The following is a 112,190-nucleotide window of genomic DNA, read 5'->3' on the forward strand; positions in this document are numbered from 1 at the left end:
TGTGGTTGCGGGGGCTGGATTTGAACCAACGACCTTCGGGTTATGAGCCCGACGAGCTACCGAGCTGCTCCACCCCGCGTCCGAATTGTCCCAAGCTGGCAGAGCAGTTGCCAGCTTGGGTGCGCCTTGATGTTCATAACTGAACAGCAAGACTGAATGTGGTTGCGGGGGCTGGATTTGAACCAACGACCTTCGGGTTATGAGCCCGACGAGCTACCGAGCTGCTCCACCCCGCGTCCGAATTGTGCCAACAAGACTGAGCAGTTGTCTGGTTGGGTATTGCTTCACTCAAGTCATCTTCGCCTAGCGATAAACACCTTGAGTATCAGATGGTTGCGGGGGCTGGATTTGAACCAACGACCTTCGGGTTATGAGCCCGACGAGCTACCGAGCTGCTCCACCCCGCGTCTGAGGTCGCCAATAATAGGCGCCAGCGCAAATATTGCAAGCAAAAATCTTGATAAAGTTGAAGGTGTAGATTAATGCGGCGCTAACAGCCCCTTTTACCAGCACCATGCTGCCTTTTTATGCGATGAAACAAGCCCTTGCCTCTGAAACCTCACCCGCCCCCCTCAAGGCAGGCAAGCTCAGCTGCCATTGGGGTGCCCGCTCTGGCTCACAAACGGCTTATTTTCCCCAGGGTCGACGCCGTCGATCTCCTTGGCGCGCCACAGTGACCCTCCCGTCAGGGCAACAAGCCCCTGCTGGTCGACAGGGGAGCCCAGCCTGCCTGATAGCCAGGCTCCGCCGTCTCAATGCAATAAGCGGTCTCAGTTCAGCATCTGCAAGGCGCCAGTGGCGGCTATCTCGGCGATCAGCAGGCCGCACAGGGTGGTCGATAGCACCACGGGGGCGGTCTCGCGCCGCAGATAGACAGGGCTGAACCAGAGCAGCAAGGTGGCGACAAGCAGCAGGGTCTGAGTCAGGATCCAGGGCAACAGCGCGCTCAGCACGGCGTCACTCGGCTGACTCATCAACATCAGGGCCACAAACCAGAGCAGGCTGGCAATCGCCGTCCCCAGCCCCACCATGGGCAACAAGGTGTTGAACGCCTGCAACCGGTGGCGGGCTCGCAGCAGCATCAGGTGAGCGAAGGCGGCGCCCAGCAGCACCATCTGCAACAGACCACTCACCCAGCCAGTCGCAGCCAGCAGTCCCAGTCCATAGAGGCTCAGGGGCAAGGCGGGCAGCAATAGCCAGGTGGCGGGGATGGCGCGTTTGCCCTCCAGTCGCGATTGCAGCAAGGAGACGCCGATGCCCAGTATCAGGGCCGCCCCACCGAGCCAGACTTGCCACTGGGGCGCCTTCGCCTCCACCGCCAGCATCACCGAGAGGCCACTGATGACCCAGACCGAGAAGCTCTGCTGGAGGATACGCGAGCGTTGACCCGGGCAGAGATCCCCGCGCCACAACACCAGTGCCAGCCAAGCGAGGGCCCCGAGTGCCATCAGGCCACTCAGGGGATAAAGCCATAGGGGTAATTGGGATAACATGAACGCCTCCTGTGATGAAGGGGGCGAGTATACCCAAACTCAAAGCGGAACCAAACGCCTGGCCCTCGCCGGAGCCACCAGCCCCTTGAACGCCCGGGGAATTACCACAAAGGCATCGGGAGTCAGCCCTGGCCCCTCGCCTGGGCCACTAACCCCTTGAACGCCCGGTGAATTGCCACAAAGGCATCGGGAGTCAGCCCTGGCCCCTCGCCTGGGCCACTAACCCCTTGAACGTCCGGGGAATTGCCACAAAGGCATCGGAGGTCAGCCCTGGCCCCTCGCCTTGGCCACTAACCCCTTGAACAGCTGGCGGATCACCACGGGGATATGACCTGGGCCCAGACGCTCAGCCTCCTCCACCACGGCCAATGCCATGCCGGGCTTGCTGCGATGGTGTATCGCCTTGTTGATGATGCGGCTGGCGCTGAGTGAGGATCGCCCCCCCACCCCGGCTTCGCGCCGAAACACCGCCTCGAAGCCGTTGTGATAGAGGTAGTGCTCGATGTCGGCGGCAGGCAGCTGCGTCAGACGATCCTGTTCCCGCTCCCCCTTGAGCAGGGATCGGGCCGAGCTGGCGTACTTCATCCCGGCCTCGTCGCCGTCGGTGAGCAGGTGCCACTCTATGCCAAAGTCCCGGGCCACCTTGATGAGGGGCGCCTGGCCGCACTGGGCAAACTCGATGATGCGCACCCCTTCGGCCCGCAGGCTGTAGCCGCAGAGCTGGGCCAGCTCTGACAGCAGCCAGATCTCGGTCTCCCCCTCCACCAGCAACCAGCAGCGGGCAAACAGCGACATGGGTCTGTTGATGCGCACATGAAAGGCGATCTTGCGCAGATCGTCGCTGCTGTAGCGCTCCCCCCCGAGTTGATGGCAGAGGATGTCCTGCTGGCGGCGCACCAGACGGCGCACCTGATTCAAGGGCAAGGAGGAGAGCAGATCGCCGGAGTTGGTGGTGAGCAGTTTCTGCGCCGGCAGTTGCTCAAGCAGCCCCCAGGCCAGGGAGAGCATGGTGGGATGGAGCCGGCTCTCCGGATCCTCCACGATCATGATGGGCCTGGCCCCTTGCTCCAGCTCCCGATTGCCGCGCGCATTGAGCAGGGCCCCCGCCATGCCCGCCATGGCCAGTTGCAGTGCCCGGTTGTCGGCGCTACGCAACAGGCTCTGCAGGTTGCCGGGGTTGCGCAGTGTCATGGGCCTGTTGATGATCTCCCGCTGGCTGCGCGGCTTGTATTTGATGGGGGCCAGGGCCTTGAAGTAGTGATCCGTCAGCTGGCGCACGGCGCTGAGCGCCTCCTTGAGTTCCTCTTCACCGATGCGTGAAGGCTCATCCCCCATCTTCTCCATCAGCTTGCCGAGGTGATGCTCGCTGGGCTCGGGCCAGGGCTGGGCCTCCTGGCCGAGCTGGGCGCTGCGGGCGTCGCGCAGCCGAAACACCGGGTTCATGGTGATGAGCAGAGTGACCAGAGGCCCGCTCTCCACCCCCTCCAGCACCTTGCCGATGCCATCGAGAAAGTCATGGCGACTCAACACGCTGCCATCATCGTGCAACTCGGCGCTGGCTCGATAGTGGATGCGATGGAACTTGTCTTTGTGAGACATCCAGACCGGGGCGAGACGGGCAAGGCGCTGGGAACGCAGGCACATCTCCGGTCGGTATTCGCTGAAGGTGAGCACCAGTTGCAGGCTGCGCGCCGAGGCCAGCTCGGGATCTTCGGGTCTGTGGAAGTCATCGGCATTGAACTGATAGGGCTCGGCTTCCTGGCCCAGCAGACACCAGAGTGCCCGCAGCAGGCTCGATTTCCCCCAGGCGTTCTCACCGATGAGCACAGTGGTGTTATCCAGGCTGAGCGAGAGGCGGTTTATCCCGCGAAAGCCTTTTATCTCGATACGTTCCAGAAACATAGCGCCCCATGACAGCAATCAACGTCTGGGAGTCATAGTGGCAAACTTGCCGGCCACTGCCTATGGCAGGGGGGAGATTTCAACGAGAACTGTGAGGCACTTCGGGTTCGGGGACACAGGGGAGAGGCAGGGACCAGCGAGGGGCGTTCCAGTGACTGAACCAGAGGTGGCGGCTGCGAGCCTGACGTTTGCTTTGTTTCAAGAGGCTTCCTTCTTATGAGATGGGATCATGGCGGTGGCGCACGGGTTGATGGGCGCGCCGCCACTATCTCCACCCAGCATGACAATCCGATGACAAGCGACTGCGCCACTGCCCCGGACTCAAACCAAAATCATCACGAAAGCGGTTACCCAGGTGGGCCGCAGACGAGAAACCACATTGGCTCGCCACCTCCCCCAGGGAGGCCCCGGCCAGCAAGAGCTGCTTGGCACGGCGCAATCGCAGCCCCTGCAGATAACGATGGGGAGAGGTACCCAAGGTTTGGGCGAACATGCGGCTGAAGTGGAATTCGCTCAGGCTGGCCTCGGCCGCCAGTTCGCCAAGCAAGATGGGCTGCGCAAGACGCCCGGCCATGTAATCACACACCCGCCGCGCCACTGCTGGCGCCAATCCCCCCTTGGGCAGCACCAGCGCGGGCGCCTCCTGGGTGTGATGACTAAAGGTATGCAGCAGCAGTTGATTGCAGATCTCGCCAAGGGCCAGCCGATTGCCCGCCTCCTGCCAGTCCAGGTGCTGAAGCTGGTTGGCCAGCCTCATCAAGACGGCATCGTCGATGAAGGTCTTGTCATCGAGCTGCAGATGGCGGCCCTCCCGATCGCAGACCTCCTCGGCGATCCGCGTCAGGTGTGCCGGGCTGAAATAGAGATGAAAGAAGCGAAACTCCTCGCGCACCAGCCACTCGGATCTGTGGTGATCCGGCATCAGGCAAATCTTGCCGACGCCGCCATGGCCCCCAGGGCCATCGAGCCGCTCCGTCTGCTCACCCCCTTGCAGATAGACGCTCAGGGTGTGATGGCCGGGTCTGTGGTAGCGCGTCTGATCGAAGCAGTTGCGCCAGCTGGCCAGCCCGAGCCCTGGCTCCAGCCAGTGGTGGGCCTCGAGCCGCGCCCCCGTGCTGACCAATGCATCGAATACCCCTGCAGCCATGTCGCCTCTCTCATCCTGAAGATCTCTGAACCCGGGGCTAGCCAGCTGGCGCCACAGGGTTCCTCGGGCAGCCCTTCGCTGACCGGTGAGTGTCCAGTCTACCCGCCCTCTCCGGCAGATGGCAGCCACCGGGGCGCCCCTTGGCAAAATAACCGCAAGATCCTGTAACCCGGCACGGGCCAGGGCAGGCCATGCTAAGACCAGAGTGAGAGAGCCGAGCTCCTCCTTTTACCCATTGCCGTCGCCTTTCTAAGGATCACCATGATGAATCTGACCCTCTATCTCGCCACCGTGCTCATCTGGGGCAGCACCTGGATTGCCATCGCCTGGCAACTCGGCCCCATCCCCATCGAGGTCTCGGTGCTCTATCGCTTCGCCCTGGCGGCCCTGGCACTCTTTGCCCTGCTCACCCTGAGCGGCAAGTTTCCCCGTCTGCCAAGACAAGGCCAGGGCTATGCCGCCCTGCTCGGCGCCCTGCTCTTTTCCACCAACTTCCTCTGCTTCTATCACGCCACCCAATACATCCCCAGCGGCCTCTCGGCGGTGGTGTTCGCCTGTGCCAGCATCTTCAACGGCCTCAACCTCTGGCTGTTCGAGAAACAAAAACCCAGCCGTCAATGGCTGCAGGGCTCAGTGATGGGACTGGCCGGCACCCTGCTGCTGTTCTGGCCCAGCCTGATATCGAGCGATCTGGGCGCCCAGGCCTGGAAGGGGCTCGCCTTCGCCTGCGCCGGAACCCTCTGCTTCTCCCTCGGCAATCTGGTCTCGGCCCGGGGTCAGCGCCAGGGTTTTACCGTGTTGCAGATGGTGCCCTGGGGCATGTTGTACGGGGTCATACTGCTGCTGGGCTGGGTGCAACTGCTGGGTCAAGAGCTGGTCTGGCCGACCGGCACCCGTTACTGGGGGGCCCTGCTCTATCTGGCGCTGTTCGGCTCGGTGATCGCCTTTACCGCCTATCTGACCCTGGTCGGGCGGATCGGGGCCAGCAAGGCGGCCTATGCCACCGTGCTCTTTCCCCTGGTGGCCCTGGGTCTCTCCACCCTGTATGAGGGCTTTGTCTGGCAACCGGTCTCCATGGTCGGCATGGCGGTCTGCCTGCTCGGCAATCTGGTGATCTTCGGATTGCCCAGGCGCCTGAAACCCCAACCGGTCTGACCCCCTTGCCTCTCGTCCCACAAGCCCCTAAGGTGGGGGCCGGACATGTTCGGGAGGCACGACACTATGTTACTGGAAGGGCTCGATACCCTGTTTTTGCTGGCCACGGAGGGCACCATGGGCAAGGTGGCCAGCCGCCTCTATATCAGCCAGTCGGCGGTCAGCAAGCGCATCAGCCAGCTGGAACAGCGGCTCGGCAAGAAGTTGATCGAACCCGATGGCCGCCAGATCAGGCTCACTCCCCAGGCGCACGAGCTGCTGACCCGTCTCGCTCCCACCCTGGCAGAGATGAAGGGACTGCTGGCCGACAGCCAGACCCTCACCGATGCCCATCCCCTGCCGGTTGCCTGCTCCGAGACCCTGCTGGCTGGCTACCTGGCCCCCTTCATGGCCGACTACCTGCGCCAGGATCCCTACTTGCTGATCTCCACCCACCACACCCCGGTGATCCTGGCGCGGGTGCGGGCCGGGGAGGCCCTGCTCGGGATCTGCGCCGGACGCCTGCCCCCCGGACACGGTTTGCACGCCGAGCTGCTGAGGGATGAACCCTTCTATCTGGTGGGGAGTGAGGAGGAGAGAGGCCCGGCTGCCAGCCTGTTCACCATGGATCTGGACAACCCGGTCAACCGCTATCTGGTCGCCCCCCTGGCCGAGCTGGGGCTGGCGCCGCGCATGCAGCTCGACTCCTATCTGGCGCTGATCGAGCTGGCCAAGGCGGGCATGGGGCCGGTGATGTTGCCCGAAGGGCTGCTGGCCCTGGTCGGCGAGCAGGGCAAGCAAGCCCGCCCCCTGCCCGGCATCAGTCGCCCCATCCACCTCATTTACCGGCCCAGCAGCCTGAAACGAGACAGAGCCAGCCGCCTGATCCAGGCCCTGACTCGCCACTTCGCCCAACTAAGGCCCCTGAGCGGCTGATGAGGCCCTTTATATCAATGCCCCATGTTCTGACCACAGTGCAAAGATGAGAGGCCGCGCCCGTGCAGGCGCGGCCTCCTGATGGCGCAGTGCCAGCGAAAAGAGGGTCAAGGGACGCAGACCTGTACCTGACTCAGTGCAGCCAGCTAAACAGGGCGGGATACTGGCTCCAGATAAGCTTGGCCGACATCAGCAGGGAGATGGTGACCAGCAAGGGTTTGATCAGCTTTACCCCTTTGATCAGCACCAGCTTGGAGCCAAATCGCGCGCCAATGAACTGCCCAAGCGCCATGGAGAAGCCGACGCTCCACACCACCTTGCCACCGAGGGCAAAGAAGATCAGCGAGGCGATGTTGGAGGTGAAATTGAGCAACTTGGTGTGGGCGGTGGCCCGCGCCATGCCAAACCCCGCCAGGGCGACGAAGCCGATGGCAAAGAAGGAGCCGGTACCCGGACCAAAGAAGCCATCATAGAAACCGACCCCGCCGCCAACCAGCAGTGCAAACAGCATGGGGGTAAGACGACGGCTGCTTTCCGCATCGCTCACCCTGGGGGAGAAGTAGAAGTAACAGGCAAAGGCCACCAGCAGGAAGGGGAGCAGCCGCTCCAGAATGGCGGCGTCTATGGTCTGCACCGCCAGGGAGCCCAGTGCCGCCCCGATAAAGGTGAAAATGACCGCGGGCCAGATGATATGCCACTCAATCAAGCCCCGGCGGGCATAGAACCAGGTGGCGGAGAAGGAGCCGAAGCTGCTCTGTAATTTGTTGGTGCCCAGTACCAGGGCGGGCGGCATGCCGGTGGCCAGCAGGGCGGGCACCGTCAGCAGACCGCCGCCCCCGGCGATGGCATCGATGAAACCGGCGGCCAGGGCGACGCCGAACAGCAGGATCAGGGTAGTAAGCTCAAACTCCATTTGCACCTCAGTCAGACAAGACAGGGCTCCTATCCTGCCAAGAGGAGGCGTGCAGGAGCCGGTTGCGCCTATCCTAAGCGCGGCTCACTCATTCACATAACGAAACAATGGCAGCCAATCAATTCCTTATTTTCATCTTTTATGTGACGGGCATTGGCCGCCTCTCGGGTCGAATCATCCCAGCGCTCATGACTCAAGCGGGGGTTGATTCCCGATTTTCATCATTTTCCCCCATCGGACTCAAGAAAGGGAGCAGCGCCTGCTGCAGGGCGGCATCCTCCTCCCCCGGCCAGCGATTGACCCGCCCGGCCATGTAGCGGCTGCTGAACAGGTTGAACCAGAGTTGCAGGCCAAGCCCGACCTGCACCTCCCCCGCGACTTCCAGCACACAAGCCGCCACCTCGGCGGTGCAGAGCTGATGCTCCTTGGGGGCCACCCTCATGCCATAGGTGGAGAGGCTCTCTGGACGCACGCTCAGCACAGGCAGCGCATCGAGATAGGGGCTCTTGTTGAACATCTTGCGTGCCTCTGGCCAGGTGCCATCGAGCAAGATAAACAGCGGCCGCTTGCCGGGCGTGGGCAGTACCTGCTCGGTCAGGCGCGCTGGCGCCTTTTCGCTCGCCGGAAACACCACATAAGGCTGCCACTCGGGATCCCTGAGCAGCGCCAGCAACGCGGGATGGGGCTCGGTGCGCGACCAGAGGAAGGCCCAGGTGGTGTCAGGCAAGACATCGGCGATGAGACGGCCCGTGTTGGAGGGTTTCATCGGCTCGCTGTCATACATCAACAGGCAGAAACCCGCCTCGGCCTTGAGCTCGGGACGCCAGTCACAGGCGCACCAGTCCCGGCGCAATTGACAGGCCTCGCAGCGTGGCACGCTCCCGCCCCGGGCCAGGAAAGGACGGGTAGAGATACTCTTGCGCCAGGTTCGCAGGCGATTGACGGCATGATCGGGGACTGGCTTCATGAAGGAGACTCGGCACAAAAGAGGACAAAAAGGGGCGGAATTGTAGCGAGGGTGTCCCTGGGCGGCAAGGCCCCTCCCATAAAGCCAGCAGACAGGGAGACCCTTTCTATACTCAACACCGCACGGTCACGCCACTCGGGGGTGACCTCTAAAGGAGAGAGCAATATGACGGAGCAAAGCAATGACCAGGCCCGGGAGCACGCCCTGGCCGAAGGCAGTACCTTTACCTGGCACGAACTCTATGTGCCCGATAGCGAGGCGGGGATCCGCTTCTATACCGAGGTGCTCGGCTGGCAGGTGCAGCAGACGGCGATGGAGGGGTTTGATTACCCCATGCTGGTCGCCAACGGTCGGCCCATCGCCGGGGTACAGGCCACTCGCGGCAATCCGCAGATGGAAGGGGTGCCACCTCATTGGGCGACCTACATCGCAGTCGATGATGTGGATGCCCGAGTCGCCAGGGTGACCCAGCATGGCGGTAGCCTGGTGGTTCCGGCCATGGATATCCCCAGCGTCGGGCGCATGGCCCTGATAGCCGACCCCCAAGGGGCGCATATCTGGCTGTTTACCCCGGCAGCCGGGGAGTGTTCACAGACATAAACCGCCATCAACAAGCGAGGGGCCCTGGGGCCCCTCGCTTGTTGTGTCTCCCTGCCCCTATGCGGGTTTGCGCACTATGCCTTCGAGGAACTGCGCAAAGCTGTGGCCATGATGCTCCAGCAATTTCGGGAACATGGAGATGGGAGTCATGCCCGGGAAGGTGTTGATCTCGTTGAGCAGGATCTCGCCATCGATGGTCAGGAAGAAGTCGATACGCGACAGATGGGTCAGTTTCAGTTGACGGAACGCCTTGAGGGCATAGGCCTGGATGGCATCAGACTGGGCCAGGGTCAGCCCTTCGGCATGCAGGGCGGTTTCGGTGTGGCTGGCGCTGCTGTACTTCTCTTCGTAGGTATAGAACTTGTCGGTCGGCACGCAGATCTCGCCCGGATAGGTCGCCACCAGCTCGTCGCCGTACTGATAGACGGCCACTTCCAGCTCCCGGGGCTTGACCGCTTTTTCGATCAGGACCTGCTCGGAGTAACCGAAGGCGTCCTTGATGCCCTGCACCAGTTCGGCTTCATTGCTGGCTGAGTAGCAACCCACCGAGGAGCCTTGGCAAGCGGCCTTGATAAAGACCCTGCCCCAGTTGGCCAAAGCGGCTTTGGCCTCATTCAGGCTGGTCTCATCCTGCTCGGTCAGGAACAGATAAGGGGTGTTGGGAATATCCAGGGCGGAGAGCCACAGCTTGGTGCTGATCTTGTTGAAGCAGAGCTTGCTCGCCTCGGCATCGCAGCCCAGGTAGGGCAGACCGGCCAGCTCGAGGAAAGATTGCAGATCGCCGGTCTCGCCCGGGTAGCCGTGGATACAGGGCACCACGAAATCCACCGGTCGCGCCACGCTGTCAAAAGAGAGCAGCCTGTCGAGCCCCAGCTTGCACTCGCGGCCGTCAGCGCTGAGCCAGCGATCGGCAAACATCTCGACCCGGGTCACGTCGACGCCGGGCAGGAGGCCGAGTTGTTGCTCGATGAAATTGGCACTGCGCAGAGAGACTTCGTGCTCGGAGCCACCGCCGCCGCACAGCAGCAAGACATGCATCTTCTTCATTGATTGGGATCCCTTGGGAGAAGCGGCCGCGTCATCCTCGGCGGCGAACAGGAAACCAGCCACCGGACGTAAGCCAAGTGCGGCCAGTGTAGCAAGCAAGAATACGCCTTGTCAGCTGATGGCAGCGCCCGGACGCTCAGACCGGGCACAAAGCCGCGCTACTGGCCAACAAAGCGCCAATTTCTGTCAACCTCAGGCCCGCGGCCACGCGGCCCTGCAAGGCGGAGATCAACGGGACGGGTCGACCCGGCCAGGGGCGGTACCATTGACCCTGAACCATCCCGCGATGCTGTAACGCTCCTGACGGGCGGCCAGCACCTCGTGGGGAAACTCCTCGGACAAAAACAACACCAGTCGCCCCCCCTTGGGAGAGACATCCATCAGATGCTGTTCACTGTCGTCATAGACGCGCAGCACGCCGCCATCGTCCGGCTGCCAGCCATTATTGAGATAGAAGACGGAGGTGAGGCGGCGGTTGGAGCGCCCGGCGAAGGCATCCCTGTGGGTCGCGTAGAAATCACCGGGTCGATAACGGGCAAAATGGGCCTCGTAATCAAAGAGTCCCAGCATCAGCATGCGGTTGGCTGCGATGCGCAAGGATTCCATGCGCGCCAGATAAGCCGCCACCGGGGCCCCCAGCTCCCCATCCAACCAGTGGATCTGATCCCGGCGGATCTCGGGATTGCCCTGATGCTGCCCCTCACGACCAATGCCGGCCTGTTGCCACTCATCGGGCAGGCAGGCACGCAGCAGATCCACCTCAGCGGCGGAGAGAAAATCGTCCACTATCACCCAACCCTGGGTGTAAATGGCATCCATGACGGCGTTGTAATCCACGGGATAGGCTCAAAAAGTAGCAGTGGCGCTTTTTATCGGCTTTTGGGGCGGCTCACAAACCGGATTGCAACTCGATACGAGCCTCAGCATCAATATGAAGGCCCTTTCAGCCGCCCCCCTTGCTCTGCACCACCGGCTCAGCTAGCGTTGCCTCAGGATCCTGGGCGATTAACCACAGACGACGAGCATCAATATGACCCTGAGCAAGCTAACACTCACCCGCCTCGATGGCAGCGAATACCCCCAGCGCGAGTTGCAAAATAGGGTGATCCTGGTGGTCAACGTCGCCAGCCGCTGCGGTTTTACGCCCCAATACACCGGCCTGGAAGCCCTCTATCGTCAGTTTTCCCCCCTGGGGTTGACCATACTCGGCTTTCCCTGCAACCAGTTTGGCGGCCAGGAACCCGGTGAGGCCGACGAGATAGCCCGCTTCTGCACGCTGGATTACCCGGTCAGCTTCCCCATCATGAGCAAGTGCGAGGTCAATGGTCCCCGCACTCACCCCCTCTATCGCTGGCTCAAGGCCGAGCAACCGGGTCTGCTGGGTTCGGAGGCGGTCAAATGGAACTTCACCAAGTTTCTCATCAACCGTGATGGCCAGGTGGTGGCTCGCTATGCCCCCCAGACAACCCCGGAGTCCCTGGCCACCGACATCGCAGCCCTGCTCTGAGCCCGTTAAGCCCGAGTCATTAACCGCCCATTATCACGCTGCGCGTTGCCTCAGATAGACTTTGAGTCGCAACGCCCCACCCGTACACTCCTGGGTCAGGAGTCTTGTCACCGATGGCGGCTGCCCTTGGCCGCGATCTCTGCTATATTATGCGCCCATGCTGATCGGCTGGTGCGCCCCAAGGTGCCACCGCAATGTGTGTTCCCGGTGGTTCCTCTCACGACGCCACCGCTATCGCAGTTTCTTCGGGGTTGGTGGCGCCAATGGCGCGCGTCGATCCCAGCTGAGCCAATGCTCAATGTCAGGAGTCTCTCTCTAAGATGTCATTTAACGAACTGGGCCTGTCGCCGCACATATTGCGTGCCGTCAAGGAGTTGGGTTACGCACAGCCAACCCCTATCCAGCAACAGGCTATTCCGGCCATTCTGGCAGGCCAGGATGTGCTGGGCGGCGCCCAGACCGGGACCGGCAAGACAGCTGGTTTCACCCTGCCCATGCTGCACCGTCTGCTGGCCAATCATGGCCGTGGCGGACGCCGTCAGGTCCGCGCCCTGATCCTGACTCCGACTCGCGAGCTGGCCGCCCAGGTCGGTGAGAGCATCATCAAGTACGCCAATCATCTGCCGTTCCGGACCTTGATAGCCTACGGTGGCGTCAGCATCAAACCCAATCTCGAGGCCATCAAGCTCGGGGTCGACATTCTGGTCGCCACCCCCGGTCGCCTGCTGGATCTGCTGACCCAGCGCGCCCTCACCCTGACCGAGCTGGAAGTGCTGGTGCTGGATGAAGCGGATCGCATGCTCGACATGGGCTTTATCACCGACATTCGCCGCATTATGAAGGCGCTGCCGGAAGAGCGGCAGACCCTGCTGTTCTCCGCCACCTTCTCGGACGAAATCAAGGCGCTGGCCGATGACTTGCTCAAGAGCCCGACCCTCATCGAGGTGAGCCCGAGCAACAGCACCGCCGAACAAGTCAACCAGCGTGTCATCAAGGTGGATCGTGAGCGCAAGCGCGAGCTGCTCTCCCACATGATTGGCCGGGGCAACTGGCAAAGAGTGCTGGTATTCGTGCGCACCAAGCTTATCGCCGACCGCCTCGCCCAGCAGATGGTCAAAGACGGCCTCAATACCGTCGCCATCCACGGTGACAAGACCCAGGGCGCCCGCAACCGGGCCCTTGCCGATTTTCGCGAGGGCAAGGTGCGGGTACTGGTTGCCACCGACATCGCCGCCCGCGGTCTCGACATCGATCTGCTGCCGCACGTGATCAACTTCGAGCTGCCGCAAGTGGCCGAGGATTACATCCACCGGATCGGTCGTACCGGCCGGGCCGGTCGGGGTGGCGAAGCCATCTCCCTGGTCAGTCTGGATGAGCTGGATCAGCTCAAGGCCATAGAGTCCTTGATAGGCCAAAGCATCCCGAGCGAAATTCAGGAAGGGTACGAGCCTAGCGGCAAAGTGACGCGCCAGAGCCTGCCCAGTAACAAGCCGATACAAAACCGCGACCGTGGTGGCCACGTCAATGCCAAGCACAACGTCAAGGCCAGAGAAAAAGCCGCCAAGGAGCAGCCTGCTGCCAGGGGAAAACCCGCCACCAAGCCGAAACCCAAAGCAGTTGGCAGTAAAGCGGCGGCGCCGGCACGTCAGAAAGAGCGTGGCGGTGAAGACACCGGCTTCGCCCCGATGCGCCGCCTGCCCAAGACCCAGCGCGATGGCTATCAGGACAACTCCAACGAGGAGTAAGAGAGCCTCTGTGCGGCTACCCTGTACCGCCAGGCCTGAAATACAAAAAACCGCACTCGTGCGGTTTTTTTATTGATGCCATTTATCCTGCGAAAAGACCGTTTCGCAGCGCTCCAGCATCCGCTCCGACTGTTCGCCAAAGCCCACGCCCGACCCTGCCCCATCGCGGTTGGCAAAATCGAGATTGGGCTGCGTGCCCACCCCTTTGGTCGCGGCACATTCAGGGCGCCTTCACTCCTGGGCGGTCAGCACCATGTGCAACAGCGGATAGGGCTTGCCCTGGCCATCCAGGGGAGAGCGCCCCGTCACCCCGAAACCCAGGTGCTGATAGAAGCCGAGGGCCTGGGCATTCTGCTCGTTGACGCCCACCCGGGTCGCCCCCAGGCAATGGATAGCGTGGTCCACCAGCTGGCGGCCGACCCCGCTCCCTCTCGCCGCGGGGGCGATGAAGAGCATCTCGATGTTGCCCTCAGCCACCCCGATAAAGCCGACGATAACCCCATCCTGCCTGGCGCAATAGAGGCGCACGGCATCGAAATAGTGTTCGAGGATAAGGGGCCTCAGGGTGGCGATGTCTTCCTCTTGCAGGAAGTGATGGGTGGCGCGCACCGAGGCCTCCCAGATGGCGATAAGCGTCATGTGATCGCCGCTTTCTGCCGGTTCAATCTTCATATGCCGGTTCTCCTGTGGATCTCTATGGCTGGCCCATCAGGCCCCTATCGAGCTGCCATGACGTCGGTGCGCTTGATGACAAAGCCCTTCTCGATACCCGCCTTGAAGCCCAGCTTCTCATAGAGTCGGTGGGCCTCCTCACGCCCCTCCCCCGACAGCAGCATCACCTTGTAACACTCCATCTCCCAGGCGATGGCGAGCGCCCGGGCTATCACCTGCTGGCTCAGGCCCTGGCGGCGAAAGGCCGCTGCGGTGATCACATGCTCTATGATGGCAAAGGGTTTGCCGCCGTTGGTCAGGGTGGGGATCACCCCCAACTGGCAGGTGGCGGCCAGCTGGCCCTCCACCTCGGCCACCAGGAGTTGTACTCCGGGCTCGGCCAGCAGTCGCCTCAGCGCCTCCCTCGCCACCGACGGCGCCAGCACGGGATCATTGGGCCTGAGTTCGGCGTAAAGAGTGAGCAGGCCCGCCAGATCCTCTTCCTTGCACTCTCTAATCACCACAATGGCAACCCTCCTGATCTTCTATGTTCCCCAGCGCCCTATGCGGATCTGGGGGCAAACATGATGATGGCCATCCCTGCCAGGGCCACCCCAGCACCGACCAGATCCCACAGCGTCGGCCTGATGCCATCCACCGCCCAGAGCCAAAGGATGGCCACGAAGATATAGACGCCCCCATAGGCGGCATAAACTCGTCCGGCGGCGGTCGGATGCAGTGACAACAGCCAGGCAAACAGGGCCAGACTGAGGGCCGCGGGCAGCAGCAACCAGATGCTCTTGCCCTGGGTCAGCCACAGATAGGGCAGGTAGCAGCCGAGGATCTCGGCGACCGCCGTCACCAGAAACAGGGCCATGGTTTTGAGTTCAATCATGTGCGGTTCAATCATCCTTGCCGATAAGAGCGCTTCTCTTGGCAAATCATACTGTTATATCGGCGCGCTTCAATCGACTTCTGATTTCGGCCCATGAAAGAGCCATCAAGATGGCGGCAAGGCCCTGAGGGATAGCCAGGTGGTTGAGTGCGGGGCAGCCATATCGGGCCCTCTCCCGGGAAGGGAGAGGGCCGAGGGGCTCAGCGGGTCTTGACCGCCTGGAGCAGCGCCGACACATCAGGGCCGAACTGGCGGCTGCGGATCGCGGTGCGGATGTCACTTTCGCTGTAGCGGCTACCCGGGTAGACCAGCACGCAGGAGGTGTCGCCGGGTTGGAGGAAATGGGTCTCGCCGAACGGGGTATAGCGGGTGGCGCCTATGCTGATCAGGGCATGTTGCGGCCTGCCCGCCTGGGCCATCAACCCCTGGATGTGCTCGGCCGGACCTGCGTCCTGCTGATGGTTGAACTTGTCGACGGCCCACTCCAGCAATTGCTGATGGAAGTAGCTGTAATCCACAGCCGCGCTGTCTATCCCGTAGCCATGCAGCTCGCCATCACGCTCCAGATAGCAGGCGATGCGGTAATCATCGAGCTCGCAGCCGGCGGCAAAATGGGACAGGGGCAACAAATGGGCGGCCAGTCCCTTGCTCTCCGGGCCCCAGTTCTTCTTCTCGCTGATTTTTTTGGCATTGGGACGGCGGATGGAGCAGTCGTTATAGGCGCCAAACGCCTTGGGATGGATGGCAACCACCTGCTCCCCCGCATATTCCAGCTCGCACCAGAGCGCCACTTCCGGCTCTATCTGCACCTTTTCGTCGCCGCTCACCGCCGCCTCTGGCAGGAAGATGGCCGCTTCACTTAACGGGAAGACGCCGAGCTGGCCCGGATGGGACGGCACATAGAAGGGGAACAGCGCCTTGGGGGCCACCTTGTCCACCACCTGCACGGCAACAAAGTCCGCCGCCTCGCCCGCCTGCTCCAGATGACCGGCGAAGTTGCCCGCCACCCCGAGTCCGATAAAATTGCGTTGTGCTGTGACTCGCATCTCTCTACATCCTCTTTTGTCGCACCCGGGAAATTCGCGCCTATGGCGCCGGGTAACTACCGCTAAAGTGGCAGGAATTAAAACACAGCAGCCGAGTCCCGCCCAGCCCCGGCGCGCCATCCTGTGCGCCAGGGCGAACTTTTGGGCGCCCTCTGACGGCGTCTCGCGGCAAAGCATCCTCCATGCCCGGAAACACTCAGTTTCCAACCCGGCCCGGCATGCCCCTTGGGCGAGTGCGCCAACTTTGTTAGGCTGCCCGCCATCCCCTGCCACCGCGAAGGCATCCTAGCCCGGCGGGCAGAAAACCCGCGCAGGCACGCCCTGCCCGGACATCATGACTCAAGAGGAGAAGACCATGACTCAGATAGACAAGCTGGCCTGGCTAACGATTCAAGAACGCCGCTTGCTGTGCGTACGCTCTCATGGCAAGCGCCTCTTCTATATTCCGGGCGGTAAACGCGATCCCGGCGAGAGTGACGAAGCCGCCCTGCTGCGTGAAATCACCGAAGAGCTGAGCGTTCGGCTCGCCCCCACGACCCTGCGCCTGGCGGGTGATTTTCAGGCCCAGGCCGATGGCAAGGCTGATGGCGTCATGGTGCGGCTGCGCTGCTTCTTTGGCGAGGGCCAGGGCATTCCCACCCCGGCCGCTGAAATCGCCGAGCTGGCCTGGTTGGGGAGCCAGGACAAGGAACGTCTCTCCGCCCCCGCCCTGTTGGTGGTGAACTGGCTGCACGAGCAGGATCTGATCGACTGAGCCCGCTCTTCACAGTGCATGCATCAGGGTGAGCGATGCTCGACAGTATCGATATCAACTTGTTATAAGGAGCCTTGGGCCGTCCATCCCGATGACGGCGACATACCGCCCCTGACGGAGGCGGTGCCGCGCCGTTGACCGCGTCACCGCCGACGTCATTTCCCGATGAATGATTGCACCCATGGCGTGCACTAAATAGAGGATTGCACGGATGCCCTCACTGTCTGACCCGGCTGGCGCTGTTGAGTCCATGGATGCTGCCCATGCCGCCCCCTGGCAATTGCTGCATCTGACTCACCTGGCCGAACATGAACTGCCTCTCGCCCGACTGCTGCAGGAGGTCGTTCAGGATGGTGCCTCCATCGGCTTCTTGCCGCCCATCAGCCTCGCCGAGGCCAGGGCCTACTGGCAAGGGGTCGAGCAGGGGCTGCAAAGGGGAGATCGCCGACTCTGGTTGGCGCTGGCCCCGGCTCAGCAAGGGGGCGCGCTGCTTGGCAGCGTGCAACTCTCGCTCTGTGGCAAGGCCAATGGCAGCCACAGGGCCGAGGTAGAGAAGCTGATGGTGGCCCCTGGCGCCCGGGGGCATGGCCTGGCGCGCGCCTTGATGGGCGTCATGGAGCAGGGCGCCATCCAGGCACAGCGCCGCCTGCTGGTGCTCGACACCCGGGTCGGTGATGTCGCTTCCCATCTTTATCAGCGACTCGGATATCAGGCCGCGGGGCAGATCCCCGATTTCGCCATCAATGGCGATGGCAGCCTGGCCGCGACACAATTTTTCTACAAACGGCTGTCACTGGACTGAGCCTGGCACGCACCCCTTGCGCCAGCCCGCTAAGGCTGGCGCAAGCTCCCCCATTGAAGGAGTCAAGATGATACTGGAAGTCGCCCCACTCACCATCATCCCGGGCCAGGAGGCCGAGTTCGAGGCCGCCTTCGCCGAGGCCAGCGCCCTCATCAGCGCCATGCCGGGCTATCTGGGTCACCAGTTGCAAGTCTGCATGGAGCAGGGCAACCACTACCTGCTGCTGGTGCAATGGCAGAGACTTGAAGATCACACCGAGGGCTTTCGCACCTCGCCGCAATACCAGCAGTGGAAGACCCTGCTGCATCACTTCTATCACCCCTTCCCGAGCGTGCTCCATTACCAGGGGGTCATGGCCCAGGCCCCGGGCCAGCCCCTGCTCTATCCGGGGCGCGAGCAGGCATCCTGAATCGGACAGGGTTGCTAAGGCCAGCCTACGCAAGAGGGCTCTGCACCCCGTTCAAGGACGCAGACTCACCCCAGCGATCCGGCCCGCACCCTTATCTCGGGATCGGCGAAGGCGGCCTGCGCCGCAATGAGCTGCAACTCATAGGCCCCCTGCTGCCAGGTGTGCAGCAGGACGGCATCGACGGCGGCATTGGTACGCTCGAAGGCGCTGACGGCATCGTGACCGGCCAGCAGGTTGGCCAACATCAAGGCGCTGATCAGATCGCCGACGCCGACCGGCTGGCGGGGGAAATCATAGAGGGGGCGATGGATCAGGTGATCCCCCGCCGGGGTACAGAGCAGCATCTCGAAGCGTCCCGGCTCGCTGGCCGCCCGGCCCAGGTGTTTGACCAGCACCAGACGGACCCCTTTGTCCAGCAGGCTGTGGGCCGCGGCGCGCGCCCCCGCCAGAGAGTCGATATGCAGACTGCACAGGGTCTCCAGCTCCAGCAAGTTGGGCGCCAGCATGTCCGCCATCGCCAGTGCCTTGTGAGTGAGAAAATCGGTGACACCGGGGGCGACGATGCACCCCTTCTCAGGGTGACCCATCACGGGATCGCAGAAATAGAGTGCTTGCGGGTTGGCCTCCTTGACCGCCGCCACCACCGCGAGGATCTCGTCCCCCTGCTCGGCCGAGCCCAGGTAGCCGCTCAGCACGGCGTCGCACTGAGCCAGTACCTCGATATTGGCCAATCCTTCCCCGAGGGCTCGGATATGGCCCGCTGGCAACGCCATGCCCTGCCAGCCTGCCTGGTATTGGGTATGATTGGAAAATTGCACCGTATTGACCGGCCACACTTCCATGCCGAGGCGGCGCATCGGGAAGACGGCGGCGCTGTTACCGGCGCAGCCAAACACCACATGGGACTGGATGGAGAGAATTCGTTTCATGGCAAGGCTCGAAGGCAGAAAATAGAGGAGCGCGCAATATAACGGATGAAGGCCGGTGACGGCCAGCCCCCGTCCCCTTCGCCGCATCTGGCGACAAGATCGGGCAGCAAGGGGCAACAGCCGACGGGCAAGGCATATCGCGGGCTGACTATTTATGAGGGGTCGACTCTGTGGTTTAATGACGCCCGCGGCCTGGCCGCCCCTTATCAGCCATCAACCGGAACTCATATGTCCACACCCTTGCAGCACAGCGTCGAAACCCTGCTCAATACCGCCCTCGAACTCTTTATGGAGCTCGCCTCAGACAACCTGCCCGAGCACGAGATAGCCCTGTTCAACCAGGCCTACAACGATCGTGGCCTGCTGGCCGAAGCCGAACCGGGTGATGACTGGGATGCGGATGTGGGTTTTGAGGTGACGGATGCCGACTACGCCGAGATCTGGGTCGGCCTGGAAAATAGCGAGCAAGAGGTCGAGCACCTGTTCGCCCGCATGCTGATTGCCCGTGCCGTGGACGAGAAATTCTGCCACATCGAGTGGTTGCCCGACTAACCATGCCGGTCGCCCCTCTCCGTTGCCGGTGCCATGCCGAGCTGACACCATGCTGAGCTGGCTGTGGCGCATTCTGGTCGGCGCGCTGCTGCTGTCGGTGGTGATGGTCGCGCTGCTGCGCTTCATCGATCCCCCCATCTGGAGCTGGCGCATCGAACGGGCCATCTCCCCCCCGGCCCCCATCAAGCAGGTGGAACATGACTGGGTGGCGCTCGATGCCATCTCGCCCCAGTTGCAACTGGCGGTGGTGGCGGCCGAGGATCAGCACTTCCCGGATCACAACGGTTTCGACATGGCGGCCATCAGCTCGGCCTGGCAACACAACGAACAGGGGGGGCGGGTGCGCGGCGCCAGCACCCTCAGCCAGCAGACCGCCAAAAATCTCTTCATGTGGAGCGATCGCAGCTTTGTGCGCAAGGGGGGAGAGGCCTGGTTCACCCTCCTGATGGAGCTGGGCTGGAACAAGTCCCGGATCCTCGAGGTCTATCTCAACATCGTCGAGTTCGGCCCCGGCATCTATGGCGCCGAGGCGGCGGCCCGTCACTACTTCCATAAACCTGCGGCAAGACTGACTCGCTATGAGGCATCCCTGCTGGCGGCGGCCCTGCCCAATCCCTGGCGCTACCGCGTCTCGCCCCCCTCCCCTTATGTGGCCAAGCGGGCGGCCTGGATCCGGCGCCAGATGGGCCAGTTGGGCCAAGTAACCCTCAATCGGATACACGGGATAGAGTAGAACCGATGGTCAGCTGCCCGAGCTGATGCCGGGCGGCATCAGCTCTTCGCTTCTTGCCCAGGTGTCCCCAAGGCAGGGGGGCCCAGATGACCACCCACTGTATCCTGATGCAGAGGCAGATAGTGCCACCACCAGGTCTCCCGCCTGCGCCGAATTTGCAACCGCTGCCCTCGTCGCTTCATCATGACTCTCCTGAAGGTCTGGACGCTCGACCCACTCTCGCCCATCCCGGTCATCCCGGTCATCCCGGTCATCCCGGTCATCCCGGTCATCAGCATAGTGCCCTGCACAGGGGTGGGCCAGCACAGGGCCCGCTGGCTGCCGACGCCAATCCTTGTTACAGTATCGCGTCTCAAGCATCTGGAGTGATTTCATGGAACAACGTACCCCGGATCAGCTGGTCGAATGGGCCTATGATCAGTTTCTCGAACAGGCCGCCGACATGCTGGCGCCCGAACAGATCGTCGACATTACCCTGGAGTTCGAACAGCGCGGCGCCGTGGAGGCGACCCTGCCCAATGCCGACTGGTCACGGGAACTGGGAGTGCCCGTGGATCTGGAGCGTTGGGCCGAGGTATGGATAGGCCTGCTCGATCATCAAGAGGAGTTCGAGGTGATCTACGCCAGCTACCTGCTGCCCCGCCAGCAGGGTGACGATGAGGTTCATGTCCGCTGGTTTCGCCACGAACAGGCCTGATGCCTGACCTTGACGGTTCGCCAGCATAGCCCCGCACCGTCAGACTGGCACGGGGATCTGCGAAGATGACGATCGAAGAAGGGCGCCTTGCGGCGCCCTTCTTTCGTTGACAACTGACTCACCCGGGAAGGCTCAGGCCAACGCCTCGACATGGAGCGCCTTGCCCAGGCAAGCCTGGCACCAGCAGGCAGGCGCATCGCTCATGGGCAGAGCCGGTAACTGGCTGCACCAGCACTCACCGATCTCCTTGCCCGCCGAGACGGCGCAGTAGGCAGGCTCGCCACAGCCGGGGCAGACATGGGTCGAAGCCGGATCAACAGACTCAGGTTGTTCGAGCTCCGGTATCACGGCCACCACTGGGCTCGGCGAGGCAAGCGTCCTGGCCGTCAGGGTCGCCATGATGGCAAGCTGCTCGGCCTCAGTCATGGAGGACCAGCGCCCGATCTCGCTCAAGGTGCGGCCACAGCCCAGACAGCGATCGTCCCTGGCTTCACAGCGCTGGACGCAGGGGCTCGCCATCTCAGTCCTGCTCGCCCTGAACCGTCTCATCCTGCGCCGCGGGGGTGGCAACCAGACGAATGCAGTGTGGCTCAATCACGATCAGGCCCTGCTTGTAGAGGCCGCCGATGGCTTTCTTGAAAGTACCCTTGCTCATGGCCAGCTGCTTGGAGATGAGTTCCGGCTCGCTCTTGTCCCCCAGCGCCAGCTCGCCGCCCTGCTTGCGCAGACGCGTCATGATGATGCCGCCCGCATCGTCCATCCGCTCGCCAATGTCCGGCTTTTGCAGAGTCAGATCCAGCTTGCCATCGGCCCGTACCTGCTTGACCCAGGCCGTCTGGGGACGACCTGTCATCACGCGGCCAAACACCTCGTTCTTGAACAGCATGCCGGGGTAGCGATCGTTGACCACCACCTTGATACCAAGGGGAGTGTGCTCACCGGGCAGGGCCGTCACCTGATCCCCCACCCTGAAGGGCGGCTGCTCCTGGGCAAGGAAACGCTCGATGCGGCTGGTGCCCACCATGCGCCCTTCGTTGTCGAGCATCAGATAGACCAGATAGACGTGGCCGACCTGCATCGGCTTGTTCTGCTCCCGGGTCGGCACGAACAAGTCTTTCTTCATGCCCCACTCCAGGAAGGCACCAATCTTGTTGGCGTTGACCACCTTGAGACCGGCCAGCTGGCCCACCATGGCGAACGGCTTGTCGGTGGTGATCACCGGCTCGCAATCTGCATCCAGATAGAGGAAGACGGCAACCTCATCACCCTCGGCAACCCCGTCAGGCAATTGACGCTTGGGCAGCAGCAGCTCACCGTACTCTTCACCGGCGGCAAGCCAGGCGCCCCTGTCTTCGAGTTCGATCACTGTGAGGTTGTTCATCTTGCCAATCTGTATCATGGTGCTCTCTTGTCTCTTTAGTTCACGGACAGTCTGTCCCCGGACTGCGCCCGGATGGGCGCGCATATTACCGCAAAGGGCTGGCCTGGGCCTAGTCTCTTGCAGAGATATGGGGTGACATTTGCCACTCTCAAGCACGGTTTTTGGTCGAGACAGCTTCGGATTTCGTCCCGAAGGCACTCGCAGGATTGCTGATAATAGCAGCTGTTCGCCGCCGTTTACTGCATTCTTCTCCATTTTTGGCTAGACTACGCCGCCATTTATGCCGTGTCACCGTGCCTGGTACAGATGCCATCCATCGAGAGAGGAGCCCTGATGACCCCCGCCAATCGAACCCGCCTGCTCAATAGCTGGTTGCAGCAGCAAAGTGGTGACGACATGAGCTATCCCGCGCTGCACGGTTTTCTCTGTGCCCGCCTCACAGGCCCCCAGCAGCCAGACTGGCAGACGCCGCTCCAGGGGTTGCTGGCCCAGGGCCGCACGGCAACCCTCGATGAGAAGAGCGAGCTTGCCCTTGCTCACCTCATCGAGGAGCTCCAGGTCCAGGCCGACGCGGGAGCGCTCTCCTTGCCCAGCCAATGTCGTCTGTCAAATGATCGGCCCGAACAGGTATTCGAGACCAGCCACCCCCTGGGTCAATGGAGCTACGGCTTCAGCCAGGGGCTGGCCTGCTGGCCCACCCCCGCCAATCTCAATGATCCCGTCACCCAGCGCCGCCTGCGCCTGGCCGCCGAGCTCAGCCTGTTTCGGGACCTCTCCTTGGCGCGCATGTTGCACCAGGCGGCAGCGAGCGAGCTGCCCTTCCTCGATTTCTGCAAGCGCCAGCGCCAGCAGATGAAGGGTGCGCTCAATGGCTTGCTGGAGGCCCACCAATGGTCCCTGCCTCAAGAAGAACCACACACCCCGGCCAGCGAACAGGCCAAGCAGTGGCAGAGCTGGTTCGAGCAAGCCAACGCCTGCCGCTCGCCTCAGGCGCGACTGGTCTGGTTCGAGCGCATCATTCAGGATGCCGAGCCGCGCTTTGATGACCCATTCTGGCAAGGGCTGGAGGGGCACGGCTGGGTGGCCCAGGAGGCGCGCCCTCTGCTCGCCGCCTGGGCGGGACGAGCCGATTGCCTGTTCGAGCTGGGGTTGCTGCCCCAGGCCCGCCGCGAGTATGAAGCCTTGCTGGCGCGCTGCCGTCTGGATGAACCCGGTTGCCGCTATCCCCTGGCGAGCCTCTATGCCATGACGGCAGAGTGGCACGCCCTCGAGGCGTTGCTGACCCGCTTCGATGAGGCCTCCTGCGCCCTGCTCTACAGTCAGGCCCTGATGTGGTTTGCTCGCAAAGAGCCAGACCAGGCGAAGAAGAGCCTGGCCCGGGCGCTGGCCAGCAATGCCCATGTGCCAGCCTACCTGCTCGGCCAGCGCAAACTGCCCAAGCAGGCGCCTCACTATTGGCAGAGCGGGAGCCGGGACGAGGCCGCCAGCTATGCCCTGCAGGGACGCACCGCCTGGTTGGCAGAGGGAGCACTGCTCTGGCTACGGGCGCAGGCAAAATAAGGCAAAGTGCCAGGCGAAGCTGGGAGATAGGGCTAATCTGACAGGGCGTGGATGGTCATTTGGAACGCATTTTTGCACCTTTTGCCTGCTGCGCCGTGCGCCAGTGCACAATTCTCGGGCCCTTTTTCAGACAAAGGCTCCTGAGTTACGTATCATCAAAGTATCAAGAGAAACTGCATCCGATGCAGTGATAACAGCAGGAGTTCACATGCAAAAACTCATCGGTCTGCTTGCGCACTATCCCCCTTACCAGCTGGTGCACGCCGCCGAAATGGTGCGGGAGACCTTCGAGCAGTTCTATCAGGCCCGCTACCAGCTGACCGTGCCCCAGTGGCGCCTGATGATGGTGCTTGGCCCCAACTACCCCATCAGCCAGAAAGAGTTGGTGGAAGCCAGCGGCATGGACAAGGTGCGCATCTCCCGGGAGATCCATCGCCTCAGTGAGAAGGGCATACTCCAAGCCCAGAGCAGCGAACAGGACAAGCGGGTCAGCCTGGTCTCCCTCACCGAGCAGGGCGAAACCCTGTTCTCCCAGCTCAAGAGCGAGGCGAGCAGTTGGCAGCATACCCTGACCGACTATCTGCCAAGCGAGGCGCGCCAAAGCATACGCCAGCATCTGCAGAGCGTGAACGAGGCCATGGAGCAGCTGCACAAGCTCGACGAGGAGCAGCAACCATGAATCTGCAACGCTTCAATACCATGGACGTCAACATGCTGCTGAGTCTGGTCAATATGCAGCTGCGGGATCACTACGCTGATCTGGACGATCTGTGCCGGGCCCAGGATATCGACAGAGCTGCCCTCGAGGCCCGTCTCGCCAGTGGCGATTTTCACTATCAGGCCCAACAGCAGCAGTTTCGCTAAGGCAACGGAGTAGAGCCCGGGCAAACGGCTCCGATGAAGGCCTCAGATAGCCCCAAGATACCGGCGCCAGGCGCCCCATCCCGTCGCTTGCGATCTGCAACCATCCCTGAATCCCGTCCATCGCAGAGCAGGCCGCCATCCGCAGCCCCCTCGGCAAAGGGGGGATAGCCCCATCATCGGCGGATCCGATCTCATCTCAACCGAGATCGGGATCACAGCGCGACGCCCCCGTCGATCCCGGCCGAAAAAAACTGCTAGGATAAGATTCCCTCCCCATAGAGAAGTGCCTGATCAGCACCTTGATATGAGGGCGGGACGCCACACAGCCTGGTGCACGGATGCATCAAACTGTCATCTGCGGCGATTACTCTCTCGCACAACCCACAAGGAGGTACCCATGATCCCAACCCGACAGACCAGCTTGATCACCCTCTGCGCCCTGCTGATGATCAGCCTGTTCACCCCGACCCTGCCCGGCAATGCCGAACAGTGGTTAAGCCTGGTGCTCATTGGCTCGCTGGTTGTGGTCCTGCTGCTGGTTCTGGGCGGCTGTCGCCGCTTCATCCTGGAGTAGTCCAAGCCTGATGCCCGGATCATCGAAACAAAAAACGCAGCCGAGGCTGCGTTTTTTGTTGGGAGCAGGTTGCGCCGTTTAGCTCAACCCTCAGTAGGCCAATGCCTCAAACTGGGTCTTGGCGGTTTCAATGCCCTTGGCTTGTGCTTCCGGGCCCATGCCCATGCCTTCGGCGTAGATGAAGTCCACCTCGTTGATACCGATGAAGCCGAGCACGGTACGCATGTAGGGGGTGACCAGATCGGTGGGGTTACCCAGGTGCAAACCGCCACGGGGGCTGACTACCAGGGCGCGGGTGCTGTCGACCAGGCCGACCGGACCGGTTTCGGTGTAACGGAAGGTGACGCCGGCACGGGCAATCAAGTCAATCCAGTTTTTCAGCTGGGTCGGGATGTTGAAGTTGTACATGGGGGCCGCGATGATCACCAGATCGCTCGCCTTGAGCTCGGCCACCAGCTCGTCGGACTGGGCCAGCACGGCCAGTTGACGCTCATTGAGGTTTTCGCCGCCGCGCAGACCCATGGCCAGCTCGCCATCCAGCACCGGCAGATCCAGGGCCGCCAGATCACGCACCTGCACCTTGTCTCCCTGACGCTCGGCCAGATAGCCGTCGATAAGGGCATTGGATTGTGAGTATTGACCCAGGATGCTGGATTTGAGTACGAGGATATTCGCCATGGTAATGCTCCATTTGATTGTCAGTTGGACAGCAGGACTGTCGATAGGGTTACTATAAACACTGCGTTTCCGGCCTGATAGCGAAAATAGATGCTCAACTCATTCAAAAAATTTGACGATAGCTCGTTCTATCAACCCTAAGGAGTGCGGCCAATGGCCCTGCCCTTGGCAGGACAAACGATTGCCGTTATGATCCGCCGCACTTTTTTCAGCGACCCGGATCCCATGGAACCCTCCCGCAACCACGCCCCCTTTGCCGGTGCCATCTGGATGATGGTGGCAGGCCTCTGCTTCGCCGCCGTCAACAGCCTCAGTCAATATGTCAGCTTCAAACTGGACCTCCCCTCGACCCAGGTTGCCTTCCATCAATATCTGATAGCCCTGGTCTGCCTGCTGCCCTGGCTCATCCGCCACGGCCTGCGCCAATCCCTGCTGACCAACCAGTTCCGCCTGCACCTGCTGCGGGTCGCCCTGGCAGTCATCGGCATCCAGTTCTGGCTCTGGGCGCTGGCGGTGCCCGTGCCCATCTGGCAGGGCATAGCGCTGTTGATGACCTCCCCCCTGTTTGCCACTCTGGGCTCGGCCCTGCTGCTCAAGGAGCAGGTGAGCCGGGCGCGCATCCTGGCCACCCTGGCGGGCTTCGTCGGCGCCATGCTGATATTGGCGCCCTGGACCGATGATTTCAGCTGGGCCTCCCTGCTGCCAGTGGCGGCCGCCCTGTTCTGGGCCGGTTACTCCCTGCTGGTGCGCTATCAGGCGGCGAGCGAATCGTCCCACACCATAGTGGTCTACCTGCTCATCTTCAGCACCCCCTTCAACGCCATGCTGGCCCTGCCCCAATGGCAGTGGCCGAGCGAAACCCAGTGGCTGCTGGTCGCCGTCTCTGGCGTGTTGTCTGCCCTGGCCCAGATGTCCATCGCCCGGGCCTACAGCGTGGCCGAGGCCTCCTTCGTACAACCCTTTGACTTTGCCAAGCTGCCCATGAACGTGCTGGCGGGCTGGCTGGTGTTTGGCTGGGCGCCTCCCGGCCGATTGTGGCTCGGCGCCGCCATCATCATAGGCGCCATCACGCTGCTGACTCATCTGGAGCAGCGCGCCCACAAATCCGTTTCCTGAGGTACGCCATGCGTGCCTCTTTTTTTACTCACTCGGGTCAGCAACCCTGACCATGGACATCAGGAGAGATCAGATGTTTGGAACCGCCACCCGCCCCGGCGCCACCCGTGCCCTGCTGCTCGGCTCAGGCGAACTCGGCAAGGAAGTCGCCATCGAGCTGCAACGCCTTGGCATAGAAGTGATCGCCGCCGATCGCTACCCCAATGCCCCCGCCATGCAGGTCGCCCACGCCGCCCAGGTGCTGGACATGCTCGATGGGGCCGCCCTGCGCGCCCTGGTGGCCGAGGTCAAGCCCGACCTCATCATCCCCGAGATTGAAGCCATCGCCACCGATACCCTGGCAGAGCTTGAGCAGGAAGGGGTCAGGGTCGTGCCCAACGCCCGCGCCACCCAGCTCACCATGAACCGGGAGGGGATCCGCCGGCTCGCCGCCGAAGAGCTCGGTCTGCCCACCTCCTCCTACCGCTTCGCCCAGAGCAAGGAGGAGTTCATCGCCGCCGTCGAGGCCATAGGCCTGCCCTGCGTGGTGAAACCCGTGATGAGCTCGTCCGGCAAGGGCCAGAGCCTGCTGCGCGACCTCACCCTGCTCGATGAGAGCTGGCTCTATGCCCAGGAGGGGGGCCGCGCCGGCCGTGGCAAGGTGATAGTCGAAGGCTTCGTCCCCTTCGAGTACGAGATAACCTTGCTCACCGTGCGCGCCGTGGACGGCATCCACTTCTGCGATCCCATAGGCCATCGTCAGGAAGACGGTGACTACCGCGAATCCTGGCAGCCCCAGGCGATGAGCGAGCTGGCGCTGGCCCGCGCCAAGGAGGTCGCCGCCAAGGTGGTCGAGGCCTTGGGTGGCCATGGCCTGTTCGGGGTGGAGCTTTTCATCAAGGGTGACGAGGTGTGGTTCAGCGAGGTCTCTCCCCGCCCTCACGACACCGGCATGGTGACCCTGATCTCCCAGGATCTCTCTGAGTTCGCCCTGCACGTGCGCGCCATCCTAGGGCTGCCGGTCGGCACCATCACCCAGTTCGGGCCGAGTGCCTCCGCCGTGGTGCTGCGCGATGGCCACAGCCAGAACATCCGCTATCAGGGGGTTGCCGAGGCGCTGGCCCTGGTGCCGGGCGCCCAGTTACGTCTCTTTGGCAAGCCCGAGATCGCCGGTCACCGTCGTCTCGGGGTGGCGCTGGCCCGTGGGCAAGAGTGCGAAGAGGCGGTGGAAAAGGCCAAGGCGGTCGCCGCCCGGGTCGAGGTGCTCCTCTAGAGCGCATTCTTTGCCGCGTAAAAACAAACGTTTATCTGCGTGATCCGACGCAAGGGGCGGGCTTCTGCCCCTTTTCCATTGAGTCGCCGGGCTTATAATCCCCCCTTCACCTATGTCAGGAGTACAAGATGTTAACTGCCGTGATCTTCGATATGGATGGTGTTCTGATCGACTCGGAACCCTTTTGGCAACGGGCCCAGATGGCCGTCTTCTCCGAGCTGGGCCACTTCCACACCGAGGAGGACTGCAACTCCACCATAGGGGTGCGCATCGATCAGCTGGTGGCCCACTGGTATCGCCTGCGTCCCTGGAGCGGCCCGACCCAGGAAGAGGTGGTGCAGCGCATCCTGGATCAGGTGATAGCACTCATCCTGCAGGAAGGTCAGGCCAAGGAGGGGGTGCTGGCGGCACTGACCCTGATCGAGGCGCAGGGGCTCAAGATAGGACTGGCCACCTCCTCCCCCTTCAACATGGTGGAGGCTGTGCTCGGCAAGCTCGGCATCCAGGATCGCTTCATGGCGGTCCACTCCGCCGAGGTGGAGCGCTTCGGCAAGCCCCACCCGGACGTCTATATCCACGCTGCCGAGAAGCTGGGCGTCGAACCTGTGCACTGTCTGGCCATCGAGGACAGCTTCACCGGCCTGCTGGCAGCCAAGGCGGCGTCCATGCAGGCGCTGATTGTGCCCGATCCTGCGTTGATCAATGACCCTCGTCTCGCCATCGCCGATCACAGACTCGACTGCCTGAGTGAGCTCGATGCCGGGCAGCTGGCCTGCTGGGTCGCTGGCAAATAGAGATCCTACGCCGTGCAGGCACTGGCTGCACGGCGCTATTCATTGCACTCCCACTGCAATCCGCTCCTTCTTCTCCCTGCATCCCACGCCACGCCCCCCACCACAAGTTCCCTTTATGCGCGGGATCCCAGTCTGCGGGCGGCCCACTGACTAGACTCTAGGCGTTGGCCATTCACTCTTGGCCTTAGGGAGATCACCATGATCGACTACATCAACAAACGGATCGTCTGCCCCCATTGCGGCCACCATACCCAAGTGGCGCTGGATGCCAGCCAGGGGGATCAGGAGTTCTATGAAGACTGCATGGCCTGCTGCAATCCCATCCACCTGCGTCTGCACCGGGACGAGGCGCGGGATAGATTGCAGCTGTTTGTGGATGCGGATGACGAACAGCTGTTCTGAGCCTCGACGACTCATCCTGCCAGCCATGACGGCCCTCCTGAACCTGGCCGCAGATAAACAGAGCCCGCATGATGCGGGCTCTGTTTATCTGGCCTTGGCGACCGGCAACTCATCCAGGATCAGGACGGGCGCTGTGCCAGCACCCGTTCGACGGTGTCGACGATGGCCTGGGTCTGGGGATCGATCTCGATGTTGGTCTGCCAGCCCGCCTTGACCCAGCCGAGGTTGGTGCGGGCCAGGGTCTCGGGGATAAGGTTGACGCAGAACTCATTGCCGCGCACCTCGCCCAGGGTCAGGCTGATGCCGTCAATGCCGATATAGCCCTTGGTCAGCACGTATTTCATGAGCGCGGGGGCTAGGCGGTACCAGACCTGGCGATTGTTCGGGCTGTCGATGACGGCGCTCACCTCGGCCGTGCCCATGATGTGGCCGGACATGGCATGGCCGCCAATCTCGTCGCCAAAACGGGCGGCCCGCTCCACATTGACCTTGTCCCCTGCCGCAAGTGCGCCGAGGTTGGTGAGGCGCAGGGTCTCCTGCATCAGATCGAAGCTGACCAGCTCCCCCTCGATGCGGGTCACGGTCAGACAACAACCGTTGTGAGCCACCGAGGCCCCCAATGCCAATCCCTCGCCCCAAGCCGGGCTCGGCATGCGGATCACGTGGGTGCGAAAGTTGGGCAGCTCTTCGATGGCCACCAGTTCGGCGGTCCCCTGCACTATGCCGGTGAACATGTCTCGTCTCCTGCTACGACAAAGGAGGCAGGTTAACCTCGCTCCGCCCTGCAAACAAGGGCACCGGCTGACAAGCCAGCCCCTGCTCGCTATAGTGGCGAGGTGCTCACTCAGGCTACCAAGGAGTAAATAATGCAGGTGTATCAATGTTGTGAAGCTATTCGCATCGCCTATAACCAGATTGGATCCGGGGATCAGGGCTATGTCCCTCAGGCGATCGCCGCCAGCATCCGTGCCCTGGATGCGGTGGCCCGGGATGAACGGGTACCCGCCGAATTGCGCCAGCAGGCCGCCTACGCCGCCGCCAACCTGTTGATCAGCGATCACGAAGACGCCTGATCCCGCCAGCGCTCCCCTGTGATGGCACAGGGGAAGCTCTCATCCGCCGAGCCCGCGCCAGCGCTCCCCTGTGATGACGCAGGGGAAGCTCTCATCCGCCGGGCCCGCCCCTCCTCTTCAATCTATCTTCGCGAGCCGCCAAGCAGATTACCCCATAGGGGGCAGAACCCACTCAATCGTTTCGCTTGACGGTCAGTTGCCGTTAGAATGACTCACTCGGTGCCCCGTTCTGGTGCACCGATCTTCTCGTTTGTTCCATCATGTCATGCCCAAGCTGTTCCCACCGGAGGTGTCAGTGCAACGTTATTGGTCCGAGGCGAGGCAACTCATTCGTCTTGCCAGTCCTATTCTGGTGGCGCAAGTTGCGCAAATTGCCATGAACTTCGTCGATACCGTGATGGCCGGTCAGGTCAGTGCGGTCGATCTCGCCGCCGTGTCGGTCGCCTCCAGCTTCTGGCTGCCGGTGATCCTGCTGGTGCAGGGCATCATCATGGCGCTCACCCCCATCGTCTCCCAGCTCAATGGTGCCCGTAAGCGGAATGAAGTTCGCCCGGCCGTGCACCAGGCGTTCTGGCTCGCCCTGATGGTGACCCCGATAGCGATGCTGGCACTCTATGTCAGCCCGCTGGCACTGGAGTACATGAAGGTGGATCCCGTCATGGCGGCCAAGACCGCCGGTTATCTGCATGCCATTCTCTGGGGTCTGCCTGCCTTCGTGATGTTCCAGGTGCTGCGCAACTTCAGTGAGGGGCTCTCCCATACGGTGCCCACCATGGTGATCGGCTTCGTGGGGCTGGCAGTCAACATCCCGGCCAACTACATCTTCATCCACGGTCACTTCGGCATGCCCAAGCTCGGCGGTGTCGGCTGCGGGGTGGCCACCGCCATCGTGCTCTGGGCCATGCTGCTGGCCATGATCCTCTATGTGAAGTTCTCCAGCCATTTTCGGAGCATTGCGCTGTTTGCCAATCTCTGCCGCCCCAATGGCAGCCGGATCTGGCGCCTGTTCCGCTTAGGCTTCCCCATCGCCATGGCCATCTTCTGCGAGGTGACCCTGTTTACCGTGGTGGCCCTGATGTTGGCGCCTTTTGGCGCCGAAATAGTGGCCAGCCACCAGATTGCCCTCAACTTCTCCAGCCTGGTGTTTATGTTGCCCTTATCGATTGGAGTAGGCGTGACCATCAGGGTCGGCCACAGCATCGGAGAAGGGCTGCCGGATCACGCCCGGGTTGCGGCCCGCACCGGCCTGATGCTGGGCATCACTGTCGCCGCGGGCACCGCCGCCCTGACGGTGCTGTTGCGCGAGCAGATTGCCGCCATCTACACCGAGGATCCCAAGGTGATCACCCTGGCGGCCCTGCTGCTGTTCTTCGCCGCCATCTATCAGATCTCGGACTCGGTACAGGTGATTGCCGCCGCCGCCCTGCGCGGTTACAAGGATACTCAAGCCATTTTCTACATCACCATAGTGGCCTATTGGGGTCTGGGACTGCCCAGCGGCATGATACTGGGGCTCACCGACTGGGTGGTGCCGCGCATGGGGCCACAGGGCTTCTGGGTCGGCTTTATCGTCGGCCTGACCGGTGCGGCCCTGATGCTGGGTGCCAGGCTCAGGGTGATTTATGGCCGCTTTGCCACTCCTCGCGCCTCCTGAGCCTCCTGGTGGCGGCTTGCTGCTTTCGCTGTCTGATGGCAGGTTTTTTGGACGGCTCGCCTGCAAAATCAACAGGCTGCGCAAGAACTGGGCAAACAGTCCCCTTTGTGCATAGCGGCTGTTGACAGCCTTGGGGGCCATGGGTAGTATGCCGTCCACGTCAGCACAGCTGGCGTGATGAAGTGGGTTCGTTGCTCAGTTGGTCAGAGCAATGCCATGATGTGATGCAGATCGTGTCCCTGGTGCGAATTCATCTCTTCGAGTGGGTTTATAGCTCAGTTGGTTAGAGCACTACCTTGACATGGTAGGGGTCGTTGGTTCGAATCCAATTAAACCCACCACTTTCTGATATGCGATGCGTCCTTAGCTCAGCTGGTTAGAGCACCACCTTGACATGGTGGGGGTCGGTGGTTCGAATCCACTAGGACGCACCATCAGCACAGAATTTTTGCGTCCTTAGCTCAGCTGGTTAGAGCACCACCTTGACATGGTGGGGGTCGGTGGTTCGAATCCACTAGGACGCACCATATTACTGCGATAGCAGCCGTGGGTTTATAGCTCAGTTGGTTAGAGCACTACCTTGACATGGTAGGGGTCGTTGGTTCGAATCCAATTAAACCCACCACATTTTGATATTCATGCGTCCTTAGCTCAGCTGGTTAGAGCACCACCTTGACATGGTGGGGGTCGGTGGTTCGAATCCACTAGGACGCACCATGATTTATCGCAAATATCCCGCCTTGTGCGGGATTTTTGCGTTCTGCTCCCCTCCTCCGCCATCACGGCAGCGCCCTTGACGCCTCGGGGAGCGCACCTTATTGTCCCTTGTCATCAGGCTGACATCTGAATGTCATCCAATGAGACCGCCAGGGGAACACGACCCCTTCGGCTCTTCCGCTTTTGTCTTCCTTGCCTTCATCACAGGATCAGCCATGCAAAGCCCGGCTCTTCATTATCAGATCATCAGTCAATCCATCGAGCAAGAGATCCTGGCCGGTCGCATCCAGGCCCAGGGCAAGCTGCCCGCAGAGCGTCAGCTGGCACAGACCTTCGCCACGACTCGAGTCACCCTGCGCGAGGCGCTGGCACTGCTCGAGGGCAAGGGGCTCATCTATCGGGAGAATCGCCGCGGCTGGTATGTGTCCCCTCCCAGGTTGCGCTACAACCCGACCGAGCGGGCCAGCTTCAACGAGCTGGTCACAGCCCAGGGGCGCCTGGGTCATACCCGGCTGCTCAGCTGCCAGCTCGCCTACCCGGCTCCCGAGGCGGCCCAGACCATGGGGTTGCCCGCCTTTACCAAGAGTTGGAACCTGCAGCGGTTGCGCAGCCTGGATGGGCGCATCGTGCTGCTCGAGGAGAACCATATCTGCGTCAGCTGCTGCCCGGATCTTGCTCGCCACGATCTGAGCCAATCCCTGACCCGCTTGTTCGAGGAGCACTACCAGCTCTACCTGGCGCGTACCCAGATCCAGTTCTACCCCATCATCCTGGAGGGGGAGCGCGCCAGCTTGCTCGGCCTCACCCCTGGCTCCTCCGCCCTCTTCATCCGTCGTCTCAACTTCGATGAGGCTGGCCGTCTCTATGAACTCGATCACGAATACTGGCGCCATGACGCCCTGGCCATCGAGCTGGAACGAGTCAACTCGCCCCTCGTCCAAAACCCCTGAGCGCAACCGTCGCCTTATTCCTGCTCTGCCCTCTACTCCTCTGCCATCAGGCTGTCACTGTGCCGTCATGGCAACGTCATCGGCGGCCCCCATACTGGCGCCTTTTGGTATAGACCAATAGGCAGACCATGACCCAAGAAACACTTCCCTTCTGGTTGGCCGAGGCCCTGGCCCTGGAACAACCAGCCGACCCCATCCCCCTCGGGCAACACATCGAGGCCGACATCGCCATCGTCGGCGGCGGCTACACCGGCCTGTGGAGCGCCATCAAATTGAAGCAGCAGGATCCGGCCCTGCGAGTGGTTATCATAGAGCGGGCGCTGTGCGGCAGTGGCGCCTCAGGGCGCAATGGCGGCTGCCTGCTCACCTGGTCCACCAAGTACCCCTCCCTGCGCCGCCTGTTTGGTGAGCAGGAGGCCGCCCGGCTGGTACAGGCATCCGAGCAGGCAGTCTTTGCCATCCGCGACTTTTGCCAGCATCACGCCATCGAGGCGCAGCTGCGTCTCGATGGCACCCTCTACACCGCCACCAGCCCGGCGCAGTTGGGAGGATTAGCCCCTGCCCTCGCCGCCCTCGAGCGGGCAGATATCAGCCGCTGGCAATCCTTGTCCCAGGAGGAGGTGCAAGCCCGCGCCGGCTCCAGGGCGCACCTGGCGGGCCACTTCAGCCCGGCGGCGGGCAGCGTGCAACCCGCCCTGCTGGTACGCGGGTTGCGCCGGGTGGCCCTGGCCCTTGGCATTGTCATCCATGAACAGACCCCCATGACCCGGCTGGTGCACGGCGCCAGGCCCCTGCTCGAGACCCCCCTTGGCAGCGTCAGGGCCGACAAGGTGATCCTCGCCATCAACGCCTGGCTGCCGCGCCAATGCCGCCAGTTCTCCCGCAACCTGATCCTGGTCTCCTCCGACATGGTGATCACGGATCCCGCCCCCGAGCGTCTGGATGCACTTGGACTGACGGATGGGATCAGCGTGGTGGATGGCCGCACCTTTGTGCACTACTACCGGCGCACCCCGGCCGGTCGCCTGATGCTGGGCAAGGGGGGCAACCGCTTTGCGTTTGCCAACCGCCTCCACCCCTGGTTCGATCGCCCCAGCGCCTTCGCCGCCGATCTGCGCCGCCGCCTCGACGGCTTCTTTCCCTCCCTCGCGAGTCTGCCTATCGCCGCCAGCTGGACCGGCCCTTCTGATCGCAGCGCCACCGGCCTGCCCTTCTTCGGCCATCTCGAGGATCACCCCAATGTCCTCTATGGCGCGGGTTATTCGGGCAACGGCGTGGTGCAGAGCTGGATGGGGGGAGAGATCCTCGCCGCCCTGGCGCTGGATCTCGACAACGAGTGGCGCCACTGCCCCCTGGCCATGGGCCCCCGGGGCCAGTTCCCACCGGAGCCAATACGCTGGCTCGGCGCCAACCTGGTGCGCCGCGCCATCCTTCGCAAAGAGCAGGCCGAGGACGAGGGGCGCCCCGTGCCCTCCTGGGCTCGCCATCTTGCCCGCCTCGCCGATGCCGCCGGCAAGGCGGACAAGGGCTGAACCGCGCCACTTATCCCCTTGGCCCCCCCCGTTTCGCCGGGGTGGTGCCTGGGGGTCCAGATGCAGGCAACAGCACAATGAGGCCGAGAAGCGGTGCTCACTTTTCCATAGAGCGCCTATTTTCATCAGCCCGGATAAGTGGTTGCCTCGTCACGCCGGCTCGCCCTTGCACCCCTGCCACTGACGCCTCACTTGATTATCTCGCCTCTCCAACCCAGCACTGCGGCTGCCGCTTCTGGTTCTACTCCGCGAGTGCCTCGCTTGACCTGCTATAAACCCAGCGACTCCTCCTCCCTCGCCCCGCCCTGTAGACGGCCTGCTCCCCCGAGGTGGCAGGGTGTGGATCCTTTCCTGACGATCCTGGTTTGATGGCATATGTGATGATTTTTCACTCCAGCAGCCGCGTATCCCGACGCTGATACCCCTGATATGGGACCAGGGCACTGCGCCCAAGGCCTATGGTGCGTGCGAAGAGAGAATGAATGAGGGAGGAGAAGACCGGAATAGGAGCCTGACATCGGATAGAGCAGATACAAAGCACTAAGCCCATGAGGGAGTGTGCGTCGCAGGCGGGGCGCCCACCGGGCCAAGTCATGGGACGCAGCGGCCTGTTTGCATGCGCAGCATCCGCAGCATCCGCAGACCGCCATTGTTCCCTCAGGCAGTGAGGCCCGCATCGCGGGCCTCTTGTAGCATCTGACACGCTGACGTGACGATGGATCAGGGTTTCTCCCCCGCCCCCAATCGGCGATTGATCTCTTCCACCACGGCGGGCAAGTCGGCCAAGGTATCAATAAGAAAATGGGCCCCCGCCTGCTGTAGTCTGGGGGCCGCCTTGGCGCGGCACACGGCCAGGGTCTCCGGGCTGGCGGCCTGATATTGGGCCAGGGTGAGACCCGCCTCGTTGCCGGAGAGAGTCAGGCCGACAGTCCACATGCCGGCGTTGATCCCCTCCTCTATGCCGGGGGCCGCATCGTCCACCTTGATGCAGGCCTGCACCGAGCCCACTCCCAGGGCATTGACGTTGGCAAGCGCCATCCAGGGGCCGGGCCTGCCCCCTGCGGGCAGATCGTCGGTGGCCACCACATGATCCGGGCGGTAACCCGCGTCCGCGGCGGCGGGCAGCAGGGCCTCCATCACGGTTCTCGGGTAGCCGGAGCAGGAGCCTATCTTGATGCCCCGCTCCCTCAGCCAGGCGATGGTGGCCAGGGCTCCCGGGATGGGCTCGGCGAACTCGGCCACCTTGGCCCGCTGCAACGGCATGAAGGTGTGATAGAGGGTATCTACCTCGGCCTCGCTCATGGAATGGCCAAAGCGGGCGCGCCAGCGCGCATCCACCCCAGGCAGGCGGCCCAGGGCCTGGATGTGATCCCATTTGCCAAGACCCATGGGCACCCTGGCCTCGGCCAGGGTCACCTCGAATTCATAGGCGCGGGCGAAGGCCTCGACGAAGATGCTGGTCGGGGCAAAGGAGCCAAAGTCGACCACGGTGCCGGCCCAATCGAGGATCACGGCTTCCACTTGCTTGTTCACTGACTGCTTGTTCATTGTGCTCTCCTGGCAAGGGTGGCCTTGCCGTTATGGGTGGTGCATGGCATGGGATGCCTGACATCAGGGGGCGCCCCGGTGGCCTGGTCAGGCCTGCCAGTCACAGTTGGCGGCCACGGCGACCAGCAGGCGATCTATGTCAGCGAGATAGACTTCCCCTATGTTGCCGATGCGAAAACAGTCGGCCTGGGAGACCTTGCCCGGATAGATGACGAAACCCGCCCCCTTGAGCCGCTCATAGAAGCGTTTGAAGTCGTAGCCCGGCGCCGTCGGGGCCAGGAAAGCGGTGATGATGGGGGACATCTTCGCCGCAGCGAGCAGGGGCTGGAACCCCAGGGCCGCCATACCGGCCACCAAGCGGCGCTGGTTCTCGCAATAGCGGGCATGACGAGCGGTTACCCCCCCCTCCTGCTCCAGCTCCAGCAGTGCCTGATAAAAGGCGCGCACCACATGGGTCGGGCTGGTGAAGCGCCACTTGCCACCCCCCTGCTCCATCACTCGCCACTGGTCGAACAGATCCAGGGAGAGGGAGCGGGCAAGCCCCTCGCAGGCCAGCAACCGGCTGCGTCTGGCCAGCACCAGACCAAACCCGGGCACACCCTGGATGCACTTGTTGGCCGAGCTGATCAGAAAGTCGATACCGGCGCGCTGAAAATCGATGGGAATGCCGCCAAAGCTCGACATGGCATCGACGATGAAGCAGCGCCCCGCCTGCTGCACCACCCGGCCAACAGCCTCCAGGGGGTTGAGCAGGCCAGTGGTGGTCTCGCAGTGCACCATGGCCACATGGCTGATGGTGTCATCCTCGGCCAGCAGGCGGGCCAGCTCCTGAGGGTCGGCTGGCTGACATTCGTCCAGATGGTAGACCCGATGGAGTAGGTTTAGTCTGCGTGCTATCTCGACCATGCGGGCCCCATAGGCGCCGTTGTCGACGATCAACAACTTGTGGTTCTGGCCGATCACGCTGCCCAGGCAGGCCTCGACGCTGGCGGTACCCGATCCCTGCATCAAGACGCTGCTGTAAAGAGCCGGGTAGCCGGTCAGGGCCTCCAGCCGGGCACGGATGGCCTGCACCACCCCCAGGTTGTAGTCGTCGTCCCAGGTACACCAATCCTTGAGCATGGCTTCACGCACGGTGCGGGAGGTAGAGAGCGGACCCGGGGTCAGCAGCAGGTAGGGATTGTCCTTGTTCATATGGCCTCATCGTCGGCAGCTAGTGGGCAATTCATTCTGGTCTATACCATTAAGCGCCATGGTATGAGGGCCACTTGCGGGGGTAAAGCGCCCAGCTGCAATCTTCATCAAAGCTTCATATAGCCCAGTCACGGCCAGCTATTACTGGCCAGCAAGAGTCACAGGATTGCCATCGCATCGTCATCCAGCCGTCATTTTTCCTTCCTAGCATGCCAATCCAACCATCTGGTATGAACCAGATTGGTGGCGCGGGTCTCCCGCTCCAATCACCCCACTCCACCGCAATAGGGAAAGTTCGATGAAGATGACCAAGCTCGCCGCCCTGCTGGGCATGATGACCCTCGCCACAACCGCCCACGCCAAGGAGGTGTTGACCGTCTACACGGCATTTGAGACCGACATCATGGGTCCCTATCAGCAGGCCTTCGAACAGGCCCACCCCGACATCGAGATCAAGTGGGTGCGCGACTCCACCGGGGTCATCACCGCCAAGCTGCTGGCCGAGAAGGCGCGGCCCCAGGCCGATGTGGTGTGGGGACTGGCGGGATCCTCCCTCGCCCTGCTCAAACAGGAGGGGGTGATCAAGCCCTACCATCCCGTCGGCGCCGAGGCCCTGGATCCGGGTCTGACGGATCCCGAGGCGAACCCGGCCTGGTATGGCAACGACGCCTTCTTCAACGCCGTCTGCTTCAACGAGGCCATGGGCAAATCCCTCGGCATCCCGGCCCCCACCAGCTGGGACGATCTGCTCAAGCCCGAGTTCAAAGGGAAAATTGCCATGCCCAATCCCGCCTCCTCCGGCACCGGCTTCATGATGGTCGCCGCCTGGTTGCAGAGCCTGGGGGATGACAAGGGCTGGGCCTACATGGAGAAATTGCACGGCAACATAGCCCAGTACACCCACTCGGGCTCCAAGCCCTGCGTGCAGGCGGCCCAGGGCGAGGTGCTGGCGGGCATCTCCATGAGCCTGCGGGGAGCCAAACTCAAGACTCAGGGCGCTCCCATCAGCGTGATCCTGCCCAAGGGCGGCATCGGCTGGGATACCGAATCCGTGGCCCTGGTCAATGATCAATCCGCCGCCGCCAAGGCGCTGGTTGACTGGTCCATCGGCGAGAGCGCCAACCGCCTCTATAGCCAGAACTACCCCGTGGTCGGCATCGCAGCCCTGAGCAAGCCTGTGCCCAACTACCCGGACGTGAAGCAGGCGATGATCCCCCTCGATTTCGCCAAGATGGCCAGGGAGCGTGGCCAGATCCTCGCCGACTGGAGCAGCCGCTTCGATGGCAAGTCCGAGGCCCAGTGATCCGCATCGGGTCAACTGGCTCTGTCACTTCGCGGCAAGTCCGAGTTCGGCGACCCTTGATCAGGGTTGCCGCACGACTGTGATCCCCACCGGCTGGCGGCAGAGCGGCCGGATCGAAGATAAAGCAACAGCGGCGCCCAAGGGCGCCGCTGACGTTGCCGGGACTCGCCCCTTTTTCTCCCTCGCCGCCATTGTCATCAAGCTGCAATCTGACGACGGGATAATCTGGTCTACACCAAGAAGGAGTCCTCTGATGAGCGCCTATCTGCAACTCGAACACCTCTCCAAGCACTTCGATGGCTTCACCGCCGTCAACCCCCTCTCCCTGGCCATCGAGGCGGGGGAGTTCGTCTGCTTCCTCGGCCCCTCCGGCTGCGGCAAGACCACCATGCTGCGGATGATCGCCGGGCTGGAGACCCCGAGCAGCGGCAGCATTCGCCAGGGGGGCCAGGATGTCACCCTGCTCCCCCCCGAGGCCCGCGATTTTGGCATCGTCTTCCAGTCCTATGCCCTGTTTCCCAACTTGACGGTGACCGAGAACATCGCCATCGGCCTGCGCCAGCAGAAGCTGCCGAGCCAGACCATCGCCACCCGGGTCGCCGAGTGGCTGGCCCTGGTCCATCTGGAGGCGGCCAAAGACAAGTACCCGGCCCAGCTCTCCGGCGGCCAGCAGCAGCGGGTCGCCCTGGCCCGGGCGTTGATCCTCTCCCCCGGCCTCTTGCTGCTCGACGAGCCGCTCTCGGCCCTGGATGCCAAGGTGCGCGTGCATCTGCGCGACGAGATCAAGCGCCTGCAACGGCGCCTTGGCATCACCACCATCATGGTGACCCATGATCAGGAGGAGGCACTGACCATGGCCGATCGCATCCTGGTGATGAACGCCGGGCGCATCGAACAGTTCGGCACCCCGGAGGAGATCTACCGGGCCCCGGCCAGCCGCTTCGTCGCCAACTTCGTCGGCCAGATGAACTTCCTGCCAGGCCTGCTCGCCTGTCCGGGGGAAGGGATAGGCGGCGAACTCGGCATTCGTCCCGAGGCGCTGCGCCTCTCATCTCTGGGGGGGCAACTGCCGGTCGAGATTTCGGACTGCGCCTTCCAGGGTAACCACATGCGGGTCGCCTGCCATCACCCCGCCCTGACCGAACCGCTGCAGGTCAATGTGCCATTGCGGGAGCTCGCGGCGCTGGATCTCGCCCCTGGCCGCCGCCTGCACCTGGAGATCCCCCGGGATCAGCTGCATCACTTCCGCCCGGAGCCCACATGCCACGCCTGAACTCCCCCCACCCCCAGTCTGAGCCTCTGTGCCTGTTCGGAGTCCCCATGCCGACCCTCTCCCTGCTTGCCCGGTCCCAGTGGCGTGCGGATCGCCTGCTGACTCTGGCCCTGCTGCTCGCCGTCAGCCTCTTCCTGCTGCTGGGGCTGGCCGCCCCCCTGCTGGCCATGCTGCAAAAGAGCGTGCAGGACGGCAACGGCCAGTTCGTCGGCCTGGCCAACTTTCAGCACTATCTCGCCTCTCCCCAGCTGCGCGCCTCCGCCGGTCACACCCTCTTGATCGGGCTGACGGTGAGCGCCGGGGTGGTGTTGCTCGCCTTCGGCTACGCCTTCGCCCTGACCCGCAGCTGCATGCCGGGACGGCGATGGTTTCGCCTGCTGGCCAACCTGCCGATCCTCGCCCCCTCCCTGCTGCCCGCCATCAGCCTCATCTATCTGTTTGGCAACCAGGGCATGCTTAAATCCTGGCTGATGGGGGAGTCCATCTATGGCCCCATCGGCATACTGCTCGGCCTGGGCTTCTGGTGCTTCCCCCATGCCCTCATGCTGCTCTGCACCACCCTGGGCACAGCGGATGCGCGCCTCTACGAGGCCGCCCGGGTGCTCAAGCTGCCAAGCTGGCGCCGTTTCTTGCTCATCACCCTGACCAATGCCCGTTATGGCATCCTCAGTGCCCTGGTGCTGGTGTTCACCCTGGCGGTGTGCGACTTTGCCGTTGCCAAGGTGATCGGGGGTCAATATTCCCTGCTCGCCACCGATATCTTCAAGCAGGTGGTAGGCCAGCAGAACTTCACCATGGGCGCGGTCACCAGCGTCTTCCTGCTGCTGCCCGCCCTGCTCGCCTTCGGCCTGGATCGCTGGCTCGCCCGTCGCCAGCGGGGACAGCTTGCCAGCAACGCCGTCATTTACCGCCCCGCCCCCCACAAGCTGCGTGACGGCTGCTGCCTGATCTTCTGCTCTCTCATCGCCCTCTTCATCGTCACTCTGATAGGGGTCGCCATCTATGGCTCCCTGATCAGCTTCTGGCCCTGGGATCTGACCCTCAGCCTGCGTCATTATGATTTTGCCAGCACCACCCCCTATGGCTGGCAGCCCTGGTTCAACTCCCTCACCCTGGCGGCCGGGGTCGCCCTGTTTGGCAGTGCCCTGGTGATGCTGGGCAGCTATCTGGTGGAGAAGGGGGATGGCTTTGGCTGGCTGCGCCGCCTCATCAGTCTGCTGGGGCTGCTGCCCATGGCGGTACCCGGCATGGTGCTGGGACTGGGTTACATCTTCTTCTTCAACCAGCCAGGCAACCCCCTCGCTCTGCTCTACGGCACCATGACCCTGCTCGTCATCAACTCCCTGTGTCACTACTACACGGTCGGCCAGATGACGATGCAGGCCGCCCTCAAGCAGATGCCGAGCGAGATAGAGACGGTGGCCAGCTCCCTCAAGCTGCCTCGCTACCTCACCTTCTGGCGCATAACACTGCCGGTGTGCAGCCCGGCCCTGCTCGATGTCGCCATCTATCTGTTCGTCAATGCCCTGACCACCACCTCGGCCCTGGTCTTCCTCTACTCCCCCGATACCCTGCCCGCCGCCATCGCCATCCTCAATCTGGACGATGCGGGCCAGACCGGCAGCGCAGCCGCCATGGCCGTGCTCCTGATGTTCACCGCCATGGCGGCCAAGGGGGTCTATTTCCTGCTGTCACACTGCCTTGGGCTGCGTACCCAGCGCTGGCGTCAGCGCTGAATCAAGGGCAAGCAAGAGACAGGGCCAGTTGGCCCTGTCCGTCTCACTGAGTACATTGGAGTCCTATGTCCCCCCTCGTCTTTAGCCTGGTTCTCGGCTCAGCACTGCTGCATGTAAGCTGGAATGCCCTGATCAAGGGCGCCCGCGACAAGGGCGCCATGACGCTGCTGGTCAGCCAGGGTTGCGCCATCATCGCCCTGCCCCTGTTGCCATGGCTGCCTCTGCCCGCCCCGGCCGCCTGGCCTTTTCTGCTGGTCTCGGCCCTGCTCCACGTCGGTTATTACCAGCTTCTGGCCCGCGCCTATGGGGCTGGCTCCCTGGCCCAGAGCTATACCCTGATGCGCGGCGGCGCCATCCTGCTGCTGTTCATCCCCTCGCTGCTGCTCGAAGGCATGCCAGAGGGACCTGCCCTGGCGGGCATCGCCCTCATCGCCGCCGCACTGATCCTGCTTGGACTCAAGGGAATGAACAGGGGGGATCCCAGCCCCTGGCAGTGCGCCTGCCTCATCGCCTGCTACACCCTGGTCGATGGCATGGGGGCCCGGGCCAGCGGCGGTCAGCCGGTGGCCTATGTGCTCTGGTTGGTGACTCTGGAGGGGGGGCTGATGCTGGCGCTGGCGCGCCGGGCCCTCGGGAGGGCGATCTGGCCGATATTGAGGCGGGGCTGGTGGCTCGCCCTGCTGGGGGGCGCCTGCTCGACCCTGGCTTACGCCATCGTGGTGTGGGCCATGACCCAGGCGCCTCTGGCGCAGGTCAGCGCCCTGCGCGAGAGCGGCATCCTCATCTCCTTCCTGATTGGCGCCCTTTGTTTTCAAGAGCGCCTCGGCCGTGGCAAATGGCTGGCCGCCCTCACCCTGCTTGGCGGTGTCTTGCTGCTGCGGCTAGGTTGAAGGCGAGTGCGAACCTTGCACAGCGCGTTGTGTGATCTGATAGCTGAGTGCATTGATCTGCGCTTTTGAGTCTATCCCGCTTAGCCAGAAATCCTCCGCCACGATCCAGGTGTGGTCTGAGCACGCCCGATCAGGGAACGAAATGGTAGATCCACCCCTCGTCCAGGGGAAAATCGGCAGGGGGGGCTTGCAAGGGAGGCAATGCTTTCACTTTATCCCCGGCAGCATATTGCAGCGCCATCAGGGCACAGAGGGCGGCGTCATATTGATCCGTGCCCGGTTGCAGCGTCTTGGGCAGGAGGAGATGGATCTCGGGACGGGCGCAGGATACCCTGCCCCCTTGCTTGGCCAGGGCGGGATAGACCTCGAGCAGCGCCCGAGGTGCCGCAGGGACCTGCTGTGGCACCCGCTGTAACGGGGTCAGGGCCGGAGCCATGGCCAACGCCAGAGTGGCATTGTTGCCAAGCCTGTCGAAACTCGCCGAGAGTGGCTTCTTGCCATAGCGTTCATGGAGCCAGCGCTCGCAGTCACGATAGGCATAGGGGTTGTCTATCTCCCGCGCCGGAATGGCGATCTGCTGCACCTCCCCCCGAAGCAAAGCAGTAAACCCTCGGGGAAAGGCGAGTGGCGCATCCATTCCCAAGGCGAAACGGGGGTGACTCAGCAACTCATCGCAACGTGCCTTGCTTTTGAGCAACGGCATCAGTAACGAAAAGATATCAGGTACCCCCCGTGAACTGAGCCGAAACAGCGGCGAGACCCCGAGCCAGTGCAGGCTGTCATCCTCCCGGCGCCATCCCGCCAGTGCCACCGCCTGGGCTTTGCCCTGCCAGCCACGAACATCCCAGCCAATGCCGATGGCATCCCAGTGATGCCAAGGAAGCATGTCTGGTGCCATATGAGAGTGATGCTCATCTCCGTGCGAGGCCACAGACTCCCCCTCGTTATCCATCATGTTTCGCTCTGTATTCGGGCTCATAGGCCAGGCTCCCTCATGGGTGATCTGAAGGGGCACAGGGTAAACAGGACGCCGCCATTCATAAAGGGATGACGGCGTGCTATCAGAAGGATTTCTTGAAATTGATCAGGGGCAAGATGGGGAAGATGCCATTCTCGGCGTAGTTGGCCAGGCCAATCTGCAGACCATCCAGGTGCTTGGTGGCATTGATGAAGCCTATCTGGAAGGTGGTTCGTTCGGCATAGTTGACGAAACCGACGTTGGCCAGGGCATTGCCACGGGCGATGTTGACCGCCCCCCAGTTGAGGCCTTGCACATTATTGGTCAGGTTGACAAAACCCAGGTTCACGCCCCTGTCCTGACCGTCATGCCAGTTGAGGGCGTTGATGGCAACACCGTTGAACTGATTGCGCACCCGGCCTGCGCCAAAGAAAACACCCAGCTGCAAACCGGTAAAGTTGTTGACATCCGACAAGGCAAACACCGGCAGGTCGAGGCCCTTCACAGAGGCGGTGCGACCATAGAGCAAGGAGGCGCGCGCCCCTTCTACCTGCTGGGAGGCGGGCAGGTTGATGCCGGGCAGGGAGATCTGAATGGGGGTAGCCGCCTCGGCCACCCCGGCGAGGGTCAGGGTGGAGCAGGCAATCAGTGTGGTCAGCTTGTTCATGGGCACTCCTTGGCGCAGGATCTGGGTTGCTAGCCTAGCAAGCTGGTATCCGGGACACGAGCCCACCCCGACTGCGCTGCGACCAGTCTGGTCGAACCCCGCACCACCAACCCTGCAACGCGCGACACTCGCCGCTATGGTGAACCGGGCCCCTCAGTTCCTCCCAATCATGGCATCGATGCGGCTAACCCTTTCCATGTGGAGGTTAACTGCCTAAAATGGCCGCCCTGCGCTTATGCATCATAAATAGAGGAAGTTCCCATGGAGACGTTTCTGCTGGAAGGCCACCCCTTCGTTGCCCTGTGCGATCTGATCAAACACCAGGGGTGGGCCGATTGCGGCGGCGCCGCCAAGGCACTGGTTGCCGAAGGCCTGGTCGAGGTGGATGGACAAGTAGAGACGCGCAAGCGCTGCAAGATAGTGGCCGAGCAGGTGGTGAACTTCAATGGCAGCAAGGTGGTGGTCAAGGCTGGCCTGAGCCCGGTGATAGCGTAATCCCCCAGCCTGCCGTCAGCGCCCGCTGGCGGCATCTGTCCGAGCTTCTCTTGATCTCCTTGGTGACGCCGTCGGCCGAGCATCTTTCATTGCCTCGACACCCGATGGGCCCTCTTCGCGGCAACCCTGCTCGCTAACTGGCCTTGATTGACAAGGTCAGCACGAAGCGCGCCACTGGCTCATCACCGCTGAGTGAAGGACAGCTGGCCACCACCTCGATAGGCCGGTTGATACGCTGGCCGCTGGCCAGGGAGGCGTCAATCATGGCGTCAATCGCTTCGCCGGCTGCGCAGTCAAACTGCACATCCCCCTCGGGACGCTTGAGGAAGTCTCCCTGCACATCCTTGAAGGCAAAGTGTACCTTCTTGCCCCTGGCCCGCCCCTTCTCCATCACCAGCAGCCCACCCACCAGATCGGCGCCGGTTGCCAAGGCGCCAAAATACATGCTGCCCAGATGATTGCGGGTACGCCAGCCAAGGGGCATGCGAATGCGCAGGGCGCGTTCATCCATCTGTTCGATGACGGGGCCACAGAAGCCGATGAGAGGGATATAGCGCCAGGCGAAGAGGCGCAGGCCAAGGTTGGCCTTGAGGCGTTGCAGGTCCATTGCTAACTGATCCGATGAGTGGGTGTGAACGAGATGTTGCCTGTATGACAATTCAGATTCAAGGGCAGATATCCCCCTCATTGAGGTTATTTTCCCCTCAACCGGCTTCTTACCCCTCGACATCGACCTGCTAACGCCCTGAAACCGCCCTCTTTTAACCTCATCCAGCCCCACTAGTTCAGCCCGACAGGGTCACAACTGACAGATATAACAGTAACGTTCTGCTCTTTCCGTCACTAGGCTCTTCAGGCCCTGAGCTGGGCAGCCAGCCAGGGTCAATCACAGGGTCCATTTTCTTTAAAAGGATATAGAGATGAGTAACGATAAACAGTTGTTCAATGGCGGTGAGAGCGCAGGTACTTTCTCTTTGGATTTCAACAACAATCGTGCCTACGAGCTCTTTGGCAAGGAGTACCTCAAGTGTTATGCAAACCTGTCTGTCAAGGGCCGGATGAGCAGGCCATTGCCCTCCGGCCCCCTGAGCTACTCGGTGGATTTCGCCATGGACTGCGGCTGCAACTCGGTGCTGATCGACTTCAATCATGCCTATAAGAAGACCTTCGGCAATCAGATCCAATTTACCCTGCGCGAGTCGGACTACAGTGCCGAGCTGGTGCTCTGCCGCCTGCTGCCCGAAGCCAGTGCCAACCGCCTCAATACCCGCGATCAGTTCGCCGAGGCCAATGCCTTCTTCGGTGATGCACGTCTGGCCCAGAGCAAGTCGGTCGGCAACGATCCCTATGCCGACAAGGATGGCCTGGTCGAGTTCATCGTGGCCAACGAGCTGCTGACCGACCCCGCCGTCATGGCCAAACTGGCCGAGCAGAAGGCGTATCTCATCGCCATCACCTCGGTGGTCACCTCTTACATCAACCGCTACGCCGAAGCCTATGGCGAGCAGTACAAGACAGATGCCGACCTCTGGGCCCTGGCGCTCTCCAAGATACCCTTGATGGGGCCAAGCAAGATCGACCAGCAGAGCTACAGCCGCCATATCAAGGGGCTCAGCATCGCCACCGACTTCATCAACTTCATCATGGATGTGGTGGTGAGTCAGGGCACCAGCGCCCTGGCCAGCTTCAACAAGTTCCTGGAAAAACAGGGGGATGCCATCCGCTTCGGGGTGGAGAACAACAAGGACTTCTACAAGACCATCACCGTCGGGATCACGGTGGAAGTCTTCAAGGTAGGCACCGAGCTGGTCTATGTGCCGAAGATCAAGCAGTACCGCATCAACTTCGACAGGCAGAACAGCAAGTTCACCTCGGCCTGTGCCAGCGCCGAATTTGTCGATATCTACTTCAACTATCTCTACGCCGCCAACGTGTTCGACTACGAAGCGCTCAAGGATCCCGAGATCAAGAAGGATTTCGATGCCTTCATTCAGAAGCAGCGCAAGGCACAAATTGAAGAGGCCGACACCTTCTTCAACGATGACTTCCCGCCCCAGCAACCCAAGCTGGAGCAGCGCAGCAAGGCAAAAGTGTAATCCGTCGCAACACAGCACCTAAACAAACAGTCGGCCAAGGCCGACTGTTTTATTGCTGGCATGTTGCCTGAACCAAGATTCAGGCCCGCTTCTCTTCGAGCCAGGCCCCCTGGCTCTGCATCTCGAACAGCTGGGCATAGTGGCCTTGCTGGGCCATCAGCCTCTGGTGGCTGCCACGTTCACTCACCTGGCCGCGCGTGAGTAGCAGGATCTCGTCGGCATCCACTATGGTGGAGAGCCGGTGGGCAATCGCGATGGTGGTGCGCCCCCGACGCGCCGCCGCCAGCGCCTTGGAGAGGGCCAGCTCGGTCTGGGAGTCCACACTCGCCGTCGCCTCATCCAGGATGAGAATACGGGGATCCCCCACCAGGGCCCGGGCAAAGGAGAGCAGCTGACGCTGACCAGCGGAGAGGTTCTTGCCCCCCTCTTCCAGCTGGGTCTCTATTCCATCGGGCAATTGGGCCACGAACTCGGCCAGCTGTACCTCACCCAGGGCCTGCCAGAGCCTCGCCTCATCAATGCCATCGCGGCCCAGACGCAGGTTCTCGGCCAGGGTGCCGACGAAGATGAAGGGGTCTTGCTGCACCAGACCTATGCTGCGCCGCACCGCCGCCAGTGACAGCCTGGCCAGGGGGCTGTCATCAAAGCGGATCTCGCCGCGCCCTATGGGGTAAAACCCCATCAGCAGGCTGATGATGGTGGATTTGCCGCTGCCGGTGTGGCCCACCAGCGCCAGCATCTGGCCGGGGGAGACGGTGAAACCCACCCCCTGCAGCACGGGCTGCTGGCCATCGTAGGAGAAATCCACCTCCTGGAAGCTCACTCGGCCAGCCAGGGGAACAACCGCGCCCTCGGTACTCTCTCGCCCCTCATCGAGCAGGGCGAACACCCGCTCCCCCGCGACCATGGCTTGCTGCAACTGGTTGAGCTGGTTGGTCATCTCGATGAGGGGCTCTATCATGCGCCCCAGATAGCTGATGAAGGCATAGAGCACCCCCACCTGAATGGCCCCCCCCACACTGGCCCCTTCATGGGCAAAAAGCGCCAGCAGACCGATGAGCACCATCATGTAGAAGAGATCGATGAGAGGACGCAGCAGTATGCCGTTGATCTTGAGGCTCTTGAGCCGCGCCGCCCAGTGGCGCTGGTTCAGCTCGGAAAAGGCGTTGGCAAAGCGCACCTCCTGCACCATGGCCTGGATGACGGGCATCCCCTGCAGGGATTCGTTGAGTCGGCTGTTGATGTCCGACAGCAGGCTGCGGGTCTCGCGCACCACGGGCACACTTAACCGCTGGTAGAGCCACATCACCGCCCCCACGGCCGGCAGCAACGCCGCACACACCAGCATCAGCCGCACGTCCAGCAACGCCATCGAGATGAGGATGCCGCACAGCAGCACCAGCTTCTGCACCAGCAGGCCTATCACCTGGACATAGAGGTTCATGATGGCCTCGGTGTCGTTGGTGATGCGCGAGATGAGCGACCCCGAGCGATGCGTATCAAAATAGCTGGCGGGCAGGCGGATGGCGGTGGCAAATACCTGTTCGCGCAGGCGCTGTACCACCCCTTGGGCGATGCGATTGAAGCGCAAGGATTGCAGATAGAAACCGGCGGCAGAGAGCAGTTGCAGCCCCAGATAGCTGGCCCCCAGGGTGGCAATCATCGGCCAATCGAGATTGCGCGGCGCCAGGTAATCATCGATAAACAGCTTGATGATGAGCGGGCCTGCCACTTCGGCCCCGGTGGCGAGCAGCAGGCAGATGCCCGCCTGGGTCAGCCAGGCCGGATATTGCGCACAATAACCCAGCAGTCGCTTAATGGTCGGATTCACAGACTCTCCTCCACATCCTGTCCCAGAGGCTGATAGCGCAAAACCTGCGAATAGGCAGCGTACATGGCATTCATCATCGCGTTCACAGGCTCTCCTCCAAGTCATGCTCCAGACGCTGGTAGCGCACCATGTCCGCATACCAGCCATCATGGGCCATCAAGGCCGCATGGCTGCCTCGCTCGCTGATGTGCCCCTTGTCGAGCACCAAAATCTCGTTGGCCTGCTCCACCGCCGTCATCCGGTGGCTGACCAGGATCAGGGTACGTCGGTGCGCTTTCAGGGCCATCAATATCTGCTGCTCGGTATGGGCATCCACCGCGGAGAGCGCGTCGTCGAGCACCAAGATCGGCGCCGCCAGCAGCAGTGCGCGGGCGATGGCGAGCCGCTGTTTCTGGCCGCCAGAGAGGGTAATCCCCTTCTCGCCCACCTCGGTCTGATATCCCTTGGCAAAGCGCACTATGTCATCGTGCACGCAGGCGATGCGCGCCACCCGCTCAATCTCCTGTTGGCTCGCCTCGGGACAGCCCAGGGCGATGTTGGCGGCGATGGTGGTTGAAAAAAGGAAGGGCTCTTGCGGCACATAGGCATACTGGCTGCGCAGCACCTCCAGCGATAAGCCATCGATGGGACTTCCCCCCATGCTGATGGTGCCTGAGCTCGGATTGGCAAGGCGCATCAACAACTTGAGCAGGCTGCTCTTGCCGGCGCCGGTACGGCCAACGATACCCAGCATGCCGCCCTCGGTCAGGGTGAACTGGATATCGGCGAGCAAGGTGCGCTCCTTCAAGGCAAACCCCAGAGCCTGCGCCTGCAACGGAAAGGCATCGGTAAAGGGCACGGGAACCTCGGGTTCGTTGATCTCGCCCCGCTCCCCAAGCAGATGCTCGATACGCGAGTAGGCGGCGCTGCCCCGCTCTATGATGTTGAACAGCCAGGCAATGGCAAACATGGGCCAAATGAGCTGACCGAGATACATGGTAAAACTGGTCAGTTCCCCCAGGGTCATGTCGCCTTTGAGCACCAGGGCACTGCCACCAGCCACCGCCAGGAAATAGGAGCAACCGATGCAGAGATAGATGACGGGATCGAACTTGGCATCGATGCGCGCTACCGCCATGTTGCGCTCCCCCGCCTCCCGGGTCAGGGCGGCAAACCCTTCATCTTCGAGGGACTCCACCGCATAGGACTTGAGTACCCGCACTCCAGAGAGTGCCTCCTGGGTCTTGTTGTTGAGCCGGGAGAAGGCCCCCTGCGCCGACTTGAACGCCTTGTAGATCTGCTTGCCAAAGCGGTTCATGAAGTAAGCCATCACCGGCAGGGGCAATAACGAAAGCAGTGTCAGCTGCCAGGAGTACTGGCTGCACATGATGGTAAGCACCAGGGCCCCCACCATGATGGAGTCGACCAGGGTGAGCACCCCCTCGCCCGCCGTCATCTCCACCGCCTGGATGTCATTGGTGGCGTGGGCCATCAGATCCCCGGTGCGATGGCGCTGGTAGAAATCCGGGCTCATGCGGGTGAAATGGACGAAGAGCCGGTTTCGTAGCACGTAAGCGAGGCGGTAAGAGGCGCCAAACAGCATGACCCGCCAGACGTAACGCAGCAGATAGATGATGACGCCAAGACCAAGCAGCCCGAGCAGATACTGGTTCAGCTTGAGTTGATTGAGTTGACCACTGCCGATGCCATCGACGACCCAGCCCACTATCTTGGGCGGGATCGCCGTCAGCAGCGCCACCACGGCCAGCAGCGAGATGGCGATCAGATAACGTCGCCACTGCTCCTTGAAAAACCAACCCAGACGAAGAAATACGCTCACACAGGATCCTTGATGATGAAGGCGGTGCCACAGGCAAGGGCCCGCATGGCGGGCGAAGATGATGCCCAAACGGGCATGGTCACAGCGCCAACATGATAGCGCGAAGTGGCGGCCGTGAGAATAATTGCCATTTGATGAGCCCCGCCTGCTCAACGCCGGCGCGGGGAGCAGTCAGCAACGAGGGGCCATCAGGCCCCTCGTTGCATGGCTGTCCAGCCGGGTTAGAAGCGTGGTAATCGCCCCTCGCCATGGGCGAGCATCTCCTTGCCATCCCCCGTCATCAAGTAGTGAGATACCCTATCCCGGGTCTGGCTGAAGATATGTTGCAAGCGATCCAGGTCCTGTTCACTGAGCTCCTCCTCCTGATGCAGCCGCCATTCGAGCTCGGCGGCGATCAGATTGAGTCGCCTGGCAGAGATATTGGCCGATACCCCCTTGAGGGTGTGCAACAGCCCCAGCGCTACCTTGGGTGCTGGCCGGCGCAGGGCTGAGCGGATCTCCCACAGGTCATCTTTATGCTCCGACATGAACAATTTGAACAGGATCTGCAGGGCCTCCCTGTCCTGATCGAGTCGATGCAGCGCATCGGGCAAATCCAGTAAATCCATGGTTTCGGGGGGCTTGACCACCACAGCCTGACCACTCGGTACCTGCTTGAGCCACTGGATCAGATTGTTGTAGAGATCCAGCTTGCTGACCGGTTTGGTGACATAGCCATTCATGCCAACCCCCAGGCAACGCTCCCGGTCGCCGGGCATGGCACTGGCGGTGAGGGCGATGATGGGCACATCGTGCTTGTCGACCATCTTGCGGATCTGGCGAGTCGCATCCAGCCCATCGAGCACCGGCATTTGCAAATCCATCAGGATGACATCGAACGGCTGCTCGGCGACTCGCTCCACCGCCTCGCGCCCGTTGCTGACCACGGTCACCTGCACATCGACCCGCTTGAGGTACTCGAGGATGAGCTGCTGATTGACCCTGTTGTCTTCCGCCAACAGCACCCGGGTGCCCTTGAGCAAGTCATGGAAATTCTGCTGATCCCCCTGGACCTCCGCCTGGCGCATCCGCCTGTCGAAGGAGCTGCCATTGAGCAGTTCATCCACCTTGGCGAGCAAGGCGTTCTCCGTCATGGGTTTGGCGAGGAAATGGTTGAGGCCTATGCTCTCCATCCGTACCTGTAGCCCCTCCTTGGCCCAGGCGCTGGTCATCAGAATGGGGATGAGTCGCCACTGACTGTGCTGACTCATCTCCAGCGCCAGGTCCAGGCCATCTTCCTGGCCCATTCGCCAGTCAAAGATGGCCAGTTGCAGGTTATTGCCCTCTTCACGCAGCACCATCCGGGCCCGCGAGACGCTGTTGGCCTGTATCACTCTGGCCCCGGAGCGCCCCAGTATGCCGCTGATGAGCTCAAGCACCAGCTCGTTGTCATCCATCACCAGAACGAGCGGCTCTTGCTCGAAGAAGACCCGCCGCCCCGAAACCCCATAGAGCGCCTTGTGCATCGGGATCTCGAACTGGAACAAAGAGCCGGCCCCCGGCTTGCTCTGCACCGTGATCTTGCCGCCCATCAGCTCCACCAGCCGCTGGGAGATATTGAGGCCAAGACCCGAGCCCCCATATTTACGGGTATTGCCCGCCTCCAGCTGGGTAAAGGGCTGGAATAGCTGAACCTGCTTCTCCTCGGCGATGCCGATGCCGGTATCACGCACGCTAAAACGCACCCGCATGGGATCGACACTGGCAAGGGTAATGGCAACCTCCACCTCGCCGCGTTCGGTGAATTTGATGGCGTTGTTGACCAGGTTGACCAATACCTGCCCCAGGCGCAGGGGATCGCCACGCAGAAAATCGGGCACCGCCACCGATTTGTTGATGATCACCTCGACCTGCTTGCGCTCCGCCAGGTCGGCGAACATGCCAGCCAGGGAATCAATCTGCTCGGCCAGGTCAAAATCGATCTCCTCCAGGCTCAGCTTGCCAGATTCCACCTTGGTCAAATCGAGAATGTCGTTGATGAGCAGCAGCAAGGTGTCTGAGGAGGACTTTATTTTGCCAAGGTAATCCCGCTGTTGCTGGCTGAGGGGGGTCTGCAGCGCCAGGGTGCTGAAGCCGATGATGGCATTCATGGGGGTGCGGATCTCGTGGCTCATGTTGGCCAGAAAATCACTCTTGGCCTGGGCCAGCAGTCCGGTCTCCCGGGAGAGTTCGCTCAACCGCTGATTGCGTCGCCACAGGGTCAGGGCCACCAGGGCAAAACTTATCAGGGCACCGGCCAACACCAGCAGGAAGAAGCGGCTCTTGAGCTCAGATGCTTGCCGGATCTTGTTCTGCTTCCAGTCGACCAGCCCCTCGAGCTCGTGCATGTCGATCACCTGATTGCGCAGCTCATGGTAGGCGGCAACTTGCTCGGTCACATCCTGAGTGAGCGAGATCAGACTGCGCAGGGACGGCACCTTGTCGCTGTGCGTCTCCAACTGCTGCAGCAATTGGTTGATGGCTTTTTGATCGGCTGGATCCCAGTTGCGTTTCAGGTAATGAACCTGTTGCGCCAGGCTATGCAAGGCCAACTGCAGACTGGCATCGGCCTCCCTCAGCACTGTCTGCAACTGCTGCTGGAAGGGCCTTTCTATATACGACAGCCCCATCTCCATGGAGGAGAGGCGGGTCAAGTCGCGTAGATAGCGCTCGACATTTTGAAGCAGCGCCTGGGCATAGGAGTTGCCAGCAGAATCTGGATCCTGCTGCACTTTGCGCACAAACCTGTCCAGATTGACCGAGAGTTGTTCGAGGCGTTGTTGTACCTGTTCATCATTGGCTTGCTCGTGCCCCAACAGATAAACGGTGTCGGTATTGACCCGATTGAGGATCATCTCGGCGGCCACACTCAAGTCGAAAGCCCGTTGCTGCTGGATAAGCAGGCGCCAGCAGTAGCCGCTAAACAGCAGCAGGGTGGCGATGACCACACATAAGATCAGGCGGTTGGACCTTGTGTTACTATTCATCCCGTTTTCACTCTCATGTATGACGTGCTCCCGCAGGCAGAGGATATCGAGGCGCTGCCATGTTAGCGCCAGCGAGCCCTGAAAGTGAAATGGATGTGCTAAATCAACACATAACGACTAGGAGGAGCGCCCAATGACAACTATTACCACCTATTGTAGCCAGTGCCTGACCCGCAATCGGCTGCCTAGCACAAAATTGCAGAACGATGCCAAATGTGGCCGCTGCCAACAGCCCCTGTTTGCTCGTACCCCCGTCGAGGGGGACAGCAGCCACTTCGATCTGTTGATCCAGTCCGATCTGCCCGTCGTGGTCGATTGCTGGGCCAGCTGGTGTGGCCCCTGCCAGCAGTTCGCCCCCGTCTTTGCCGAGGTGGCCCGCGAACTCGAACCCAACATACGCTTCGTCAAACTCGATACCGAGCAGCAACCCCAGATAGCTGCCCGTTATGGCATTCGCACTATTCCCACCCTGCTGCTGTTTCATCGGGGTGCGCTGATCGCCAGGCAATCAGGCTCGCTCCCCAAGATGGTGTTCAAGCAGTGGCTTGCCGAGAAAACCACCACAGATTGATACACCCTTGTTTCAGTTATGTTTCATTTTTGTGGGGGATGCGAACAGCTCTGTGAGCCCCTCCAAAATTTGGGGATCTCCCCCTGTTTGAAACGCCCCAACAGTCGTAACCTCGGCAACACAACAACAACCATAAATTAACCGAGAGCATAACATGCAAACCTCTGCCGCCCCTTCCGCCCCATCACGCTGGCTGGACATCAAGGCCGGGATTGTCATCCTGGACGTCCTGCTGCTCTGTGCCATGCTCGCCTGGCTCCCGTTTGAACCCATGGTCAACAAGGGGATCGGCATCCTGATCTTCATCGCCATCCTCTGGCTGACCGAAGCGGTCAACATCACCATCACCGCGATCGCCATTCCGGTACTCGCCACCCTGCTCGGGGTGTTCGACATGAGCAAGTCGTTGACCGACTTTGCCAACCCTGTCCTGTTCCTCTTCTTCGGCGGTTTCGCACTGGCCGCCGCCTTGTCCAAGCAGGGGCTCGATACCCAGATAGCCGCCAAGGTGATGCAACTTGCCAAGGGCCACCTCGGCTGGGGCGCCCTCGTGCTGTTCACCATCACGGCCGCCCTCTCCATGTGGATCAGCAACACCGCCACCGCCGCCATGATGATGCCGCTCGCCCTCGGCATGCTCAAGGGCATCGATATCCAGAAAGAGCGCCGTACCCTGGTCTTCGTCCTGCTGGGGGTGGCCTACAGCGCCAGCATCGGCGGAATAGGCACCCTGGTCGGCAGCCCCCCCAATGCCATCGCCGCCGCCCAGATGGGCCTCGGCTTCACCGACTGGCTCAAGTTCGGCATCCCCGTGGTGCTGATCTTCATGCCGGTAGGCATTGGTCTGCTCTATCTGGTGGTGCGCCCCAACCTCGCCCACCAGGTCAGTGCCGAGAAGGTCACCATCGAGTGGACTGGCCAGCGCAAGACCACCCTGTTCATCTTCCTGGCCACCGTGCTGCTGTGGATAGGATCGCAACCCATCGCCAAGGCGCTGGGGGGCATTCCCCAATTTGATACCCTGATCGCCATGGGCGCCATCCTGGCCATCGCCGTCAGCCGGGTCGCCAGCTGGGACGACATCAACCAGAACACCGACTGGGGTGTGCTGCTGTTGTTCGGTGGTGGCCTGACCCTGAGTGCGATCCTCAAGCAAACCGGTGCCAACGCCTTCCTGGCCGAGCACCTGTCCAGCGCCCTCGCCACCATGCCTATCTTCATCATCCTGCTCTGTCTGGCCACCTTCGTGATCTTCCTGACCGAGCTGGTCTCCAACACCGCCACCGCCGCCCTGCTGGTGCCCCTCTTCGCCGGTGTGGCCGAGGCGCTCGGTGTCTCCCCCATCGTCATGTCGGTACTGATTGCCGTCGGAGCCTCCTGCGCCTTCATGCTGCCGGTCGCCACCCCGCCCAATGCCATCGTCTTCGCCAGCGGCCATATCCAGCAGCGGGAGATGATGCGGGCCGGCCTGGTGCTGAACCTGGTGTTCACCGTCATTCTGACCATGCTGGCGTACTTCATGGGTGACATACTGCACTGATCAGCCTCATGAGCCTGCCAGTACTGGCGGGGCGGGTAGCGTCCCTGAACCCTTGAACGAACAGCAAAGCCCCGCATCGTCGGGGCTTTGCTTATGGCATCCCCGACCCAGTCGATTGCTCCCCTTGCCACGTCATGGCCGCGCCAGCCCCGATGACGGATCCCTGGCTACCTCCTTTCTACCCGTCCCCCATCGACCTTAATGCGACCTTAAGAAAGCGCCTTCATGATGCGGACAGCGGCACGCCAGGGATCTGGATGCATCACAACGAGAGGAGAATGTCATGGCGAACACGATGGGAAGCAGCAATGAGATCGCGGTATGGGATCCCCTGATCAGAGGTTTCCATTGGGCCACCGTCCTGCTCTGCCTGCTCAACCTGTTCATTCTGGAGGAGGGAGAGCGCAATCATCGCTATGTCGGGTACGCATTGGCTGGCTTGTTGCTGCTGCGCATCCTGTGGGGCCTTGTCGGCGCTGACTACGCTCGATTTGCCCAATGGTTTCCCACCCCGGCCCGCATCACCCGTTACCTGCAGGCTACCTTGCAGGGGAAACACCCCTATTATCTCGGCCACAATCCGCTCGGTGCCTTGATGGTACTGCTGCTGTTGGGCTGCCTGGTGGGAACCGCCGTCACCGGGATCATGACGGAGTACGAGCAGCTGTTTAATGAGGAGCTCATGGAGGAGCTGCACGAGTTCTTTGCCAAGGCGCTGCAGATTGCCATCTTCATCCATGTGCTGGCGGTCATCGTCCTCGATCGCCTGACCCGGGGCGATCTCATCAGGGCAATGGTCACCGGCAAGAAGCGCGTGCCGACAGAGACCGAGATTGCCGACAAGCGTTGAAGCACGCTGCCTGGCCAATGGCATAAAAAAACCCCGCAATGCGGGGTTCTTCAGATCTGATGGGGATTAGCCGATCTTGCAGGCACTCAGGTTCCAGATCCGATCCACATAATCCTGGATGGAGCGGTCGGAGTTGAACTTGCCCATGGTGGCCGAGTTGATGATCGCCTTCTTGGCCCACAGCGCCGGATCCCGATACCAGGTATCGATCAGCTTGTGCGCGTCCGAGTAGGCGGCAAAATCGGCCAGGGTCAGGTAAGGATCCCCCCCTTCCAGCAAGGAGCGCTTGATGGAGGAGAGCTCCCCCGGCTTGCCCGGCGTGAAGTAGTCGGTATCGAACCAGTCCAGCACGGCCTTGAGCTCGGAGTTGGCATAGTAGAAGTCATAGGGGTTGTAACCCCGCGCCTTCAACGCCTTCACCTCATCCACGTTCAGACCGAAGATGGCGCAATGCTCGGCCCCCGCCTCCTCCACTATCTCTATGTTGGCGCCATCCAGGGTGCCGATGGTGATGGCACCGTTCAATGCCAGCTTCATGTTGCCGGTGCCCGACGCCTCGTAGCCAGCGGTAGAGATCTGCTCGGAGACGTCGGCGGCCGGGATCATCTTCTCCGCCAGGCTGACCCGGTAGTTCGGCATGAACACCACCTTCAGCTTGCCCTGGATGCGGGTATCGTTATTGACCCGCTCCGCCAGCTTGTTGATGGCATAGATGATGTCTTTGGCCAGCTTGTAGCCGGGCGCGGCCTTGGAGCCGAAGATGAACACCCTCGGGTGCATGTCATAGTCGGGGTTGGCCAGCAGGCGACGATAGAGGGCCATGATGTGGATGAGGTTCAACTGCTGACGCTTGTACTCATGCAGGCGCTTGATCTGGATATCGAAGATGGCATTGGCATCCACCTCGATCCCGGTCTCGGCCTTGATCACCTTGACCAGCTTCTCCTTGTTATGACGCTTGATGGTCATGAACTGCTGCTGGAACGCCTTGTCGTCGGCAAACTTGACCACGCCGCGCAGCTTGTCCAGCTGCAGCGGCCACTCCTTGCCCACCACCTCGTCATAGAGGGCGGCGAGCTCGGGGTTGCAGGCCAGCAACCAGCGACGGGGGGTGACCCCGTTGGTGACGTTGCACATCTTGTCGGGCCAGAGCGCGGCAAATTCGGGGAAGAGATCTTCTTTCACCAGCTTGGAGTGGATCTCGGCCACGCCATTCACCTTGGAGGAGCCGATCACGCACAGGTTGCCCATGCGCACCTTGCGTACCTCCCCCTCTTCGATGATGGAGAGCTTGGCCTTGATGGCATCATCCCCCGGCCACTTGACCTCGACCAGATCCCCAAGGAAGCGGGCATTGATCTCGTAGACTATCTCGAGATGACGGGGCAACACCTTCTCGAACAGGCTGACGCTCCACTTCTCCAGGGCCTCTGGCAGCAGGGTGTGGTTGGTGTAGGAGAAGACCTGGTAGCAGATGGCCCAGGCCGCATCCCAATGCAGATCCTCTTCGTCCACCAGTACCCGCATCAGTTCGGGGATAGCCACTGTCGGGTGGGTATCGTTGAGCTGGATGGCAATCTGGGCGGCAAAGTTGGTGAAGTCGCTGCCATGCACCCGCTTGTAGCGGCGCATGATGTCCTTGATGGAGCAGGCACAGAAGAAGTACTGCTGGATCAGGCGCAGCTCTTTGCCTGCATCTGTCTCGTCGTTCGGGTAGAGCACCTTGGAGATGGTCTCGGCCTGGGCCTTCTCCGCCTGGGAGTCGACATAGCCCCCGGCGTTGAACACATCCCAATCGAAGAACTCGGAGGCGCGGGACTCCCACAACCGCAATATGTTGACGGTGTGACCGCCAAAACCGACCACGGGGATATCCCAAGGCACCCCTTTGATCTTGCGACCGGCATGCCACACCTTCTTCAGGCCACCGTTGTCGCCAAAGACCGTCTCGACGTAGCCATACAGGGGGATCTCCTGCACCGACTCGGGACGGCAGATCTCCCAGGGGTTGCCATATTCACGCCAGGAGTCCGGGCGCTCAATTTGGCGACCATCCTGGATCTCCTGACGAAACAGGCCGTGCTCATAATGCAGACCATAACCTACCGCCGGGTAGTTCAGGGTGGCGAGTGAATCGATGAAGCAGGCGGCGAGCCGACCCAGACCACCGTTGCCGAGGGCCATGTCAGGCTCCTGCTCGCACAGATCGGTCAGCTCCAGGCCCAGCTCGCGCAACGCCTCTTCACAGATACTGTAGAGGGAGAGGTTATGCAGGTTGTTGGAGGTCAGTCGCCCCATCAGGAATTCGGCCGAGAAGTAGTGGATCGCTCGGGTATCTTTGTTGAAATGAGTCTGCTGGGTGCGGGTCAGCCGTTCGTACACCTGTTCATTGACGGCGGCGGCGGTCGCCTTCCACCAGGCTTGAGGTGAGGCTTTCTGTTCGCTAGTGCCCAGCGTAGCGCGCAGATGGCGCACTATGCTCGCCTTGAGCTGATCCTTGTTCAGTTGCAGATCCAGCTCTGTCTTCTTCTTGGTAGCCATAACGCTGTTTCCTTCGTTACTTAAATAATTTGATTGCCCGCCAGGGACCGGGGTTATTGTTATCTGAGAATATGTTCCGGCGTGGGCATACTAGCTAATGACGTTGCCAGAAAAGTTAACGCAAGTCACAGTTTAACGTATATAAATGACAGTTTTACCATGAAAACCCTTTCCTGCACCCCTTTCGAAAACAACAACAAAATACTTATAATTCATGCTGTTATGAATTAAATTCAAAATAAAAATTATGAATAGGTTTTCAGCGCTTGCATGGATTTCAAATAGCTTGAAAATATCTGAAAATAGTTAACACCTTGAAATCGTTTTCAATTCAACCTTCCTCAATGATCCCGTCACCGATTGTAAAACAGCCGCCAGATAGGCGGCTGTTTTATCCTGGCGAGTTGACCGAGCTTAAATCGGACTCACAAAAGCCTGGATTTAAACTGGTTGCTGACCCCGTCATATTGATAACCAATTTGCTGCAGACGGGTGGCAAGCTGATCCTCGCTCATGTCGTAGTAAGCAAGCAGCTCGTCGAGATTGTCGCATTCGAGCCTTAGCTTCTCATTGACGATGCCCAGCAAGATATTGGCATCCAGGCGCTGCAAAGTACTGGCATCCATGGTACGGCTCCTCTGTTAAACCCTGTATAACCATGGTCCCTTATCGCAGGGTTGTCCATTTCTCACACAAGGCACACGCCCTGAATAAAAATTTAAATCGTATATATCAATAAGATATGAGCATGGCATGCAACCAATGTCACATTTTTGAGCATAAACGGCTTGTCTGATGGAGGAGATACAACTACTGTATACGCATACAGCATGGTAATTCATACAGGAAACGCAGATGAACCAGCCAATGAGCCGCCCTCTTGCCCCCCTTATCGCCGGACTGACCCAACCCTGGCCGACCCGCTATCTGAGTCGCCGGCCAAGTTCCCCCGCCGCGGGGGCCGAATTCAGTGGCTCGCAACTGCTGGGTGCCCTGAGCCAGGCGAGCCAGGCGGCAAAAGGCTGGATCCTGCTGATCGCCCCCCCGGGTCTGCCCATTGCGGCCCAACTGCAAGCCAATGGCATCAATCCAGCCCATGTGCTGGTCGTCCATGGCCACAAGATCAAGAACTGGCAGCGCACCCTGGAACAAGCCCTCAGCCAGAGTCGCTGCGCCGCCGTACTGACCTGGCTGCCAGAGACCATCAGTCTGGACACCGGCCGCCTCCATCACTTGAGCCAGCACCATGGGGTGCTGACCCACTACTTCCATGCTCAGGCCGCCACCGACAAGGCCGTGCACTATGCAGGGCAAGATATCTACCTCAACCACTGACCCCCCTCGCGGTGAGACAACCGTATAGAGGCCATCAGTGCTAGCGATTGAGGTTCATGACGGCTTGGCCGATTTCAGAGTGCAGCGTGCAGGCCACCCATGTGGCAGCCATCGCTCTGTGGCGCATCGGTTGACGATCGTTTCGATGGGGTTGGGGAGGCTTGGCGGTATAACGCCTCGTCAGCCCGGTCAGGGGCCGATGTTTCATTCTCAGGGAGAGAGGAGCAACAGATGGGTGATGGGGAGGAGTCCCGGGAGCATCTTGCCAAAACAACACGGCGGCCCTGGGGCCGCCGTGTGAGCTGACGCCGTGCCAGATCATGTCTGGATCTGGGTTGGCGCTTTTGATGACTCAGGAAGAGAGCTTGCCGTCGAGCTCGGCAATCTTGGCTGACCAGATGGCCGGACCTGTCTCGTGGACATTATTGCCACTGGAGTCCACGGCCACGGTGACCGGCATATTCTCCACCTCGAACTCATAGATGGCTTCCATGCCAAGGTCGGCAAAGGCGACGACCCGCGCCTTCTTGATGGCCTTGGCCACCAGATAGGCGGCGCCACCGACGGCCATCAGATAAACCGCTTTGTGCTGACGGATGCTCTCGACCGTTGCCGGGCCACGCTCCGATTTGCCTATCATGCCGATGAGCCCCGTGTCGCCGAGCATCATCTCGGTGAACTTGTCCATCCGGGTCGAGGTGGTGGGGCCGGCCGGGCCGACCACTTCGTCTCGTACCGCATCCACCGGGCCGACGTAATAGATGAAGCGGTTGGTGAAGTCGACCCCCTCTGGCAGACCTTCGCCATTTTTCAACATGTCGGCGATGCGCTTGTGGGCGGCGTCCCGTCCGGTCAGGATCTTGCCAGAGAGCAGCACGGTTTCGCCGCTCTGCCAGGTCGCTATCTCATCGCGCGTCACCGTATCCACATTGACCCGGCGCACATTGTCACCCACTTCCCAGGTGATCTCGGGCCAGTCGGCCAGCGAGGGGGCGGCCAGTTCGGCAGGGCCTGAGCCGTCAAGTTCGAAGTGAACATGGCGGGTAGCGGCGCAGTTGGGGATCATCACCACGGGTTTGGAGGCCGCATGGGTCGGCGCAGACTTTATCTTCACATCCAGTACTGTGGTGAGGCCGCCCAGCCCCTGGGCCCCGATACCGAGCTTGTTGACCTTGTCATGGAGCTCGAGACGCAGCTTCTCTTCCGTGGTCTGGGCACCGCGCGCCTTGAGTTCCTGAATGTCGATGTGCTCCATCAGCGACTCTTTGGCCAGCACCGCTGCCTTCTCTGCGGTGCCGCCAATGCCAATGCCCAACATGCCAGGCGGGCACCAGCCCGCGCCCATGGTGGGCACGGTTTTCAGCACCCACTCGACGATATCGTCCGAGGGGTTGAGCATCGCCATCTTGGATTTGTTCTCTGAGCCACCGCCCTTGGCCGCGACGCTCACCTCAACCTTGTCCCCTGGCACCATGTCGATGTGCACCACGGCCGGGGTGTTGTCTTTGGTGTTCTTGCGGCTACCGGCCGGGTCGGCCACTATGCTGGCCCGCAGCGGGTTATCGGGATTGGTGTAAGCGCGGCGCACCCCTTCGTCCACCATCTGTTGCACCGTGAGATCCGACTCCCACTGCACCTGCATGCCGATTTTGACGAAGCAGGTAACGATACCCGTATCCTGGCAGAGCGGACGGCGTCCCTCGGCGGCCATGCGGGAGTTGATCAGGATCTGGGCCAGGGCATCTTTGGCCGCCGGGTTGGCTTCCTTGTCATAGGCCTCTTTCATGGCGTTGACAAAATCGAGGGGGTGGTAGTAGGAGATGTACTGCAGGGCGCCTTCGACGGAATCGATAAAATCCTGTTTTTTTATGATGCTCATATCATCCTCACTGGTCCTTGTCTTCACGAACGGCAGCAAAGCAAGGGCTTCCATATTGGCCGCGCCAGGGAGAGAGATTCAACTCCCTTCCCCTGTCGAGGCGCGGCGTGTCTGTTCTAACATTCGCGGCCACTATGATACGCTTAGCCCCCCATACCGGCTAGGGACCAGCGCGCAAACTGTTGCCTGTGTAACAAAAAATGAAACCAGCACTGCACATTCACCCCCTCCCTGACACAACTGACGGGGCAACCCTGTTTGCCCGGCTGCAACATCAGCCCTGGGCCATGCTGCTCGAGTCCATGGGTGCCATGGGCCCGGACAACCGCTTCGACATCATCACCGCCAATCCCCGGGCGACCCTGACGACCCGGGACGCGCTGACTCAGCGGTGGCAAGATGGCGCCTCACAGACCTTGACGGGAGACCCGCTCAGCCTGCTGGCCCGCACCCAAGAAGCGCTGCTCGGGGAGTGCGAGCCCTCTGGTTGCAGCCTCCCCTTTATCGGTGGCGCCCTGGGGCTGTTTGGTTACGATCTGGGTCGACATTTCGAGCGGCTGCCCGTGCAGGCCGAGGCCGATTTGACCATCCCCGACATGGCGGTCGGCATCTATGATTGGGCCCTCATTCATGACAAGGCCCATCAGCAGTGGCAGCTGGTACATTGGGGGGATGCCGCCGGGCTGGCCCGCCGTCTCGCCTGGTGGCATGCGCAACGAGCGCCTGAGCCCTCAGCCTTTCAGCTGCGTGGCCCCTGGCAGAGCAATATGAGTCGCAGTGAATATGGCGCCAAATTCGCCCGCATTCAGGATTACCTGGCCGCGGGGGATTGCTACCAGATCAATCTCACCCAGCGCTTCAAGGCCCCCTATCAGGGTGACGAGTGGCTCGCCTACCTGCGGCTGCGCGCCGCCAATGCCGCCCCCTTCTCCGCCTTCCTGCGCCTGCCGGGTAGCGCCGTACTGAGCCTCTCCCCCGAGCGTTTCTTGCTGCTCGATGGCCGTCATATAGAGACCAAGCCCATCAAGGGCACCCGCCCCCGCCAATCCGATCCCCTGGCCGATGCCGCCAGCGCCCGGAAACTGGCGAGCGCCGAGAAGGACAGATCCGAGAATCTGATGATCGTCGATCTGCTGCGCAACGACATAGGCCGGGTCAGTCAACCGGGCACCGTCTGCGTGCCACAGCTATTTGCCGTCGAATCCTTCCCGGCGGTACATCACCTGGTGTCAACCATCCATGGGGAGCTGGATAGCCCCTGGCAAGGGGTGGATCTGCTGCGTGCCTGCTTCCCTGGCGGCTCCATCACGGGGGCCCCCAAGATCCGCGCCATGGGGATCATCGAGGAGCTCGAACCCCACAGACGCAACGGCTACTGCGGCAGCATTGGCTATCTGAGCCAGCATGGCCGCATGGACACCAGCATCTGCATTCGTACCCTGCTCGCCACCGAAGGGCACCTTTACTGCTGGGCGGGGGGCGGCATCATCGCCGACTCCGAGGTCGACAGCGAATACCAGGAGACCTTTGATAAATTGGCGCGGATCCTGCCTTTGCTCGAGCAATCATCGTCATGACCCACGCCGAGCTGCTGACCCGCTTCCTGCTGCAACGCCTGCCGCTCGCCCCCCTGCGCGCCCCTGCCCCGGCACTGAGTCCGGCGGCGGTGTTGATGCCCCTGGTCGAGCGGGCCGATGGCCTGCACCTCTTGCTCACCGAACGCAGCCGACACCTTCGCCACCACGCCGGGGAGATCAGTTTTCCCGGCGGACGCCAGGACCCCGGCGATGACACTCTCTACCAGACGGCGCTGCGGGAGACCCGGGAAGAGATAGGCATCGCCGCCGATCAGATCCAGCTGCTCGGCCATCTGCCCAGGCTGCCTACGGTATCGCGCTTCGAGGTGCTGCCCGTGGTTGGCCTGCTCGACGCCGACTACCGGTTGCAACTCAATGCCGATGAGGTCACCGCCGCCTTCGAGGTCCCCCTCGCCCATCTGCAAGACCTGGGCAACTATGTCAGCATGCCGGTACAACGCCGTGGCCAGCACTATGAGCTCCACTGGATCCCCTGGCAGCACAGATACATCTGGGGAGCCACCGCCAGCATGATCAGGCAACTCATCGCCCAGATAGCGCGATAACCTTTTCGTTACACAATGTCGAAGCAAATGCGGGATTTAACATTCAAATAACACCGCAAATGATAAACAAAAATTGAAATTATCTTCTTTTGATCACGTTTCCATAAAAAAGTACGGGTTTCGACGATGGAAAAGTGAATTTGATCAACATTTTTACCTGCAAAGCCAGTATCCTTGCGCCGGATTAATAAAAACTACACATCTGGGGTCAGACACATGTCAAATACCGTCTCTCACGCACAGGACGCTGCGGTCGCCAAGGAGCAAGGAACAAGCTCCGTTCAATCTCGTAGTTGGGGAAAACAGGATACCACCTGGGTCATCAGCCTGTTTGGTACCGCCGTCGGTGCCGGCATCCTGTTCTTGCCAATCAATGCGGGTATGGGTGGCTTCTGGCCGCTGGTCTGCATGGCGCTGCTGGTCGGTCCCATGACCTATCTGGCCCACCGTGGTCTGGCCCGTTTCGTGCTCTCTTCCAAGAAGCCGAACGCGGATATCACTGAAGTCGTGGAAGAGCATTTCGGCGTCGGCGCCGGCAAGCTCATCACCTTGCTCTACTTCTTTGCCATCTACCCCATCGTCCTCATCTACGGTGTGGGCATCACCAACACGGTCGACAGCTTCATCGTCAACCAGTTGCAGATGACGCCGCCCCCGCGCTGGATCCTCTCCATCGTGCTGATCATGGGCATGATGTCCGTGATGCTGGCCGGTGAGAAGCTGATGCTCAAGGTGACCCAGTTCCTGGTCTATCCCCTGATCGCCATACTGGCGGGCATCTCCCTTTACCTGATCCCCGAGTGGAGCGGTGCCGCTCTCTCCCAGGTTCCCTCCGGCAAGGATTTCGCCACCACCCTGTGGCTGACCATCCCGGTACTGGTGTTCTCCTTCAACCACAGCCCGGCCATCTCCAGCTTCGCCCTGGCGCAACGTCGCGAGCACGGCGACAATGCCGTGGCCAAGTCCGATGCCATCTTGAAGCGCACCGCCATGCTGCTGCTGGGCTTCGTGATGTTCTTCGTCTTCTCCTGCGTCATGAGCCTGAGCCCGGCCCAGCTGGCTGAAGCCAAGGCCCAGAACATCGCCGTTCTCTCCTACCTGGCCAACCAGCACGAGAGCCCGATCATCTCCTACTTCGGTCCTCTGGTGGCGTTCGTGGCCATCGTCTCCTCCTTCTTCGGTCACTATCTGGGTGCCCGTGAAGGTCTCAAAGGGCTGATCGTCCAGCAGCTGCGCAGCTCAGGTAAAGAGGCAAACCACAAGCTGATCGACATGATCATCATCGGCTTCTTCATCATCACCCTCTGGGTCGTTGCCGTGGTCAACCCCTCTATCCTGGGCATGATTGAATCCCTGGGTGGCCCCATCATCGCCACCATACTGTTCATCATGCCGATGTACGCCATCAAGCGCGTCCCTGCCATGGCCAAGTATCAGGGTCAGATCAGCAACCTGTTCGTGACCGCCATGGGCCTCATCGCCATCTCCGCCATCCTCTATCAGCTGTTCGGCTAAGCCGACGCGGATAACGGGATCAAAAGGGCTGCCTCGGCAGCCCTTTTTCATGCGGCCATCACATCCCTCAGCTCCCCCTCTTCCCATCGACTACAAAAAATTTACAATGTTTAGACAAAACCCATAATCGGAGTGATGTCATGATCAGTGTCTTCGACCTGTTTTCCATCGGAATAGGCCCCTCATCCTCCCACACCGTTGGTCCCATGCGGGCCGCCCATGCCTTCGTGACCCAGCTCAAGGCAGCTAAGCTGCTGGCTCGCACCGGCAGGGTCGAGACAGAATGCTACGGCTCCCTCGGCCAGACCGGCAAAGGCCATGGCACCGGCAAGGCCATCATTTTGGGACTGGCAGGCTTTGAACCGGACAGTGTCGACATCGAAGGGATCCCCGCCTTCCTGACCGGGGTCGAGCAGAGTCAGACCCTTATGCTGGCCGGCGAGCAGCCAAGCGCTTTCCCCCGCAATGGCGCCATCATCTTCAACCGCCGCAAGACCCTGCCCGCCCACTCCAACGGCATGACCCTGCGCGCCTATGACGGTCAGGAGCTGTTGCTGTCCCAGACTTACTACTCCATCGGTGGCGGCTTCATCATCGAAGAGAGCCACTTCGCCAACGCCCGCGAAGAGGCGGCCAAATTCGAGGCGGATCACCCCATTCCCTACCCGTTCGACAGCGGCGCCCAGCTGCTGGCCCACTGCCAGGAGAGCGGCCTCTCGGTGTCCGGGATCATGCTGGCCAACGAGAAGGTGTTTCGCAGCGAACAGGAGATCATCGCTGGCCTGCGCAAGATCTGGCAGGCGATGAAAGGCTGCGTGACGCGGGGTTGCCAGCAGGAGGGGGTGCTGCCCGGCGGACTCAAGGTGCGCAGACGCGCCCCGGCGCTGCTTCGTCAGCTCAGCGCCGAGACCAACTTCAATAAAGATCCGCTGATGGTGATGGAGTGGGTCGATCTCTTTGCCCTGGCCGTCAACGAAGAGAATGCCGCGGGGGGACGAGTGGTGACGGCCCCCACCAATGGCGCGGCCGGCATCATTCCCGCCGTGCTGCACTATTACGATCGCTTCGTGCGCACCGTGGATGACGATCTGCTGGTGCGCTACTTCCTCACCGCCGCCGCCATCGGCATCCTCTATAAGAAGAACGCCTCCTTGTCCGGTGCCGAGGTGGGTTGTCAGGGTGAAGTCGGGGTCGCCTGCTCCATGGCGGCAGGTGCCCTGGCCGAACTGCTCGGCGGCAGCCCGGCCATCGTCGAGAACGCCGCCGAGATAGGTATGGAGCACAATCTGGGCCTGACCTGCGATCCGGTCGGTGGCCTGGTACAGGTGCCCTGCATTGAGCGCAACGCCATGGGTGCGGTCAAGGCGATCAACGCCGCCCGCCTCGCCCTGCGTGGCACAGGTGAGCACAAGGTATCCCTCGACAAGGTGATCAAGACCATGTGGGAAACCGGCAACGACATGAAGACCAAGTACAAGGAGACGGCCCGGGGTGGCCTGGCGGTGAACATCACCGAGTGTTAACAAAAGGCCATTCGAGCCCCATTTATCCTGCGATACCCGGCCTGGCCGGGTATTTTTTTGCAAAACGTTTGCTAAGCGTTTAACAAAATGGATAAGCATCAAAATAAATTTTATACTCGCGGCCTTTGATTCAACAAAAATAGATCTATTTCAACTTTTTTTAAGGCTAGTCGCGTTACACTGCCGCTATCAGGTCCAGGACCTTAGGGCGATGTCACGACGCAAGCGCCATGGATCACCCCCTTTTTGCAAGCTGGCAACACGTCGGCTTCTACCCAGAGGTAACTATTAGATGATCAGCGTTTTTGATATTTTCAAAATCGGTGTTGGCCCCTCCTCCTCCCACACTGTTGGCCCGATGAAAGCGGCCAAGCAGTTTGTGGATGAATTGCGTGCTGGCGGCAAGATCCGCGACATCACCCGGATCCAGGTTGACGTTTATGGTTCCCTCTCCTGGACCGGCAAGGGTCACCATACCGATACCGCTATCATCATGGGTCTGGCCGGCAACCTGCCAGAGAATGTCGATATCGACGGCATCCCCGAGTTCATCTCCCGGGTCGAGCAGACCGGCCGCCTGCCGATCGGCCTGCACTGCCATACCGTCAGCTTCCCCCGCGAAGCCATGGTGTTCCATGATGAGGCACTGCCTCTGCATGAGAACGGCATGAAGCTGACTGCCTTCATCGAAGACACCGCGCTCTACAGCAAGACTTACTACTCCATCGGTGGCGGCTTCATCGTCGATGAAGAGAATTTCGGCAAGGCCGACAGCGGTGACATGCCCGTCAGCTATCCGTTCAAGAGCGCCGCCGAACTTCTCGCCCACAGCAGCCAGACCGGCCTCTCCATCTCCGCCCTGATGATGGAAAACGAGAAGTGCTTCAACACCCCGGAAGAGATCTACAAGAAACTTGGCAAGATCTGGACCACCATGCGTGAAGGCATAGAGCGCGGCTGCCGTACCGAAGGGATACTGGCCGGCCCCCTGCGGGTACCGCGCCGCGCCGCGCCCCTCTATCGTCAGCTCACCACCAACGAGAGCCTGTCGAGCGATCCCATGAGCATCATCGACTGGGTCAACATGTTTGCCCTGGCAGTGAGTGAGGAGAACGCCGCCGGTGGTCGTGTGGTCACTGCCCCCACCAATGGCGCCGCCGGCATCATCCCCGCCGTGCTGGCCTATTACGACAAGTTCATCCAGCCGGTTGGCCGCGACGAATACACCCGTTTCTATCTGGCCGCCGCTGCGGTGGGCATGCTCTACAAGATGAACGCCTCCATCTCCGGCGCCGAAGTCGGCTGCCAGGGCGAAGTGGGTGTCTCCTGCTCCATGGCCGCCGCAGGTCTGACCGAACTGATGGGTGGCAGCCCGGAACAGGTGTGTGAAGCGGCCGAGATCGGCATGGAACACAACCTGGGGCTGACCTGCGATCCGGTCGGTGGCCAGGTGCAGGTACCCTGCATCGAGCGCAACGCCATCGCCTCCATGAAGGCGATCAACTCCTCGCGCATGGCCCTGCGTCGCACCTCCAAGCCGCGGGTCTCCCTGGACAAGGTGATCGAGACCATGTACATCACCGGCAAGGACATGGACTCCAAGTACCGGGAAACCTCCCGTGGCGGTCTGGCCATCAAGGTGATGCAAGTCGCCTGCGAATAAGTGCTTCGCACATCATGAAAAAGGCGGGATACATCCCGCCTTTTTGCTGCCTGTCATGTGCCACGCCAAGAGGCAGGCGGCCCCCATCACCGCCTCACCACGGGATCCCCAGTCCCCTTGCCGCCATCCCCCCACTGGCATTGATCGGCCCTCGCTGCCGCCCCTCCCCTCAGATCTTGGCCACTCGCCTGGCCTCCGGCTCACGGCAAGCCTGCCCCAAAAGAGGTGGCGTTGCCCACAAATGAGTCAAAGGAGAACACTCAGACGAAGAAGGGAGACGATGAAAATAATGGTGGGGGAAAACAACTGTATATTTATACAAGTTGGTCGCTGTTTGAAAATATTATTTTCAAGGCTCATTCGAAGGCGAAAGACTTTATCATCCTCCACTCGCGCAGACATTATCGGCCGCCCTCAGGGGCCGCCAGCAATAATGCCAGGGTAGATCTGAGCCTAATAAACAAGGCGAATGGTGATATGCGGGATTAAAACATCCCGCGCAAGGACGCAACAGTGCCAAACGACAGGTTGCGTCCGGCAATATCAGGAGGTCTGTGGGGGCGTTTGCGCCAGCTTGTGCTGCTCGAGCAAATTCTCCACCGGCGGGGGGACCTGCAGGTAGAAGCCTTGCAGCTTCAGCGCCTCCATCACCCGACTCACGCTGGCCATGCCAAGGGGCTTGCCTGGGGCGAGCTTGGTCATCAGCACCAGTTGCGGCGTGCCGAAGGTCTGCATCAGGGGGGCCGGAACCCGGGAAAAATCATCCCTTTTTTCAACAAAGAGATAGGTGTCTGCTTTTTTGCGACTTTTATAGACTGCACACAACATGGAAATTGATATAATCCATTGAGTTTATTGCCTCGGAAGTGGGCAAACTATAACATCAGGCCATCAATAACAATAACGGATTACCGTCTCTGTCTCGGGGAAAGTCATGGTTGAGCGCGATAACGAATTGAAAGGGACTACCTTCACTATTTCTGTGTTGCATATCAACGATGCCGCGCCGGACAAGATACGCCAGTTATTGGCCACCAAGGTGGCATTGGCGCCCCAGTTTTTCAATTGCGCGCCCCTGGTGCTCAATGTGGAAAAACTCGAGCAACAACCGGATTTTGACGAACTCAAGGCGCTGGTCGAGTCGGAAGACTTTGTACTGGTTGGCATTACAGGGGCCAAGAGCGAGGCCATGAAGATAGCCGCCAAGGCCGCAGGCCTGGCCGTCATGGCCTCGGGCCGCAGCCGCAAGGGGGATCCCCTGCCTGAGGTTGTGACCAGACCCACCGCCAACGACCTGCCCGTCGTCGATCTGCCACTGCCCAGCACTGTGCCCGCCCCCCTGCTTGCCAGCAAGGTTCATGTGGGCCCGGTTCGGTCCGGCCAGCAGATCTATGCGGCGGGAACCTCGCTGGTGGTGCTCGGTTCAGTGAGTCCAGGCGCCGAAGTCCTGGCCGATGACAGCATTCATATCTACGGGGCCCTGCGGGGCCGGGCAATAGCCGGGGCGCGCGGTAATACCGATGCCCGTATCTATTGCCAACAATTACAGGCCGAGCTCATCTCCATCGCGGGCACCTTCCAGCTCAGCGATGCGTTGCCAGCAGGCCAGACTGAGCAGCCGGTGCATATCCGGCTGGATCAAGAACAACTCCGAATAGACCGAATCAAATAGAGTTACAAGGAAGCGAGAATGGCGCGAATCATAGTCGTTACGTCCGGCAAGGGTGGCGTTGGCAAGACCACCACCAGCGCGGCATTGAGTACAGGGCTGGCCCAGCGTGGCCACAAAACGGTGGTCATCGATTTCGATATCGGCCTGCGTAATCTCGACCTCATCATGGGTTGTGAGCGCCGTGTGGTCTATGACTTCGTCAACGTCATCAATGGCGAGGCGAACCTCAATCAGGCCCTGATCAAAGACAAGCGCAGCGAGAATCTCTTTATCCTGCCCGCCTCCCAGACCAGAGACAAAGATGCCCTCACCAAGGAAGGCGTGGAAAAGATACTGGATCAGCTGGGCGAGATGGGTTTTGAGTACATCGTCTGCGACTCCCCCGCCGGGATAGAGTCAGGGGCTCTGATGGCGCTCTATTTTGCCGACGAGGCCATCGTCACCACCAACCCGGAAGTCTCCTCGGTACGCGACTCGGACCGGATCCTCGGGATCCTGGCCTCCAAGTCTCGCCGGGCCGAGCGCGGTGAAGATCCCATCAAGGAGCATCTGCTGCTCACCCGCTACTGCCCGACCCGGGTCAGCCGTGGTGACATGCTGAGTGTGCAAGATGTGCAGGAGATCCTTGCCATCCCGCTGCTCGGGGTCATCCCGGAATCCCAGGCGGTGCTGCGCGCCTCCAACTCGGGAGAGCCCGTCATCCTGGACAAAGAGTCCGATGCGGGCAAGGCCTATGAAGATGCCGTTTCCCGTCTGATGGGAGACGCCACCGAATTCCGTTTCCTGCAAGAAGAAAAGAAGGGCTTCTTTAGCCGTCTGTTCGGGAGTTAAGCATGTCTATTTTTGATTATTTTCGTTCGACCAAGAAGCAGGCGACGGCCCAAACGGCCAAGGAGCGCCTGCAGATCATCGTTGCCCACGAGCGCTCTTCCAGAGGGGGGCCGGATTACCTGCCCCAGCTCAAGCAAGATATCCTCGACGTGATCCGCAAGTACGTGCAGATAGACCCTGAGAAGATCACGGTACAGCTGGATAAGAAGAGTGATGAGCTGTCGGTACTCGAGCTCAATATCACCTTCGCCGATGACAAGAAGGGATAAGCCAGGCGCCCTATGCGTGACCCCTTCCCTCAATGAGACCGGATCCCGACCCAGGATCCGGTTCTTTTTTATCGCTTAATCACCCTTTGCCACTCGGCGATACCCCTGAGGAGTGTCCTGCACATGCAGGGGGCTCAGACCAGCTCGTGTGCCTGCTTGCCCTGCAGCATCAGAGGATCCAGCGTCACCTCCGCCTTGCCATTGCTCACCCACAGCTGACCATCTGAGATGGTGCAGGTGAGCTGCATGGTGCGCTCTATCATGGCCGCAAGGGGCAGGGTCTGACTGTCGCTGAGCTCTATGATGCTGAGGTTGTCATGCTGACTGAGTTTGCCCTGATTCTGCTTCCACCAGACGCTGGTACCCCGGCCGCCGTAGAGATAGAGCACCACTTGGCGCGAGCGGTTACAGGCCTTCTTGAGACGGCGCTCATCGGGCTGGCCAAGCTCAATCCAGAGTTCAATCTCATCGGAGTAACTCTTGCGCCACAGTTCGGGCTCATCGTCCGCCGACAGCCCCTTGGTGAATTCGAGCCGCTCGGCCGCATGCCAGGCAAAGGCCGCGAGACGGATCATCATGCGCTCGTCGGTTTCGGAGGGGTGGCGAGCCAGGGTGAGGGAGAAATCCTGATAGAGCCCCCTGTCCATGTCAGAGAGGGAGAGCTGGGCCTTGAATACGGTTGCCTTGAGAGCCATGAGGGACCTTATGGGATGCAAAATACGAGACGCTATTACACTGGCCGCCAGTGTAATCAAATTTTCTCCCGGGTTCGACCTCCATGCTCATCGCCCCAGCCTCCATCGCGCATCTCGAGCCCTGTATCCGGCCCCAGAGACAACAATGCCAGTCAGAAGACTGGCATTGTTAACGCGCTATGGCGTGGGGAGGCATGGTAGCCATGCGCTTCACTTCTCGGCGGACTGCACCCCGAATGCGTTGAGCAGCACGCAACAGGTCACAGCCACCGCCACGAAGCCACTCAGGAAGATGAAGGGCATGACGCCATAGCCCAATATTGTCCAGATGGTTTGTTCAAGAAAGCTCATGATGTGTCCTTTGTCCTGTGACGCCCATCTCTGGCGCGAATGTCCATGGCGGCGCTGGCCGCACTCTGACTACTTTCGTTCCTATTTGAGCCTAATACGCCGCCTCCGCCTATGCCACCAAAGGAATATATAGGGGGTAAGATTGCGCTAGATCAATCTTTGGGGGCAAAAAGTGCAGGGATCTGCCGCTCCACCCCCGGATCAGCGGCCAGGTGATCGACTCCCCTCCCCTTGATCCCCTCCGGAACGGCATCAAACCGGCAACGCCTGGTCAAGACGCCCATAAAAAGAGGCGACCCTGGGTCGCCTCTTTGTTCATCATGGGGTCACTGACCCCTGAGCCGGTGGATAGCTCCCGTTGATCTGGGGTTTCTCAATAGAAACGCTGCCCCTCGGCCGCCATCGCCTTGAGTCGGCTGCAGGGTGCGAAACGCTCCCCATGGCGCTGTTGGTAGTGTTCGAGGCGAGCCACCAGCTCGGCAATCCCCAGGCTATCCATGTAGCGGAAGGGGCCACCGAGGAAGGGAGGGAAGCCGATGCCGAAGATGGCGCCAATGTCACCATCCCGCGCCGAGGCTATCACGCCGCTATCCAGGGCCATGGCTGCCTCGTTGAGCATCAGCAGCACGCAGCGCTCCACCAGTTCAGTCTTGGCAAGCTTGGCCTGAGGTTTGACCCCGAGCAGCTCGTAGACGCTCTCATCGACCTGCTTCTTGCTCCCTTTGCCCGTGAGTCGACTCAGCAAGTCCGGTTTGCCATAGCGGTAGAAACCCTTGCCATTCTTGCGACCCTTGCGGTCATCCTTGAGCAGCTTGTCAAAGGCCGCTGGCGCCTGGAAGCGCTCGCCCCCCAGTTCCCGTTCGAGGATGGGGGAGATCTTGGCCCCCACATCGATGCCCACCTCGTCGAGCAGATTGATGGGGCCGACCGGGAAACCGAAGTCGAGCAGGGCGCCGTCAAGCACCTCGACCGGTTCCCCTTCCAGTACCAGGCGCGCCGCCTCGTTCATGTAGGGGGCCAGGATCCGGTTCACATAAAAGCCCGCCTCATCCTTGACCACGATGGGAGTCTTGCCCTGGGCCCGGGCAAAGGCGATGGTGGTGGCCACCGTCTCGGCGCTGGTGCCTGCATGGGGGATGATCTCGGCGAGCGGCATCTTGTCCACCGGGCTGAAGTAGTGCAGGCCCACTATCTGGCCCGGCCGCGCAGCCCCTTCGGCAATCTGGTGGATGGGCAGGGAGGAGGTGTTGGAGGCGAAGATGGTCTGCTCACCACACTCGCGTTCCACCTCCTGCACCATCTGGTGTTTGAGGGCCAAGTCCTCGAACACGGCCTCCACCACCATGTCCACCCGCGAGAAGCCGGAGAAATCCAGGGAGCCGGACAGCAGGCTCATCTGCTTCTCCAGTTCGCTGCGCAATATATGGCGGCGCTTGAGCTTCTTGTTAAGCAGGTCATAGCTGTAGCGCATGGCGTTGCTGATCCCCGCCTGCGCCACATCCTTGATCCGCACCGGCACCCCGGCCTTGGTGGCGGTGACATAGGCAATGCCGCCCCCCATCAGCCCACCGCCCAACACGGCGGCATGGCCTATCTTGCGTGGCGCGGCTCCCTGATAGCTCACCTCCTTCTTCATCTGAGTCGTGGCGAAGAAGAGCGAGCGCAGGGCGGCGGATTCCGGGGTCATCACCAGTTCACCGAAGCAGCGCGACTCGGCAGCCAGGCCAGCCTGGATCCCCTCCTCCATGCCGATGCGCACCACTTCCAGGATGCGTTCCGGGGCCGGGTAGTTGCCACGGGTCTTGGCCCTGACCCCTTTGCGCGCCTGGCTGAACAGCACATTGCGGCCCAGCTTGTTGGTCTCGAGCAGTTTGCCTTGCACGTCTCGCTGCAGCACATGGCGCGGCTTGCCCTTGCGCGCCAAGGCAATGGCCGCCTCCATCAATATGGAGAGCGGAACCACCTCATCCACCAGCCCCATCTTGCCCGCCTGCTTGGCCCTGACTTGCTTGCCAGTCAGCATCAGGTCGAGCGCCTTGGCCACGCCGATGAGGCGCGGCAGACGCTGGGTACCGCCGGATCCCGGCAGCAGGCCGAGTTGCACCTCGGGCACCCCGAGCACCGTCTTGCCATGATCGCTCGCGACCCGGCCGTGACAGGCCAGTGCCAGCTCCAGCCCGCCCCCCAGGCAGGGGCCATGGATGGCGGCGATCACCGGGATGTCGAGATTCTCGATCTCGGCGAAGATGATCTGCCCTTCTCGGGACAGTGTCTGGGCATCTGCGGCGCTGGTACAGGCATCCAGCATGCTGATGTCTGCCCCGGCGATGAAGGAGTCCTTCTTGCCGGAGGCGATCACCAGACCGATCAGATCCTTGTTGGCTCGCACGCCCTCCAGCACGGCGCGGATCTCCTCGACGAAGGCGGCCTTGAGGGTGTTCATGCTCTCCCCCGGCACGTCCATGGTGAGGATGCCGATGCCGTCTTTACGAATATTCAGGGAAAAAGTTTGCTCGCTCATCATTCCACCTCCAACACCATGGCCACACCCAGTCCACCCGCCGCGCAGGCGGTGTTGAGTCCCAATCCACCGCCGCGGCGGCGCAGCTCATGGAGCGTCTGGGTGATCATGCGTGCGCCGGTCGCGGCGAAGGGGTGGCCATAGGCCAATGAGCCCCCCAGCACGTTGAACTTGTCCATGTCGATCTCGCCAATGGCGCTGTCACGGCCCAGCTTGTCCCGGGCAAAATCCCGGCTGGCAAACATCTTGACGTTGGCCAGGGTCTGGGCGGCAAATGCCTCATGCATGTCGATCAGAGTGAGATCGCTGAGGGTGATGCCCGCCCTGTCCAGGGCGATGGGGGTCGCGTAGGAGGGCCCCATCAACATGTCCTGCCAGACATCGATGGCGGAGAAGGCGAAACTGCGAATAAAGCCAAGGGGTTCCAGGCCAAGCTCCTTGGCACGTCCTTCACGCATCAGCAGCACAGCGGCGGCGCCATCGGTGAGCGGGGTGGCATTGGCGGCGGTGACGGAGCCATGCACCCGGTCAAACACCGGCTTGAGCTTGGCGTAGCTTGCCAGGTCAGAGCTTTCGCGAATGTTGTTGTCGCGCTCAAGGGCCGCCTTGTAAGGCGCCACATGGGCGGCAAACACCTCCTGGGCCAGCTTGCCCTCGGCCCAGGCCTGGGCGGCCAGGCTGTGGGAGCGGTGCGCCAGGGCGTCTTGCGCCTCACGGCTGATGCCATGACTCTTGGCCATCTGCTCGGCGGTCTGCCCCATGGAGAGGCCGGTCGAGTATTCGGCCACCGCCGGGGGCACCGGCAGCAAGTCTTTTGGCCCGAGTCGGCGCAGGATGGCAAATTTTTGCGCGAAGGTGCGCGCCTTGTTGAGATCGACCAGGGCGCGAGCCAGCCGCTTGCTGACCCCGATGGGCAACACAGAAGAGGAGTCGGCGCCGCCGGCGATGGCGATGTCGACCGTGCCGGCCATGATGGATTCGGTGACATTGGCCACCGCCTGGAAGCTGGTGGCGCAGGCGCGCGACACGCTATAGGCGTCAGTGCTGACGCTCATGCCGGTGCCCAGCACTATCTCGCGGGCTATGTTGGGCGCTTCGGGCATCTGTACCACCTGGCCGAACACCAGTTGATCGATGAGGGCGGGGTCTAGATTGGTGCGGGCGAGCAGCTCGCTCACCACCAGCTTGCCCAGATCCACCGCCGGCACCCCATGAAAGGCGGTGGCCTGCTTGGCGAAGGGAGTACGCAGACCCGCCACGACGGCAATCCGTTCGCCCTGGCGAGTGGTCAGTTGTAAAGGCTGTTTCATCCTGGCTCCTTGGGTTAATCAGGTAGAGGTCAGACCTCATTGCGCCACATCTTAACAATCCGCTCACAAGTTTCATACGGCTGATTGAAACTAAATCTGCACCGGGAGGGACTCGGTTCTCGCACCCTGAGGGTATCTGGAGTATAAAAAGATCAACTTCTATTAAAACAATAGGTTTATCTCATGGCTCTGGCCGAATTTCGACAAGTACGCGACCATATTGCCAGCCAGATCCTGGGGCAGGGCGAACTCATCGACGGCCTGCTTATCGCCCTGTTATGTGAAGGCCATGTGTTGATAGAGGGGGCGCCGGGTCTGGCCAAGACCCGGGCGGTCAAGGTACTGGCGACCGCCATCGAGGGACGTTTCGCCCGCATTCAGTTCACCCCGGATCTGCTGCCAGCCGATCTCACCGGCAGCGAGGTGTTTCACCCTCAGGATGCCAGTTTCCAGTTCCAACCTGGCCCCCTGTTCAATCATCTGGTGTTGGCGGACGAGATCAACCGGGCGCCGGCCAAGGTGCAATCCGCCCTGCTCGAAGCCATGGCCGAGCGCCAGATCACCGTCGGCAAGAAGAGCTGGCGCCTGCCGGGCCTGTTCATGGTGGCGGCGACCCAGAACCCCATCGAGCAGGAGGGGACCTACCCCCTGCCCGAGGCCCAGCTCGATCGCTTCTTGCTCAAGCTCAATGTCGATTACCCCAGCCCGGCGCTGGAGCTCGCCATACTGCAGCTCAATGAGCGGGGCGAGACCTTGCCCCCCTCCCCCTGCCTCATCGGCCCCGATACCTTGCAACGTGCGCGCGATGCCGTGCTGGATGTCATGATGCAGCCCAGGCTCGCCAACTATCTGGTGCAGCTGGTGTGCGCGACCCGCCCCGGCAGTGGCATAGCCCCCGAGCTGGGCAATCTGATTGATTTTGGCGCCAGCCCCAGGGCCAGCCTGGGCCTGGCCCGCGCCGCCCGCGCCCGTGCCTGGCTGGCCGGGCGGGACTATGTGGTGCCAGAAGATATCCAGCAGTTGGCCCCGGCGGTGCTGCGCCATCGCCTGTTGCCAAGCTACCAGGCTCAGGCCGAAGGAATCGATGCCGAAGAGATAGTCCGCCGCCTGCTGGATTGGGTGCCATGTCCCTGAGCCACGGCGCCTCCCCCCTGGCAGATCCGCCCCTCGGCAGCTGGCCGCCCGAGTTGCAACTGCCCCTCGCAAGCCTGCTCGCCACCCGGTTGCTGGCCCAGACACCGCAGCCCATGAGGCGAAAGGGCCCTGCCCAACGCGGCGCCCAGCGTCGTCAGCCCGGCCTGAACTTTCGTGAGCTGCGTCCCTACCAGGCCGGGGATGAGGTGCGCCACATCGACTGGCGGGTCACCGCCAGGCTAGGTCGCCCCGTCACCCGCCTCTATGAAGAGGAGCAGGAACAACACCATTGGTTGTTGCTCAACCTCTCCCCTGCCCTCTATTTCGGTTCGAGAGAGCGGCTCAAGGCCCAGCTGGCCTGCGAGCTGGCCGCAGCTCTACTCTGGCGAGGGGAACCTCATCCCCAGACATTGCATATCCACGGCGCAACTCCCCAGACCCTCGCCTGCAAGGGCTCCCCTCTGCCGCTGTTGCCAGCCATCTGCCTGCACTATCAGGCAGGGCTTGGGCGCCGCCCCTTGCCAATCACCCTGGCGCAGGCGCTGGAGCGGCTACGCCCCCGTCTGCCCCATGGGGCGCGTCTGACCATCATCAGTGACCACCTTCCCCCGCCCCCTGGGCAAGAACTGCAACTCCGACTCATCGCCCGGCGCCACGATATCCATTACTGGCAGATCCGCGATCCTCTGGAAGCCGAGCTGGGTGGCACTGAACGGCTGCCGGTGATGAGCCCCCTCGGCCCAGGCTGGCTCGATGGCAGCAATCCTCAGTTCGTGCGCCGCTATCGGCACCAGGCGCAGCAACAGCTGGCCCTGAGTCAGGCCCGGCTGCTGCCCCTGGTACAGCGGCTGACCCTGCTCGACAGCGGCCTGAGCCTGCAAGCCCAGTGGCCATCCCTATGACCATGGATGCCGCGCCCCCCTTCACAGCATCGATCACGCAACAGATAGCCCAGCAGATCAGGGACATTCATCCAGGCCCTCCCCTAGAGGCAGGCTGGCTGGACCCGCGCCTCGGCGCCCTGCTCCTGCTGACCCTGACCCTGTTGCTGATCGCCGCCCTCGCCTGGCTTGGACGCAGGCTCTGGCGGTACTGGGAGTGGCGCCAGGCCCTCGCAGCGCCGCCAGCCAGCGATCGGCGTCTCTGGCTCGGCCAGTTGCACGACAGGTTGCGCCAGGAGGGGCTGCGCCGCTGGCCAGCAAGTCGCAGCTTGCAAGGGGCAGAGTGGCTCGCCTGGCTCGACAGCCAGGGACCGACCGATTTTCAACGCTGGCAGCACCATTGGGATGAGTGGCTCTATGGCCACCGCCAGCCGAGTCACGCCCAGTGTCAGGCGCTCCATGCCGACTATCTGCGTCTGGGTCGCCAGCTGCTGCTCGGCCGACTCGTGCACCCGAGGGGAACCCCATGATCCTGGCCTGGCCCTGGTTTGCCCTCGCCCTGGCGCTGCCCCTGCTGGTTCGCTCCCTGCCCCCCTTGCATCGCCCCCGGTTGCACCATGACGGCTTTGCGCTGCAAGGGCCCCAGGGTGGCTTGCCACGCTGGTATGGCGCCCTGCTGTGGGGGGCGCTGGTATTGGCCCTGTGCCGACCTCAGCTGATGGGTGAGCCCATCGTCCAGTATCAGGGCAGTCGGGATCTGCTGCTGGCCGTGGATCTCTCCGACAGCATGCGCACCCCGGACATGTTTGATGGCAGTCAGCAGCAAGACAGGCTGAGCGCGGTGCGCAAGCTGATAAAGCAACTCATCCTGACCAGGCAGGGTGACAGGATCGCCCTCATCGTCTTTGCCGACCACGCCTACCTGCTCAGCCCCCTGACAGAGGAGACCCAAGCGCTGCTGACTCTGGCCAACGAGCTGGATTTTGATCTGGTCGGGCGCACCACGGCGCTCGGCGAGGCCATCGCCCTCGCCAACGCGCACAAGGAGCCTGATCGCGATGCGACGCTGTTGTTGATCACCGATGGCCGCAACACCGCGGGCAGTGCCGATCCCCTGGCCCAGGCGCGCCAGGCCGTCGCTGCCGGACTCAAGATCTATACCCTGGGGGTGGGGGCGGATCCCGACAGTCAGGCGCTGGCCCCGGCCCAGCCCGATCCCAGTACAGAGCTTGACGAGCCCCTGCTCACCGAGTTGGCCACCCTGGGGCAGGGCCGCTACTTCCGCGCGCGCACTCAGGACGACCTCATCGCCATGGATCTGAGCCTCGAACAGCTGGAACCCGCTGCCAGGGCAAGTCACAGCTATCGCCCGCTGACCGAGCTCTATCCATGGCCACTGGCCCTGTTCACGCTGCTGCTTCTGCTGCCGATGTTGTGGTCAGGCGTGAAGGGGAGGTCAAGATGAAGGACAAGACGGTGCTCCGCAGGTCAGCCCCTTCGAGTGGGGGCCCTCGTTCATGGAACTAGTCCTGCTGCGCCCTTGGTGGTTGCTGGCCTTGATACCCTGGCTCTGGCTTGGCTGGCGCCTGCGCCGTCACTCTCCGCAGCTCAGCCCCCTGATGCGGCGCTATCTGTTGCCAGACTCCAAACCTGCCGTGCCCTGGCGCTGGTGGGCGATGCTGCCCGCCATCCTGGCCCTGGGCGGCCCGGCGCTGGAGCGGGGCCGGGCCGCCCAGGCCGCCCCCCCTCTGGACATCTGGCTGCTGAGCCTGTCGCGCTCCATGGAGGCCCAGGATCTGGCACCGGATCGCGCCACTCGGGTGCGCCTGCTGCTGCAAGATATGCTGGCCCAGCGCCAGGGGCAGCGTATCGCCCTGATCCTGTTTGCCGCCGATGCCTATCTCGCCATGCCGGCCACCCGGGATCACGAGGCCATCGCTCGCCTGTTGCCGGACTTGCGCCCCAGTATCATGCCGCTGCAAGGGGCCAATCCAGAGCGAGCCCTGGCCCTGGGGTTGGCGCAGATCCCCCCTGGTCAGAGCGCCCGCCTGCTGCTGGTCACCGATGCCCTGACCCAGGCCCAGGCCCGGCGGATTGCCGACCACTGGCCCTGCCAGAGTCGCTGGCAGTGCCTGCGTCAGGCGGGCGCCCCCCGGCTCGACATACTGCTCGCGGCGACGGCGCAGCCCGTCACACTCTCCCTCGAGCTGGCTCAAGCATTGGGCAAGGGCAGCCTGCCCGCCCCTGACAGCACGCTGATGGCTGATCTAGCCAGTCGCCTCGGCGGTCAGCTGCACCCCCTGGGCAGTCGCCCGCCTCAGTTCTCTCCCCTGCCCACCAGCCTGGCCCCAGATCCTGCACATCGGCAGGATCTGGGGCCCTGGCTGCTGTTGCCCCTGTTGCTGCTCGCGCTGCTGGCCAGACGCGGCGCCCTCTGGCTGGCGCTGCTGCTCTGTTTGCCGCTCCAGCCACCCGTGCAGGCGGCCGACCCTCAACCTGATCAGGCCGAGGCACAGGCCGCATATCAGGCGGGGGATTACCGCACAGCGGCCATGGCGCTGCGCGACCCCATCTGGCGTGGCAATGCCTGGTATCGCCTTGGTGATTTCGAGCAGGCCCTGGCGGCCTATGGCGCACAACAGAGCCCAACCGCCCACTACAATCGTGGCAATGCCCTGGTGCAACTGGGTCGCTTGGAAGAGGCCAAACTCGCCTACCAGGCCTGCCTCTCCCTCGACTCGGACCATCACGATGCCCGCTACAACCTGGCGCTGCTCGAGCGCAGTGTCCCACCGCCCCAAGCCAGTCCGAACAGGGCCCCCGACGAGTCAAAGAGCCAGCCGGACGCCCCCGCCGAACCGGCCCCCCCCGTGATCCTGCTCAAGGAGCGGCTGCGCAAAGAGGCCCTGCGCCGAGGCCTGCAGACGTTGCCGGTGTCACAGTGGTGAACCCGTTGCGCAGGCTAATAGCGTCCAAGAGCAGACTCTGTCGTGCCCTGCTCTCTCTTCTCTTCGTTCTGGCATCGGTGCAAGGGGCAACCGGGGCGGACGTGCAGTCGGCGCCGCCCGCGGCCTCATCGACGGTGCCAGGCACACAGGGAGAGAAGCTCGCCCCCTCTGCCGCGCCCAGGGTCGAACTGCTGCCTCAGGAGGGCGCCGAGGATTGGTTGTTGCTGATAGATGCGCCTGGACACTGGCCCCTCGATGCCCTGAATATCCAACCCTTGCTGCACCAGCTCGCCGTGGGCCGGATCTCCCGGCAAGAGAGCATGAGCGAGTCCGGGCCGCAGACCCGCTGGCTGATCCCCTTGCACGGGAGCGCCGATAGCCTGCCCGCGCTCAAGCTGGGCCCCTGGCATCTTGCCCCCCTTGCCTTCCCGGGCAAGTCCCTCAACCAGACCAGTGCGGCTGACCCTGAGCCCAGGGTAGTGCTGCGTGCCAGCATTGATCATCGGGGCCCCCTCTACCCTGGGCAGCCCTTCATCTATGAGCTCAGGCTCTGGTTACCGGATCAGATAGTGGATCCCAGCCTCAACGAACCCGAGCACCCGGATCTCACCATTCGACGTCTGGGGGATGATGAGTGGCACCCCGCTGCCCGGCCCGGCGAGAGCGGCGTGCTGACCCGCCGCTGGCTATTGCAGGCCAGGAGCCCGGGCCAGTTCACCCTGATGGCGCCCAGGCTTCAAGCGAGTTACCAGCTTGATGACCATGCAGAGCCCGTCTCCGGTCGCGCTGCCCCCGCCATCATACAAGTAGACAAGGCCCCCCTGCCGCTGGTGGCCAGGCGCCTCACCCTCAGCCAGCAATTTACGCCGGCGCAGAGCGTCGCCCTTGGCGAGCCCATCATCCGTACCCTGCGTTTGCGCCTCGAAGATGGAGATGGCAACCGCGTGGCGATCCCCGCACCGCAGGTGGCGGGGCTCAAGGTACTGGGGGATGGGGGAGATCGCCATGAACGCTTTCTTGCCAACGGTCGTTTGCTCTTTGAACAGGAGTGGCGCCAGGCGCTGCGCGCCCAGACGCCCGGCGTCTACCTGCTGCCCGAGATCCAGCTGCCCTGGTTCAACACCCAGACCGGGCGGGAGGAGCGGCTGACGTTGGCGGCCACCCCCTTGAGTTTTACGCCATCTCCTGCCGACCGGCCGGATACTCAGCCACCCAGGCCCACCCGCCTTGGCCCCTTCTCTCTGCTCGGCTGGACGCTGCTCGCCTTGCTGCTGACTGGCAGTCTGCGCCGTCAGACTCGATGGCGCGCGTTTTATGCCCTGCAGCTCGCCTTTTGCCAAGCAGACTCTGACGCGAGTCGCCATGCTCTGTTGCATTGGGCGAAGCTGCGCTGGCCCCCTCCCAGGCACCCTGCTATTACCTGGTTGCGGGATATGCCGCTGGATCCTGCGCTGGCAGCACGGCTCTATACCCTGGAGGCTGCCTGTTTTGGTACACTCACTCACTTTGATGGCGCAGCGCTCGCCCTTGGCCTTTGTGCCTATGAGACGCCAGGGGTCGCCACTTTACTCAGGCGAGTCGCCTGGCTGAACGACACACATCACCACAAGGAGGCGCACTGATGGCGATATCGCTATTTCGCAAGAAAGTGGGAAAGGAACCGACGCCATCCCCGGTCAATGAGGGTATGGCGGATAAACAGACAAAATACGAAGCCCTGGTCAATGCCCTGCATGGGGATATCTACCGCTATGCCTATTGGCTGTGTCGGGACCCTCATGTCGCGGAAGATCTGGTGCAGGAGACCTATCTGCGCGCCTGGCGGGCAATCGACAGCCTGGTCGATGACAAGGCCGCCAAGGCGTGGCTCATCACCATCTTGAGGCGGGAGAATGCACGCCGCTTTGAGCGCAAACAGTTCGATCTCATCGATCTGGATGAGTTCCCCCAAAGCGATAGCGGGGCACTGCACAGCGAACAGGAAATGGAACACGAATGGCTCCGCCGCCACATTGCCCGCTTGCCTGAGGAGTATCAGGAGCCCTTGTTGCTGCAAGTGGTCGGCGGTTTTAGCGGCGAAGAGATTGCCCAACAGCTGGGCCTGAACAAGAACACCGTCATGACCCGACTGTTTCGAGCACGCAATCAGATCCGAGAGGTCATGGAGTCATCCGCACAATCAAGAGGGCACAGCAATGGATGAGCTTGAGTTTCGTCGTCAGGCTGTCGTCGATCCTCACGACACCCGGGAAGAGTTTGCCGACATGGCCAATGCTTCTCCCGCCAATCGCAAATGGCTCGAGGAGATGAAACAGTTCGACCGTCAACTCGGCAAGGCGATGGAGGTGGAGGTCCCCGCCGGTTTGGCAGAACGCCTGCTGCTCAGGCAAGCCATGCTGGCCGACCCCATCCCCGACGCGCCCGTTGTGACACTGCCACGGCGCAAGGCGTCGGGCTGGAAACCGCTGGCCATCGCCGCCTCCGTTGCCTTCCTGGTCGGGGTCAGTACCCGCTGGTTGCCTTGGCCCCTCCCTCAGACGAGCGAGGCATCCCTGGCCCAGGTGGCCCTGGCCCACGTTTATGGTGAGGAACCCTTTATCCAGGGGGTCGATGAGCAGGTGTCGCTGCAAACCATCAACGCCAAGATGGAAAAATATGGGGCGACCCTGATGAACATGCAGGGCATGGCAAGGATCACCTATGTCAACCACTGCGCCTTCTATCAGGGCCCTGCCCTGCACATGGTGCTACAAGGCAAGATGGGACCTGTCACCCTCTTCCTGGTGCCCAAGCATGTGCCACTGCAGCTCGAGCACAACTTCGATGATGGCCAGCTCAAGGGCGAAATCATCAAACTCAAGGGCGCCAACCTGGTATTGATTGGCGAGATGGGCGAGTCGCTGGAACCCATATCCCGGCAGATTGAGTCCCGCCTGCACTGGTCCATTTAGAGGCTGGGTTACCACCATTAACACACGCAGAGTACGATGTACTCTGCGTGTTTTTTTTCCATTTTCCCCTCTTGTTCCTCCCCTGTTCGGCACCATTGACCACCAAGATGCCAAAATATTTATCTGGCACCTCCACGCTTAATCGCCGTTTAAAACAACAATAAGGCCTTTATTTGCTCATTTTGGCGCCAACAACAAACAAATCGTTAACACAATAGATACTTTTATGTATTCTGCTCTCACTGGTCTGATTTCTTACCTCCTACCAGATCCATAGAATCACACCAGCAACTATTGGGAAGATGCGAACATAACAACAGATCTTGTCAGCTTTTGCGGCGATTGCGCCGGGATTGCATGGCAAAAAATCTGCCAAAAAATAGAGAGAACTCCATGACTACTGCCTTTTTCAAGAAAAGCCTGATTGCCGCCGCCCTCACACTGGCCAGCACCCAAACCTTTGCAGCTGCCTTCCAGCTCAATGAACACTCAGCCTCCGGCCTGGGTCGTGCTTTTGCCGGTGAAGCCGCCATTGCCGACAACGCCGCCGTACTGGCCCGCAACCCGGCTGCGATGACCCGCTTTGACAAGATGGCGGTCTCTGTCGCTGGCACCTATATCCACCCGGATGTGGATGTCGACGGCAAAATTGCCGGTGCCATCGATTCCAGCGAGAGCAATATCGCCCCGGATGCGTTCGTTCCGGCCGCCTATTTCATCCAGCCCATCAATGAACAGTGGGCCTGGGGTCTGGCGATGTTCTCCAACTACGGCCTCTCTACCGAGTACTCGGATGACTTCACCGGTGGCGCAGTGGCGGGTAACACCGAGTTGATGACCATCAACATCAACCCCAACATCGCCTACCGCATCGACTCCAACTGGAGCGTTGGTGCCGGTTTGAATCTGGTCTATGCCGAAGCTGAATTGAACCGCCGTGCCGGTGCCCTGGCCCCCGTCGTCAGTCAACAGCTCGGCGGCGCTCCTGTCAGTCCCAGTACCAAACTCGCCCACATGAAGGGTGATGACTGGGGTTGGGGCTGGAACGTCGGCACCATGTATGAGTACAACGAGAACAACCGCTTCGCTCTGACCTATCGCTCCCAGGTCGACATCACCTTCGAAGGTGATTACGAAGGCACCTCCTCCGGTTTCCAGACCGTTGATGGAAAACTGGGGCTGGACATGCCTGCGCAGGCTGAATTTGCCGGTTACCACCGTCTGAACCAGCAATTTGCCGTGCACTACTCGGTCAACTGGACCGACTGGAGCTCCTTCGAAGAGCTGAACGCCACCAGCGACAGCTGTGTCAGCACCGACGGTGCCGGGGTCTGCCTCTACAAGCCAGAGAAGTTCAAGGACTCGGTACGTTATGCACTCGGCGGCACCTGGTATGTCAACCCGGCTTGGGAAGCGCGCATCGGTTTCGCCTACGACAACACCCCCATCGAGGCCGAATACCGCAGCCTGAGTATTCCTGACTCGGATCGTATCTGGTACAGCGCCGGCGCTACCTACCACATCGATACTGACATGAGCATCGACTTCGGCATGGCCTATATCGATGGCAAGTCCGTCGATGTCAACGAAGGTCTGACCGGCCATGACAGCCCCCTGCGCTGGCAGGGCACCTCCCACGGCAACGCCTTCCTGGCCTCTGCCCAGTTCAACATGATGTTCTGATAACCGAGCATCGAAAAGAGCGCCCTGGGGCGCTCTTTTTTTTGCCACTCTGCCAGTTCGGCGTACATCTGTAGCAAACAGCTGTACGCTTTTCCTTTTTTATCAGCCTGTTATCCGTTCGTTCTCAGGATTTCCTCCTCTTTTTAGCGCGGCACCATACGCCGGATTGCAATAGTGGTCGTACCATATAAAATCCCGCCTCCATTTTATATACAATAAAAAATGCTGATATGAGCGTAAGAAGCACTGTAGTTCGTCCATCCACTCCCAGTCTGCTCGCCCTGCTGCTTTGCCCCACCCTGGTGCAAGCCGCCGGTTTCCAGCTCGCCGAGCAATCTGCCACCGGCATGGGGCGCGCCTTCGCCGGTGAGGCCGCTATTGCAGACAATGCCAGCGTGCTGTCGCGCAATGCCGCGGCCATGACCCGCTTCGAGCAGATGGCCTTCTCGGGCGGCGTCGTCTATGTCCGTCCCGATGTGAACATAGAAGGAGATACCCGGGTACCGACCGCCCACGGCCCGGTCACCCTGGATGCCAGCGCCCATGACATCGCCGATGCCGCCTGGGTGCCCAATCTGTCGCTCATCATTCCCCTCAATGAAGAGTGGCGACTGGGTCTGTCTGCCAACGCCTACTTCGGCTTGGGGGTCGAGATGCCCGCACCCTACAACGCCGGACACTTCGGCAATGTCTCCGACATTCGCACTGTGGATCTGGGGCTGGCCCTGGCTTATCGCCTCAATCAGCATTGGTCCCTTGGCGCTGGCCTCAATGCCATTCAGGGCGAAGGCGAAGTGGGGGGCACTTTCCCCGCCAATGAGATGATCGCCAAGCACCTCAAGGGGGATGGTTGGGCCCTGGGCTGGAACCTGGGCGCACTCTATGAGTATTCGCCACAGACCCGGGTCGGCCTCTCCTATCGCCATGATGTGACCCTCACCCTCGAGGGCGATGCCATGGGCATCGATGAACAGGGGCGGCCCTTCGAGGACAAGGGCAAGCTGGATCTCGCCTTGCCAGCCAGTGCCGAGCTGGCGCTGTTCCATCAGCTCACCCCGGCGCTGGCCGTCCATTCAAGCATCAACTGGACCAACTGGAGCCGCTTTACCCAGCTCGAGGCCGAGCTGGATCATCACGGTACCATGCACATCAAGGATGAGCAGTGGCAGGATAGCTGGCGCTATGCCCTGGGCCTGACCTATCAGCTGACCCCGGACTGGCAGCTGAGATCCGGTCTCGCCTATGACAAGAGCCCGGTGCCCGCCGAACGTCGCACCATCTCAATCCCGGACTCGGATCGTGTCTGGTATAGCCTGGGCACAGGTTATCGCTTCAGCCCGGCGCTGAGCCTGGATCTGGGACTGACCTTTATCGATGGCAAGCAGGCGGCAGTCAGTGAGTCCATGGAGCTCAAACCGGGCATAGCCGCCACCACCTCCACCTTCGAGGGCAGCTCCGAAGGGGACGCCTGGCTGGCCGGCCTGCAGCTCAACTATCTGTTCTGATCGCCACGGCCGACGAGTGAATGATCATGACCCATGGCTCCCGGAAGGGAGCCTCTTTCTCCTGGGGCGACAGGACTAACATCACGCCACCACGCTGGATTGACGCCGCCCCCTCACCCCTCAAGAGATCGAGCCGAGCACGCCCTTGCCGGGCAATCGCCAGATACTGACCTGTCGCCGCGAGCCCCAGGCGTTATTACCCTTGCTTGTCCCCGGCAAGCTGGCATAGTCCGCCGCTTCGCCATACTATCAAGCCAACATTCATCACGGAGAGTTCCATGTATTCCTACGTGGCCAGGCAGCCGATCCTCGACAGCAAACTGCGGACCCATGCCTATGAGCTGCTGTTTCGCGATAGCCTGGACAACGTCTTCCCGCTCATCTCCTCCCAGCAAGCCACCTCGCGCCTGGTGGTCGAGCAATTTTTGCAGCAAAACATTGACCAGCTGCTCGGCGGGCGGCCCTGTTTTATCAATTTCTCCCATGACTCCTTGCTGGATGGACTGGCGGAGTGTCTGCCCCCCGAACAGGTGGTGATCGAGATCCTCGAAGATGCGATGCCCGATGATGCCCTGCTGGCCAAGGTCAAACAGCTCAACCAGCTCGGCTACCGGCTGGCCCTTGACGATTTCAGCATGTCCTCGGATTGGGAGCGTTTCCTGCCCTGGATCCAGATCATCAAGTTTGACCTGCGTCTGAGCAGCCTGTCCCAGATAGACGACTTTATCCGCCGCCATCAGCACCTGGCCCTCACCTACCTGGCCGAGAAGGTAGAGAGCAAGCAGGAGTTCGAACAGACCCAGGCCCTGGGCATCAGTCTGTTTCAGGGTTTCTTCTTCAGTCGCCCCGAAATGGTCAAGCGCGCCACCATGCAGCCGACCCAGATGGTGGTGATCCAGCTGCTCAACGAGGTCAATCAACCCGAGCCCAATCTCGACAAGATAGAGCAACTGCTTGGCCAGGATGTCTCCCTCTCCCTCAAGCTGCTGCGTTACGTCAACAACCTCAAGGGGCGCAGCAAGCCCATCGCCTCCTTCCGCCAGGCGGCCATCTATCTGGGTCATGCCCAGCTCAAGCGCTTCGTGACCCTGATAGCGGCCAGCAGTGCCGGTCAGGGCAAGAGTGCCGAGCTCTATCAGATGTCGCTCATCCGGGCCCGCTTCTGCGAGCTGCTGGCCCTGGCCCATGCCCCGGCCCCCCAGAGTCAGCAAGCCTTTATGGCGGGGCTCTTCTCCTTGCTGGATGTGTTGATGGAGCAATCCATGGGAACCCTGCTCGGCAGCGTGCCCATCACGGACGAGATCCGCCAGGCCCTGCTGACCCGCGAGGGCCAGCTCGGCTTCTATCTGGCGTTTTGTGAAGATTATGAGAATGCAAACTGGCCCAGGGTGCAGATGCGCACCGCACGCCTGGGCCTCAATGAAGAGAAGGTCAGCCAGCTCTATCTGAGCGCCACCGCCTGGGTGAACGAGCAGCTGAGCGCCATGAACAGAGACTAGACAAGCTCCAGTGCCAGGGCGGTGGCTTCGCCGCCGCCAATGCACAGGGATGCCATGCCCCGCTTCAGTCCCCGTGCTCGCAAGGCATGGATCAAGGTCACCAGCACCCGGGCGCCACTCGCCCCCAGGGGGTGACCCAGGGCGCAGGCGCCGCCATTGACGTTGAGTCGCTCGGCCCCGATGCCGCATCCTTGCATCGCCAGCATGCTCACCATGGCAAAGGCCTCGTTCACCTCATAGAGATCCACTTCATCACTGCGCCAGCCAAGCTGAGCCAGCAGACGATTGATGGCGCTCACCGGCGCCGAAACGAACTCGGCAGGTAGACCCGCATGACTCAAATAACCCCGGATCCGCGCCAGCGGCACCAAGCCTTGGGCCAGTGCCGTCTCTTCACGCATCAGCAGCAGCGCCGCGGCCCCATCCGAGATGGAGCTGCTGTTGGCCGCCGTGATGGTGCCATCTGGCTTGAACGCAGGCCGAAGGCTGGGGATCTTGTCCGGACGCGCCTTGCCGGGTTGCTCATCCTCGGCCAGCAGCAGTTTGCCTGCCTGATAGACCTCGGCCAGCTCGGCGGCAAAGTCTCCCTCCCGCTGGGCGCGCAAGGCCCGTTCCAGGGAGCCCATGGCAAAGGCATCCATATCGGCGCGGCTCATGGCGGCCCGATCTGCACTCGCCTGGGCATGGACCCCCATCAACTGGCCGTCGTAGGCATCCTGCAAACCGTCGAGGAAGAGGCTGTCCTGCACTTGTTGATGGCCCATGCGAAAACCGCTGCGCGCCTTGTCGAGCAGGTAAGGGGCACGGCTCATGCTCTCCATCCCCCCCGCCAATATCATCTCCCCCTGCCCCAGGCGCAGGCTGTCGGCAGCCAGCATCACCGCCTTCATGCCCGAGCCACACACCTTGTTGACCGTGGTGCAAGGCACACTCACCGGCAGACCCGCACCAAGGGCTGCCTGACGTGCCGGAGCCTGCCCCATGCCCGCCGCCAGCACATTGCCCATCAACACCTCGTCTATCTTACTTGGGTTGACACCCGCCGCCTTCAGGGTGGCCGCCAGGGCGCAGGCACCGAGCTCGGCGGCACTCAAGGTGGAAAGGACTCCCTGGAAGGCCCCCATGGGGGTGCGTTTGGCGGCAACTATGACGATATCCATCTCAATGACTCTCCCGATGACTTTTCACCAACTTGACGTTGAAGCGCGGCCTCTTGAAAGACACACACTCCATCTCGCTGACTCTGCTCATTACATATCGGTAACATAAGGGGATGTCCCTTGGAGGACAAGCACTTGCGAGCAAGCAGCGCTTTGGGTAAGGTGCCAACCAAGATTGACAGCCAGGACGATACCAGGATGCCCCCCAAGGATGAGGCCCGCAGCTACAGCATCAGCGAGCTGGCCAAAGAGTTTGATGTCACCACCCGCAGCATCCGCTTTTATGAGGATCAGGGCCTGTTGACTCCGACCCGTCAGGGTCAGACCCGCATTTACAGCCGTCAGGACAAGGTGCGCCTCAAGCTGACCCTGCGTGGCAAACGCCTGGGTTTCAGCCTTGCCGACATTCGCGAGCTGTTCGATCTCTATGACGCCGACAAGAGCAGCCGCACCCAACTGCGCAGCATGCTCTCCCTGATCGAGGAGAAGCGCCAGACCCTGGGCCAGCAGCTGGAGGACATCAAGATGGTGCTGCTGGAACTGGACGCCGCCAAGCAACGCTGCCAGCACGCCTTGCAGCAGCTTGGCTGCGAAGAGCGTGAAGGGGCCAACGGATAAGAAGGCAAAGAGTCGTGGCTCAGGGCGCGTCACAGCTGGCACCACCCCGCGCGCCATTGGCTCGGACGGTATCGCCAGCCTCAGGACAGCAGAGATAAAAAAGAGGGGCCACAATGGCCCCTCTTTTTGTCAATGGCTCCCAAACAGGGGATCCGTCAGGTCAATCGCCCTGATCCTATTTCTGCCAGCGGGCAGCATCATAATCCGGACTGAATCTGTCCACTATGATGGCGCAAGCCGCATCGCCGGTGATGTTGAGGGCGGTACGGATCATGTCAAACAGACGATCCAGCGCAAACAACAGCGGCAGACCCTCGATGGGGATGCCCGCGGCCAGCAGCACGGCCACCACCAGGAAGCTCGGACCCGGCACCCCTGCCTGACCAATGGCCCCCAGGGTGGAGGTCAGTATGATGGCAACCCAGGCTCCCAGAGAGAGATCGATGTTGAACACCTGAGCGAAGAAGATGGCGACCAGACCGTAATAGATGGCGTTGCCGCTCATGTTGATGGTCGCGCCCAGGGGCAGCACGAAGGCGGCCGTGCTGTTGCTCACCTTGAGCTCTTTCTCGCACACTTCCATGGTGACTGGCAGCGTCGCCATGGAGGACGCGGTAGAGAAGGCAACCACCTGGGCCTTCTTCATGGCCGACAGGTACTTGAGCACAGGGGTGTTGGAGAAGACGGCGATCAGCAGCGGGTAGATGATGAAACCAAACACCAGGATGGCGGCCACGTACACCACAAACAGGTTGAATACCAGTGAGAGGACGTCAAAGCCATAGGTGCCGATGGCATCGGCCATCAGACCGAATACCCCCAGTGGTGCTATCAGCATCACCTTGTTGATCATCCATACGAAGGCATCGACCAGGGTATTGAGGCCATCGATCAGCGGCTTGACCCGCGCCTGCGGCTGCTTGGCCAGCGCAATGCCGAGGAACATGCAGAATACCAGGATCTGCAGAATGTTCGCCTCGTTGAGGGACTGGAAGACGTTGGTCGGTATCATGCCAAGCAAGGTGGCAACCGCATCCGGTAGCTCACCCTTGTCGGCATAGTCGCCGGAGAAGAGTGATTTCATCGAGCTGAGATCGACCCCGGTCCCCGGTTGGAACACTTGTCCCATCATCAGCGCCAGGAAAACGGCCAGGGCAGAGGTACCGAGGAAGAATACCAGGGTCGTGCCCCCGATCTTGCCCGCCGCCGGGCTGGCGCCCAGATTGGCGGCCCCCGAGATGATGGCCACGGCCACCAGAGGGATCACCAGCATCTTGATGAGCTGGATAAAGAGGCTGCCAAGGGGGGCAAAGACGGAGGCTTGCTCGCCCATGAGCAATCCGACCAGCGTGCCCAGCAGCATGGCAACCACAACCTGGAAGCCAATGTTCTTAATGAGTCCTTTAGTTAACACAAAATGTTCCTTAAACGAATAAATGTCACACTTTCCCAGTGCAATTCACCAAACAGGGGAATGAACTGCTGCTCATTCCCCTGCCGGGCGGTTTTATCTCATATTTATCTGCTGTTTTAAATCGCTAATTTATGACGAAGATTTATTGATAAGTTTGCAACAAAGTTAAGATTCAAAAGGAACAAGTTAAAAAATCACGATTTTACTATGCCCACAGACTATTATCTGTGCTAGCTTGACTCGGTAACCGCATATACAGGGATAGAAAGATGCTGAAAGTAAACGAGTATTTTGACGGAAATGTAAAATCCATCGGCTTCGAGCAAAACGGTGAGCAATCCACAGTTGGTGTCATGGCAGCCGGCGATTACCTGTTCAATACCGCCGCCCCCGAGCGCATGACGGTGATCAAGGGGAGTCTGACCATACAGTTGGCCGGTGCCAGCGACTGGCAGACCTATGGCCAGGGGGAAGCTTTCGAGGTACCAGGCCACTCCTCCTTCTCCCTCAAGGTGAGCACACCGAGCGCTTATCTGTGTGAATTTTTAAGTTAAATCAATATATTGAAGATTAAGGGGCTGAGGCCCCTTTTTTCATGACGACATCACAGCCAGAGGGGGCCTTCTCTTTGTCCCCTCCCTTGGTTAAGCTGTGAGGCCGTTATCAGGATTCAATCGACCGTCATGAGCATCCAGATCCGCCCCATCACACCCGAAGATTGGCCCCAGATCATGGCCATCCAGGCCGAGTGTTACCGCCAACTGGCTCCGGAGCCTCTCAGCGTCATGCGCAACAAGGCCGAACTCGCCCCCCAATGTTGCTGGGTTGGCGAAATAAAGGGGGCCGTGCTCGGCTATCTGCTCTGCCACCCCTGGCACGCACATCAGCCGCCCCCTCTCTCGGTCCCCATGGCGGCACTGACTGGCGATGAAGAGTTCTACCTGCACGATCTCGCCGTCTCGACCAGAGCGCGCGGTCTGGGGCTGGGCCAGGCCTTGCTGGATCAGGCGTTGCACCATGCCAGCCACTCGGGTTACGCCAGGCTCGGACTGGTGGCGGTGCAGGATGCCCCCGCTTTCTGGCTGCGCCAGGGCTTTGCCCCGGCTCAGTCTCGCAAGTCCCTGGCTGAATACGGTGATGGTGCTCTCTATATGGAGCGGCTGCTGGACCAGGCCTGCCAACCCACCCTGGCCTGATGCGACCATAAAGCCGGATAAGCAAAAACAAGAAGGGCGCCCTGAGGCGCCCTTCTGTTATTTATCCCGACGGGATTCAGCCCTTGAACTTGCTGAATACCAGGGAAGCGTTGGTACCGCCAAAGCCGAAGCTGTTGGACATGACGGTATTGAGATCCGCCGTTTCGTACTCACGCACTATGGGCAGACCCACGGCCTTCTCGTCCAGGGTCTCGATGTTGATGCTGGGGGCGATGAAGCCGTGCTGCATCATCAGCAGGGAGTAGACGGCCTCGTGCACACCGGCGGCGCCGAGGGCATGGCCCGTCATGGCCTTGGTGGCGGAGAGCTTGGGCGAATTGCTGCCAAACAGAGTCTGGATGGCCTCCAGCTCCTTGGTATCGCCGACCGGGGTGGAGGTACCGTGGGTGTTGATGTAGTCCACGGTGCCGACGCCCTGCATCGCCATCTTCATGCAACGCACCGCGCCTTCGCCGCTCGGAGCCACCATGTCATAGCCGTCGGAGGTCGCACCGTAACCGGTGATCTCGGCGTAGATGTGGGCGCCGCGAGCCAGGGCATGTTCCAGCTCCTCGACCACCAGGATGCCGCCGCCACCGGAGATGACGAAACCGTCGCGGTCCGCGTCATAGGTACGGGAGGCCTTTTCCGGGTTGTCGTTGTACTTGGTAGAGAGGGCACCCATGGCGTCGAACTGGATGGTCGATGACCAGTCCAGCTCCTCGCCGCCGCCAGCGAAGATGATGTCCTGCTTGCCGAGCTGGATCAGCTCCAGCGCGTGACCGATGCAGTGAGCAGAGGTGGCGCAGGCAGAGCTGATGGTGTAGTTGACACCCTTGATCTTGAAGGGGGTCGCCAGGCAGGCGGAGGTGGTGGAGGACATGGTGCGCGGCACCATGTAGGGACCCACGCGCTTGACGCCTTTCTCACGGGCAATATCTGCAGACTCCGACGTGTTCTTGCCGGACGCACCGCCAGAGCCGACCACGATGCCAGTGCGCTCGTTGGAGACCTGATCCTCCGGCAGCCCGGCATCTTCGATGGCCTGCTGCATGGAGAGATAGGCATACGCGGCGGCGTCGCCCATGAAACGCATGACTTTACGGTCGATCAGTTCAGACGGATCGAGTTTGATGTTACCCCAGACACGGCTGCGCAGGTTGTATTGTTCAAACTGCTCGGAATAGGTGATGCCGGATTTACCTGCTTTCAGGGAGGCCAGCACTTCTTCCTTGTTGTTGCCGATACTGGAGATGACGCCGATACCGGTGATCACTGCTCTTCTCATTAATTCATCTCGTCTGGAAAAACTGGCACCGAGTCTACCCGCTTTCGGCTGCCAAACTGGTCTGCTTTCACGTAGAATGCCCGCGAATTTGTGACGCGAGCAGAGGAAAACGTGAGTCAAACATCCTTACATCATGCCCGATTGGACTGGAATGAAGCGGGAACTCCAGTCTCCAGTGAGTTCGGGGATGTGTACTTTTCCAATGATAACGGTCTAAGTGAAACCCGCTACGTCTTTTTACAGCAAAACCGGTTACCGGCGCGATTTTCACACCACGATAGTGACAATTTCGTGATTGGCGAAACAGGTTTCGGCACAGGCCTTAACTTTCTGGCGACAATGGCCGCCTTTCTGGAACATGGCCCCCAAGCCGGCAACGGCTCGCGTCTGCACTTTATCAGCGTCGAAAAATTCCCTTTGACCAGGGACGATCTGGCCCAGGCCCTCGCCGTCTGGCCCGAGCTGGCCACCTTCAGCGCCGACTTGGTCGCCCAGTGGCCGCTGGCGGTCGAGGGGTGCCATCGCCTGCTGTTTGCAGGGGGACGGGTGCGCCTCGATCTCTGGCTCGGCGACATCAAAGACGCCCTGCCCCAGTGGCCCTGCCCCGCCGATGGCCTCATCGACGCCTGGTATCTGGATGGCTTCTCGCCAGCCAAGAATCCCGAGATGTGGACCCAGGCGCTGTTTGACGATCTGGCCCGCCTCGCCCGACCCAGTGCCAGCGTCGCCACCTTTACCTGCGCCGGCTTCGTGCGCCGCGGTCTGATTGATGCCGGTTTTCACATCAACAAGGTCAGGGGCCATGGCAACAAGCGCACCATGCTGGCCGGTTACCGCCAGGGCAAACAAGATGCCCCAAGCCTGGCCCCGTGCTACGCCCGTCCCGCGGGGCGTGACGGCGAGGTGCTGATCATCGGAGGGGGCATCGCCTCGGCCATGACGGCATTGTCGCTCGTGGAGCGGGGCCGACGCGTCACCTTGTTGTGTGAAGATGACAAGCCTGCGACCGGCGCCTCCGGCAACCGCCAGGGGGCCCTCTATCCGCTGCTGGGCGGCGAACACGACGCCCTGTCACGCTTCTATGCCCTCGCCTTCGGCTTTGCCCGCCAGCGACTGTTACAGCTGGCCAAACGGCACCCCATCGCTTTCGAGCTGTGCGGCGTGGTGCAGCTGGGCTTTGATGAGAAGTCGGCGCAAAAACTGGACAAGATGGCGCTAGGTCCCTTCCCCCCCGAGCTGATGCGCCCCTTGACCGACGCCGAGGTGGCGCAAGCCTGCGGCCTGCCCATGGGCCTTGGTGGCGTCAGCTATCCGTTGGGGGGCTGGCTCTGTCCGGCTGATTTGACCCGTGCCGCCCTCGATGAGGCGCAGGCCGGCGGCCTGCTCCAGCTGGCATATGGCGCCCCCATCACCACTGTCGACGAGCACAGCGATGGCTGGCGCGTGACCGCGGCCGATGGCCGCCAGTGGCAGGCCCCCAATCTGGTGGTGGCAGCCGGTCACCGCTTGCCCGCCCTGCTCCCCTTTGCGGAACTTCCCCTCTACCCGGTACGCGGTCAGGTGAGCCATGTGCCGACCAACCCGGTGTTGCAGCAGCTCAAGACGGTACTCTGCTATGACGGCTATCTCACCCCTGGCCATGCTGGTTATCACTGCATCGGTGCCAGCTATGGCCGTAACCAGAGCAGCCTGGCCTTCAGCGCCGCCGAGCAGGTTCACAACAAGGCCCGGCTGCACGCCTGCCTGCCGAGTCAGCAGTGGCCAGACGAGGTGGATGTCAGCGGCAATGAGGCCCGGGTCGGGGTGCGCAGCGCCAGCCGGGATCACTTGCCGGTGGTGGGCGCCGTTGCCCGGGTCCAGGCCCTGAGCGAGCTGGAGTCGCTGGCGCTCAAGGCGCGCCCCGAACACGCGCTACCGACCTACCCGGGCCTGTTTGTGCTGGGGGCGCTGGGGTCGCGAGGGCTCTGTTCGGCGCCGCTGTGTGGTGAACTGCTCGCCAGCGAGATCTGCGGCGATCCCCTGCCCTTGGCCACGGATCTGCTGGCCGCCCTGCATCCCGCACGCTACTGGGTGCGCAAATGGCTCAAGGGCAAGCCCGTGCGCTAAGCCCGGTCACAGGCTAAAAGAGAGATAAAACAAGACGCCGCCAGGGGATCACTCCACTGGCGGCGTCTGCTATCTGGCCTGGTCATCCTCTCATGAGGAAGCGGGGTTATCGTCACGCGCTCAGGGATTGAAGGGCCAGCTCAGCCCCAGCTTGCGACCATGATCGGTCTGCTCGGCGAGCCGGGCGAAGCGGGACTTGGCCTCGGCCAGCAGCGCCTGCCCCTGCAGATCCCCCTGATGGCGCAAGGCGGCGCAATCGTTGCTACGCGGCAACTGCGACAATTTGAAACCGATGGCACTGGCGGTTTCTTGCACTATGTCCTTGTGACGACTCTCGTAGTCGAGCATGGCGCCGACCATGATGTTCCAGTTTTGCTGCTCGCGCACACTGGCCCGGGACTTGTTGACCCACTCGGGCACCATCACCTTGATGCGCGTCCTCACCGTGACGCCGTTGAGGTTGCAGCGCCCGGCCAGGGGATAGGCCAGCATGGACCAGTCGAGCTGATAGCTGGCCATGCCGAGCCCTTGCTGGCCCACGCTACCCTTGGGGCCGATGCTGGACGCCTGCGCCAGGGCAGCCTGCATGGTGGCGCCCTTGACCTTGTAAAACTGGAAGTCGACCCGGATGTCCGGCTCTATCTTGACCCCGGTATAATGGGCCTGGGTGGCCCCCACCGCGGCGCTCCACAGCAGACTCAGTCCCCAAGCCAGGTTGCACAACTTGCCCATGGTGATCTACGCCGCCTCATCGTTGCCATCTGGTGTATGAATATGATGAATAATCAATATATTAATTAACTGGCGCCCTGCGCAAGTCTCATCATGATAGCTGTCGTTCATCTTCGCAACTTGCCGTCCTCTCGATCTCCATATTGCATCATAAAAAATATGTGCGGCATGACCCGCTTTCATCATTTCACGGGTAAAGAGCCGGTCTAGCACCATGATTTGCTGACCTTAATCAACATCACAGACAAGTTTGCTGGTTACATTAGCGTCCACCGAACGAATCCCCACCACCACAGTGCCGTGCCGCAGGCGTTCAGGGCCGCACTTAGCCTCCATTGACCAACAGGAACCTGGATATGGTTGAACTTATTATTGGCACCCTGGTGACCCTCCTCGTGGGTCGCTGCATCTTCAAGGGCTACTCGGCCACCGGCATACTGCTCAGTGGCGGCTTGCTGCTGCTGGCCATCACGGCCTTGCTCGGCAAACCTGTGCTGCCTGCCAGCGTGCCCAGCACAGGCAACGTGATCACCGACATCTTCGAATATGTCCGTTTCCTGCTCAATAGCCGGGGCGGTGGTCTGGGCATGCTGATCATGGTGCTGTGCGGCTTCGCCGGTTACATGAGCCACATAGGTGCCAACACCATGCTGGTCAAGATAGCGAGCAGACCACTGGGGGTCATCAAATCCCCTTATGTGCTGCTGGTCGCGGCTTATCTGGTCGCCTGCGCCATGTCCCTGGCGGTGAGTTCGGCTACGGGCCTCGGCGTATTGCTGATGGCGACCCTGTTCCCGCTCATGGTCAACATGGGCATCTCCCGGGGCGCCGCCGCCGCCGTGTGCGCCTCCCCCGCCGCCATCATTCTCTCCCCCACCTCGGGAGATGTGGTGATCGCCGCCCAGGCCGCCAACATGGAGCTGCTCGACTTTGCCTTCAAGCTGACCCTGCCCATTTCGCTGATCGCCATCGCCTGCATGGCGGTCGCCCACTTCTTCTGGCAGCGTTACCTGGATAAGCGATCCGGTGAGGTGAACGAGAAAGTGGCGGCCAGCGATCTCATCACCGACGCCCCCGCCTTCTACGCCATACTGCCGTTTGCCCCCATCATAGGGGTGCTGATCTTCGATGGTAAGCTGGGCCCCCAGCTCGACATCGTCACCATCATCGTCATGTGCCTGACCCTGGCCGCGCTGCTGGAGTTGGCTCGCCATCGGGATGGCAAGGGGCTGCTCGATGGCCTGCAGATCTGCTGGCGCCACATGGCCGATGCCTTTGCCGGCGTGGTCATGCTGCTGGTCGGCGCCGGGGTCTTTGCCCAGGGGCTGATGACCATCGGCTTCATCGATACTCTGCTGGCTCATGCCCAGGATCTCGGCACCGGCGGCACTGTCATGATGCTCTCCCTGGTGGTGATCACCACCCTGGCGGCCTTCACCACAGGCTCGGGCAACGCCCCCTTCTACGCCTTCGTGGAGCTGATCCCCAATCTGGCCACCACTCTTGGCATCAACCCCGCCTATCTGGTCATCCCCATGCTGCAAGCCTCCAACCTGGGTCGCACCATATCCCCGGTGTCGGGGGTAGTGGTTGCCTGTGCGGGCATGGGCAATCTCTCGCCATTCGAGGTGGTCAAGCGCACCTCGGTGCCGGTCGCCGTCGGCCTGGCCGTGGTGCTGATTGCCACTCAGATCATGGTGCCCGCCTAAGCTTGCCCGCCCGGCCCATTCGAGGGCCGGGCTGGCATCCCCTCCCGCACCTAAGGTAGACTCTCCCCCTTCTTTTTCCCCAAAGGAGGACCGATATGAGTACGACGGTTCAACTTGCCCATTTCAGTGACTGTCACTCCCACTTCGATGGTGCCCAAGTACGTTTCAGCCCACCGGGGCAGGCCCAGTGGCTATGCCAGAGCGGCGGCTATGCCCGTTTGCTGACCCGAGTCAACCAGCTGCGCCGCGAGGCGGCAGCCGCAGGCACTCCCTGTCTGTTGCTCCATGGCGGTGATACCTTCCAGGGCTCACTCTATTTCAACCGCTTCAAGGGTCGCGCCAATGCTGACTTGCTGAGCCTGCTCGCCCCCGATGCCATGGTGCTTGGCAATCATGAGTTCGATCTCGGCAACGGCCCTCTGGTGGAGTTTCTCCGTCAGCTTGATTTCCCCGTGCTCGCCGCCAACCTCGATAGCAGTCAGGAGCCTGCCGACTGCCCGCTCCCACTGCGGGGCCTGCCGCATCTCCATGATGCCAGCCAGCCCTGGTTGGTACGCGAGCTGGCCGGCGTCCCCTTCGCCCTGCTCGGCATCACGCTTCCCCAGATGGCGGCCATCGCCAACCCGGACGAACATACCCGCTTTCATGGGGTGACTGAGACCTTGACCCGGCACCTTGGCGCGATCCGTGGTCAGGGCATACGCCACATCATCTTGCTCAGTCACCTGGGTCTGGAGCAGGACAAGCTGCTGGCGGCACGCTTCCCCGAGATAAGCCTCATCATTGGCGGTCACACCCACAGCTTGCTTGGGGATCTCGCGGCGCTGGGACTGCCGAGCGAGGGGGATTATCCGCTGATGGTCAATGGCGTGGCCCTGCTCCACGCCGGTCACAGTGCCCAGAGCCTGGGAGTCTGTGAACTCAGCTTCGACGGCCAGGGCCGGGTCATCGCCAGCAAGGGGCAGATAGAGTGGCTGCCCTGGCAACCCTGGCCTTATAGCAGCCCGGTGCCAGCCAATCTGCGCTTCTGCGCGCCAGACGCCCTCATCGAGGATCACATGGTGCGCCGCTACCGCCCCGCCCTCGAAGAGATGGCGGCCAAGGTGGTGACCCAGCTCAGCCAGCCGCTGCTCCATCAACGGATCCCCGATGCCAGACTGCCCCATGGCAGCCAGGTCGCACCGCTGGTTGCCGCCGCCATGCTGGCCGGGGCGCGCGAGCAGGTGGGTCAGGTCGATTTCGCGCTCCACAACGGGGGCGGCGTGCGCTGCTCCCTCGAGCAGGGCCCGCTCACCGAGGCCGACATCGCCGGTCAACTGTTACCCTTCGCCATCCCGCTCACCCTCTATCGGGTGCATGGTCATGAATTGGCAGAAGCGCTGGAGGGTGCCATCGACAATGCCACCGATAATGGCGTGGTCGGCAATGGCAGCGGCAGCTTCCCCTACACCGCCGGGATCCGCTTCCACTATCTGGCCGCCCTGCCCAAGGGCGAGCGTATCCGCCAGCTGGAGTGGGAGGCCGCACCCGGCCACTGGCAACCGGTGGAGGCCAACCATGTCTATCGTGGCGTTTCAAGCGCCTACACGGCGTCCGGCAAGGAGGGCTATACGGCGCTCGCCCGCACCCTGACCCAGCACAACCAGGAGCTGGGCATCACCCTGGCCGATGCGTTTATTCGCTGGGCACGCCAGCACCCCGAGCTGCCCGCCCCGGCGCCGCTGATCCACTACCGGGTTGGCGCTGGGCCAGATTAAGCTGACCCACTCGCTCCTAGCCCAGAGAAACGGATGATTGGCGCGGAGCCAAACGCACACTAACCTGTGATAAGTGGCTGTTTTTAGTTCGAGAATCCCCAAGAGTCGCTCGGCAAGCGGGATTATTTTCTCCCCGACCCGCGCCCCCATTGCATCGGGGGCCCGGGCTCGGCAAGATAGGCCCGCTTTCGCATGCTCAGGCAAAGGATCAAGGCTTCATGAACCACACCATTCGTTTCTCTTCTTCTCGCAATAATCCGCCGCTGCGGCCCCTTGCCGTCTTGCTGACCGGGCTCATCGCCTGTCTGTTTTGCCTGCGCAATCCCCTCTTCTATGACATGGCCCCGGGTTTTGATGCCTCGCTCTTTGCCGTCATGGGCAAGATGTGGAGCGAGGGCGGGGTGCTCTATCGCGACATGATCGACATCAAGGGCCCCATGATCTTTGCCCTCGATGCCCTGGGTTACCGACTGGATGGCTTTCGCGGCATCTGGTTGCTGGAGCTGGCCCTGTGCTGGCTCGGCCTGCTGGCAAGCTGGCAAGCCTTCAATCAGCTCGGACTGTCATTTCAGGCCAGGCTCGGCGCCATGCTGGCGGTGTTGGCACTTTATGGCACCCGTTATTACTACGGCAACATGACCGAGGACTGGACATTCCACCTGGCGCTGATCGCCCAGTGGGCCTTCCTCACCCTGCTGCTGGACAAGGAGTTTCGCTGGTGGCCAGCCCTGGTGGCCGGGCTCACCTTCGCCATCGTCGCCTGGATGCGCGCCAACAACGGTGCCCTCTGGGGAGCCTGGTATCTGACCCTGTTCCTCTGCTGGTGCCTGCGTGAGCAGTGGCGTGATGCCCTGCTGTTGCTGATCTCCAGCCTGCTTGGACTGGCGCTGGTAGGCGGGCCCCTCTATGGCTACTTCCAGCACCATCAACTGCTGGCCGAATTCAAATACTACGCCTTCGATATCTTCTTCGAGGGGAGCTATGGCAACGGCTTCTCCGTCTATGTGGGGGCGGTCGGCCTGCTGCGTACCGGTCTCATCATGCTGCTGCCCGCCTTCGTGCTGCTGATGATGAGCCGACGTCAGGAGTGGCATCTGCCCGCCCTGTTCGCCACCCTGTTTGGCGTACTGTTCACCCTGATAGCCAACTCCGTCTCCGGCCATGTGTTTGATCACTATGATGTGCTCTACCTGCAGCTGGGGCTGCTGCCGCTGGCCTGCCTGCTCGATCGCAGTGAGCGACAGAGCGATCTGATGGGTCTGTTCTGCATCTCGCTGGTGGTGCTCACCGCCAGCTGGCTGCTGGCCCAGCAACTGGTGTTTGGCTGGAGCAACAAGGAGTGGAGCCTGGACAGGGTCAGCGAAGTGCTCGGCACCAGCCTGCTGTGGGCCCTGCCCGTGTTGATCCTGCTCCCCCTGTGGCGGGCCTGGGATGTGCGATCCGCCACCCCCTGGCTCGCCAGCCTGGCCATGCTGGCCCTGATGATCAACAACGCCTGGGAGGGCAGCCAGAAGGGACGCCCCTTCAATGTCGCCGCGCAAGTCCGTGTCGATCGCATCCTGGCCGAGACCACCCCACGGGACAAGATCTGGGTCGATGCCATTCAGCCCCAGTATTACCTCTGGACGGATCGCCAGCCCGCTTCCGCCTATCTCTTCTTCAGCAACGTCAACCCGCCCTATGATGTGCGTGAGCGTGTGCTTCAGGATCTGCAGCGCCAGCAACCCAAGTTCATCATTGCCAAGCCGGAAAAGCTGGCCGAGGGGCTCAAGCCTGCGTCCCCTCCCTCCACCCAGGCCTTCTATCGCTATCTGCAAGACAACTACAGCGAGGTGGATCCCGGCCTCTATCGCCGCCACTGAGTCGATGACAAGGCCCGCCATCCCCCGGTGAGGAGAGCCGCAAGGGGCTGGTCAAGGTACTCCGGGTTGCGGCGCCGGTTGAGATTGGCCCAGGCCCGGATATAAAAAAGGACGCTCATTGGCTACAATGAGCGTCCTTTTTATCTGTCTCATTCACCCGACAGGAGTTTCATGACGGCACTGACCTATCTCGGCGGTTATCCAGAGCCCCTCAAGGCTCAGGTGTTGCAGTTGATCGAGGGCGGCAAGCTCGGCGCATTTCTCGCCAAGCGCTACCCGGACAGCCACAGCATCCAGAGTGACAAGGCCCTGCTCGCCTATACCATGGATCTCAAGAACCGCTATCTCAGAAGTTCGGCGCCCCTGGCCAAGGTGATCTTCGATGGCAAGATCAACGTGATCAAGGATGCCCTGGGTCTGCACACCTATGTCAGCCGGGTGCAGGGCAACAAGCTCAAGGCCAAGAACGAAATCCGCATCGCCGCCCTGTTCAAGGCCGCCCCCCCTGCCTTTCTCAAGATGATCGTGGTGCATGAGCTGGCACACATTAAGGAGAAGGATCACAACAAGGCCTTCTACCAGCTCTGCCAGCACATGGAGCCCGACTATCACCAGCTGGAATTCGATCTGCGGCTCTGGCTCACCTGGCGAGACCTGGAGAAGGACGCCCAGTGAAATATCTGGGTGGCCTGCTGCTATTGCTTGCGCTGCACAGCGCCCAGGCCCTGGAGCGCTGGCAACAGGATGCCTATCTGGTGGCGAGCTTTCATCAGGTGGCACTCAAGCGGGAGTATCAGGACAGGGGGCAGGATCACTTCAACCGCTGGCGCGAGCCGGTGCGGATCCTGCTTGTCAATGAAGTTGGCGACAAACCGCTGCAAGCCGAGGTGGTGAACATCCAGGCGGCGCACCTGAGCCATATCACGGGTCACAGCGTGGCGCTGGTGCAGGATCCGGCCAAGGCCAATCTCACCCTGGTGATGACCCGTCGCTCGCAAGTGACCCTCTGGGCCAGGCAGTTGATGGGCCAAAACCCTGCGGTTCAGGCTGCCCTCGCCGATGGCCTGTGCCTCGCCAACTATGTCACCGACCGGGAAGGCGCCATCAGCCGGGCCAGCATCATCATCCCGGTCGATGCCAGTCGCGACAAGGGACGCTTTCTCGATTGCGTGGTGGAAGAGCTCACCCAGGTCATGGGACTGCCCAATGACTCGGACGCCGTCTTCCCTTCCGTGTTCAATGACCGCAGCACCGACAGCTTCCTGACCGGGCTCGACTATCTCCTGCTCAAGATGGCCTACCACCCGGCCTTGAGCCCCGGCATGACTCAAGCCGAGGTGGATGCCGCTCTGCCTGCCGTGCTCAAGAGCCTCAAAGCCCAAGGGGACATACAGCAGGCGAACCGCCGGGTACAGGAGCAGAGCCTCAAGCGGTGGGCCGGGCTCTAGGCTCTCCCTCCCCCAACGCACCCATCGACCAGATCCGGGGAAACAGCGTCCAGGCATCCTCATGCTGTCATCTGAGGCGTATCAGGCAGCGCTCGACTCCGGCAGCCAGCTCTCGGCGTTTTCCCACACTTCCTGCACCAGCTCCTCCACCAGCTCTTTATCTTCCTTGCTGGCCCGGGTGATGTTGAGCGCCATGTTGCTGCCCCCCGCCACCCGCACCTGGATATCGGGGAAGCGGCGGCCCAGCTGTTTGAGCAACTCTTGCTCCAGGGCGGCCATGGTATCGGGGGAGACCTGTTTTTTCCTGTCGATGATGATTTCCAGACGCATAAGCACCTCTCATGTTGATACTGTAATTTTATACAGTATATTTAGCGTCTGTAAAGAGCCGCTTCCCAAAAATCTCAGGGATGAAGATGACGGCCCTGCAGCCACCCATAGACCTCGCGCACCCCGGGCCGCTGGCTGTCGGGGCGAGCCAGCAGCGCATATTCATGATCCGTGCTGAGTATGGGGGCAAAGGGGGCCACCAGCGCCCCTGTCTCCAACTCCTCTGCCACTATGGTGGGATCCCCAAGGGAGAGACCAAAGCCCTGCAGTGCCGCATTCATCGCCAGATCCAGGGTATCAAACAGCTGCCCTCCCTGAGGCAACCAAGGCGTGTCGACAAAGGCGGCGAACCAGTTCCGCCAATCCCGTCTGTCCGCACTGGCATGCAGTAGCGGCAGGGCAAGCAGATCGGTGATGGGGCGTTCAAACAGCCGGTATTTGGCCGCAAAGGCAGGGGCGCAGATGGGGGTCAATCGCTCTCGAAACAGCGGCTGGCTGTGAAGCAGCCGGGCCTGAGTGGGTTGATAGACGATGGCGAGATCGAAGGGCTCGCGGGCAAAGTCGATGCCGTGACTGTGGCTGCCGCGTACCTCGACCGCCTCCCCCTCGAAATCTTGCAAGCGGCGCAGCAACCAGCGGCTGGCGCAGGAGGGCACCTTGATGCTGATCGCCTGTTGCCGTGGCAAGGTTTGCAGAGCGCCCAGCCCCTCCCCCATGCGGGCCAGCCCCTCGCTGACGAAGGGCAGCAGCCGTTCGGCGGCCGGCGTGAGACTCAGGCAGCGGGTACCACGCAGGAAGAGGAGATGACCAAGGCGCGCCTCCAGCTGGGCGATCTGCTTGCTCACGGCACCTTGACTCACGCACAGCTCATCGGCCGCCAGGGTGAAGCTCAGGTGACGGGCTGCGCACTCGAATACTTGCAAACCATACAGGGGCAACTGACTACGGGGCAGGGTCGTTAACATACAAGCCTCCATGCTTGAGAAAAACTCATGCGTACCATGCCGAATAATCCTTTGCCGGACAAGGGCCCAGAGGGCTAAAAGAGAGACATCTTTCACATATTCAGGTGACGGCATCATGTCTTCTCCCCGCATCATCAGCAAATTGCCCCAGGTGGGTACCACCATCTTCAGCGTGATTGGGGATCTGGCCGCCCGCCATCCCAGCATCAATCTCTCTCAAGGGGCGCCGAGCTTCCCCTGTGACCCCGACTTGATCCGGGTCACCCACGAGGCGATGCTGGCCGGTGAAAACCAATATGCGCCCATGACGGGACTGCCCGAGTTGCGCGAACAGCTGGCGACCAAGATAGCGACCAGCTATGGCCACACCTATGATGTCGGCGAGGAGATCACCATCACCGCCAGCGCCAGCGAGGCCCTGTTCTGCGCCATCACGGCCCTGGTCCACCCCGGTGATGAAGTGATCATGTTCGAGCCGGCGTTTGACAGCTATCGCCCCATGATCCAGTTGCAGGGCGCCACCCCCGTGGTCATCGCCCTCAAGGCACCGGACTTCACTATTCCCTGGGATGAGGTGGCGGCCCGCATCAGCCCCCGCACCCGCATGATAGTGCTCAACACCCCCCATAACCCGACCGGCACCATCTGGCAGGCGGCGGATCAAGAGCGGCTCGCCCACCTGGTGCGCGGCACTGACATCATCATTCTCTCCGACGAGGTCTACGAGCATGTGGTATTCGATGGCGCCCTGCACCAGAGCGTGATCCGTTACCCCGAGCTGATTGAGCGCTCCGTCGCCGTCTTCTCCTTTGGCAAGACCTTCCATGTCACCGGCTGGCGAGTGGGTTACTGCGTGGCGCCCCGTCCGCTGATGGAAGAGATACGCAAGGTGCACCAATTCGCCATGTTCGCAGCAGACACCCCCATGCAGTACGGCTTCGCCCATCTGTTGCAGCAACCGGCTCACTATCAGGGGCTGGCGGCCTTCTACCAGCAAAAACGGGATCTGCTGGTCTCGGCCCTGGCCGAGTCACGCTTTACCCTCTTGCCCTCGGCGGGCAGCTTCTTCATGCTGGCCAGCTACGAGCGGATAAGCGACGAAGCCGACAGCCTGTTCGTACAGCGGCTGATCCGCGATCACGGGGTCGCCACCATTCCCGTCTCGGCCTTCTATCACGACGGCACGGATCAGCGGGTCATTCGCCTCTCCTTCTCCAAGGATGACGACACCCTGCTGGCGGGCGCCGAGCGCCTGTGCGGCGTCTAGGAGGCACCATGGATTCAGTACGCGTCGCCGTGTTGCAAATGGTGTCCGGGGATTGCCTCGCCACCAACCTGACCCAGGCAGAGGCCCTGTTGCGCCAGGCTGCGGCCGAGGGGGCCGTGTTTGCCCAGTTGCCGGAATATTTCTATCTGATGCCCGGCGATGAGCGGGCCAGGGTTGCCCTTGCCGCCCCCGAAGAGAGCCACCCTCTGCTGGCCTGGGTGAAAGATCTGGCCCGGGAACTTCACATCTGGATCCTGGCAGGCACCCTGCCGCTGGCAAGCCAGGAACCTGGCAAGATGCACAACAGCAGCCTGCTCATCGACCCGCAAGGGGCGCTCGCCACTCGCTATGACAAGCTGCACCTGTTTGGGTTTTCCACCGAGCAGGAACACTACGACGAAGCCACGACCATGAGCCCGGGCCAGACGGTGGTGAGCCACGCGCTGCCTTGGGGTCAGCTTCGCCTTGGGATCTGTTACGATTTGCGCTTCCCCGAGCTATTCCGGCTCGGGCCTGCGCCCGATTTCATCGCCCTGCCCGCCGCCTTCACCCACACCACGGGACAGGCGCACTGGGAGCTGTTGCTGCGGGCTCGGGCGGTGGAAAACCTGGCCTTCGTGCTGGCATCGGCTCAGGGTGGAGATCACCCGGGCGGACGCCGCACCTTCGGCCACAGCATGATCATCGATCCCTGGGGCCGGATCCTGGCCCGGATCGAAGAGGGTCAGGGCATGGCCATCGCCACCCTGGATCTGGCCGCCCAGCGCACACTGCGTCGCCAGTTACCGGCCCTCCATCATCGCAAGATAAGCGTCGGCCCATGAAGCCGACCCCTGTTCACTACTCACGACTATGCGCATGACGCCACACTCAAGGGATTGACCATGAAACTCAACGCAATAATGATGCTGATGGCGCTGGTCGCCACAGGCCAGGCCGCCGCCAAACCCCTGGTGATCGCCACCGATGCCACCTATCCCCCTTTCGAAATGGTCGACAGCAGCGGCAAGGTTGGCGGCTTCGAAGTCGAATTGGCCCAAGCCCTGTGCGCGGCCATGAAGGCCGAGTGCGAGGTGATTAACCAACCCTGGGATGCCCTGCTGCCGGGCCTGCAGGTACGTAAATACGACGCCATCATGTCCTCCATGAACATCACCGATGAGCGCCGTCAGAAGGTCGACTTCAGCAAGGTCTACTACATGATGCAAAACCGCTTCGTAGGCCGCAGCGACAAGGCTGCCGACTTCAGCGAGGATCCGGCCCACTTCAAGGGCAAGGTGATCGCCGTACAGGAAGGCACCCCGCAGGATAACTTCATCACCGCCCGCTATGGCGACGTGGCCAGCATCAAACGCTACGTCAATGCCCAGTCCCCCATGCTGGATCTGCAATCTGGCCGCGCCGACTACACCTTCGGCAACATGGTGCAACTCAAGGTCGGCTTCCTCGACAAGGAGATGGGCAAGCAGTTTGAATTCGTGGGTCCCCAGTTCAATGGCACTCAGGACAAGATCCTGGGTGAAGGGGTGGCGGTGGCGCTGCGCAAAAACAACGACAAGCTCAAGGGGGAATTTGATGCCGCCATCGATAGCGTCAAGGCCGATGGCACCTTCGACAAGCTGCTCAAGAAGTATCAGCTCGAAAATCTGCTCTGATGGCAGACTGCGGCTGCCCACGAAGAGACAAAAAGGGCGACCCTGGGTCGCCCTTCAGATTGAAGGCAGGCCAGCGGCCTCCCTTCATCCCTGCCGCGCCTTGAAGCGCGGATTGCTCTTGCAGATCACGAACAACTTGCCACGGCGGCGCACAACCTGACAGTCCGGGTGACGCGTCTTGGCCGATTTGAGGGATGCGAGAACCTTCATGCCGCCCCCTGCTTGCCGAGGAAAGCGCCAAAGCGCTGACCGAAGCGAGCAACTTGCCCCTCGGTACCCACCTGCTTCTGCTTGCCGGTGTAGAACGGATGGGACGCGCTGGACACATCCAGCGTCAGATAAGGGTACGCCTGACCATCCTGTTCCCAGACCTGGGTGCGATCCGTCTTCAGGGTGGAGCCCACCAGGAAATAGGTGTTGGCCGTCACGTCGTGAAATAGCACCTTGCGGTACTCGGGATGCATATTGGGTTTCATCATCGCCTCAACTGTTATGTTATAACGAAACATAAACTACCCCAATCAAGAACAGTTATCAATAGCCATCAAGCATTTTGCACCGGCAGACCATCGGGGAGCCGTCAAGCCGGACCGCCCCGAGCTATTTCGACAGATCATGCAGAATCCAGAAAGAGAAAAGAGAAAAGAGAAAAGAGAAAAGAGAAAAGAGAAAAGAGAAAAGAGAAAAGAATAACGAACGCAGCATGCCCATCGGCCACGAGAACTGGCAAACCGCAGCGAAGAGGATGAAGGGATAGATTCCCGTGATGACAACGGGAGTGATACCGAGTCAGTCTGGAGCCGACACTGTCATCCTCGCCTATCAGCTGGCCACGCGCTGGCAGCCGAATGCAAAAAGGCCCGTCAGTGACGGGCCTTTTTATCTTGGACAGGGGAACAAAAACCCTGACCCAATCGATTCTATCGATCAATGATGGTGCGGAAGGAGAGACTCGAACTCTCACGCCTAGGGCGCCAGAACCTAAATCTGGTGCGTCTACCAATTTCGCCACTTCCGCAAAGCTGACTTTGTACTGCTCGCACCCTGCTAAACGCGGAAGATACCAACAGACAACAATAATGGGGTGGCTGATGGGGCTCGAACCCACGACAACCGGAATCACAATCCGGGACTCTACCAACTGAGCTACAGCCACCACTGAAACATCTGACCATGCTTGCCGCAGCAAGATGGTGCGCCCTGCAGGATTCGAACCTGCGACCCACGGCTTAGAAGGCCGTTGCTCTATCCGACTGAGCTAAGGGCGCATTTTGCTCAACGACCCTCTATGTGTCAGCACCATGGATTGGGCATACATAAAGCGTTGTCGATAAAAATGGTCGGTGATAAAGGATTCGAACCTTTGACCCTCTGGTCCCAAACCAGATGCGCTACCGGGCTGCGCTAATCACCGAGATACTTCACTTAACTTGCAGCCAACAGCTTATCTGCGATAAGGCTGATGGGCAACGGGCGGGCATCATACCCAAGCGCTCGAGCCAGCGTCAACGAATTTTTCCATCAATAAATTCAAGTGTCTACTTCTTGCCCGCCCGCATCGCGCCGCTAACATCCCGGATAAAAAAATGCGACAATGCGCACAGTTGAACCCATGGTGAGTGAAGAACGATGTCTGCCAAAATCATTGACGGAAAACAGGTTGCGCAAACGATTCGCAATCAGGTAGCAACCGAAGTCCAGCAGCGGCTCGCCGCCGGACAGCGTGCCCCCGGGCTCGCTGTGATACTGATAGGGGCCGATCCCGCCTCCCAGGTCTATGTCGGCAGCAAGCGCCGCGCCTGTGAGGAAGTAGGATTCATTTCCCGCTCCTACGATCTCAGTGCCGAGGCGAGTCAGGACGAGCTGCTAACCCTGATTGACCAGTTGAACCAGGACCCCGAGGTCGATGGCATCCTGGTACAGCTGCCGCTGCCCGCCCACTTCGACACCACCCAGGTGCTGGAGCGGATCCGTCCCGACAAAGACGTCGATGGTTTCCACCCCTATAACGTCGGCCGACTGGCACAGCGCATTCCCGCCCTGCGCCCCTGCACACCCAAGGGCATCATGACGCTGATCGAAGCCACCGGCGTCAAGACCCATGGTCTGCACGCCGTGGTGGTGGGGGCATCCAATATCGTCGGTCGTCCCATGACCCTCGAGCTGCTGCTGGCCGGTTGCACCACCACGACCTGCCACCGTTTCACCCAGGATCTTGAGACCCAGGTTCGCCGCGCCGACCTGCTGGTCGTCGCCGTCGGCAAACCGAACTTCATCCCGGGTGAGTGGGTGAAGCCTGGCGCCCTGGTGATCGATGTGGGCATCAATCGCCTCGCCGACGGCAGCCTGGTGGGTGACGTCGAGTTCGCCACCGCCCGCAGCCATGCCGCCTTTATCACCCCGGTTCCGGGCGGCGTCGGTCCCATGACGGTGGCCAGTCTGATGGAGAACACCCTGATAGCCTGCCGTGACTACCACAGCTAAGCACCCAGGCTCTGAATAACAGAAGGCAGGCCCAGGCCTGCCTTCTCTCTTTGCACATCTTGCACATCCCTCGCCCGCCAACCGCTCAGCCTCACTGCGTCACTTTCTTCGGCGCACCTCGGCGCTGCGTCCGAAATGATCCTGTAACGCCGCCAGCACCCGCCGCAC

The 112,190-nt window shown here is 61.4% G+C and carries 106 protein-coding genes, 12 tRNA genes and 1 pseudogene (1 of these 119 running past the window's edge); 71 read left to right on the plus strand and 48 right to left on the minus strand.

The annotated features are described in order from the left end of the window. Positions 1-2 precede the first annotated feature (2 nt). The 6 genes from M2366_RS00005 to M2366_RS00030 all read right to left on the minus strand — a co-directional run bounded on the left by M2366_RS00005 (position 3) and on the right by M2366_RS00030 (position 4,542). Positions 3-79 (minus strand) — tRNA-Met (locus tag M2366_RS00005). A gap of 80 nt (positions 80-159) precedes the next feature. Next, positions 160-236, minus strand: a tRNA-Met gene (locus tag M2366_RS00010). A gap of 94 nt (positions 237-330) precedes the next feature. Continuing rightward, positions 331-407 (minus strand) — tRNA-Met (locus M2366_RS00015). Between the two features lie 363 nt (positions 408-770). Next, positions 771-1,493: a hypothetical protein gene (locus tag M2366_RS00020; RefSeq protein WP_259236591.1), complete on the minus strand. Its 723-nt coding sequence runs from the start codon at positions 1,491-1,493 to the stop codon at positions 771-773. A 264-nt stretch (positions 1,494-1,757) separates the two neighbouring features. Further along, positions 1,758-3,395, minus strand: coding sequence for an ATP-dependent endonuclease (locus M2366_RS00025; protein ID WP_259268652.1), 1,638 nt, complete (start codon positions 3,393-3,395; stop codon positions 1,758-1,760). A gap of 265 nt (positions 3,396-3,660) precedes the next feature. Next, positions 3,661-4,542: a helix-turn-helix domain-containing protein gene (locus M2366_RS00030; protein ID WP_259236593.1), complete on the minus strand. Its 882-nt coding sequence runs from the start codon at positions 4,540-4,542 to the stop codon at positions 3,661-3,663. Positions 4,543-4,806: 264 nt separating this feature from the next. Between M2366_RS00030 and M2366_RS00035 the strand changes: the two genes are divergently transcribed. Further along, complete coding sequence (locus M2366_RS00035; RefSeq protein ID WP_259269091.1) at positions 4,807-5,697, plus strand: DMT family transporter; 891 nt, start codon at positions 4,807-4,809, stop codon at positions 5,695-5,697. 66 nt (positions 5,698-5,763) lie between these two features. Then, entirely contained in the window at positions 5,764-6,612 is an 849-nt protein-coding gene (locus M2366_RS00040; RefSeq protein ID WP_224432827.1) for a LysR family transcriptional regulator, read from the plus strand. A 133-nt stretch (positions 6,613-6,745) separates the two neighbouring features. Here M2366_RS00040 and M2366_RS00045 read toward each other — a convergent pair whose 3' ends face one another. Together M2366_RS00045 and M2366_RS00050 are read right to left on the minus strand one after the other, a co-directional pair. Next, complete coding sequence (locus M2366_RS00045; RefSeq protein WP_224432826.1) at positions 6,746-7,525, minus strand: TSUP family transporter; 780 nt, start codon at positions 7,523-7,525, stop codon at positions 6,746-6,748. A gap of 193 nt (positions 7,526-7,718) precedes the next feature. Then, positions 7,719-8,492, minus strand: coding sequence for a tRNA-uridine aminocarboxypropyltransferase (locus M2366_RS00050; RefSeq protein ID WP_259268653.1), 774 nt, complete (start codon positions 8,490-8,492; stop codon positions 7,719-7,721). A gap of 165 nt (positions 8,493-8,657) precedes the next feature. On the opposite strand from M2366_RS00050, the gene M2366_RS00055 reads away from it, so the two are divergent. Further along, positions 8,658-9,092 carry a VOC family protein gene (locus M2366_RS00055; protein ID WP_042042363.1) on the plus strand — a complete coding sequence of 145 codons (435 nt, stop codon included), beginning with the start codon at positions 8,658-8,660 and terminating at the stop codon, positions 9,090-9,092. A 57-nt stretch (positions 9,093-9,149) separates the two neighbouring features. Here M2366_RS00055 and M2366_RS00060 read toward each other — a convergent pair whose 3' ends face one another. Together M2366_RS00060 and M2366_RS00065 are read right to left on the minus strand one after the other, a co-directional pair. Beyond that, positions 9,150-10,139: a D-alanine--D-alanine ligase gene (locus M2366_RS00060; RefSeq protein WP_259269092.1), complete on the minus strand. Its 990-nt coding sequence runs from the start codon at positions 10,137-10,139 to the stop codon at positions 9,150-9,152. Between the two features lie 228 nt (positions 10,140-10,367). Next, positions 10,368-10,976: a 2OG-Fe(II) oxygenase gene (locus tag M2366_RS00065; protein WP_224432824.1), complete on the minus strand. Its 609-nt coding sequence runs from the start codon at positions 10,974-10,976 to the stop codon at positions 10,368-10,370. 193 nt (positions 10,977-11,169) lie between these two features. Between M2366_RS00065 and M2366_RS00070 the strand changes: the two genes are divergently transcribed. Further along, entirely contained in the window at positions 11,170-11,646 is a 477-nt protein-coding gene (locus M2366_RS00070) for a glutathione peroxidase (protein WP_259268654.1), read from the plus strand. A gap of 320 nt (positions 11,647-11,966) precedes the next feature. After that, positions 11,967-13,391 carry a DEAD/DEAH box helicase gene (locus M2366_RS00075; RefSeq protein ID WP_042042359.1) on the plus strand — a complete coding sequence of 475 codons (1,425 nt, stop codon included), beginning with the start codon at positions 11,967-11,969 and terminating at the stop codon, positions 13,389-13,391. Between the two features lie 231 nt (positions 13,392-13,622). Here the strand turns inward: M2366_RS00075 and M2366_RS00080 are convergent, their stop codons facing one another. From M2366_RS00080 to M2366_RS00095, 4 genes are all read right to left on the minus strand, one after another. Further along, positions 13,623-14,063 (minus strand): acetyltransferase, encoded by a 441-nt coding sequence (locus M2366_RS00080; protein ID WP_259268655.1) that lies wholly within the window; start codon positions 14,061-14,063, stop codon positions 13,623-13,625. A gap of 44 nt (positions 14,064-14,107) precedes the next feature. After that, positions 14,108-14,569 carry a GNAT family N-acetyltransferase gene (locus M2366_RS00085; protein WP_259269093.1) on the minus strand — a complete coding sequence of 154 codons (462 nt, stop codon included), beginning with the start codon at positions 14,567-14,569 and terminating at the stop codon, positions 14,108-14,110. 35 nt (positions 14,570-14,604) lie between these two features. Beyond that, complete coding sequence (locus M2366_RS00090; RefSeq protein ID WP_259268656.1) at positions 14,605-14,937, minus strand: YnfA family protein; 333 nt, start codon at positions 14,935-14,937, stop codon at positions 14,605-14,607. A gap of 200 nt (positions 14,938-15,137) precedes the next feature. Next, the gene (locus M2366_RS00095) at positions 15,138-15,983 is read right to left on the minus strand and encodes a DUF5718 family protein (protein WP_259268657.1); all 846 of its coding nucleotides are present in this window, start codon (positions 15,981-15,983) and stop codon (positions 15,138-15,140) included. A 355-nt stretch (positions 15,984-16,338) separates the two neighbouring features. On the opposite strand from M2366_RS00095, the gene M2366_RS00100 reads away from it, so the two are divergent. The 3 genes from M2366_RS00100 to M2366_RS00110 all read left to right on the plus strand — a co-directional run bounded on the left by M2366_RS00100 (position 16,339) and on the right by M2366_RS00110 (position 17,948). Beyond that, on the plus strand, positions 16,339-16,737 hold the full coding sequence (locus tag M2366_RS00100) for an NUDIX domain-containing protein (RefSeq protein WP_259268658.1): 399 nt from the start codon (positions 16,339-16,341) through the stop codon (positions 16,735-16,737). A 211-nt stretch (positions 16,738-16,948) separates the two neighbouring features. After that, a complete protein-coding gene (locus M2366_RS00105; RefSeq protein ID WP_259236602.1) occupies positions 16,949-17,539 on the plus strand; it encodes an N-acetyltransferase in 591 nt (196 codons plus the stop codon). A gap of 67 nt (positions 17,540-17,606) precedes the next feature. Continuing rightward, on the plus strand, positions 17,607-17,948 hold the full coding sequence (locus M2366_RS00110; protein WP_259268659.1) for an antibiotic biosynthesis monooxygenase: 342 nt from the start codon (positions 17,607-17,609) through the stop codon (positions 17,946-17,948). Between the two features lie 65 nt (positions 17,949-18,013). On the opposite strand, the gene pdxY is transcribed toward M2366_RS00110, so the two are convergent. Beyond that, positions 18,014-18,877: a pyridoxal kinase PdxY gene (gene pdxY / locus M2366_RS00115; RefSeq protein ID WP_259268660.1), complete on the minus strand. Its 864-nt coding sequence runs from the start codon at positions 18,875-18,877 to the stop codon at positions 18,014-18,016. Between the two features lie 228 nt (positions 18,878-19,105). Between pdxY and M2366_RS00120 the strand changes: the two genes are divergently transcribed. From M2366_RS00120 to M2366_RS00135, 4 genes are all read left to right on the plus strand, one after another. Further along, positions 19,106-19,429, plus strand: a complete 324-nt coding sequence (locus M2366_RS00120; RefSeq protein ID WP_042042350.1) for an HI1450 family dsDNA-mimic protein — start codon at positions 19,106-19,108, stop codon at positions 19,427-19,429. Positions 19,430-19,478: 49 nt separating this feature from the next. Further along, the gene (gene mtgA, locus M2366_RS00125) at positions 19,479-20,162 is read left to right on the plus strand and encodes a monofunctional biosynthetic peptidoglycan transglycosylase (protein WP_224432815.1); all 684 of its coding nucleotides are present in this window, start codon (positions 19,479-19,481) and stop codon (positions 20,160-20,162) included. 183 nt (positions 20,163-20,345) lie between these two features. Continuing rightward, positions 20,346-20,531 carry a hypothetical protein gene (locus M2366_RS00130; protein ID WP_259268661.1) on the plus strand — a complete coding sequence of 62 codons (186 nt, stop codon included), beginning with the start codon at positions 20,346-20,348 and terminating at the stop codon, positions 20,529-20,531. A gap of 4 nt (positions 20,532-20,535) precedes the next feature. Next, complete coding sequence (locus M2366_RS00135; RefSeq protein WP_042042348.1) at positions 20,536-20,859, plus strand: HI1450 family dsDNA-mimic protein; 324 nt, start codon at positions 20,536-20,538, stop codon at positions 20,857-20,859. Positions 20,860-20,991: 132 nt separating this feature from the next. Here M2366_RS00135 and M2366_RS00140 read toward each other — a convergent pair whose 3' ends face one another. Together M2366_RS00140 and M2366_RS00145 are read right to left on the minus strand one after the other, a co-directional pair. Continuing rightward, the gene (locus M2366_RS00140) at positions 20,992-21,378 is read right to left on the minus strand and encodes a DUF1289 domain-containing protein (RefSeq protein ID WP_259268662.1); all 387 of its coding nucleotides are present in this window, start codon (positions 21,376-21,378) and stop codon (positions 20,992-20,994) included. Position 21,379: 1 nt separating this feature from the next. Next, positions 21,380-22,324, minus strand: a complete 945-nt coding sequence (locus tag M2366_RS00145) for a S1-like domain-containing RNA-binding protein (RefSeq protein WP_310508845.1) — start codon at positions 22,322-22,324, stop codon at positions 21,380-21,382. A 249-nt stretch (positions 22,325-22,573) separates the two neighbouring features. Here M2366_RS00145 and M2366_RS00150 point away from each other — a divergent pair, with 249 nt between their 5' ends. The 4 genes from M2366_RS00150 (at position 22,574) to M2366_RS00165 (ending at position 25,238) form a co-directional block, all read left to right on the plus strand. Beyond that, a complete protein-coding gene (locus M2366_RS00150; RefSeq protein ID WP_259268664.1) occupies positions 22,574-23,800 on the plus strand; it encodes a YecA family protein in 1,227 nt (408 codons plus the stop codon). 208 nt (positions 23,801-24,008) lie between these two features. Next, positions 24,009-24,479, plus strand: coding sequence for a MarR family winged helix-turn-helix transcriptional regulator (locus M2366_RS00155; protein ID WP_042042342.1), 471 nt, complete (start codon positions 24,009-24,011; stop codon positions 24,477-24,479). Continuing rightward, positions 24,476-24,664, plus strand: a complete 189-nt coding sequence (locus tag M2366_RS00160) for a DUF4250 domain-containing protein (protein ID WP_042042341.1) — start codon at positions 24,476-24,478, stop codon at positions 24,662-24,664. The genes M2366_RS00155 and M2366_RS00160 overlap by 4 nt, the downstream gene beginning before the upstream one ends. 397 nt (positions 24,665-25,061) lie before the next feature. Beyond that, on the plus strand, positions 25,062-25,238 hold the full coding sequence (locus M2366_RS00165; RefSeq protein ID WP_198135277.1) for a hypothetical protein: 177 nt from the start codon (positions 25,062-25,064) through the stop codon (positions 25,236-25,238). A gap of 90 nt (positions 25,239-25,328) precedes the next feature. On the opposite strand, the gene M2366_RS00170 is transcribed toward M2366_RS00165, so the two are convergent. Next, positions 25,329-25,916, minus strand: coding sequence for an FMN-dependent NADH-azoreductase (locus tag M2366_RS00170; RefSeq protein WP_259268665.1), 588 nt, complete (start codon positions 25,914-25,916; stop codon positions 25,329-25,331). Between the two features lie 225 nt (positions 25,917-26,141). Between M2366_RS00170 and M2366_RS00175 the strand changes: the two genes are divergently transcribed. The 4 genes from M2366_RS00175 (at position 26,142) to M2366_RS00190 (ending at position 29,480) form a co-directional block, all read left to right on the plus strand. Further along, positions 26,142-27,032: a DMT family transporter gene (locus tag M2366_RS00175; RefSeq protein ID WP_259269094.1), complete on the plus strand. Its 891-nt coding sequence runs from the start codon at positions 26,142-26,144 to the stop codon at positions 27,030-27,032. Between the two features lie 73 nt (positions 27,033-27,105). Further along, a complete protein-coding gene (gene purT / locus M2366_RS00180; protein ID WP_259268666.1) occupies positions 27,106-28,284 on the plus strand; it encodes a formate-dependent phosphoribosylglycinamide formyltransferase in 1,179 nt (392 codons plus the stop codon). A gap of 128 nt (positions 28,285-28,412) precedes the next feature. Next, positions 28,413-29,078 (plus strand): hexitol phosphatase HxpB, encoded by a 666-nt coding sequence (gene hxpB, locus M2366_RS00185; protein WP_259268667.1) that lies wholly within the window; start codon positions 28,413-28,415, stop codon positions 29,076-29,078. A gap of 198 nt (positions 29,079-29,276) precedes the next feature. Beyond that, positions 29,277-29,480 (plus strand): CPXCG motif-containing cysteine-rich protein, encoded by a 204-nt coding sequence (locus M2366_RS00190; protein ID WP_042042337.1) that lies wholly within the window; start codon positions 29,277-29,279, stop codon positions 29,478-29,480. 119 nt (positions 29,481-29,599) lie between these two features. Here M2366_RS00190 and M2366_RS00195 read toward each other — a convergent pair whose 3' ends face one another. After that, positions 29,600-30,214, minus strand: a complete 615-nt coding sequence (locus M2366_RS00195; RefSeq protein ID WP_259268668.1) for a riboflavin synthase subunit alpha — start codon at positions 30,212-30,214, stop codon at positions 29,600-29,602. 132 nt (positions 30,215-30,346) lie between these two features. Here M2366_RS00195 and M2366_RS00200 point away from each other — a divergent pair, with 132 nt between their 5' ends. The 9 genes from M2366_RS00200 (at position 30,347) to M2366_RS00240 (ending at position 35,406) form a co-directional block, all read left to right on the plus strand. Continuing rightward, positions 30,347-30,553, plus strand: coding sequence for a YaeP family protein (locus M2366_RS00200; protein ID WP_005908580.1), 207 nt, complete (start codon positions 30,347-30,349; stop codon positions 30,551-30,553). A 295-nt stretch (positions 30,554-30,848) separates the two neighbouring features. Then, positions 30,849-32,207 carry an MATE family efflux transporter gene (locus M2366_RS00205; protein ID WP_042042504.1) on the plus strand — a complete coding sequence of 453 codons (1,359 nt, stop codon included), beginning with the start codon at positions 30,849-30,851 and terminating at the stop codon, positions 32,205-32,207. A gap of 264 nt (positions 32,208-32,471) precedes the next feature. After that, positions 32,472-32,548 (plus strand) — tRNA-Val (locus M2366_RS00210). Positions 32,549-32,564: 16 nt separating this feature from the next. Continuing rightward, positions 32,565-32,641: transfer RNA gene (locus M2366_RS00215), tRNA-Val, on the plus strand. A gap of 16 nt (positions 32,642-32,657) precedes the next feature. Further along, positions 32,658-32,734 (plus strand) — tRNA-Val (locus M2366_RS00220). A 21-nt stretch (positions 32,735-32,755) separates the two neighbouring features. Next, a tRNA-Val gene (locus M2366_RS00225) sits at positions 32,756-32,832 on the plus strand. A 15-nt stretch (positions 32,833-32,847) separates the two neighbouring features. Next, a tRNA-Val gene (locus tag M2366_RS00230) sits at positions 32,848-32,924 on the plus strand. Positions 32,925-33,139: 215 nt separating this feature from the next. Next, the gene (locus M2366_RS00235; RefSeq protein ID WP_259268669.1) at positions 33,140-33,874 is read left to right on the plus strand and encodes a UTRA domain-containing protein; all 735 of its coding nucleotides are present in this window, start codon (positions 33,140-33,142) and stop codon (positions 33,872-33,874) included. Positions 33,875-34,002: 128 nt separating this feature from the next. Further along, complete coding sequence (locus M2366_RS00240; protein ID WP_259268670.1) at positions 34,003-35,406, plus strand: FAD-dependent oxidoreductase; 1,404 nt, start codon at positions 34,003-34,005, stop codon at positions 35,404-35,406. A 720-nt stretch (positions 35,407-36,126) separates the two neighbouring features. Here M2366_RS00240 and phnX read toward each other — a convergent pair. Continuing rightward, a complete protein-coding gene (gene phnX, locus M2366_RS00245; protein ID WP_259268671.1) occupies positions 36,127-36,954 on the minus strand; it encodes a phosphonoacetaldehyde hydrolase in 828 nt (275 codons plus the stop codon). 87 nt (positions 36,955-37,041) lie between these two features. Beyond that, positions 37,042-38,148 carry a 2-aminoethylphosphonate--pyruvate transaminase gene (gene phnW, locus M2366_RS00250; RefSeq protein ID WP_259268672.1) on the minus strand — a complete coding sequence of 369 codons (1,107 nt, stop codon included), beginning with the start codon at positions 38,146-38,148 and terminating at the stop codon, positions 37,042-37,044. Between the two features lie 298 nt (positions 38,149-38,446). Between phnW and M2366_RS00255 the strand changes: the two genes are divergently transcribed. From M2366_RS00255 to M2366_RS00270, 4 genes are all read left to right on the plus strand, one after another. Further along, entirely contained in the window at positions 38,447-39,451 is a 1,005-nt protein-coding gene (locus tag M2366_RS00255; RefSeq protein ID WP_042042330.1) for a putative 2-aminoethylphosphonate ABC transporter substrate-binding protein, read from the plus strand. Positions 39,452-39,704: 253 nt separating this feature from the next. Beyond that, positions 39,705-40,724, plus strand: a complete 1,020-nt coding sequence (locus M2366_RS00260; RefSeq protein WP_042042329.1) for an ATP-binding cassette domain-containing protein — start codon at positions 39,705-39,707, stop codon at positions 40,722-40,724. Beyond that, the gene (locus tag M2366_RS00265; RefSeq protein ID WP_259268673.1) at positions 40,712-42,460 is read left to right on the plus strand and encodes a putative 2-aminoethylphosphonate ABC transporter permease subunit; all 1,749 of its coding nucleotides are present in this window, start codon (positions 40,712-40,714) and stop codon (positions 42,458-42,460) included. The genes M2366_RS00260 and M2366_RS00265 overlap by 13 nt, the downstream gene beginning before the upstream one ends. Before the next feature lie 65 nt (positions 42,461-42,525). Then, on the plus strand, positions 42,526-43,350 hold the full coding sequence (locus M2366_RS00270) for an EamA family transporter (protein WP_259268674.1): 825 nt from the start codon (positions 42,526-42,528) through the stop codon (positions 43,348-43,350). A 130-nt stretch (positions 43,351-43,480) separates the two neighbouring features. Here M2366_RS00270 and M2366_RS00275 read toward each other — a convergent pair whose 3' ends face one another. Both M2366_RS00275 and M2366_RS00280 read right to left on the minus strand, forming a co-directional pair. Beyond that, entirely contained in the window at positions 43,481-44,236 is a 756-nt protein-coding gene (locus M2366_RS00275) for a DUF429 domain-containing protein (protein WP_259268675.1), read from the minus strand. 175 nt (positions 44,237-44,411) lie between these two features. Beyond that, the gene (locus M2366_RS00280; RefSeq protein ID WP_224432801.1) at positions 44,412-44,975 is read right to left on the minus strand and encodes a VC2662 family protein; all 564 of its coding nucleotides are present in this window, start codon (positions 44,973-44,975) and stop codon (positions 44,412-44,414) included. 261 nt (positions 44,976-45,236) lie between these two features. On the opposite strand from M2366_RS00280, the gene ybcJ reads away from it, so the two are divergent. Beyond that, a complete protein-coding gene (ybcJ, locus tag M2366_RS00285) occupies positions 45,237-45,470 on the plus strand; it encodes a ribosome-associated protein YbcJ (RefSeq protein WP_042042325.1) in 234 nt (77 codons plus the stop codon). A 133-nt stretch (positions 45,471-45,603) separates the two neighbouring features. Here ybcJ and M2366_RS00290 read toward each other — a convergent pair whose 3' ends face one another. Then, positions 45,604-46,077 carry a PaaI family thioesterase gene (locus tag M2366_RS00290; RefSeq protein WP_042042323.1) on the minus strand — a complete coding sequence of 158 codons (474 nt, stop codon included), beginning with the start codon at positions 46,075-46,077 and terminating at the stop codon, positions 45,604-45,606. 313 nt (positions 46,078-46,390) lie between these two features. Here M2366_RS00290 and M2366_RS00295 point away from each other — a divergent pair, with 313 nt between their 5' ends. Further along, positions 46,391-47,566 (plus strand): hypothetical protein, encoded by a 1,176-nt coding sequence (locus M2366_RS00295; RefSeq protein WP_259268676.1) that lies wholly within the window; start codon positions 46,391-46,393, stop codon positions 47,564-47,566. Positions 47,567-47,645: 79 nt separating this feature from the next. Here M2366_RS00295 and M2366_RS00300 read toward each other — a convergent pair whose 3' ends face one another. From M2366_RS00300 to M2366_RS00310, 3 genes are all read right to left on the minus strand, one after another. Next, positions 47,646-49,397: an ABC transporter transmembrane domain-containing protein gene (locus tag M2366_RS00300; RefSeq protein ID WP_259268677.1), complete on the minus strand. Its 1,752-nt coding sequence runs from the start codon at positions 49,395-49,397 to the stop codon at positions 47,646-47,648. An 82-nt stretch (positions 49,398-49,479) separates the two neighbouring features. Then, a complete protein-coding gene (locus M2366_RS00305; RefSeq protein WP_259268678.1) occupies positions 49,480-51,216 on the minus strand; it encodes an ABC transporter transmembrane domain-containing protein in 1,737 nt (578 codons plus the stop codon). A gap of 221 nt (positions 51,217-51,437) precedes the next feature. Further along, positions 51,438-54,221, minus strand: coding sequence for a response regulator (locus tag M2366_RS00310; protein ID WP_259268679.1), 2,784 nt, complete (start codon positions 54,219-54,221; stop codon positions 51,438-51,440). 133 nt (positions 54,222-54,354) lie between these two features. Between M2366_RS00310 and trxC the strand changes: the two genes are divergently transcribed. The 3 genes from trxC (at position 54,355) to M2366_RS00325 (ending at position 57,182) form a co-directional block, all read left to right on the plus strand. After that, positions 54,355-54,792, plus strand: coding sequence for a thioredoxin TrxC (gene trxC / locus M2366_RS00315; protein ID WP_042044434.1), 438 nt, complete (start codon positions 54,355-54,357; stop codon positions 54,790-54,792). 154 nt (positions 54,793-54,946) lie between these two features. Then, positions 54,947-56,332 carry a DASS family sodium-coupled anion symporter gene (locus M2366_RS00320; protein WP_042044435.1) on the plus strand — a complete coding sequence of 462 codons (1,386 nt, stop codon included), beginning with the start codon at positions 54,947-54,949 and terminating at the stop codon, positions 56,330-56,332. A gap of 295 nt (positions 56,333-56,627) precedes the next feature. Next, complete coding sequence (locus tag M2366_RS00325) at positions 56,628-57,182, plus strand: cytochrome b/b6 domain-containing protein (RefSeq protein WP_259269095.1); 555 nt, start codon at positions 56,628-56,630, stop codon at positions 57,180-57,182. Between the two features lie 66 nt (positions 57,183-57,248). Here M2366_RS00325 and M2366_RS00330 read toward each other — a convergent pair whose 3' ends face one another. Together M2366_RS00330 and M2366_RS00335 are read right to left on the minus strand one after the other, a co-directional pair. Then, a complete protein-coding gene (locus M2366_RS00330; protein WP_259236623.1) occupies positions 57,249-59,723 on the minus strand; it encodes a glycogen/starch/alpha-glucan phosphorylase in 2,475 nt (824 codons plus the stop codon). A 425-nt stretch (positions 59,724-60,148) separates the two neighbouring features. Next, positions 60,149-60,349 (minus strand): DUF4250 domain-containing protein, encoded by a 201-nt coding sequence (locus M2366_RS00335; protein WP_042044437.1) that lies wholly within the window; start codon positions 60,347-60,349, stop codon positions 60,149-60,151. Positions 60,350-60,578: 229 nt separating this feature from the next. Between M2366_RS00335 and M2366_RS00340 the strand changes: the two genes are divergently transcribed. Next, a complete protein-coding gene (locus M2366_RS00340) occupies positions 60,579-61,058 on the plus strand; it encodes a cell division inhibitor (RefSeq protein ID WP_224432792.1) in 480 nt (159 codons plus the stop codon). A 352-nt stretch (positions 61,059-61,410) separates the two neighbouring features. Here M2366_RS00340 and M2366_RS00345 read toward each other — a convergent pair whose 3' ends face one another. Next, positions 61,411-62,937, minus strand: a complete 1,527-nt coding sequence (locus M2366_RS00345) for a fumarate hydratase (protein WP_042044445.1) — start codon at positions 62,935-62,937, stop codon at positions 61,411-61,413. A gap of 287 nt (positions 62,938-63,224) precedes the next feature. Between M2366_RS00345 and pabB the strand changes: the two genes are divergently transcribed. The 5 genes from pabB (at position 63,225) to M2366_RS00370 (ending at position 69,781) form a co-directional block, all read left to right on the plus strand. Then, positions 63,225-64,514, plus strand: a complete 1,290-nt coding sequence (gene pabB, locus M2366_RS00350) for an aminodeoxychorismate synthase component I (RefSeq protein WP_259269096.1) — start codon at positions 63,225-63,227, stop codon at positions 64,512-64,514. Continuing rightward, positions 64,511-65,080 carry a CoA pyrophosphatase gene (locus M2366_RS00355; protein ID WP_259236624.1) on the plus strand — a complete coding sequence of 190 codons (570 nt, stop codon included), beginning with the start codon at positions 64,511-64,513 and terminating at the stop codon, positions 65,078-65,080. The genes pabB and M2366_RS00355 overlap by 4 nt, the downstream gene beginning before the upstream one ends. Positions 65,081-65,296: 216 nt before the next feature. After that, on the plus strand, positions 65,297-66,595 hold the full coding sequence (locus M2366_RS00360) for an HAAAP family serine/threonine permease (RefSeq protein ID WP_042044440.1): 1,299 nt from the start codon (positions 65,297-65,299) through the stop codon (positions 66,593-66,595). Positions 66,596-66,735: 140 nt separating this feature from the next. Beyond that, positions 66,736-68,118: an L-serine ammonia-lyase gene (locus tag M2366_RS00365; RefSeq protein WP_259268680.1), complete on the plus strand. Its 1,383-nt coding sequence runs from the start codon at positions 66,736-66,738 to the stop codon at positions 68,116-68,118. A 292-nt stretch (positions 68,119-68,410) separates the two neighbouring features. Beyond that, entirely contained in the window at positions 68,411-69,781 is a 1,371-nt protein-coding gene (locus tag M2366_RS00370; protein ID WP_042044442.1) for an L-serine ammonia-lyase, read from the plus strand. 543 nt (positions 69,782-70,324) lie between these two features. Here the strand turns inward: M2366_RS00370 and M2366_RS00375 are convergent. Next, positions 70,325-70,609: a YcgL domain-containing protein gene (locus tag M2366_RS00375; RefSeq protein ID WP_259268681.1), complete on the minus strand. Its 285-nt coding sequence runs from the start codon at positions 70,607-70,609 to the stop codon at positions 70,325-70,327. 106 nt (positions 70,610-70,715) lie between these two features. On the opposite strand from M2366_RS00375, the gene minC reads away from it, so the two are divergent. Genes minC through minE form a run of 3 tightly spaced genes read left to right on the plus strand, consistent with a single transcriptional unit; the run spans position 70,716 to position 72,553 of the window. Continuing rightward, complete coding sequence (gene minC / locus M2366_RS00380; protein WP_259268682.1) at positions 70,716-71,453, plus strand: septum site-determining protein MinC; 738 nt, start codon at positions 70,716-70,718, stop codon at positions 71,451-71,453. An 18-nt stretch (positions 71,454-71,471) separates the two neighbouring features. Beyond that, a complete protein-coding gene (gene minD / locus M2366_RS00385) occupies positions 71,472-72,284 on the plus strand; it encodes a septum site-determining protein MinD (RefSeq protein WP_005895973.1) in 813 nt (270 codons plus the stop codon). A 2-nt stretch (positions 72,285-72,286) separates the two neighbouring features. Beyond that, positions 72,287-72,553: a cell division topological specificity factor MinE gene (minE, locus tag M2366_RS00390; protein WP_005895976.1), complete on the plus strand. Its 267-nt coding sequence runs from the start codon at positions 72,287-72,289 to the stop codon at positions 72,551-72,553. 134 nt (positions 72,554-72,687) lie between these two features. On the opposite strand, the gene M2366_RS00395 is transcribed toward minE, so the two are convergent. The 4 genes from M2366_RS00395 to fadI form a co-directional block, all read right to left on the minus strand. After that, positions 72,688-73,248, minus strand: a complete 561-nt coding sequence (locus tag M2366_RS00395; RefSeq protein ID WP_042042825.1) for a YaeQ family protein — start codon at positions 73,246-73,248, stop codon at positions 72,688-72,690. A 210-nt stretch (positions 73,249-73,458) separates the two neighbouring features. Beyond that, complete coding sequence (locus M2366_RS00400; RefSeq protein ID WP_084218221.1) at positions 73,459-73,599, minus strand: TIGR02808 family protein; 141 nt, start codon at positions 73,597-73,599, stop codon at positions 73,459-73,461. Positions 73,600-73,972: 373 nt separating this feature from the next. Further along, the gene (gene fadJ, locus M2366_RS00405; protein ID WP_259268683.1) at positions 73,973-76,120 is read right to left on the minus strand and encodes a fatty acid oxidation complex subunit alpha FadJ; all 2,148 of its coding nucleotides are present in this window, start codon (positions 76,118-76,120) and stop codon (positions 73,973-73,975) included. Next, positions 76,120-77,430, minus strand: coding sequence for an acetyl-CoA C-acyltransferase FadI (gene fadI, locus M2366_RS00410; protein WP_042042826.1), 1,311 nt, complete (start codon positions 77,428-77,430; stop codon positions 76,120-76,122). Before fadI ends, fadJ begins: the two co-directional genes overlap by 1 nt. Before the next feature lie 183 nt (positions 77,431-77,613). On the opposite strand from fadI, the gene M2366_RS00415 reads away from it, so the two are divergent. From M2366_RS00415 to M2366_RS00465, 11 genes are all read left to right on the plus strand, one after another. Continuing rightward, positions 77,614-78,564: a MoxR family ATPase gene (locus tag M2366_RS00415; protein WP_259268684.1), complete on the plus strand. Its 951-nt coding sequence runs from the start codon at positions 77,614-77,616 to the stop codon at positions 78,562-78,564. Continuing rightward, positions 78,555-79,466, plus strand: coding sequence for a DUF58 domain-containing protein (locus tag M2366_RS00420; protein ID WP_259268685.1), 912 nt, complete (start codon positions 78,555-78,557; stop codon positions 79,464-79,466). Before M2366_RS00415 ends, M2366_RS00420 begins: the two co-directional genes overlap by 10 nt. After that, positions 79,463-79,975 carry a DUF4381 domain-containing protein gene (locus M2366_RS00425; RefSeq protein ID WP_259268686.1) on the plus strand — a complete coding sequence of 171 codons (513 nt, stop codon included), beginning with the start codon at positions 79,463-79,465 and terminating at the stop codon, positions 79,973-79,975. Before M2366_RS00420 ends, M2366_RS00425 begins: the two co-directional genes overlap by 4 nt. Next, a complete protein-coding gene (locus M2366_RS00430; protein WP_259268687.1) occupies positions 79,972-80,910 on the plus strand; it encodes a VWA domain-containing protein in 939 nt (312 codons plus the stop codon). Before M2366_RS00425 ends, M2366_RS00430 begins: the two co-directional genes overlap by 4 nt. 52 nt (positions 80,911-80,962) lie before the next feature. Further along, positions 80,963-82,393: a tetratricopeptide repeat protein gene (locus tag M2366_RS00435; protein ID WP_259268688.1), complete on the plus strand. Its 1,431-nt coding sequence runs from the start codon at positions 80,963-80,965 to the stop codon at positions 82,391-82,393. Between the two features lie 5 nt (positions 82,394-82,398). Then, positions 82,399-84,015 carry a BatD family protein gene (locus tag M2366_RS00440; RefSeq protein WP_259268689.1) on the plus strand — a complete coding sequence of 539 codons (1,617 nt, stop codon included), beginning with the start codon at positions 82,399-82,401 and terminating at the stop codon, positions 84,013-84,015. Continuing rightward, on the plus strand, positions 84,015-84,596 hold the full coding sequence (locus M2366_RS00445; RefSeq protein WP_259268690.1) for a sigma-70 family RNA polymerase sigma factor: 582 nt from the start codon (positions 84,015-84,017) through the stop codon (positions 84,594-84,596). The genes M2366_RS00440 and M2366_RS00445 overlap by 1 nt, the downstream gene beginning before the upstream one ends. Then, positions 84,589-85,344 (plus strand): DUF3379 domain-containing protein, encoded by a 756-nt coding sequence (locus M2366_RS00450; RefSeq protein ID WP_259268691.1) that lies wholly within the window; start codon positions 84,589-84,591, stop codon positions 85,342-85,344. Before M2366_RS00445 ends, M2366_RS00450 begins: the two co-directional genes overlap by 8 nt. Before the next feature lie 393 nt (positions 85,345-85,737). Continuing rightward, positions 85,738-87,027 (plus strand): outer membrane protein transport protein, encoded by a 1,290-nt coding sequence (locus M2366_RS00455; RefSeq protein WP_259236633.1) that lies wholly within the window; start codon positions 85,738-85,740, stop codon positions 87,025-87,027. 230 nt (positions 87,028-87,257) lie between these two features. Next, on the plus strand, positions 87,258-88,532 hold the full coding sequence (locus tag M2366_RS00460) for an outer membrane protein transport protein (RefSeq protein WP_259268692.1): 1,275 nt from the start codon (positions 87,258-87,260) through the stop codon (positions 88,530-88,532). A 278-nt stretch (positions 88,533-88,810) separates the two neighbouring features. Beyond that, positions 88,811-90,031 (plus strand): EAL and HDOD domain-containing protein, encoded by a 1,221-nt coding sequence (locus M2366_RS00465; RefSeq protein WP_224432774.1) that lies wholly within the window; start codon positions 88,811-88,813, stop codon positions 90,029-90,031. Here the strand turns inward: M2366_RS00465 and M2366_RS00470 are convergent. Next, entirely contained in the window at positions 90,028-91,191 is a 1,164-nt protein-coding gene (locus M2366_RS00470; RefSeq protein WP_259268693.1) for an acetyl-CoA C-acyltransferase, read from the minus strand. The genes M2366_RS00465 and M2366_RS00470 overlap by 4 nt on opposite strands. 198 nt (positions 91,192-91,389) lie before the next feature. Between M2366_RS00470 and M2366_RS00475 the strand changes: the two genes are divergently transcribed. Next, positions 91,390-91,809, plus strand: a complete 420-nt coding sequence (locus M2366_RS00475) for a MerR family DNA-binding transcriptional regulator (protein WP_042042927.1) — start codon at positions 91,390-91,392, stop codon at positions 91,807-91,809. Positions 91,810-91,984: 175 nt separating this feature from the next. On the opposite strand, the gene M2366_RS00480 is transcribed toward M2366_RS00475, so the two are convergent. Continuing rightward, the gene (locus M2366_RS00480; RefSeq protein ID WP_042042838.1) at positions 91,985-93,223 is read right to left on the minus strand and encodes a dicarboxylate/amino acid:cation symporter; all 1,239 of its coding nucleotides are present in this window, start codon (positions 93,221-93,223) and stop codon (positions 91,985-91,987) included. Between the two features lie 269 nt (positions 93,224-93,492). Between M2366_RS00480 and M2366_RS00485 the strand changes: the two genes are divergently transcribed. Continuing rightward, positions 93,493-93,777 (plus strand): pyrimidine/purine nucleoside phosphorylase, encoded by a 285-nt coding sequence (locus M2366_RS00485; RefSeq protein ID WP_042042839.1) that lies wholly within the window; start codon positions 93,493-93,495, stop codon positions 93,775-93,777. Positions 93,778-93,906: 129 nt separating this feature from the next. Then, on the plus strand, positions 93,907-94,419 hold the full coding sequence (locus tag M2366_RS00490; protein WP_042042840.1) for a GNAT family N-acetyltransferase: 513 nt from the start codon (positions 93,907-93,909) through the stop codon (positions 94,417-94,419). A 76-nt stretch (positions 94,420-94,495) separates the two neighbouring features. Here M2366_RS00490 and fabB read toward each other — a convergent pair whose 3' ends face one another. Continuing rightward, positions 94,496-95,707: a beta-ketoacyl-ACP synthase I gene (gene fabB, locus M2366_RS00495; RefSeq protein WP_259268694.1), complete on the minus strand. Its 1,212-nt coding sequence runs from the start codon at positions 95,705-95,707 to the stop codon at positions 94,496-94,498. 90 nt (positions 95,708-95,797) lie between these two features. On the opposite strand from fabB, the gene mnmC reads away from it, so the two are divergent. After that, on the plus strand, positions 95,798-97,813 hold the full coding sequence (gene mnmC / locus M2366_RS00500; protein ID WP_259268695.1) for a bifunctional tRNA (5-methylaminomethyl-2-thiouridine)(34)-methyltransferase MnmD/FAD-dependent 5-carboxymethylaminomethyl-2-thiouridine(34) oxidoreductase MnmC: 2,016 nt from the start codon (positions 95,798-95,800) through the stop codon (positions 97,811-97,813). A 120-nt stretch (positions 97,814-97,933) separates the two neighbouring features. On the opposite strand, the gene M2366_RS00505 is transcribed toward mnmC, so the two are convergent. Next, positions 97,934-98,545 (minus strand): DUF922 domain-containing protein, encoded by a 612-nt coding sequence (locus M2366_RS00505; RefSeq protein WP_224432770.1) that lies wholly within the window; start codon positions 98,543-98,545, stop codon positions 97,934-97,936. Positions 98,546-98,901: 356 nt separating this feature from the next. On the opposite strand from M2366_RS00505, the gene dcuC reads away from it, so the two are divergent. The 5 genes from dcuC (at position 98,902) to M2366_RS00530 (ending at position 105,321) form a co-directional block, all read left to right on the plus strand. Continuing rightward, positions 98,902-100,254, plus strand: a complete 1,353-nt coding sequence (gene dcuC / locus M2366_RS00510) for an anaerobic C4-dicarboxylate transporter DcuC (RefSeq protein WP_259268696.1) — start codon at positions 98,902-98,904, stop codon at positions 100,252-100,254. Between the two features lie 95 nt (positions 100,255-100,349). Further along, positions 100,350-102,011, plus strand: a complete 1,662-nt coding sequence (locus tag M2366_RS00515; RefSeq protein ID WP_259268697.1) for a bifunctional UDP-sugar hydrolase/5'-nucleotidase — start codon at positions 100,350-100,352, stop codon at positions 102,009-102,011. A gap of 218 nt (positions 102,012-102,229) precedes the next feature. Beyond that, positions 102,230-103,873 (plus strand): hypothetical protein, encoded by a 1,644-nt coding sequence (locus M2366_RS00520; RefSeq protein ID WP_259268698.1) that lies wholly within the window; start codon positions 102,230-102,232, stop codon positions 103,871-103,873. Between the two features lie 171 nt (positions 103,874-104,044). Further along, entirely contained in the window at positions 104,045-104,548 is a 504-nt protein-coding gene (locus M2366_RS00525; protein WP_259268699.1) for a M48 family metallopeptidase, read from the plus strand. Further along, positions 104,545-105,321: a DUF2927 domain-containing protein gene (locus M2366_RS00530; RefSeq protein WP_259236642.1), complete on the plus strand. Its 777-nt coding sequence runs from the start codon at positions 104,545-104,547 to the stop codon at positions 105,319-105,321. The genes M2366_RS00525 and M2366_RS00530 overlap by 4 nt, the downstream gene beginning before the upstream one ends. An 81-nt stretch (positions 105,322-105,402) precedes the next feature. Here the strand turns inward: M2366_RS00530 and M2366_RS00535 are convergent, their stop codons facing one another. Both M2366_RS00535 and M2366_RS00540 read right to left on the minus strand, forming a co-directional pair. Further along, the gene (locus tag M2366_RS00535) at positions 105,403-105,651 is read right to left on the minus strand and encodes a DinI family protein (RefSeq protein WP_042042851.1); all 249 of its coding nucleotides are present in this window, start codon (positions 105,649-105,651) and stop codon (positions 105,403-105,405) included. 74 nt (positions 105,652-105,725) lie between these two features. Continuing rightward, on the minus strand, positions 105,726-106,616 hold the full coding sequence (locus M2366_RS00540) for a LysR substrate-binding domain-containing protein (RefSeq protein WP_259236643.1): 891 nt from the start codon (positions 106,614-106,616) through the stop codon (positions 105,726-105,728). A gap of 115 nt (positions 106,617-106,731) precedes the next feature. On the opposite strand from M2366_RS00540, the gene M2366_RS00545 reads away from it, so the two are divergent. Genes M2366_RS00545 through M2366_RS00555 form a run of 3 tightly spaced genes read left to right on the plus strand, consistent with a single transcriptional unit; the run spans position 106,732 to position 109,538 of the window. Beyond that, positions 106,732-107,883 (plus strand): methionine aminotransferase, encoded by a 1,152-nt coding sequence (locus M2366_RS00545; RefSeq protein ID WP_259236644.1) that lies wholly within the window; start codon positions 106,732-106,734, stop codon positions 107,881-107,883. A gap of 8 nt (positions 107,884-107,891) precedes the next feature. After that, entirely contained in the window at positions 107,892-108,707 is an 816-nt protein-coding gene (locus M2366_RS00550; RefSeq protein WP_259268700.1) for a carbon-nitrogen hydrolase family protein, read from the plus strand. 60 nt (positions 108,708-108,767) lie between these two features. Then, complete coding sequence (locus tag M2366_RS00555; RefSeq protein WP_259268701.1) at positions 108,768-109,538, plus strand: transporter substrate-binding domain-containing protein; 771 nt, start codon at positions 108,768-108,770, stop codon at positions 109,536-109,538. Between the two features lie 84 nt (positions 109,539-109,622). Here M2366_RS00555 and ykgO read toward each other — a convergent pair whose 3' ends face one another. The 6 genes from ykgO to M2366_RS00585 all read right to left on the minus strand — a co-directional run bounded on the left by ykgO (position 109,623) and on the right by M2366_RS00585 (position 110,952). Next, positions 109,623-109,748, minus strand: coding sequence for a type B 50S ribosomal protein L36 (gene ykgO / locus M2366_RS00560; protein WP_224432761.1), 126 nt, complete (start codon positions 109,746-109,748; stop codon positions 109,623-109,625). Next, complete coding sequence (locus tag M2366_RS00565; protein WP_042042857.1) at positions 109,745-110,014, minus strand: type B 50S ribosomal protein L31; 270 nt, start codon at positions 110,012-110,014, stop codon at positions 109,745-109,747. The genes ykgO and M2366_RS00565 overlap by 4 nt, the downstream gene beginning before the upstream one ends. A gap of 458 nt (positions 110,015-110,472) precedes the next feature. Further along, positions 110,473-110,556, minus strand: a tRNA-Leu gene (locus tag M2366_RS00570). Between the two features lie 62 nt (positions 110,557-110,618). After that, a tRNA-His gene (locus M2366_RS00575) sits at positions 110,619-110,694 on the minus strand. A 35-nt stretch (positions 110,695-110,729) separates the two neighbouring features. Then, positions 110,730-110,806 (minus strand) — tRNA-Arg (locus M2366_RS00580). Between the two features lie 69 nt (positions 110,807-110,875). Next, positions 110,876-110,952 (minus strand) — tRNA-Pro (locus M2366_RS00585). Between the two features lie 215 nt (positions 110,953-111,167). On the opposite strand from M2366_RS00585, the gene folD reads away from it, so the two are divergent. Next, the gene (folD, locus tag M2366_RS00590) at positions 111,168-112,022 is read left to right on the plus strand and encodes a bifunctional methylenetetrahydrofolate dehydrogenase/methenyltetrahydrofolate cyclohydrolase FolD (protein ID WP_042042858.1); all 855 of its coding nucleotides are present in this window, start codon (positions 111,168-111,170) and stop codon (positions 112,020-112,022) included. Positions 112,023-112,121: 99 nt separating this feature from the next. Here folD and M2366_RS00595 read toward each other — a convergent pair. Beyond that, positions 112,122-112,190: pseudogene (locus M2366_RS00595) on the minus strand (LysR family transcriptional regulator) (it continues 834 nt past the right edge of the window).

This window comes from Aeromonas sp. BIGb0405 (assembly GCF_024807335.1).
GTDB classification, from domain to species: Bacteria; Pseudomonadota; Gammaproteobacteria; order Enterobacterales; family Aeromonadaceae; genus Aeromonas; species Aeromonas rivuli.

Bases quoted from the DNA above. Each gene is read 5' to 3' on its own strand.
- M2366_RS00020 (WP_259236591.1), bottom strand. From the start codon at position 1,493: ATGTTATCCCAATTACCCCTATGGCTTTATCCCCTGAGTGGCCTGATG.
- M2366_RS00025 (WP_259268652.1), bottom strand. From the start codon at position 3,395: ATGTTTCTGGAACGTATCGAGATAAAAGGCTTTCGCGGGATAAACCGC.
- M2366_RS00030 (WP_259236593.1), bottom strand. From the start codon at position 4,542: ATGGCTGCAGGGGTATTCGATGCATTGGTCAGCACGGGGGCGCGGCTC.
- M2366_RS00035 (WP_259269091.1), top strand. From the start codon at position 4,807: ATGAATCTGACCCTCTATCTCGCCACCGTGCTCATCTGGGGCAGCACC.
- M2366_RS00040 (WP_224432827.1), top strand. From the start codon at position 5,764: ATGTTACTGGAAGGGCTCGATACCCTGTTTTTGCTGGCCACGGAGGGC.
- M2366_RS00045 (WP_224432826.1), bottom strand. From the start codon at position 7,525: ATGGAGTTTGAGCTTACTACCCTGATCCTGCTGTTCGGCGTCGCCCTG.
- M2366_RS00050 (WP_259268653.1), bottom strand. From the start codon at position 8,492: ATGAAGCCAGTCCCCGATCATGCCGTCAATCGCCTGCGAACCTGGCGC.
- M2366_RS00055 (WP_042042363.1), top strand. From the start codon at position 8,658: ATGACGGAGCAAAGCAATGACCAGGCCCGGGAGCACGCCCTGGCCGAA.
- M2366_RS00060 (WP_259269092.1), bottom strand. From the start codon at position 10,139: ATGAAGAAGATGCATGTCTTGCTGCTGTGCGGCGGCGGTGGCTCCGAG.
- M2366_RS00070 (WP_259268654.1), top strand. From the start codon at position 11,170: ATGACCCTGAGCAAGCTAACACTCACCCGCCTCGATGGCAGCGAATAC.
- M2366_RS00075 (WP_042042359.1), top strand. From the start codon at position 11,967: ATGTCATTTAACGAACTGGGCCTGTCGCCGCACATATTGCGTGCCGTC.
- M2366_RS00080 (WP_259268655.1), bottom strand. From the start codon at position 14,063: ATGAAGATTGAACCGGCAGAAAGCGGCGATCACATGACGCTTATCGCC.
- M2366_RS00090 (WP_259268656.1), bottom strand. From the start codon at position 14,937: ATGATTGAACTCAAAACCATGGCCCTGTTTCTGGTGACGGCGGTCGCC.
- M2366_RS00095 (WP_259268657.1), bottom strand. From the start codon at position 15,983: ATGCGAGTCACAGCACAACGCAATTTTATCGGACTCGGGGTGGCGGGC.
- M2366_RS00100 (WP_259268658.1), top strand. From the start codon at position 16,339: ATGACTCAGATAGACAAGCTGGCCTGGCTAACGATTCAAGAACGCCGC.
- M2366_RS00105 (WP_259236602.1), top strand. From the start codon at position 16,949: ATGCCCTCACTGTCTGACCCGGCTGGCGCTGTTGAGTCCATGGATGCT.
- M2366_RS00110 (WP_259268659.1), top strand. From the start codon at position 17,607: ATGATACTGGAAGTCGCCCCACTCACCATCATCCCGGGCCAGGAGGCC.
- pdxY (WP_259268660.1), bottom strand. From the start codon at position 18,877: ATGAAACGAATTCTCTCCATCCAGTCCCATGTGGTGTTTGGCTGCGCC.
- M2366_RS00120 (WP_042042350.1), top strand. From the start codon at position 19,106: ATGTCCACACCCTTGCAGCACAGCGTCGAAACCCTGCTCAATACCGCC.
- mtgA (WP_224432815.1), top strand. From the start codon at position 19,479: ATGCTGAGCTGGCTGTGGCGCATTCTGGTCGGCGCGCTGCTGCTGTCG.
- M2366_RS00130 (WP_259268661.1), top strand. From the start codon at position 20,346: ATGACTCTCCTGAAGGTCTGGACGCTCGACCCACTCTCGCCCATCCCG.
- M2366_RS00135 (WP_042042348.1), top strand. From the start codon at position 20,536: ATGGAACAACGTACCCCGGATCAGCTGGTCGAATGGGCCTATGATCAG.
- M2366_RS00140 (WP_259268662.1), bottom strand. From the start codon at position 21,378: ATGGCGAGCCCCTGCGTCCAGCGCTGTGAAGCCAGGGACGATCGCTGT.
- M2366_RS00145 (WP_310508845.1), bottom strand. From the start codon at position 22,324: ATGCGCGCCCATCCGGGCGCAGTCCGGGGACAGACTGTCCGTGAACTA.
- M2366_RS00150 (WP_259268664.1), top strand. From the start codon at position 22,574: ATGACCCCCGCCAATCGAACCCGCCTGCTCAATAGCTGGTTGCAGCAG.
- M2366_RS00155 (WP_042042342.1), top strand. From the start codon at position 24,009: ATGCAAAAACTCATCGGTCTGCTTGCGCACTATCCCCCTTACCAGCTG.
- M2366_RS00160 (WP_042042341.1), top strand. From the start codon at position 24,476: ATGAATCTGCAACGCTTCAATACCATGGACGTCAACATGCTGCTGAGT.
- M2366_RS00165 (WP_198135277.1), top strand. From the start codon at position 25,062: ATGATCCCAACCCGACAGACCAGCTTGATCACCCTCTGCGCCCTGCTG.
- M2366_RS00170 (WP_259268665.1), bottom strand. From the start codon at position 25,916: ATGGCGAATATCCTCGTACTCAAATCCAGCATCCTGGGTCAATACTCA.
- M2366_RS00175 (WP_259269094.1), top strand. From the start codon at position 26,142: ATGGAACCCTCCCGCAACCACGCCCCCTTTGCCGGTGCCATCTGGATG.
- purT (WP_259268666.1), top strand. From the start codon at position 27,106: ATGTTTGGAACCGCCACCCGCCCCGGCGCCACCCGTGCCCTGCTGCTC.
- hxpB (WP_259268667.1), top strand. From the start codon at position 28,413: ATGTTAACTGCCGTGATCTTCGATATGGATGGTGTTCTGATCGACTCG.
- M2366_RS00190 (WP_042042337.1), top strand. From the start codon at position 29,277: ATGATCGACTACATCAACAAACGGATCGTCTGCCCCCATTGCGGCCAC.
- M2366_RS00195 (WP_259268668.1), bottom strand. From the start codon at position 30,214: ATGTTCACCGGCATAGTGCAGGGGACCGCCGAACTGGTGGCCATCGAA.
- M2366_RS00200 (WP_005908580.1), top strand. From the start codon at position 30,347: ATGCAGGTGTATCAATGTTGTGAAGCTATTCGCATCGCCTATAACCAG.
- M2366_RS00235 (WP_259268669.1), top strand. From the start codon at position 33,140: ATGCAAAGCCCGGCTCTTCATTATCAGATCATCAGTCAATCCATCGAG.
- M2366_RS00240 (WP_259268670.1), top strand. From the start codon at position 34,003: ATGACCCAAGAAACACTTCCCTTCTGGTTGGCCGAGGCCCTGGCCCTG.
- phnX (WP_259268671.1), bottom strand. From the start codon at position 36,954: ATGAACAAGCAGTCAGTGAACAAGCAAGTGGAAGCCGTGATCCTCGAT.
- phnW (WP_259268672.1), bottom strand. From the start codon at position 38,148: ATGAACAAGGACAATCCCTACCTGCTGCTGACCCCGGGTCCGCTCTCT.
- M2366_RS00255 (WP_042042330.1), top strand. From the start codon at position 38,447: ATGAAGATGACCAAGCTCGCCGCCCTGCTGGGCATGATGACCCTCGCC.
- M2366_RS00260 (WP_042042329.1), top strand. From the start codon at position 39,705: ATGAGCGCCTATCTGCAACTCGAACACCTCTCCAAGCACTTCGATGGC.
- M2366_RS00265 (WP_259268673.1), top strand. From the start codon at position 40,712: ATGCCACGCCTGAACTCCCCCCACCCCCAGTCTGAGCCTCTGTGCCTG.
- M2366_RS00270 (WP_259268674.1), top strand. From the start codon at position 42,526: ATGTCCCCCCTCGTCTTTAGCCTGGTTCTCGGCTCAGCACTGCTGCAT.
- M2366_RS00275 (WP_259268675.1), bottom strand. From the start codon at position 44,236: ATGCTTCCTTGGCATCACTGGGATGCCATCGGCATTGGCTGGGATGTT.
- M2366_RS00280 (WP_224432801.1), bottom strand. From the start codon at position 44,975: ATGAACAAGCTGACCACACTGATTGCCTGCTCCACCCTGACCCTCGCC.
- ybcJ (WP_042042325.1), top strand. From the start codon at position 45,237: ATGGAGACGTTTCTGCTGGAAGGCCACCCCTTCGTTGCCCTGTGCGAT.
- M2366_RS00290 (WP_042042323.1), bottom strand. From the start codon at position 46,077: ATGGACCTGCAACGCCTCAAGGCCAACCTTGGCCTGCGCCTCTTCGCC.
- M2366_RS00295 (WP_259268676.1), top strand. From the start codon at position 46,391: ATGAGTAACGATAAACAGTTGTTCAATGGCGGTGAGAGCGCAGGTACT.
- M2366_RS00310 (WP_259268679.1), bottom strand. From the start codon at position 54,221: ATGAATAGTAACACAAGGTCCAACCGCCTGATCTTATGTGTGGTCATC.
- trxC (WP_042044434.1), top strand. From the start codon at position 54,355: ATGACAACTATTACCACCTATTGTAGCCAGTGCCTGACCCGCAATCGG.
- M2366_RS00320 (WP_042044435.1), top strand. From the start codon at position 54,947: ATGCAAACCTCTGCCGCCCCTTCCGCCCCATCACGCTGGCTGGACATC.
- M2366_RS00325 (WP_259269095.1), top strand. From the start codon at position 56,628: ATGGGAAGCAGCAATGAGATCGCGGTATGGGATCCCCTGATCAGAGGT.
- M2366_RS00330 (WP_259236623.1), bottom strand. From the start codon at position 59,723: ATGGCTACCAAGAAGAAGACAGAGCTGGATCTGCAACTGAACAAGGAT.
- M2366_RS00335 (WP_042044437.1), bottom strand. From the start codon at position 60,349: ATGGATGCCAGTACTTTGCAGCGCCTGGATGCCAATATCTTGCTGGGC.
- M2366_RS00340 (WP_224432792.1), top strand. From the start codon at position 60,579: ATGAACCAGCCAATGAGCCGCCCTCTTGCCCCCCTTATCGCCGGACTG.
- M2366_RS00345 (WP_042044445.1), bottom strand. From the start codon at position 62,937: ATGAGCATCATAAAAAAACAGGATTTTATCGATTCCGTCGAAGGCGCC.
- pabB (WP_259269096.1), top strand. From the start codon at position 63,225: ATGCTGCTCGAGTCCATGGGTGCCATGGGCCCGGACAACCGCTTCGAC.
- M2366_RS00355 (WP_259236624.1), top strand. From the start codon at position 64,511: ATGACCCACGCCGAGCTGCTGACCCGCTTCCTGCTGCAACGCCTGCCG.
- M2366_RS00360 (WP_042044440.1), top strand. From the start codon at position 65,297: ATGTCAAATACCGTCTCTCACGCACAGGACGCTGCGGTCGCCAAGGAG.
- M2366_RS00365 (WP_259268680.1), top strand. From the start codon at position 66,736: ATGATCAGTGTCTTCGACCTGTTTTCCATCGGAATAGGCCCCTCATCC.
- M2366_RS00370 (WP_042044442.1), top strand. From the start codon at position 68,411: ATGATCAGCGTTTTTGATATTTTCAAAATCGGTGTTGGCCCCTCCTCC.
- M2366_RS00375 (WP_259268681.1), bottom strand. From the start codon at position 70,609: ATGTTGTGTGCAGTCTATAAAAGTCGCAAAAAAGCAGACACCTATCTC.
- minC (WP_259268682.1), top strand. From the start codon at position 70,716: ATGGTTGAGCGCGATAACGAATTGAAAGGGACTACCTTCACTATTTCT.
- minD (WP_005895973.1), top strand. From the start codon at position 71,472: ATGGCGCGAATCATAGTCGTTACGTCCGGCAAGGGTGGCGTTGGCAAG.
- minE (WP_005895976.1), top strand. From the start codon at position 72,287: ATGTCTATTTTTGATTATTTTCGTTCGACCAAGAAGCAGGCGACGGCC.
- M2366_RS00395 (WP_042042825.1), bottom strand. From the start codon at position 73,248: ATGGCTCTCAAGGCAACCGTATTCAAGGCCCAGCTCTCCCTCTCTGAC.
- M2366_RS00400 (WP_084218221.1), bottom strand. From the start codon at position 73,599: ATGAGCTTTCTTGAACAAACCATCTGGACAATATTGGGCTATGGCGTC.
- fadJ (WP_259268683.1), bottom strand. From the start codon at position 76,120: ATGAGCGAGCAAACTTTTTCCCTGAATATTCGTAAAGACGGCATCGGC.
- fadI (WP_042042826.1), bottom strand. From the start codon at position 77,430: ATGAAACAGCCTTTACAACTGACCACTCGCCAGGGCGAACGGATTGCC.
- M2366_RS00415 (WP_259268684.1), top strand. From the start codon at position 77,614: ATGGCTCTGGCCGAATTTCGACAAGTACGCGACCATATTGCCAGCCAG.
- M2366_RS00420 (WP_259268685.1), top strand. From the start codon at position 78,555: ATGTCCCTGAGCCACGGCGCCTCCCCCCTGGCAGATCCGCCCCTCGGC.
- M2366_RS00425 (WP_259268686.1), top strand. From the start codon at position 79,463: ATGACCATGGATGCCGCGCCCCCCTTCACAGCATCGATCACGCAACAG.
- M2366_RS00430 (WP_259268687.1), top strand. From the start codon at position 79,972: ATGATCCTGGCCTGGCCCTGGTTTGCCCTCGCCCTGGCGCTGCCCCTG.
- M2366_RS00435 (WP_259268688.1), top strand. From the start codon at position 80,963: ATGGAACTAGTCCTGCTGCGCCCTTGGTGGTTGCTGGCCTTGATACCC.
- M2366_RS00445 (WP_259268690.1), top strand. From the start codon at position 84,015: ATGGCGATATCGCTATTTCGCAAGAAAGTGGGAAAGGAACCGACGCCA.
- M2366_RS00450 (WP_259268691.1), top strand. From the start codon at position 84,589: ATGGATGAGCTTGAGTTTCGTCGTCAGGCTGTCGTCGATCCTCACGAC.
- M2366_RS00455 (WP_259236633.1), top strand. From the start codon at position 85,738: ATGACTACTGCCTTTTTCAAGAAAAGCCTGATTGCCGCCGCCCTCACA.
- M2366_RS00460 (WP_259268692.1), top strand. From the start codon at position 87,258: ATGAGCGTAAGAAGCACTGTAGTTCGTCCATCCACTCCCAGTCTGCTC.
- M2366_RS00465 (WP_224432774.1), top strand. From the start codon at position 88,811: ATGTATTCCTACGTGGCCAGGCAGCCGATCCTCGACAGCAAACTGCGG.
- M2366_RS00470 (WP_259268693.1), bottom strand. From the start codon at position 91,191: ATGGATATCGTCATAGTTGCCGCCAAACGCACCCCCATGGGGGCCTTC.
- M2366_RS00475 (WP_042042927.1), top strand. From the start codon at position 91,390: ATGCCCCCCAAGGATGAGGCCCGCAGCTACAGCATCAGCGAGCTGGCC.
- M2366_RS00485 (WP_042042839.1), top strand. From the start codon at position 93,493: ATGCTGAAAGTAAACGAGTATTTTGACGGAAATGTAAAATCCATCGGC.
- M2366_RS00490 (WP_042042840.1), top strand. From the start codon at position 93,907: ATGAGCATCCAGATCCGCCCCATCACACCCGAAGATTGGCCCCAGATC.
- fabB (WP_259268694.1), bottom strand. From the start codon at position 95,707: ATGAGAAGAGCAGTGATCACCGGTATCGGCGTCATCTCCAGTATCGGC.
- M2366_RS00505 (WP_224432770.1), bottom strand. From the start codon at position 98,545: ATGGGCAAGTTGTGCAACCTGGCTTGGGGACTGAGTCTGCTGTGGAGC.
- dcuC (WP_259268696.1), top strand. From the start codon at position 98,902: ATGGTTGAACTTATTATTGGCACCCTGGTGACCCTCCTCGTGGGTCGC.
- M2366_RS00515 (WP_259268697.1), top strand. From the start codon at position 100,350: ATGAGTACGACGGTTCAACTTGCCCATTTCAGTGACTGTCACTCCCAC.
- M2366_RS00520 (WP_259268698.1), top strand. From the start codon at position 102,230: ATGAACCACACCATTCGTTTCTCTTCTTCTCGCAATAATCCGCCGCTG.
- M2366_RS00525 (WP_259268699.1), top strand. From the start codon at position 104,045: ATGACGGCACTGACCTATCTCGGCGGTTATCCAGAGCCCCTCAAGGCT.
- M2366_RS00535 (WP_042042851.1), bottom strand. From the start codon at position 105,651: ATGCGTCTGGAAATCATCATCGACAGGAAAAAACAGGTCTCCCCCGAT.
- M2366_RS00540 (WP_259236643.1), bottom strand. From the start codon at position 106,616: ATGTTAACGACCCTGCCCCGTAGTCAGTTGCCCCTGTATGGTTTGCAA.
- M2366_RS00545 (WP_259236644.1), top strand. From the start codon at position 106,732: ATGTCTTCTCCCCGCATCATCAGCAAATTGCCCCAGGTGGGTACCACC.
- M2366_RS00550 (WP_259268700.1), top strand. From the start codon at position 107,892: ATGGATTCAGTACGCGTCGCCGTGTTGCAAATGGTGTCCGGGGATTGC.
- M2366_RS00555 (WP_259268701.1), top strand. From the start codon at position 108,768: ATGAAACTCAACGCAATAATGATGCTGATGGCGCTGGTCGCCACAGGC.
- ykgO (WP_224432761.1), bottom strand. From the start codon at position 109,748: ATGAAGGTTCTCGCATCCCTCAAATCGGCCAAGACGCGTCACCCGGAC.
- M2366_RS00565 (WP_042042857.1), bottom strand. From the start codon at position 110,014: ATGAAACCCAATATGCATCCCGAGTACCGCAAGGTGCTATTTCACGAC.
- folD (WP_042042858.1), top strand. From the start codon at position 111,168: ATGTCTGCCAAAATCATTGACGGAAAACAGGTTGCGCAAACGATTCGC.